A 115,343-nucleotide genomic window follows, 5' to 3' on the forward strand; every position below is an offset into this window, starting at 1 on the left:
GTAGAGCCAATTTTTCAGCTTCAAAAACGGCGTGTAGCGGGAGATCTGAATCACCGCAAAGTTCTTCACGACCTTCCAAAAGCTGACCGTCTTATAAATCTGCCACAGGGCGTTCGACCCTTCGACAGGATAACGAACCGTATTGCGCATGAGGTCACCTCGTTCCGAGAATCGTCGCTTCCAACTCCTGCATGGTGTGGACCAGATAGTCCGGCCGATGCGGCAACAGCCCCTCTGCTCCGCGCAGGCTCCACGCGACCGCAGCCGTCTTGACGCCGGCCGCCTGGCCGCCGAGGATGTCATACGGCGAATCTCCGACCATCAGCGTGGCGGCCGGGTCGGCGCCCAGCAGGTTCATCGCCAGCAGCAGCGGATCGGGATGCGGCTTGTGCTTCTCGGTGTCGTCCGCCGTGACAAACGCGTCAAAATACGGCCCGATGCCGACCAGATCCCACCCCATTTTGGCGGTCAGGCGCATCTTCGAGGTGACGATCGCCAGCTTCACCCCGGCTTGGTGCAGGCGCTGGAGCACCGCTTTGACCTCCGGGAACTCGGTGACGAGCTCATCATGCTGCGCGATGTTAAACTTGCGGTACGTCTCGACCAGTTCCTTGGAGCGGCCCGGCACGAAGCGCTCCATCTGGTCGACCAGCGCTTCGCCCATATGCGGCATCACGTCGGCGCGGGTATATTGCCCCGGCACGTGCAAGTCGAGGGCGTGTTCAAAAGAGCGCAGGATCAGTTCATTCGTATCGAGCAGCGTTCCGTCCAAATCAAACAGGACATAGCGGTAGTTCATCTCACGTACCTCCCTTGCTGTGTATTAGCTGTGTATTGGCTCTGTCATCGCTACGAGACGGCGCTCTTGCTTTCGGCCACGAGAGCTGGCTGCTTTTTCGCGCGCCAGATGCGGGCGAGCAGGAACGTCACGACCAGCGCTGCCAGCAGGCGGATCGCCAGCAGGTACCAGCCGTTGACGCCGAGCGGCAGGAAAATCAGCGTATCCTCGACCACGGCGTGGCAGAGCACGAGGAAGACCATCAGCAGGTACAGCTCGCGTTTTTGCATCGGCTTCTCCCGCGATGCTTCCAAGATCACGCCCGCGCCGTACGCGAGGCCAAACCAGATGCCGGCCAGAAAGGGGATTGCCGCATGTTCCGACAGGCCGAGCACCCGCATCAGCGGGGTCATCTTCAGCGCCAGGCGGTCGAGCGTCTTGCGCTCCTTGAGCACTTGGATGATCATCATCAGCGGGATGACGATCAGCGCCAGTTGCCCGACCGCTTTCCCCATCGTCCACCCGATCTCCCCAAGCAAGGTCAGCACCGGCATCTCCCAGAGGTAGGCGAGGTGCGTATACGACCCGGCCACCGTGCCCACCGCGTTGCCAAGCGCCAGATGCAGCGCCGCGCCGCCGAGAAATGCCATGGCGATCCGCACGCCGACGACGATCAATGCGTTCAGGCCGAGCCGCTTGGCCACCGCCGTCTCCACGAATAAGTTGTGGCAAAACGACAGCATCACGCACAGAATCAGTATCTCCGGCGACGTCAGCGCCAGCGAAAACATCGCGCCGATCGCCGCATATAAATTCAAAATAAAGCCGAGTGCCAACACGATCGCCGCTTCGCCCGGCAGACCGACCAGCCCCATCAAAGGCGCAAACAAATGCACGATCCATTCGATGACGGGCGTATGCTTGAGCAGCGACACGATCAGCGTGATCGGCACGATCACTTTCCCCAGCACCCATGTGGTCCGCAGACCGGACTGCCAGCCACGGTACAAAACGCCTTGCAACACCCTCACCTCCAGGAAAAACTCATTGCTCAATTATAGCATAAAGAGGCCCGTATCTTACACGGACCTCTCCAAACACATTCGTTTACATATACGGAGCCGGGTTGACCTGTACACCGCCGATGCGCACTTCATAATGCAAGTGTGAGCCTGTCGACCAGCCGGTGGAACCGACGCCGCCGATGTATTGGCCTTTGCCGACCGCCTGGCCCGGCGAGACGGACATCGAGCTCAGATGCCCATACAGCGTCTCCACGCCATTGCCATGCGAGATGCGGATGCAGTAGCCGTAACCGTCGCCCGCATCGCCGACCCAGATGACCGTGCCGGAGTTCGAAGCGTAGACCGGCGTGCCCGTGCCCGCCGCGATGTCGATCGCGAGGTGCGGACGGCCGCCGCGGTTCTCGCCATAGTAGGACGAGATATAACCGCCGCCGACCGGATACGCCCAACCGCCGCCGCCGACAGCGGTCGCCGGACCGCTGTACGCGCCGTAGGTCGGCTTTTCCTTGGTGCCCTTGGCGATAATTTCCTTCACCGGTTTGGAAACCACTTCTTCCTGCAATACGTCTTCCTTGATGACGATCCCGTTTTTCCTGGTGACTTTCACGACTTGCTTCACCTTGCCGGTCGCGCCTTCCTGGATGACTTCTTCTTCGCCTTCGTACATCGAGTTGTCCTCTTTGTACTCGACTTCGTAGTTCTTGGTCAGTTCGCGCTTGACTTCGGTCACCGTCTGTACGGAGATCAGCGGCTCTTTCGCCACGAGGTTGATCTCCTGACCTTCGCCGATCGCGTCGATGTTGGCGATGTTCGGGTTCGCATCACTCAGCTGCTCCACCGTCATCTTGTTTTTCAGCGCGATGTCCCAGAGGGAATCGCCGCGCGATACCACGTACTTGCGCTGCTCGTTGACGCCTTCGGCGATCAGCTTGAACGCCGCATCAAACGGGGTGACTCGCTGCACTTCTGTTTTGACCTTGATGAAATCGACTTGCTCCGCAAGCGAGACGTCCGCCTGCTCGCCCGGCTTGACGTATTGCGCCTTCAGCTGGTCGATCAGCTTCTTGGCGGTCTCTTCGTCCTGCACGGTGACGATGTCGCGGCCGTTGACGCGCACAGCGACCAGCTCCGCATACTCCTTCGTCGATTCGACGATCGCTTCGGCGATGTAGATCTCGTCGGTCGACTGGACATGCTGGTTGACCGGCTGGAACTTGACGCTCGCCTTCATTTCGCTGCCGAGCGATTCGATCGTCGTTTCGATCGCCGCTTTATCCTCGACCACACCGTAATACTGACCGTCTATGTACACGCGATAAACATGTTCTGTAGCGGCTACTTTTTCCGAAAATGTATATACACCGACCGAAGTCAGCAACAATACTGCCAGAGCTGCCATCGAATTGCGAAGATGGAACGTGCCTTTTACCTCCGCAATGCAATCTGCCTTTACCTGATCCCAATTGATGTTTTTGATATAGTTTCTTACTCCTGTAATGCTGCCAGCCACAACTGTACGACCGCGGTCGTTGATTCTCTCTGTCAGCTTACCCATGATATCCCTCCCTAACAACGCCCCATCACACTCACCCAAAATGCGAACTTTAGTTCGCAATTACCCATGGTTTTAGACGGACATTAACAGTTATAAAATCCGATAGTTTGTATTCGACAAATTACTACACGTTCCTTCCAAAATCACGAAAAAAGTAAAATTTGTGACCTGCTCATAAATAAAAAAAGAGTCTCCTCAGTCGAGGAAACTCTCCGGGTTCATCGTCTTCAACATCTTCTCTGACAAGTCTCGCGCCGCATTGTAGCCCATCCGTTTCAGCCGCTGATTCATCGCTGCCACTTCGAGAATCACCGCCAAGTTACGACCTGGTCTTACGGGCAGGGTCAACAGCGGAACGTCGACATCGAGGATTTTGATCGTCTCTTCATCGAGCCCGAGGCGGTCGTACGCGACATTGTCTTCCCACATCGTCAGCTTGATCACCAATTCGAGGTCTTTGTGCGTGCGAATCGCACCGGCGCCAAACAAAGTCATCACGTTCAGCACGCCGAGGCCCCGGATTTCGATCAGGTGGCGCAGCATCTCCGGCGAGGTGCCTTCGAGCTGCGTGTCGGCGATGTTGCGAATCTCCACCGCGTCGTCCGCGACGAGGCGATGGCCGCGCTTGACCAGTTCCAGAGCCGTTTCGCTCTTCCCGATGCCGCTCGCGCCGGTGATCAGGATGCCGATGCCGTAGACATCGACCAGCACGCCATGCAGGAGCGTCTCCTTGGCCAGCTTTTTGTCGAGGTAGGACTGCAGGCGGCCGGTCAGTTTGGTCGTCGACAGCTCGGTGCGCAGGATCGGCACGCGGTATTTGACGGCCGCGTCGAGAAGCGACGGGGACACTTCCATGCCGCGGGCGAGGATCAGGCACGGCGTCTGCTCATACGAGCAGAGCTGTTCGGCGCGCTCCCGCTGCTGCGCCTCGCCCATCCCTTCAAAAAAGGTCATCTCGGTGCGCCCCATCACCTGCACGCGCTCCGCCGGGTGATAGGTGAAAAATCCGGCCAGGGCCAGCCCCGGACGGTTGATGTCCGACACGGCGGTCAGACGGCTCATGTCGGCCGTTTCATTGATCAGCTCCAGCTCAAAGTCGCGACGCAGCTCCGCGGTGGAGATGGTCTTCGGCATCATTTTGCGTCACCGTAGACGGTGCGGCCCCACGCGATCGTTTTCGCCAAGCCGTCGCGCAAGCTGGTCTCCGGCTTCCAGCCGAGCTCGGCAGCGGCCAGCTGATTGCTCATCGTGCTGTGGTAGATGTCGCCGACCCGCGCCGGACCGTGCGTCGCTTCGAGCGGGTACCCGGTCAGCTCTTTCATCGTCACGTACAGCTCGCTTACCGACACCCGGGTCGCCGTCGAGATGTTGACGGTGAGCTTTTTCTCCGAGGTCAGCGCGATCAGATTGGCCTGTGCCACATCGCCGATATAGATATAGTCGCGGGTCGCGCCGCCGTCGCCTTCGATGTTGACCGGCTGGCCCTTGATCATCTGTTCCAGGAAGATCGAGACCACGCCGCCTTCGCCGAAGCGGCCTTGGCGCGGGCCGTAGATGTTGGCGTAGCGGAGGATCGTATAGTTGACGCCGTACAGTTCCCCGTACATGCGGATGTAGTCTTCGTTCACTTTTTTGCTCAAGCCATAGAACGACATCGGGTTGAGCGGATGCTGTTCATCGAGCGGCAGGTATTCGGGCGTGCCGTATTCGGCAGCCGAGGCGGCGAAGACGATCTTCAAGCCGAACTTGCGCGCCGCTTCGAGGACGTGGATCGTGCCCATGATGTTGATCTCTGCGTCGAGGCCCGGGTCTTTGATCGACAAGGGCACTTTGATCTGCGCCGCCTGGTGGGAGATGGCTTCGATGCCTTCCCGCTCGATCAGGTCATGCAGTGCGGGATCATTGATGTCCATTTCATAAAACTTGGCTTGGGGGTTGAGGTTGGCTTTCGACCCGGTGAACAGGTTGTCCACCACCACGACCTCATGTCCGGCCGCAATCAGTGTGTCGACGATGTGCGATCCGGCAAAACCGGCCCCGCCCGTCACGAGAATCTTCATCGTATGTAGTCCCTCCATCGTCCCTGTGGACATGCTTTTTCTTTTACAGGTATCATATCTTGTTTTGTCCAAAAACAAAAGGAGCGGAAAGATCCGCTCCTTTTTCTTGCAACCTGTCATCTCTGGTCTGCAAGAGTCATAGACATAGGACAAATGCTTAGTGCTCCTTGCCTTTCGCATTCGCATTGCCCATCGTGCGTTCGGTGGCTGAGTCGATCAGCTTTTGTGTGCGCTCGGCAAACTCGGTGAGCGTTTCCGGGGCGAGCGAGTCATAGTCTTTGACTTGCTCGAGCGCGCCGAGCATCAGGTTGATCAGGCGCACCATCGATTCTGTATCATCTTCAAGGACGAGCGGAGTGTCGTCGTTGCGCAGCACTTTCATGTTCAGATAAGGGCCGCCGAATTCCGGCTTGGTCACGGCAAACGAGCACTTGTGCCAGCCGAGCGGATAGTGCACGCGGCGGCGGAACGCTTTAAAGACCGGACCGAAGCGGGCGACCAGATAGCGCAGATACTGCACGGCCTGCTCGTCGTAGCCGGCTTCCTGCAGCTCTTCGATCTCCTCGTGCGTCTCGAGCAGGCGCAGCGAAGCGACAATCGCCTCCGCGATGTGCGGGCCGGTCAAAATCGAAAGCCCTTGCTCGATGTCGTGCGCCTCCATCTGAGAGCGGGACAGCTGTTCCTGGATCACCGATTCGATCTGCGAACGAAGCGCGGGCTCTACGCGAAGCCGCGTCGAAAGCTCGACCACGCCTTGATCAATATAGCGCACAAACTCTTGCGATAAACGCTCATGCTTCCAATTTCCCATCGACAAACTCCTTATCTTCCGATCGTACGTTTCTTCACAACATCCTACTAAAGCAGAAGGCAAAACGCAAGCTCCAGTTCATTTTACATCATTAATACTACTTTCTGAATAATGAGGTGTCAACGGAACATGGCTGAGAAACTTTTCCTCCTGCTGCTTTTGACAGGCGCGTCGCTTTTGATCGGCGCGGTGCTGTACAGTTTGGCCCGACACGGCCGCAACCTGCGGCGGTTCCGGGAGCGTCAGGTGTTCTACACCGACCTGCACCGCTTCGCCGTCCTGATCGTCACCGCCTTCGCGCTCTACCTGTTCGAGACCCGCATCCCGCTCTGGAGCACGCTGTCCGGCGTCCCCGACGCCATCCCGCTCTTCGCGTCCACCGCCCTGCCTGCGCTCCTGTTGTGCCTGCTCGCCGGCCGCTGGTACCTCGGCTTCCCGGCCGCCCTGCTCGTCGAGTGGTGCGTGCTTCAGTCGGGCGGACAGACGCAGTACTTCCTGCAAAATGCGACGCTGTCACTGGCCGGATTGCTCCTGTATCTGCTGTACACCATGTCGCTTCGGGCTGAGCAGAAGCGCAGCACCGAACATCGCGCCTTAACACGTTTCCTCGCAGGAAAAAAAGAGCATGGAGAGGAACCGAACAAGACGGCGGCGAGCTGATCCTGCGGTTGATCCTGCTGGCAGACATGCGCTGTTGCAGCAAGCATTGCGGCCTTCTGAAACCAAAGAGCAGGCTTCCTAAAAAGCCTGCTCTTTTTGTTGCTTACGACTCCACCGCCACTTTCGTTTGCTGCTTGGCGCGGGCTTTATCGCGTTCGAGGATCGGGCCGAGGAACTTGCCGGTCCACGACTCGGCGATCTTGGCGATCTGCTCCGGGGTGCCGGTGCCGACAACGGTGCCGCCTTTGTCGCCGCCTTCCGGACCGAGGTCGACCAGATAGTCGGCCGTCTTGATCACATCAAGGTTATGCTCGATGACGATAACCGATTCCCCGCTTTCCACCAAACGCTGCAAAACGGTCAGCAAACGGTCGATATCGGCCGTGTGCAAACCGGTCGTCGGTTCATCCAAAATGTACACGGTGCGCCCGGTGCTGCGGCGATGTAATTCAGAAGCCAGTTTCACCCGCTGCGCTTCCCCGCCGGACAATGTGGTCGCCGGCTGTCCCAGACGGACATACCCGAGCCCCACATCATGCAAGGTCTGCATCTTGCGCGCGATCTTCGGCACGTTTTTGAAAAATTCAACGGCGTCTTCCACCGTCAGATCCAACACGTCGGCAATGCTTTTGCCTTTGTATTTGACTTCCAGAGTTTCACGATTGTATCGCTTGCCTTTGCAGATCTCGCAAGGCACGTACACGTCGGGCAGGAAATGCATCTCGATCTTGATGATCCCGTCGCCTTTGCACGCTTCGCAGCGCCCGCCTTTGACGTTAAACGAGAACCGGCCTTTTTTGTACCCGCGCATCTTCGCTTCGTTCGTCGTCGCGAACACGTCGCGAATGTCGTCAAAAACGCCCGTATACGTCGCTGGGTTCGAACGCGGCGTGCGCCCGATCGGCGACTGGTCGATGTCGATGATCTTGTCGAGCTGATCCAGCCCTTCGATCGTCTTGTGCGCGCCCGGCTTGGTCTTCGCCCCGTTCAGGTGCATCGCCAGCGATTTTTTCAAGATTTCGTTGACCAGCGTCGACTTGCCGGAGCCGGACACGCCCGTTACGCAAGTGAACAAGCCGACCGGGAACTTCACGGAGATGTTCTTCAGGTTGTTCTCCTTCGCGCCGACCACCTTGATCCACTTGTCGCCCGGCTTGCGGCGCTCTTCCGGCACGGGGATGAACTTGCGCCCGCTCAGGTACGCCCCGGTCATCGAGTTCTCATCGGCCATCACCTCGGCCGGCGTCCCTTGCGAGACGATCGTCCCGCCGTGCACACCGGCTCCAGGTCCGATGTCGATGATGTAATCGCAGGCCAGCATCGTGTCTTCATCGTGCTCGACGACGATCAGCGTGTTCCCGAGGTTGCGCATGTGCACCAGCGTGTTGATCAGCCGCTCGTTGTCGCGCTGATGCAGTCCGATCGACGGCTCGTCGAGGATGTACAGCACGCCCATCAGGGACGACCCGATCTGCGTCGCCAGGCGAATCCGCTGCGCCTCGCCGCCGGACAGCGTGCCGGCCGAGCGGGACAGGTTGAGGTAATCGAGCCCGACGTCGCGCAGGAAGCCGAGGCGCGCCTCGATCTCTTTCAAGATCAGGCGGGCGATCGTCATCTCCTTCTCCGATAAGGACAGGCCGCTGAAGTAGTGGAGCGCGTCGATGACCGACAGCCCGGTGACAAACGAGATGTTCTCCCCGCCGATCGTCACGGCGAGGCTCTCCGGGCGCAGGCGCTTGCCTTTGCAGGCCGGGCACGGCTTGGCGCTCATGTAGGCTTCGATAAACTCGCGCACATAGTCGGAGACCGTCTCTTTGTAGCGGCGTTCGAGGTTCGGAATGACCCCTTCGTACTCCAACTCGGCGATCTTCGACTGCCCGAAATCATTTTCATATTTGAACTTGATCTTGTCGCCTTGGCTGCCGTACAGCAACATCTTCAGCTTCTCGTCCGGCACATCGCGCAGCGGCATCTTCGTGTCGACCTCATAATACTTCGCCGCGGCATCGAGCAGTTGCGGGTAGTAGTTGGAGGTGCGTCCCTGCCACGGCTCGATCGCGTCTTCGGCGAGCGACTTCGACCAGTCCGGAACCACGAGGTCCGGGTCGATCTCCATGTTCGTGCCGAGGCCGGCGCAGGTCTCGCAGGCGCCAAACGGCGAGTTGAACGAGAACATCCGCGGGGCCAGCTCGGGCACCGAGAAGCCGCATTCCGGGCAGGACAGATTAGAGGAGAACAGCATCTCTTCCCCGTCGACGATGCCGACGATCACCGTGCCTTCGGCGAGCTTGAGCGCCGTTTCCAGCGAGTCGGCGAGGCGGGTCTGGATGTCCTCCTTGACGACGATGCGGTCGACGACGACCTCGATCGTATGCTTCTTGTTCTTCTCCAGCTTGATCTCTTCCGACAGCTCGCGCAGCTCGCCGTCGACGCGGACGCGGACGAAGCCCTGCTTGGAAATATCTTCGAAGACCTTGGCGTGCTCGCCTTTGCGCCCTTTGATCATCGGGGCGTAAATCTGAATCCGCGTGCGTTCCGGCAGCTCCAGGATCCGGTCGACCATCTGCTCCACCGTCTGGGATGTGATCTCGATGTTGGGGTGGTTGGGGCAGTGCGGACGCCCGATGCGGGCGAACAGCAGGCGGAGGTAGTCGTAGATCTCAGTGACGGTGCCGACCGTGGAGCGCGGGTTGCGCGACGTGGTCTTCTGGTCGATCGAAATCGCCGGGGACAGACCGTCGATCGAGTCGACATCCGGCTTGTCCATCTGCCCTAAAAATTGGCGTGCATAGGCGGACAGCGACTCCACATAGCGGCGCTGCCCTTCCGCATAGATCGTATCAAAAGCCAGCGACGATTTCCCCGACCCGGACAGACCGGTCAAGACCACAAACTTGTCGCGTGGTATCGTCACATCAACATTCTTCAGATTGTGCGCGCGTGCGCCTTTGACGACAATGTGTTCCTGTGCCATTTCCTTCCCCTTTTCCGCTCTGAATACGAACAAACATTCTCTAACTCCTATATTGAACCAGTTTCGTCAAAAAAGCAACGGACTACACGAAAAATCAAAAACCCCGGCCGCATGAACAGGCCAGGGTCTTTGAATCAAGAACCTTAGGTATGAACTAACCACAGAAGCTGCCGCCACGGATGATCACTTTTTTCATAAAAAGCCACCTCGGTTAGCAGGGACGCCGATTTGATGTCTTAATTATAGCTAACACTCCAGCTTCTGCCAAGCAGTGTTCTTAACTATTCGAAAAACCGACAAATTACTATACATTTATCAATCATTTAAACCAAATCCTTACCTCTTCTTTACTTCGGAGCTCCTTACGATGCTTTCAGCTCCAAAATAATATCCCGCAGCTCGGCGGCACGTTCGAACTGCAGCGCCTTGGCCGCTTCTTTCATCTCTTGTTCCAGCTTGAGAATCAGCTGATCTTTGTCTTTCTTCGACATCTTCTCGACGCCTTTTTCGACTTTGAGCGCTGCTTTCGGGTCGGAGGATTTGACCGCTTCGATGACGTCGCGGACTTTCTTGTTGATCGTCTGCGGGGTGATGCCGTGCTGTTCGTTGTATTCGATCTGGATCTTGCGGCGGCGCTCCGTCTCTTTGATCGCGATGTCCATCGACTTGGTGATCTTGTCGGCGTACATCACGACCTCCCCGCCGGCATTGCGCGCGGCGCGGCCGATCGTCTGGATCAGCGAGCGCTCGGCGCGGAGGAAGCCTTCTTTGTCCGCATCGAGGATCGCCACCAAGGACACTTCCGGCAGGTCCAAGCCTTCGCGCAGCAGATTGATCCCGATCAGCACATCGAAGACCCCCATGCGCAGGTCGCGCAGGATGACCATCCGCTCCAGCGCTTTGATGTCGGAGTGCAGGTAGCGCACTTTGATCCCGAGGTCTTTAAAGTAATCGGTCAGGTCTTCCGCCATCTTCTTGGTCAGCGTCGTCACCAGCACGCGCTCATCTTTGGCGATGCGCTTGTTGATCTCGCCGACCAGGTCGTCGATCTGGCCTTTGATCGGCCGCACATGAATCACCGGGTCCAAGAGTCCGGTCGGACGGATGATCTGCTCGACGACGCGGGTGCTGTGCTCCTGCTCGTAGACGCCCGGCGTCGCCGTGACGTACACCGCCTGCCGGAAACTCTGCTCGAACTCGTCAAATTTCATCGGGCGGTTGTCTTTGGCCGACGGCAAGCGGAAGCCGTGGTCGACGAGGACGTTTTTACGCGCCTGGTCGCCGTTGAACATCCCGTTGATCTGCGGGATCGTCACGTGCGCCTCGTCGATGATCAGCAAGAAGTCGTCCGGGAAGTAGTCGAACAACGTGCTCGGCTTGCTGCCCCGCGGCCGGCCTTCCATGTGCAGGGAGTAGTTCTCGATCCCCGAGCAGAACCCGATCTCCGCCATCATCTCCAAGTCGTAGTTGGTGCGCTGCTCCAGACGCTGCGCTTCCAGCAGCTTGCCGTTGTCGCGCAGCTCTTTCAGGCGCTCGTCAAGCTCGGCGCGGATGCTTTGGATCGCATCCTTCATCTTGTCGCCCGAGGTCACAAAGTGCGAAGCCGGGTAGATCGCCACATGCGAGCGGGTGCCGACGATCTCGCCGGTCACGACGTCCACTTCGGTGATGCGGTCGATCTCGTCGCCGAAGAACTCCACCCGCACCGCCTGCTCCGAGCGCTGCACCGGGAAGATCTCCACCACGTCGCCGCGCACGCGGAACGTCCCGCGGATGAAGTTGATGTCGTTGCGCTCATACTGCATGTCGATCAGGCGGCGCAGCACTTCGTCGCGGCCTTTCTCCATCCCCACGCGCAGGGACATGACGAACTTGCTGTACTCGGTCGGCGAACCCAAGCCGTAGATCGAGGACACCGACGCCACGACGACCACGTCGCTGCGCTCGACCAGCGAGGAGGTCGCGGAGTGGCGCAGTTTTTCGATCTCGTCGTTGATCTTGGCGTCTTTCTCAATAAAGGTATCGGACGACGGAATGTACGCTTCCGGCTGGTAGTAGTCATAGTAGGAGACAAAATACTCCACCGCGTTGTTCGGGAAAAATTCCTTAAACTCGGCCGCCAGCTGTGCAGCCAGCGTCTTGTTGTGCGCGATGATCAGGGTGGGCTTGTTCACACTGGCGATCACGTTCGCCATCGTAAACGTCTTCCCGGAGCCGGTGACGCCCAGCAGCGTCTGATGCCGGTCGCCTTGCTCGATGCCTTCAACCAGCTTCACGATCGCCTGCGGTTGGTCGCCTTGCGGTTTATATTCAGAAACCAGTTCAAAATTGCGCTGTTCTCTTACAAACTCCATTTTGAGTACACCCCTTCCACTCACCATTATACAACAGGTTGCAAATAAAAAAGGCAAGATCTGGTGATCTTGCCCTTACCCCTTATGGTTGAATCACGTTTCCTTTATCGATCGGCGAGATCGACGCCGCCTTGTGCTCGCGAAGCACGATCAGGTTGACCCGGCGGTTCGATGCCCGGTTCTGCACCGTATCGTTCGGGCTCAGCGGCTTCGTGTCTGCGTAGCCGACCGCATGCAGGCGCTTCTCCGGAACGCCTTTCGCCTCGATGTCATGCAGCACGTTGATCGCCCGTGCGGCCGACAGCTCCCAGTTCGACGGGAAGCGGGCGTTGTTGATCGGCACGTTGTCCGTATGCCCTTCCACGGCGATCTCGTTTGGCACAATCTTCAAGAACGGCACCATGCCGCCGAGGATGCGCTGCGCTTCCACTTTCAACGTCGCGCTGCCCGACTCGAACAGGGCGGCGTCGTTCAAGGTGATCTGCACGCCCTTGGCGGTGTCGATCACGTTGATCTGGCCGGCAAGGTTGTTGTCGTGAATGAACTTCTCGACCTGCTTTTTCAGCTCGTCGAGGCGCTTTTCTTCCTGCTCGGCCGACGTGCCGCCTTGCTGCTCCTGTTTGTCCTTGTTGTTCGTCTGGCCTTCTTTGGTCGTTTTCGAAATGATGCCGGTGTTGCCCATCGAGTCGATCTGCACCTTGTTGTTCGGGTTGAGCGCCTTGTTCATCGAGACGGACAAGGAGTCAAATTTCGCCTGGTCGATCGACGACATCGCGTACATGATGACGAAGAAAATCATCAGCAACGTGATCAGATCCGCATAGGTGATCAGCCAGCGCTCATGGTTCTCATGACCACCGTGCTTTTTTTTACGCCTCGACATTGGCTTCCCCTGCCTCTGCTTTCGGTACGCGCAAGTTCGGCGCCAGGAACGCCTTCAGCTTCTGACCGAGAATGTTCGGGTTCTCACCCGCTTGGATCGACAAGATGCCTTCGATCATCAATTCGCGGATCAACACTTCCTGCTTGGTGCGGTTCTTCAGCTTGGTCGCCAGCGGCAGGTAGATGACGTTGGCCGAGGCGACGCCGTACAAGGTCGCGATAAACGCGGTCGCGATCTGCGGCCCGAGGTTGGAGACGTCAGACAAGCTCCCGAGCACGTGCACAAGGCCCATGACCGTACCGATAATCCCCATCGTCGGCGCGAAACCGCCCGCCTGGTCGAACGGCTGCACCGCTTTTTCGTGACGGGACTCGATGAAGGCAAGCTCCGTCTCCAAAATGCTGCGCACGAGGTCCGGGTCGACGCCGTCGACGACGAGGCGGACACCGTTTTTGAAAAATTCATCATCATACGTTTCGATGCGCTCTTCCAGCGCCAAGATCCCTTCACGGCGTGCGGTCGTCGCCAGCGAGACCAGCTCGTCGATCGTTTCCATCGGATCTTTCGGCTTGTAGGTAAAGGCAATTTTCAAGACTTGCGGGATTTTCTTCAGCTCTTCAAGCGGGGCGCCCAGCGCCACCGCGCCAAACGTGCCGCCAAAAACGATGATGGCAGCTGTCGGGGAGAGCAGCGCCGTTAAGTGACCGCCTTCGAGGAGAAAGCCGCCTCCAAGCGCCACCAACCCAAGCACTAAACCAATGACCGTTGTGATATCCATGTTTCATTTCCTCCCAGTACTCTTCTACATGATAAACGTCTTTAGTGGTATGAAGATGGTGCCTGTTTCCCCCCGCCAACCAAGCGCCCCCACAGCCAGCGCCACGGTGAGATCGAGCCCAGCCGCACATACTGGCGAGCGTGATCGTCCGGGACGAGGATGATGCCCAGTTGGTGATGATCCCCCATATAGATCGGCGTCGAAGCGAAGCGCGGCTCCCCTTCCGGAGTGAGCACTTCGAGCTTGGCGTACGCCGGATTCTGATTGATAGCAAAATGCAGTTCATACGGCGAGTTGACCGGCATGCCGTTGACTTTGACGATCGTCTCCCCCGAGACCAGTCCGATCTCCTCCGCCGGCGACTTCGGCAGCACGGAGAGGATCTTCAACCCTTGCAGCGGCCGCACGTACAGCGGCTGCCCGCTCTGCTCCTCGCGCACTTCCCACAGGATCAGCAGCTCATGCGCGACCGTGCAGAACAGCGCGGTCAGCCAGAGCAGCGGAGCAAAATACGAACTGCCGATCGCAAGCCCGAGCAGCAGTACGCTGTACCCGAGCAGGTAGTTCGACGTGCGCAGCGCGGTCGTGCGCGGCGTCTTGGTCAGCGCCGCTCCGGAGAATCCGAGGATCGCCGGCACCGGAACGACAGTCAGTCCCGCCCCGATCACGCCAAGCGACATCAGCGGCCACCAGTCTGGTACTGCCACCCCGGCTCCCGTTCCGGTCACGACAAACGCGCCCATCGGAATCACCCAGAACTTCTGCAGGATGAACCCGCCGATCAAGCGTCCGCGCTTGCCTTCCACAAACACCGGCAACGGTGCCTGTGCCCCGTGAAAGCGCACGAGCAGAGCTTCGACCAGATGCAGCACGGCGACCAGCGCCATCAGCTCCGCAATGTGCAGGCTGAGCAGATCGTGATAGATGTTCATCAGCCACGCCGGGCCGCCCGCAAAGCGGGGCAAGGCCTGCAAGATCAGGCTGACCACCGAAAGCAGTCCGCCCGCATACGCAAAACAGACATAGCGCACGTTGATCACAGCCAGCACGAGCGCAACCACCCAGACATAGATCAGATCGACCGGCGACAAAACCGCGCCGACTACGGTCAGCAACAGCGTGGCGAGCACACCTCCGCCGATGCCGAACAACAGCGAGCGCAGAAACTGCTCGAACACCGAGGTGCAGCGCACGCCGAACATCCGCCGCTCCATGCCGTTTTGCCGCAGGTATTGCATCAGCACGAGCAGTAACGCTACATAAAAAAGAGGATGTGCCACGACTTTGGCCAGGCCGGAGAAAACAGAGGTCAAAAAGGATAGCTCAGTCACACTCACACGCCCCTTTTTCTCATGTCAAAAAAATAATATCCAATAATAAAAGACCCGAAGAGCCTTATGCTCCTCGGGTAAAATACTTCGACATGTTTCGCCTTCTCTCCTGCTCCGAACAATTATGGAATCATTTTACGAAGCACGCGCTCCGCCATCTCCAGCTGCAGGTCATTTTTCTTCAGCTTCTCTTTCAACTGCTCCATCAGCTTGATCGCCGTCGCGTCTTTGATCGTGCCGGTCGCGTCGAGCTGGTTCGCCGTCTGGAACGCTTTGACCGCTTCTGTCGTCTTGGCGTCATAATACCCGTCGACACGGCCCGGCTTGAAGCCGAGGGCGTCGAGCATCGTCTGCGCCGATTTGACCTCGTTGGAGAACTGCTCTTGGCGCATTTCCTTCTCCGGGTCGATCGCCGTCAGGTTCGCGTATGCCGGCAGCTCGACTTTGTAATCCGGCTCGATGCCCTTTTTGTGCACCCAGTTGCCGTCCGGGGTCAGCCATTTGGCGATCGTGTATTTGATGTCCGAGCCGTCCTTGAACGACTTGGTGGTCTGCACGGTGCCTTTGCCGAACGACTTGGTGCCGACCAGCGGCACATCGCCCGACTCTTTCAGCGCGCCGGCCAGAATCTCGGCTGCCGAGGCGGTGCCTTCGTCGATCATCACGACGATCGGCAGGTCTTCCTTCTTCGCGTCCGACTTGTAAGTGTCTTTCGAACCGTCGCGGTATTCGACCTGCAGGATCATCTTCCCTTCCGGCAGCAGCAGATCGACCATCTGCACCGTCTTGTCGAGCAGCCCGCCCGGATTTTGGCGCACGTCGATGATCAGACCTTTCATGCCCTGCGCCTTCAGCTCGTCCAGCGCTTTGGAAAATTCGGTATAGGTCGTCTCCGATACTTTGGTGATCTGGATCTTGCCCATCTTCTCCGGCAGCATCTCCGCATAGACGGTCTCGATCGGAATCGTATCGCGCACGAGCGAGATGTTCAGCTCGCCCTGCTGGCCCGGCCGCTCGATGATCAGCTCCGCCTTGGAGCCTTTTTTGCCGCGGATGTGCAGCACCGCTTCGGAAGCGGTCATGCCGTCGAGCGTTTTGCCGTCGACCGAGCGGATGCGGTCGTTCGGCTTGATGCCCGCCTTTTCGGCCGGCGAGCCTTTGATCGGCGAAACGACGACGATCTTGCCTTCTTCTTCGCGGATCTCCGCGCCGATGCCTTCGAAGGAAGATTCGATGTTCTCGTGGAATTGCTGCGCCTGATCGGGCGCCATGTAGGTCGAATACGGATCTTCGAGCGACTTGATCATGCCCTCGATCGCTCCGTTGAGCAGTGTATCGCTTTTCGCTTCCTGGTAGTAGGACTCCTGAAGCGTTTTGTAGGTGTCCATCAGCTTTTGAAACTCCGGCGTCGCAGTCGAACTGCCCGGAAGGACGCTTGTCCCGCCGTTGCTCGTGATCAGCGCGGTCACCCCGCTGCTGAGCCCGATCGTAGCGATCAGCGCCAGTGCCAAATAGCGGCCTCGGATGTACATCGTCTTCTGCACCACCTTTATCTCGTCTGTCTGCGAAATCGGGATTTCCATGCAAAACTTCTTTTTATTATACTCGATCTGCTCCTTGATAGTACAACACCCTTCCGCAGCGGGAAGGGTGTTCAAGAAATTGTAAAGTTTAGAGATACGTATACGGATTGATATCGATGCCGTTCTGATAGACACCAAAATGCAGGTGCGGTCCGGTCGAGCGTCCCGTGGAGCCGACTTTGCCGATGATCTGGCCCGCTCCGACTTCCTGCCCGACCGAGACCAGCACGCCGCCGTTCATCAAGTGCCCGTACAACGTCCAGAGGTCGCCGCCGTGGTCGATGATGATGCAGTTGCCGAAGCCGGAGACCCAGCCGGCCGTGATCACGATCCCGCCTTGGGCAGCCGCCACGTCGGTGCCTTGCGCCGCCGCGATGTCGAGGCCGTTGTGGCCGGCGCGCTGCCCGGTGAACGGGTCGATGCGGTTGCCCCACTCCGAGGACACCCAGCCGCCGCTCGGCACCGGCCAGGCGAACGGGCCGGACAGCACCGGGGCGCCATTGCCGCCGCCATTGCCATTGCCGTTGCCGCCCTGGTTCTGCGTCGCTTGGCGCTTGCGCTCTTCGCTGATCTGCTGCTGCAGGGCGTAGATGGCGTTGATCGACGACTCCTGGATCGAGCGCTGCTCCGATTCGATGCGCTCCTGCTCCGCTTTGTTCGATTCGAGCTGGACGGCGATCTCTTCCTTCTGCGCCTTCAGACCGTCGAGCTGCGTCTTTTGCTCCAGCTGGGTGGACTGCATGCCGACGAGGGTGGTCTTTTCCTCTTCCATCTGCTTTTTCTTCTGCGCGATCAGTTCGCGGTCTTCCTTGTTCTTCTTGAGGATCACCGTGTCCTGTTCGAAGATCATCTGCAGTGCGCTGAAGCGCTCCAGGAAGTCGGAGAACGAGGTGGAGCCGAGCAGCACTTCGAGGTACCGCACTTCTCCTTGTTCATACATCAGGCGCAGGCGGTCTTTGAGCAGCTTGTCCCGCTCTTTGACGCGCTGTTCCGCCTCTTCAAGCTCACGTTGGGTCCGCTCGATCTGCTGGCCTTTTTTGTAGATCTCAGTCTGCAGCCGGGCAATCTCGCCTTCCTTTTCATCGATCTGCGCAGAGAGCTTTTCGATCTCCGTCGCGTTGACGTTGATCTGCTGCTGGTACGCTTCCTTTTTCTCTTTGGCCGCTTTTTCTTTCTCGCGGGCATCGTCGAGCCTGCCCTGTTCGTTTTGCTGCTGTTCCTGCAGATCGTTCAGATCGGCGATTGCGACTTGCGGCACCATCAAGGCGAGCGCCAGTGCAGAAGTGATTCCCAAAGTCAGGCGTTTGTGAGACTTGAAATGCATGTTCACGGTCTCCCTTCCCAAAGCGACAGATGTTTAGCCCGCATCGGCTGCGGGCAAACTTGGAAACATGAGGTCAAATACGCAAAAATCTGCTGATCGACATCACCGAGCCGATCATCCCGATCAACGCACCGATCCCAAGCAGAATCCCGGCGACCGAATACATCAGCGGATCGAAGTCGGCAAAGCGGAACAGCATGATGCCCGGCACGTTTTTCGTCAGGTAGTCATAGCCGATGCCAAGCGCGAGGATCGGCAGGACCGAGCCGAACACGCCGATCATCAGGCCTTCGATCAGGAACGGCCAGCGAATGAACCAGTTGGTCGCCCCGCAGAGCTTCATGATCTCGATCTCTTTGCGGCGGGCGAAGATCGTCACCTTGATCGTGTTGTTGATCAGGAACAGGGCCGTAAAGCAGAGCCCGATGACGAATACGGCGCCGGCGTTGCGGATCAAGGCGGTGACGTCAAACAGCTGGTCGATCGACTTGTCGCCGTACTCGGCCTTTTCGACGAGGTTGAGCGTGCGGATCTTCGCGGCGAGGGTGGACGTTTGCTGCGGGTCTGACGCTTTTACCCGAAAGACGTCAGGCAGCGGGTTGTCCTGTTCGAGACCGTCGAGCAGGTCGCCGTTGTCAGCAAACTTGTCCTTTAAACTCACCAAGCCGTCCTCTTTCGGCACAAAGACGATCTCGGAGACGCCGGGCAGATTTTTTAGCTGGCGTTCCAGTTCGACGATCTGTGCGCGCTCGGTGCCGTCGACGACCGAGACGCTGATCAGGACTTGCTTTTCTAACTGATAGGAAAACTGCTGCACATTGTAGGCGAGCAGCAGGAACACACCGAGCAAGAGCAGTGTAACGGTGACGGCCGACAAGGAGGCAAACGTCATCCAGCCGTTGCGGGTCAGGTTCTTGAGCCCTTCGCGGGCGTGACGGTTGAGCGTGCTAATTTTCATAGCCGTACACCCCCCGTTTCTGGTCGCGGACGATCTGGCCGCCTTCGATGGCGATGACGCGGCGCTTCATCGTGTTGACGATCTCCTTGTTGTGGGTCGCCATCACGATCGTCGTGCCGCGGCGGTTGATCTCCTCGAACAGGTCCATGATCTCCCAGGACGTTTCCGGGTCGAGGTTCCCGGTCGGCTCGTCGGCGATGATGACGGCCGGCGAGTTGATCAGCGCCCGCGCGATGGAGACGCGCTGCTGCTGGCCGCCGGACAGTTGGTTCGGCAGGGCCTCCGCCTTTTCGGTCAGCCCGACCAGTTCCAGCACTTCCGGGACGCGGTTTTTAATTTTGCGCTTCGGCGCTTCGATCACTTCCAGCGCAAAGGCGACGTTTTCATAGACGGTAAGGTTCGGCAGGAGCTTGAAGTCTTGGAAGACGACGCCGATCTGGCGGCGCATCAGCGGGATCTTGCGCTCTTTGAGCCGTTCGATGTTGAATCCGTTGACGAAGATCGAGCCTTTGGTCGGGCGCTCTTCGCGGTACATCAATTTAATAAACGTGGATTTCCCGGCGCCGCTCGGCCCGACCACGTAGACAAACTCGCCTTTTTCAATGCGTACGCTGACACCTTGTAACGCGACAGATCCGTTCGGATAGTTCTTCCAAACGTCGTGCATCTCGATCATCGTTTCACACCACTTTCTAGTCTGATTTGTCGGCTCGTGCCGCTAAGACGATGTCGAACAAAGAGACAAATGGCCATACGCCACTCTACACTATTCGACGTATGCGTGTCAGTTCCTGTAATAAAATGCTGGGTAGGCAGTAAAAAATGTGAAAACCTCCGGCCTGTGGCGGAGGTTTTTGTGTTTCGATCACTATTTAAACCGGAGCGAAAAGTCTGTCCGCGCAACGGGTGTTTTGGTTCTCTTACCGCTCTTCCACCGTCTTGCTCGCCAGCAGCCCGGCGTCTTCTTTAGATCCGAAGCGGGTCTGGAAGAAGAGCACGAGGCGCTTGAGGGCGAGGACGGCGATCAGGATGCCGATCAGGACGAGGACGATGGTGCCGCCGGGCGGGATGTCTTGGTAGAAGGACAGGGTGAGCCCGGACATGACGCCGACGAGACCGATCACGACGGCGAGGACGACCGCCAGGGTGAAGCCTTTGCTGAGCCGGAGCGCGATCGCCGCCGGCAGGACCATCAGCGAGGAGACGAGCAGGACGCCGACGATCGGCATCGAGACCGCCACGACAAGACCGGTCAACAGCGAAAAGGCAAGCGACAGCCAGCGGGTCGGGATGCCGCTCACTTCGGCGGTCTCTTCATCGAAGGTCAGCACGTACATCGGACGCCAGAGGAAGAAGAAAAAGAGCGCGCATAAGACCAGCACGCCTGCCATCACCATCAGGTCGGTCGCGTTGACGGCGATGATCGAGCCAAACAGATAGGAGGTGAAGCTGCGGCTCACCCCTTGGTTCATGCTCATCAGGACGAGCGCCGTCGCGAGGCCGCCCGACATCAGGATGGCGATCGACAGCTCGCTGTAGGAGCGGAACGATCGGCGCAGCGTATCGACCAGCATCGCCCCGAACAGCGCCGCCACCATGCCGGTCAGCATCGGGTAGTAGCCGAGCAATGCCCCGAGCGCGACACCGGCCAGCGAGACGTGGGACAGGGTCTCCGCCACCAGCGACTGGCGGCGGAGCACGATGTAGACGCCGATCACCGGGGCGATCAGCGCGATCATGCCGCCGGCGAGGAAGGCGTTTTTCAAAAAGCCGTATTGCAGCATCTCAAGCATCTTACCTCACCCCTTCCGCCAGCTGCTGGAGCTGGGCCGGCTGCTGGTCATCATAGCAGCAGTACAAAGGCAGCGTTTCCGGACGGCGCGCCAGATCCATGCGCTCGCGGAACTGCTCCGGCGTGCCGTCGAAGCGGATCCACTTGTCGAGCACGAGCAGGCGGGTCAGGCGCGGCAAGGTCTCTTCCAGGTCGTGCGTGACCATCAGGACGGTGCGGCCGTGCGCTTCGACCTGATGCTGCAGCAGGTCGTAGAAGGAGGTGCGGGCGGTGACGTCCATGCCGGTCGTCGGTTCGTCGAGCACGAGCAGATCGGGCTCGAGGACGAGGGTGCGGGCGAGGCAGACGCGCTGCTTTTGGCCGCCGGAGAGCTCGCCGATCTTGCGTTTGCGGTGCTCCCACATCCCGACTTGGCGCAAGACTTGTTCGACGCGGGCGACTTCTTCCTTCGGCAGCAGGCCGAACCAGCGTTTGCGTGTGAACAGGCCGGAGCGCACCAGTTCGTAGACGGTGCTCGGGAAGCCGACATTAAAGGAAGCGATCGCTTGCGGCACATAGCCGATGACGACCGGCTTGCCGTTTCCTTTCTGCTTTTCGATCGACACCGAGCCGCGTTGGGGTGCGAGCAGCCCCAGCAGCAGCTTCAAGGTCGTCGTCTTGGCCGAACCGTTCGGCCCGGTCAGCCCGATAAATTCAGACTGGCGCACCGTCAGATTCAGGCCCTCCAGCACCGGCGTGTGGCCGTAGCCGAACACCACATCGCTCATGTTTGCGAGTTCCATCTGCAATCCCCCTTTCCTATTCATGCAAAAGTTTTATTGGGAAAGAGCTTTGGTCAGCTCTTCCAAGTTCTTTTTCATCACGCCGATGTAGTCCAAGCCGCTTTTCTTCTCCTCTGCGGTGAGGCCTTCGAGCGGGTTCAAGACGGCAGTTGTGGCGCCGACTTCTTTGGCCACCGCTTCGGCGACTTTGGGCGAGACGAGCGTTTCGAAGAAGATCGTCTTCACATTGTGCGCTTTGGCGAAGGCGACGATATCTTTCATCTCCGCCGCCGTCGGCTCATTTTCCGGCGAGATGCCGGAGATCGGCACCTGTTCGAGGCCGTAGCGCTTCGCGAGGTAGGCAAACGCCGTGTGCGACGTGACGATCTCTTTGGACTTCACATGTTGCAAGCCGTCCCGGAACGCTGCATCGAGCGCTTTCAATTCGGCGATATAGGCGTCGGCGTTCTTTTGATAGTCCGCTTTGTGCGCCGGATCGGCCGTCTGCAGCGTGCTTGCGATCTGCTGCACTTCATGCTGGGCTAGCACCGGGTCGAGCCAGATGTGCGGGTCGAACGCGCCGTGCGAGTGCTCGGTCGAATGGTCGCCTTCGCTGTGGCCTTCATGATCTTCATGGCCTTCGACCAGCTCCGCGCCATGCGAAGCTTCCACGATGTTCAGCTCTTGGTTGTTCACCGTCTGCAGCACGTCATCGACCCAAGCTTCGAACCCTGCACCATTATATACGAAAACGTCCGCTTCGGAAATGCGCGCCACGTCCTTTGCCGTCGGTTCCCAGTCATGGGGCTCCGTTCCGGCCGGGACCAGCACGGAGACGTCGGCGAGATCGCCCGCCACGCGCTTCGTAAACTCATACATCGGGTAAAACGTCGTGACCACTTGCACTTTATCAGAAGCAGACCCGTTGCCTGCGCCTTGTTTCGACGAATCGCCGCAGCCGGTGAGCACGAGCGATGCGGACAACAGCGTACCTGCCGTTAGTTTCCACCATTTGTTCATTCTGCAAACTCCTCCTAAAACGTAATGATTCCGAAATACCACGTTCTCACTATACTCCTTTTGCATTCGTTTGTAAATCGTAATACTTACGATTGTTGCCGCAAAAAAGAACACTCAACCTCCTGTGGCGGAGATTGAGTGCCTTTTTTTATTGATTGAGCGCCGCTTCCAGTGCGGCGAGGTTTTCTTCCATCACTTTAATGTAGCCTTTGGTGGCGCTCGGGTCGGTTTTGCCTTCGTACGGGTTGAGGATGCTAGCCCGGTAGCCGATCTGGTAGAGGAATTCCTGCACGCGCGGCGCCGCTTCGCCTTCGAAGAAGATCACCGCAGCGTCATGCTTGGCAAAATCGTCTTTGACCGCCTGCATGTCGGACTCATGATCCATCGGGTAATCGTTGATCGCGATCGAAGTCGGAACGTAGTATTTCAGGCCGTAGCGCTTGGCGAGGTATTGGAACGCCGGGTACGGCGAGACGATCTCTTTGCGTTTGACTTTCGCGAGCGTGTCTGCGTATTTCTTGTCGAGTTCGTCGAGCTTGACTTTGTAGGCTTCGGCGTTCTTTTTGAATTCGTCCGCGTAGGCCGGCGCTTTTTTGGAGAGCGCGTCGGTCAGCGCGTCGACTTCATGTTTCGCGTTTTGCGGGTCGAGGTAATGCCACGGGTCGAAGCGCTTCTTCGCTTGGTCCTCTTCGGAAGCATCCGGGTTGTAATAGCGGAGCAGGTCGAGCTCCTCGATTCCCTCAGAGGCGTCGACGACGAGCAGATCCTTGTTCTTGATCTTGACGGTCGCATAAGTCTGATCCCACCAGCGGTCTTCCACGTTGTTGCCGTTCAGCACCATGATGTGCGCTTTCTCCAGATCGCGCATGTCTTTCAGCGTCGGCGCCCACTGCCAGAAGTTCTGCCCGATCGGCATGAACGTCGACACTTCCACCTTGTCGCCGCCGATTTCCTGCACGAAATTGCCTTGGGCCTGGAACGTGGTGTACACCACCACTTTTTCGCCTTCCTTCACCGTCTTGCCTACCGACTTCTCGCCTGCATCGGAGCATCCTGCCGCCGTCAGCGCCAAGGTCAGTGCCAGCCCCATCGCCGCCATCTTGTTTGCCATACGTTTCATTGCCGTGACCTCCCTGATTTCTCTCTGTGTGTCTATTATTTATTCGAAAATTCGATCTCTTACAGGCATTGTATTATAAAAGATCCCCCGAAGTCTATAAGGGTATTTTACAACACTCTGACAGAATTGTGACTTCTTGTTTTTGGTTAGCTATCGACCTATTCGTCAAGAGTGATTATCCATTTTATGGTACACTAAACTTATCAATATGTTTATGAACAGGGGATGAGGGTATTGAAGAAAGCGATACTTTTGACGAGTTTGCTCTGGGTTCTCATTTTGGCCATTTATGGTGTATTTGGTCCCGCTAATCTACTTCGTGAACTGAATCCGAACGATGTGCTGAATGACCAGATACTAGCACGCGAATTTGAAGGGCTTGAAATTGAAAAAGTGGATTACCTTGGTGACCGATCCTACCTGATCCATACATCAACAAAAAATTTCGTGGCTGTCCAAGAATATACTTCGATCATGAATTATCATTGGGAAATATTTGAATCGAAAGGGAAATTCGTGCAGTAGATTTTCTCTGGAGCATATGATCCTTACCGCCTCGCCCTCTCGAACAAAATTTGTCGTGACTACAAAGAGCATCTCGAGCAATGATCCATCATTACTCGAGATGCTCTTATTGTTGTAGCCATCTATTGTTACGGCGTTTGCTTCTTCATTGTCAGCCGTTGTTGGCTGCCGTCAACATGGACTGTTGGCCCCGTCCATGGGCTCTTTACTTCAACACTCCTGTCGTTCGCAGCTTCTGATTGATCAGCCCGCAGATCGTCTCCCCTGCATCGTGCAGGAAGAAGTGGCCGCCGGAGAAATCGTGACAGGTGAACGTCCCGGTCGTGTAGCGTTCCCACTCGCAGATGCCCGGCTTGGACACGAGGTCGTCTTGGTCGCTGTAGAAGAACACGAGATCGGCGGCGCTTGGCTGTACCGGGGCTTGAAACTGGTAGGTTTCGATGATCCGGTAGTCATTGCGCAGCACCGGCAGGAAGAACTGGCGCCACTCGCGCGAAGCAAACACTTCGCGCGACATGCCGCCCATGCTCCAGATCTCTTCCAGAAACACATCGTCCGGCATCTGGTGCATGTTTTTATTTTCATAAGGGTGATGCGGCGGCCGCCGTCCCGACAGAAAGATTACGCTTGGCGCCGGCAGCCCGGCCGCGTGCAGCGCAGCCGTCAGTTCGTAGGCGATGATCGTGCCCATGCTGTGCGCATAGATCGCATAGGGACGGTCGGTGAGCTGTGCCCGCACCAGGCTCAGCATGTCCGCCACCGCCGCCTGCATCGTCGGGTAAAACGGCTCCGACATCCGCCGGCCATGTCCGGCCAGCTCCAAAGGCCGCAGTTGGATCGACGGGTCGAGGAACTGTGACCATTTGCTATAGATCGCGCCGGCCGCTCCGCCGGCATACGGGATGCAAAAGAGATCAATGCTGGTCATGTCCGGCACCTTCCGTTTCTTTCTTGGAATATGCCGCGATCAGGTGCGCCAACTCTTCTTGGAACACCGCACGCACCCGTTCGACATCCGGCTCGAATTTGCAGAGGATCAGGAAATCGAGCTTGTCTTTCTGCCCTTTGACCAGACCGTAGAAATCGCCGTAGTCGAGCTTCGCCTGATCGTCGCCGTCCAGCTGCGACAAGCTGTACTCCCAGATCTTGCCGTACTCCGTCTCGGCGTTGCCCGCATAATTCAGCAAAAGCGAGGTGTGCATGATGCCATGCCCTTCTTTTGTTTTCTTAAACAGCTTGCCCCAGCGCAACGCGGAGGACAGGTTGTGCACCAGATTCATGAAATTGATGCTGTGCTTCTCGATAAACTCCATCCGTTGATGCACCAGCGCCGTCATCTTCGCCGGCTGTGCCCGGTCGACCGGAATCAGCATCGGCACTCCGTCCAGCACCAAGCCGACCAGATCGGAGAAATTTTTGCTGCCATATCTGCGCTTTTGGGAGAGCAGCACGAACGGAACAGCATCGAGCCGCAGCAATCTGGAGGCGACGAGGATGTACAGCTGCAAGGCGATCTCATACGGCCCGTTCTCGTCCTCGTCGGTGAAGTGAAATGCGCTGAGATCGACTTCACAGAGCACTTTTTCGATGCGTTGATGCTGCCGCTCGGCGATGCGCGACTTCACGACGCCCAGATGGTGGCCGTACCCGGCCAGATCGAACGCTTCCGATAAGTCGTCCGCCTGCAGCCCGACCGGTCCGCGGTGCAGCTGCTCCAAATATTCTTCATAGCCGGTGGCGCGCTCCATCGCCCGTTTCACGCCGCGCTTGAGATCTTTATAGCGTTGCAGCAGCTGGGAACGAATGATCTGACCGGACGAGATATCGAAGATCGAATGGTCAAATTGGAAGAACAGATCGTAGCGCTGCTCGTTGAACTTGATCAGTTTGACGTGGTACATCGGACTGCCGGACACTTTAAAGTCGGCGCCCCACTCTTCGTTGGTCAGCCAGTCCATAACCCGGTTTTGCGCTTCCGCAGTCAGTGCGGACAGGTCGAGCAGCGGCAGCGGAGTGTGCTGCGGCGCTGCATACTCTTTCCAGCGGAAGCCCCACAAGCGTTTCTCCAAACAGCTGCGCAAAAGTCCGTGGCTGCCGACCAGATCGCAAAAGGCGCGTTCCAGCAGGTCGATGTCCACCATTTCATAAAGTTCGATCAAGTACAGCTGCAGACGCGTCTCGCCGCGGAAGTGCATGCGTTGCGTGTTGCTCAAGCCGAACCGCTTGCTGACCGGCTGGCTCATGATCGCTTGTTCAAAGGCGCTGCGCTGCACGGCCGTCTGCTGCGGCAACTGCTCCAGCAGCGGCGCTTCCGCCTCAGACAGGAAGCCGCTTGCTGTCAGATCGGCCAGCTGCAGGCTGTCGGGCACGGGCTGACCGGCGTCGAGCGCCCACAGATAGTGCGGCAGCAGTTCGCCCGGCACGCCAAGGCTGCGCAGCTGTTCCCGCACCTGTTCCACGCCACGGCCCGGCACGCCCTCTGTCACGAACAGCACGTTCAACGCTTCCGACCCTTCCACGCGCCGCAGCTGACAGCGCAGACCGGTCAGCTCTTCGAGCCGCGCTTCGAGGTCTTCCGCCGTTTCCAAGCGGGCGTTCTGCTGGCTGTCCACATGCAGATAGCGGGCGAGCGAACGGATCGTCGGGTGGTTGTAGATTTCGTTCATCAGCACTTTGTAGCCGGCGCGTTCGAGATGCGAGGTCATCTGGATCATCTTGAACGAATCGCCGCCAATCTCGAAGAAATCGGCATCGGGATCGATCTCATCGCGGCCAAACAGATTGCTCCAGATCTTGCGCACGACCGTTTCCATCTCTTGAAACTCGGAGCGCTGCACAGCATCTTCGGCCGCCGCTTGACTCGGTTTGCAGGAGAAGAACGCATGGTTTCCGGCGCTGAGCACCAGCTGTTTGACGCCCGCAGCGAACATCGCCTGCAGCACCGGCGGCACGCTGTCCAGCGTCCCCGCCGCGTTCGCCGCCGGCAGATAGAGCCGCGACGTGTTCACGCGCCCGTCCAGTCTGGCGTGTGCGACCGCCCATTCGGTCAGTTGGGCATCCCACTCGCCCTGCTTCGGAAACGCGGAGAGGGTCAGCACCGGGATGCCTTGCAGCGCAGCATAGCGAACGGCCGCGCTGTGCACGCGCTCGGCCAGTTTCACGCGGGACGGGATGCGCGGCAGCAGCGTTTCGAATCCGCGCTCGCCGCCGGACAGCCGATCCCAGATCAGCAGTTTCTCCACGCGCGGTTCGCGTTGCAGCGTGTGGAACAAGGCGGCTTCGAGCGCGCCAAGGTCGGCTGCCGTCACCACCGGCAGCACCTGCTCGCCATGGGCAGTTGCTGCGGGAACTGATGTCAGCGGCATCTGTCCGAAGATGATGCCCACGTCCAGCAGTTCACGCAGATCCGGCTGCTGCGGATACGCGGTGGTGTTATCGAGGCCGAGCGCAGTGAAGTGGCGCTCCCATTCCTCGACGGAGATCAGCGGCGACAGTTCCCGCTCGCCTTGATCGAAATGCCACCAGCCGTCCGCCAAGCCCCAGATCAGATCGACATAGCGGCGCACGCGGGTCCGCTCCAGCACGCAGAGCAGTCCACCCGGCTTGAGCAGGCGCTGCATGTTGCGCAGGCTCTGCGCGATCGAAGCGGTGGCATGAACCGCATTGTTGGCGAAAACGAAATCGAACGTGGCGGCTTCCAGCCCCTGCTCTTCCGGCCGCTTGGTCAGGTCAAACAGGCCGAAGTGCAGGAAATCGAGCTGCTCTTCCAACGCATGCTGCTGGAAGGTCTGCAGGTAGCTGCTGCCGATGTCGGTGAAGTAGTATTCGACTTCGATGCCTTTCAAGAGCGGCGCCACTTTGCGCAAGACCGCTCCATAGCCGCCGCCCGCTTCCAGAATGCGGATCTTCTTCTGCTGGCGGACGATTTTCACCAGCAGCTGTGCGTAGATGTCTTTGAGGAACTCGTCCTCTTGTTCCTGCACCGAGTCCTTGTACGCTTGCAGCAGCAGATCCTCCCGGCCTGCCTCTGTCGGATACAGCACGCCAAGCGCGGGAATCTCGCCGCGAAACGCCGGTGCAAAATGGGCAAAGCAGTGTTCCAAGAGGTCGAGCTGGCCGGTGAACAGAGCGGTCAGTCGCTCGACGTCCGCACGGATCGCCTGCGGAGCGCGCAGTTCCAGCACGCGTGCGGTCACGCGGTACGAAGCCGCATCCTCCGCTCTTTCGACCAGACCTTCCTCTGTCAGAATCTGCAGGAAATAGTCCACATAGCGCTCCAACGCGTGGATCACGCCGAGGGCCGAGACCAGTTCTTTTCTTGTAAATTCAGCGCCCGGTTCGAGCGGCAGCGCATCGTTCAGGAAGTCACAGGTCAGACGGGCCGCGTATTCCTCGACGAGAGCATGCGCCTCCGACAAATCGGTGATCCCGTGGCGGGCCAGCGCCTGCGCTTGTTCGGAACGCAGTTCTTCCAGCAATCGCGCCACTTTGCTGCCTGGGAACGACAGCGCTTCCAGCCGATACGGCAGCACGCGCACACGCGCTCCAGACTGCCGATGCAGGCTGTCGGTCAGCGCCAGCGTCTGCGCCAACTGCCCTTCCTCCGTCATGATCAGCAGCTGTTCGCCCCCGTCCGGAGCTACTTTTTCCAGCCCTTCCACTTCCAGCGGACGCAGTCTCGGCACGAGGCGCTGTCCGTTGACGTAGGAGACGACCGGGCGGCGGATAGCGGACGCCAGCTCCCGTTTGAGCAGCGCCGCGCACTGTGCGAACGCAGCTCGCTCCTGCAGCGGCTGCCCGGCATCGAGCAGGCGCAGGCTGAGCTGCGGATGGGCCGCCGTGATGCCGCGCACCAGCGCGACCAGCGCCGGGTGCTCAGACAGCGGCGATACGGGGCTGAGCACCACGACATCGGGCGGGTTGTCTTTCCACTCCGCATCCAGTGCGTGCACGAGCGCCCGCAGCGCCAGAGCGGTCTGCTCGCCGTTCGTCTGCAGCAGCAATATCGTGTTCGGCAGCAGCGCCTGGCGACGCATGTCCTGCAAGAGACGCCGCACGTCGATCGCGCTCCCGTTGCGGGTGGTCGAACCGAGCGTCCCCCGGTAGTGGTACTGAGCTCCGTTTTGCGAGATCATGCCCCGCCAGCGCGGCAGTTCACGCAGCAACTGCTCGGCGCTTGCCAGTTGGTCGGTCAGGACCAGACAGGTGCGGCTTTGCTCCACAGGATGCTGCAGCGGCAGCAGGGTCGATTCCCAGAGCAATTGGCCCACCGCCGCTCGCTCGTCGGTCCCGGCCTCCGGTTCGTACATCGCGACCGCTTCGGCGGCCGCCGCCACCTGCAGCTCGGTCTCCTGCTGCAAGGCGGCAAACTGCCCGCCGCTTCCCACCGGGAAGTTCGCGCCGCCAAACGGGTACAGCGGCAGCCGGATGCGGTTGCGCGCTTGTCCTTTGTAGTACTTTTTCCAGTTGATCTTGACGCCCAAGCCCCACAATTTGCCCAGGCACTCGACGAGGAACGCATCGTCTGAAACGTCTTGCTTGGGATGGCGAACTGAGGTGAGGATGCCAAGCGTTTGTCCGCCCTCCGTTTGCCGGGCGAACGTCGACAAGGTGCGTCCGGGCCCTACTTCGAGCAGCACCGCCCGCTCGTCGGCGAGCAGTTTTTCCACACCTTGTTTGAAATTGACACAGCCGCGCAGGTGATCGGCATAGTACGTCGGCGTGGTGGCCGCTTCGCTTGTGATCCAGTCGCCGCTCACGTTCGAGAGGTACGGAATCTGCGGCTCTTGCAGTGACACGGTCGCCACCACGTCCAAGTACGGCTCCCGCGTCCCCGCCATCAGCGCGGAATGGAAGGCGTGCGTGGTCTGCAAGCGGCGGAACGAGATCTGGTGCTGCTCCAGCACCCCTTCCAGAGCGGCGATCCCTTCCGAGACGCCGGAGACGGTGCATTGGCTGCTGCAGCTGACCGATGCGATCTCGACGCCGTCCGGGAGCAGCGGTCTGACCACATCCGCATCCGCATTGACGCTGAGCATCCTTCCGGGCGGCATCGTCTTCATCAGGCCGGAGCGCGCGGCGACCAGACGCACCGCTTCTTGCAGCGTGAACACGCCGGAGAGGCAGGCGGCCGTATACTCGCCCAAGCTGTGTCCGATCATGCCGGATGGGCGGATGTCCCACGAGATCAGCAGCTTGGCCAGCGCGTATTCGACCGCGAGGAGCGCGAGCTGCGAGAGGTCCGTTTCGCGGATCAGCTCTTCATCACCCTCGATCGGATGCAAGAGCAGGCGGCGGACGATCCCTTTGCCTTCCGCGTCCAGCGCTTGCAGGCAGAGGTCCAGCTCCTGTTTGTAGACCGGCTCCGTCTCGTACAGGTCTTTCGCCATCCCCGCGTACTGCGAGCCGTAGCCCGGGAAGAGGAAATACACGTTCGGCTTGGTCGTGGAGGCGGTGGAGCTTGCCCCTTTGGACTGGCCGGGATCTGCCAAGTCTTCGGCCAGACTGGCCGTGAGATCGGCAATTCCTTGATACGGCAGGGTGAAACGCTTCGGCAATTGGCGCATCCGGCCCTTTTGGCTCCACGCCAAGTCGGCCGGATGCACCGTGCGATCTTCGCGCTGCAGCAACTCCAGATAGGCTGCTTTCATCTTCTGCAGCGCTTCGTCGGTGTGCGCGGCGAGCGAGAACAGGTTCCACGCCCGCCCGTCGCCGGACGCTTCCCGCTCCGGCGCTTCTTCCATGATCACATGCACGTTGGTCCCGCCGATGCCAAACGAACTGACGCCCGCCCGCAGCGGCAGATAGCTGTTGTCGTCCTCGTCTTCCAGCCGCTCCCAGGGCTTGGTCGCAGCGACCACATAAAACGGGCTGTTCTCCAGATCGAGCTCCGGATTCGGCTTCGAATAGTGAAGGCTGGCCGGCAATGTCCGGTGGTACAGCGCCAACGATGTTTTGATCACCGAAGACACGCCCGCCGCCACGTCCAAGTGACCGATGCTCGCTTTCAGCGAGCCGATGCCGCACGAGCCCGGTGCCACGCCTTGGAACGCTTTTTTCAAACCGGCGACTTCGATCGGGTCGCCCAAGTTGGTGCCGGTGCCGTGCGTTTCGATGTAGGTGATCGTCTCCGCCGGCAGTTCGGCCATCATCAGCGCGCGCTTGATCACGTCGGCCTGGCCTTCCACGCTCGGCGCCGTGTAGCCGACTTTGCGGTTGCCGTCGTTGTTGGCAGCACTCGCGCGGATCACCGCATAGATATGATCGCGGTCTTGCACAGCGTCATCCAGCAGCTTGAGCACGACCACGCCGACGCCGTTGCCTTCGACCGTGCCTTTGGCATCCTGATCGAACGGGCGGCAGTGGCCGTCCGGAGAGTTGATCATATTTTCCTGGTACAGATACCCGTTGCGGCTGGGCAGGGTCAGGCCGCTGCCGCCCGCCACCGCCACCGAGCAGGCCCCGGTCAGAATCTGGCGGCAGGCGAAGTCGATGGCGTACAGCGAGGTCGAGCAGGCGCTGTGCATCGTGACGCTCGGCCCCTGCAGGTTCAGGCTGTAGGAGATGCGCGTCGCCGCATAGTCTTTGTCATTGAGCTGAGTCGTGGAAAAGCGGTGCCCGCCGTTTTCCAACGCAGCTTGCAGCGTTTCCAGCTCCCAGCTGAAATTGCCGGTCGCGCCGAGAAACAGCCCGATGTTGTTGCGCGTCGTGTCGGCCGAGTACCCGGCGTCTTCCAAGGCGTGGTACACCTCTTCGTGCAAGGCGCGCAGCTGCGGGTCGAGCGTGGCCGCATCGCGCGGCGTGTAGTTGAAAAACTCCGCGTCGAACCGTTCCAGATCGGGAAAAACGCCTTTCGCTTTCACAAAATTCGGCTGGGCGATCAGCTCCGGGTCGACCCCGGCCGCCAAGAGCTCTTCGTCGGTGAAAAAGGAGATCGACTCTTTTTCGCCGATCAGATTTTCCCAGAACTGCTCGACGTTGTGCGCGCCGGGGAACCGTCCGGCCATGCCGATGACGGCGATTTCCAGGCCGGAATAACTTCGTTTGATGTTCACTCCTCCTCCTCCAATCTGCGCATCAGCGCTTTCGATTTGACCAAGACGCCGCGCGATTTGGAGATCTCCTGCTCTTGCTGCTTGGCAGCCTCCGCTTCCTTGGCGGCCGTGTCGTCGCTGTTCAGATAGTCGGCCAACAGCGCGACGCTGGTGTGCTCAAACATCGCCGTCAGCGGGATGTTGCGCTGCAACTCCGCTTTCAGGCGGTTGTTGATGGCGATCATGTTCAGCGAGTTGATGCCGATCTCGAAGAAATGGTCATCGAGGCCGATGCTGTCGCTTGGCACGCCCAAGACGGCCGCGCAGATGTCGGTGATTTTCTGCTCCATCTCGTTTTGCGCCCGCGACGGAGCGCGCGATTCGGATCGGAACAGCATCGGGTCGGGCAGCGCTCCCGCATCGATCTTCCCGTTCACCGTCAGCGGCATCGTCTCCAGCCGCACAAAGAAGGAAGGAATCATGTAGGGCGGCAGTTTGGCGGCGAGCAGTTTGCGCCACTCTGCGATCTCCACTTCCGCTTCGGAGGTGTAGTACGCACAGAGCTGCTTGTCTTGGCCCAGCTCTTTGATCTGGACGGTCACCTCTTTGATCTGCGGCAGCTTCTCCAGCGCCCGCTCGATCTCCCCAAGCTCAACGCGGTAGCCGCGGATTTTCACTTGGAAGTCGGTGCGGCCGATGTAATCGACCGTCCCGTCCGGCAGCCAGCGGCCCAAGTCGCCCGTGCGGTACATCCGTCCGCCCTCGGCAAACGGGTCGGGCAGGAACTGCTTGGCCGTCTGCTCAGGCTTGTTCAGATAGCCGAGGCCGACCCCGTCGCCGCCGACGCAGATCTCGCCGATCGCGCCCGGCGGGAGCAGTTGCAGGCCCTGATCGACGATGTAGACGGTCGAATGGGCCAGCGGCTTCCCGATCGGAATCCGCTCCCGTTCCAGATCTTGCGCGGTGACGAGATGCGTTGTGGAGAAGGTCGTGTTTTCGGTCGGGCCGTAGCCGTTGACCACGCGCAGATGCGGCGCGTGCTCCTGCGCTCGGCGGATGTGGCGCACCGACAGCGCGTCGCCGCCGACGACCAGCGTTTCCAACGTGGCAAACATCGCCGGGTTCTCTTCGCAGAAACGATTGAACAAAGGCGATGTCAGCCACATCGTTCGCACCGCGTGCTTGTGCAGCGCCGCTTGCAGCCGCTCCGCTTCCAGCAGGTCTTCCTCGCCGACCAGCACCAAAGTGCCGCCGTGCAGCAAAGCGCCCCACACTTCGAACGTGGATGCGTCAAATGCGGGCGACCCGGTCTGCAGGATCACCTGCTCCGGCCCAAAGTCGACAAAATCAGGGCCGAACACCAAACGCAAGATGTTGCGGTGGGTGATCTTGCAGCCCTTTGGCTGCCCGGAGGAGCCTGAGGTGTACATCAGATACGCTTGGCGATCCGCCTGCGCAGGCAGTTCGGCCAGCTGTGTTTGCTCCGCAGCGGACGGGGGCAGTTGGTCGACCGCCACGCTGATCTGGCCTTGGGGCAGATGTGCCGTCAGATCGGAGCGCGTGCAGACCACCCGCAGCCCGGCATCTTCGATCATGTATTGCAGCCGCTCGGCCGAGTTGGCCATGTCGAGCGGGACGAAGGAAGCGCCGATTTTCAAAATGCCGAGCATCCCGGCGACCATCTCCGGGCAGCGCGGCAGGAGCAGCCCGACCGCATCGGACGCGCTGAGCCCCTGTTCTTGCAAGTGCAGCGCAACGCGGTCCGACCAAGCGTCCAGTTCCCGGTAGGTGTAGGTCTGGTCGTTCCACTTCAGCGCAATCTTGGCGGAGAACTTGGCGGCCACATCGCGGAACACCTCATGAACGCTCCGCTCCGGGAGCGCAGGATGTGCGGAGCCGTTCCAGTCTTCCAGCACCCGTGCACGGTCTGCCGCCGCAGCGGCCGGCAGCAAGTCGACCCGCTGCTCCGGTTCCGCCAAAGCGGCTTCCAGCACGGTGAGCAGGCTGCGCTGCAGCCCTTCCATCACATCCTGGCTGTAGCGGTTCGCGTTGTACGTAAAATTCACCACAACCTCCGCGCCCGGATTGACCACGATATGAAAATCGTAGTTGGTCTGCTCGAAGACGTGCACCGCTTCGATGCGAATGCCGCCTTCACGGCCGGTGCTCAGATCGCGCAGCTGTTCGGCCAGCGGATAGTTCTCAAACGCGACGATATGATGCAGCAAGTTGTTCTTCAACTTAGCGCTGCTTTGAATCTCATACAAGGGATAATATTCGTATGGGAAGGAGGCAAAGCTGGCTTGATGCACCTTGGCACAAAGCGCTGCGAACGTGTCTTCCGCTGTCGAGCGGATACGCAGCGGCTGGGTGTTGATGAACAGCCCGACCATGTTTTCGATGCCGGGCAGCTCGGCCGGACGCCCCGACACGACGTTGCCAAAGACCACGTCGCGCGTGTAATTGTACTTCTGCAACACCACGCCCCAGGCGGTTTGAAAGACGGTGTTGACCGTCAGACCGCGCTCCTTGGCGAATGTGCTCAACTCCGCCGTGATGCTTGCCGGCAGTTGAAACACGTGCGTGGCGTGTGCATACGCCCCTTCCGCACCGCTCAATGTGGGCAGCACAGCCGCTTTTTCATAGCCTTCCAGATAGTCCTGCCAGTACGCGGCCGCCCGCGCTTCGTCTTGCTGCTGCAGCCAGCGGATGTAATCGGCATATGGCTGGGCGGGAGGGGCAGCCGTGTCCGGCGCCCCCAGCGTCCAGTTGTCGTAGTAGCCGAACAGCTCTTGGAACAAAGGTGCCAGCGACCAGCCGTCCAGCAAGATGTGATGGAAGGTGAACACGAAGCTCCACGCCCCATCGGCCAGTTGCAGCAACGCTCCGCGCACCAGCACTTCACCGCTGAGGTCAAAACCGCGCCCGCGCTGTTCCGTCTTAAAAGCTTCCACCGCCGCTTCGGCCATTTCCACCGATCCAGCGTCCCGCAAGTCGAGGACGGTAAACTCCGGCGGACGCGATTTCAGCACCACTTGCCGCGGCTCATCCGTCTTGCGATAGGAGAACACCGTCCGCAGGATGTCATGTCTGGCAGACAGCTTGTTCAGCGCCCACTGCATGCGCTCCGGCTCCACCTCGCCTCCGATGCGGAAGTCGAATTGTTCCGTGTAGGCGGCAGATGTCGGATCGACTGCGTGGTTGAGCAGCATGCCCTTTTGCATCGGTGACAGGCTGTATATATCTTGGATATTCTCTTTGAGAGTCATCATCCTGCTCCTTTCCTTGCTACAGATCCAAATCGTCTAAGATGCTCTCCAACTCTTCTTGCCGCAGCGGAGATACTGTAAAGTCGGACGCGGTCTTTTCACCGTTCGGACGGGCCAGGCAGAACTGCACCAGTTCGTCGGCCGCTTCGGTGATTTTTGTCAGCAGTTCGTTCATCTGTGCGCTGGCAAACTGCGACGTCGCATAGCGAATCGCGAATGTGATGCCCGCGCCCGTCTGGCTGCCCACGATGTCGAGCGCCCAAGGGAATGCGCAGTCGCCGTCCACCGTGAGATCGGCGGAGAGCGCTTCGACGGTGACGCCGTCTTGCTGCTGCGCCCCTTGCAGGCCCAGATAGTTGAAGTTGACCGCCGGTCGCATCGAGGCAAGCAGTGCCTGATCTTCCTCCGACAAGCCGGGCGTCAGCGCCTTCAGCACGCCGTAGCCGAAACCGCGGCGCGGCACGCTGCGCAACGTTTCTTTGAGCGATTTGACCGTCTCGCCCGCATCTGCTCCCGTCTGGAACAGCACCGGGTAGTTGCTGGTAAACCAGCCGACCGTGCGGGAGACATCCAGCCCGTGGGCAAATTCTTCCCGGCCGTGGCCTTCGAGATTGAGCAGCAGCGCGGACGTATCTGTCCAGTTGCACAGCGCACGGGTCAGCACGGACAGCACCAGATGCACCGTCTCGGTGTGGAACGCCCGGTTCGCCTCGCCGCCCAGCGCGTCGCCCGTCGCTCCGCCGATCGTGCAGGTCACTTCGGCCGTTTCTGCATAGCGGTAAGTCTGCAGGGAAAGGGGCGTCTGCTCCGCCTGAGCTGCGATGGCCGTCTCTCGCCAGTAAGGCAGTTCTGTGACAGCGCCACCTTGCTCCGCCCATTCATGCAAGAGGCTCGTCCAAGCGGGCAAGGAGGTCGTTTTGAAAGGCAGCGGCTGCTCGGCATCGGCGAGCAGGCTGACCAGATCTTCGAGCAGCGTGTTCCACGAGACGACGTCGACAGCGATGTGATGGATCGCCAGCATCAGCATGCCCGCGTCGGCGCTCATCACCGCTGCGATCAACGGCCCGCGCTCCAGTTGCAGGCGGCGCTGCGCGGTCAGGAACGCGTCCCGCTGTTCCGTTTCCGCGGCGCCCGCCGGCAGTTCGGACAGATGGAACAAGTCTCCTTCCTCCAGCCCGCGCAGACGCAGGCTGCCGTCCTCATTCACCGACATGCGCAGCGCATCGTGATGCTGGCAGAGGCGTGTCAGGGCGGCTGCCAGCTTGCCGGCTTCCAGCCCGGTCACGCCTTGGATCAGCATCGCTTGCGTGTAATGACCGGGTGGGTGCACTTGCTCGGCAAACGCTTTCTGAATCACCGTCGGCGCACAAGGACCGCTGACCACGCCTTGCTCCGCTTCTGTCGCGCGCGCCGCCTGCAGATGCGGGGCCAGCGCCGCCACGGTCGGATGCTGGAACAGCATCGCCATCTCCAGCCCAAGTCCTGCCGCCTGCACTTTCGCCGCGACTTGGATCGCTTTGATCGAGTCGCCGCCCAGCGCGAAGAAATTGTCTTCGATGCCCGGCGTAACGCCCAGCACCTGTTCCCAGATGCCGACCAGCATCGCTTCCCGCTCATCGCGGGGCAAGGTGCCAGATTCGCGCTGCATCATGCTCGGTGCAGGCAGTTTGCTTCTGTCGATCTTCCCGTTTTTGTTCAGCGGCATGTCCGCGACCGGCAGCACAAAGCTCGGCACCATATACTCGGGCAGCACGAGCGCGAGCGCCTGTCGCAGCGTTTCACCGTCAAACGCCTCCATGTCGAACGGCTCGACCCACAAGCACAGCGTGCCTGCGCCCGAATCGCTGACATGCACGCCCGCGCAGACTTCGCGCACGCCCGGCACTTTGCGCGCCGCCGCGTCGACCTCTAACAACTCGATGCGGAACCCGCGCAGTTTAACTTGCTGGTCGAGCCGTCCGAGGTAATGGAGATACCCCGCTTCGTCCCACGACACGAGATCGCCCGTGCGATACAATCGCTCGCCCGGCTGGAACGGATGGTCGACAAAACGCTCGGCGGTCAGCTCCGGCCGATTCAAATACCCGACGGCCAGCCCCTCGCCGCCGATATACAGCTCGCCCGGCACGCCGATCGGCTGCAGGCGCATCTGATCGTCCAGCACGTACAAGGTGGTGTTGCCGATCGCACGTCCGATCGGCAGACCTTCCCCTTCCCGCACCTCTTGAATCACGTGACAGACGGCAAAGACGGTCGTTTCGGTCGGGCCGTATCCATTGATCAGGCGGTTCGGACCCAAGCGGGCGAACGCTTTTTGCACGTGATGGAACGAGAGCGCTTCGCCGCCGATCAGCACCGCCCGCATGTTGTCAAAGCAGTCCGGGCTGGCGTCGATCAGCACGTTGAACAGCGAGGTGGTGATGAAGAACACCGTGACTCCCTGCCCGTGGATAAGTGCGCGCATCGCTTGCGGATTCCCGACTTCTTCTTTATGCAACAGCACCAGTCGCGCTCCGTTCAGCAACGCCCCATAAATGTCGAACGTGGCGCCGTCAAATGAGTAGTTGGAGATCTGCAGGAAGACGTCTTCTGACGTGATCGTCAGATAGCCCGCATCCCGCACCACGCGGATCACGCTTTTCTGGCGGATCAGCGTGCCTTTGGGCATACCGGTCGACCCGGATGTATACAAGATGTAGGCGAGGTCTTCGCCGCACGCTTCCAGCCCAAGGTTGTGGGCGGGCAGGTCGGCGTCTACCGCCTCCAAACGCAGCACCTTCACACCGGCAGTCTCGCCGTCCAGCACGCTTGCTTCCAGCCCGCGATGCGTGACCAGAAGCGGCGCGCAACCATCGGCGATCATCGCCTGGATGCGGGCCGCCGGCAAGCTCGCATCGAGCGGCAGGTAATAACAGCCTGCTTTGAGCACGCCGAGGAGCGACGCGATCATGTCGAACGAGCGCTCCAGCAAGAGCGCCACAGCTGTGCCCGGCTGCACTCCGTTTTCCACAATGCTTCGGGCGATGCGATTGCTGCGGGCGTTCAGCTCCTGATAGCTCAACTGCTGCCCGTCCATGATCAGCGCGGCCGCTTCCGGCTGCCGCTCGACGATCTCTTCAAACAGGGACACGATCCCTTTCGGTCCGGGATAGTTGGTCGCCGTGTCATTCCACTCGTGCAGAAGCAGACGGCGCTCTTCTTCTGCGATCAGCTCCAACTCCAATTCGGCCAGCGTATGCTGCGGGTTGGCGAGGATCGCGGTGAGCAATCGCTGATACTGCTGCACCATGCGCTGCATCCGGCTGCCCTTAAACAGCGCTGTGGCATATTCCCATTCGATCAGCAGGCCGTCCGGCGTTTCGCGCACGGTGACCGTCATGTCAAATTTCGCGCTGCCCGATTCGAAGCGGATCTCCGTCTCCTCGGTGCCGCCAAGACCCATGTCGATATTCTGCATGGCAAAATAGACATCAAACAGCGGATTGCGCCCCGGAATCCGTTCCGGCTGCACATCCTCGATCATCTTTTCATAGGGATAGTCTTGATGCTCGTACGCGCCGAGCACGGTCGCTTTCACGTTCTGCACCAGGTGGAGGAACGTATCGCTCTCCTGCGAACGGGTGCGCACCGGCAGCGTGTTGACGAACATGCCGACCAACGGCTGCAGCTCCATCCGCGACCGCCCCGCCACCGGGGTGCCGATCACCACATCCCGCTCGTTGCCAAGCCGGGCGAGCAGTTGATGGAAGGCGGCCATCAAGACCATGAACAGCGTCGCGCCTGACGTTTTCGCAAGCGACTTGAGCTGCTGAGTCATCTCGCCGGGCAGCGTATGGAAGATGCGCTCCCCTTCCGCCTCGCGCATCGCCGTTGGACGCGGCCGGTCGGCCGGCAGTTCCAGCATCGGCACGCCGTCCGCAAATTCCTGCCGCCACCAGTCGCGCTGCTTTTCGAAGCGCGCTTCCTCCTGCCGGCTGCACAGCCACTCCACCGCTTCCCGATAGCTCATCCGCAGCGGCTGCGGACGTCCGCCTGCCGCTAATGTCATATAGTCGTGGAACAGCACGCCCATCGAACTGCCGTCCGTCACGATATGGTGAATGTCGAGCGCCAGGTAGGACTCGCCATCGGCAAACTGCATCAGTCTCGCCCGGATCAGCGGCGCCTGGCTCAGATCGAAGGGGCGGACAAACTCCGCCAGTTCCGCCTGCACCTGCTGCTCACGGCTCTGGGTCGGATCGCCAGCGAGCACCCGATGTTCGACCGCAAACTCGACCTCAGCCTGCACCCGCTGCACCGGCGTCCCTGCTTCCAGATGGAACGAGGTGCGCAAGCTGTCATGCCGCGCGATCAACTGCCGGAAAATCGCGTTCACTTCGGCAAGATCGACCTGGCCCTGCATCCGCTTGGCGCTGGTGACGTTGTAGCCAAGCGACTCCGGCTGCAGATGCGAGGTCAGAAAAATGCGGTTCTGCGCCGGGGACAACGGGAACGGCGTGGCCGGCTCTGCCCGGTCTGACCCGGTGGCGGAGCTGCTCGCCTGCGCCGCCGCAATCGCTTGCTCGTCGACGCCAAATTCCGTTTTCAAGCGTTGCACGAACCCGGAGAAGACCGGCGTGCCCATCAGCACCGAGATCGGCAGTTCCACGCCGAACGTCACGCTGATCCCTTGGATGATGCGCAGGCCGGTGACCGAATCGCCGCCCAGCCCGTAAAAATCATCGTGTGGCTGGATCTGCGAGTAGCCGAGCACTTCCGACCAGACCCAAGCGACAAAATGCTCGACCGGATCGGCAGTGCCGGCCGACTCGCCCAAGCGGGTCGCCGCCGTCTGCGCCTGCGCCCACAGCATGTCCGCCTGGCGTGCCGGCTCTTGCTCCGCTTCGCCGCCGCGGGCCCGAACGGCCACCTGACGCGGGGTCTCATCCCAGAACCGCCGGTTGTCGAACACACGGGTCGGCAAGGAAACGCGCCGGACCTCACGCCCTGCGAACAGGGGAGCAAAATCCAGATAAGCGCCTTGCACAAAAGCGTCAGCCAACGCTTCCCACAACTTGCGGTTCGCGCGGGCTTCCGGCTGCGCGCACAGCTCGATCCCTTGCGCAGCGGCCGCATCGATCTGCGCACCGCCGCCGCTTGGCGCGGTGGTGACAAACAGCGAGAACGACGCTTCCTGCCGCACCAGACCCGACAGCGCATCGTCCGCTTGTCCGCGCTGCGCCAAGGCTGCGATCAACGCTTCCAGCGCGCTGCACAGCTCCGTTGCATCGCGGCCCAAGATCGCCGCGCGCACCGGCTCATGCTCGCGCCCGGTGCAGGCCGTAAAGCTGATGTCGTCTGCCCGCAAGTGGTCATTGCGACGCAAATGCTGCAGGTAACGCATCGCCGACTTCAGCAGCAGCTCCGGCGTGCGGCCGGACAGCGGCAGCAGGTTCCAGCCGTGCTCGGCCGCACTCCTCGCCTCGCGGGGCGCCTCTTCGACGACAACGTGGGCGTTCGTGCCCGACAGGCTGAACGAGCTGATCCCGGCCCGCCGCGGCGCTTCTCCGGCTGCCCAGTCGGTCAGCTCCGCCTGCAGGTACACCGGGCTGTTGCTGAAGTCGATCAAAGGATTCGGCTGGTCAAAATTGAGGCTGGGCGGCAGCTTTTCTTCGCGCAGCGCCAGCAAGACTTTGATCAGCGAAGCCATCCCGGCCGCGCCGACCGTATGGCCGATGTTCGTTTTGATCGAGCCGATCGCGCAGAACTGGCGCTTCGCCGTGTGTTTGGCAAACGCGCTGGTCAAGCCTTTGATCTCGATCGGATCGCCGAGCTTAGTGCCTGTGCCGTGCGTTTCCAGATAGGAGATCGTCTCCGGCGGGATGCCCGCCCGCTCCCACGCCTTGGCCAGCACTTCCTGCTGGGCCCGGGCGTTGGGAGCGGTCAGCCCGTTCGACGTCCCGTCGTTGTTCATCGCCATGCCGCGAATCACGCCGTAGATGTGATCGCGGTCGGCGAGCGCCTTGGACAGCGGCTTGAGATAGACGGCCGCCACCCCTTCACCCCAGACGGTGCCTTCCGCCCGGTAATCGAACGCCCGCACGACAAAATCGTCAGACTGAATGTCATCGACGCCGAAATTGCCGGGCGTGAGCAGCAAGTTCGCGCCGCCGACCAGCGCACTTTCACAATCTCCCTGCCAGATCGCTTTGACCGCGCTGTCCAATGCGACCAGCGAAGAGGAGCACGCCGTGTCGATGACCATCGCCGGTCCGCGCAAGTTGAGCAGATAGGACAGGCGGCTGGCCAGCACCCCTGTCCACGAGCCGGTCAGCACCGTAAAGTCGGCCTCCGACAAGAACGACAGATAGGAGTTGACCAGGCGGTGCGTGTGGTCATTGCCGATATAGATCCCGATATTGCGGCCTTTGATCTGCCCACGGTGATAGCCCGCGTCTTCAATCGTCTCGATCAGCACCTGCAGGAGCAGGCGATGATACGGGTCCATCTTGACGGCGACGCGGGGCGGGATGTTGAAATACTCCGGATCGAACTGATCGACACGCTCCAAAAATCCGGCGTGCATGTAGACGGACGGGTCTTCCCCGATCCGTCGGCAATCGTCCGCCCGCGCGGAGGGAAACGAACGGATCGAGTTGCGTCCGGAGGCAAGGTTGTCCCAGAATTGATCCGGGTCGTCCGCATCGGGAAACTTGCAACCCACCCCTACGATTGCGATCGTCTCGTTCGCTTCCCGCTCCGGCATCGACTGCAGCTCTTTGATGTATTCAATGGCGACGTCGGGAGCCAGGTCTTTCTGCTTCACTTTGGCCAGCAGATAGCGCGTCAGCTCTTTTTTGAGGTCGAGTTTCTCAGTTGCCATCGTCTTTCCTCCCGTTGAGCTGCGCTTTGAACTCGGCCAGATACTCGGTGCCCTCCAATTCCTGTTCGATCAGGCTCATCAGATCGGCTTCCTCTTCCGGCTCAGCCTCGGCAGCAGCAGCCGATTTTCCGCTGCGCTCGTCGATGAAATCGGCAAGCTCCTTAACAGACGGATAGGAGAACAGGTCGGAGATGTCGACCATGCCCGGGAAATGCTGATCGATCAGCTTCAAGAGCTGGGTGGTCATCAGCGAGTTGCCGCCCATGTCCTGGAAGCTGGTGTAGATGTCGATTTCGCTCATCCCTAGCAGGTTGCCAAACGCATTGCCGAGCATCACTTGCGTCTCGGTCGGATGCAGCGCGCCGCGAATGGCGACTTCCATGTGCTGCACCGATTGGCCCGCACCGCCGGCCGCCGCTTCCTGCCCGGCGCTCAAGACGCGCTGCAGCTCCGGCGCCAGTTGGAACGGCAGGCTGTCGGCCAACTGCTGGCCCAGCGCTGCGTTCAGCGAGGACGGCAGCACGCGGCGCTGCGGCGCGACGATCGAATGCTCCAGCCAGCGCATGCCGTCTGCCACAGAGATCGGGGCGAACGGACTTTCGTCGAGGAACGCAAGCGCTGCGACGACCGAGCCCACATCTGCGTCTTTGACCGGAAGCAGGGTGCTTTCCCGCTTTTGGTTCAGTCCGGCCGACATGCCGAGATCTTCCCACTCCGGCCAGTTCATCGCCGAGACGTTCCGCCCGGACTGTCTGCCCAGCTCGGACAGCGAGTCGAGGAACGCGTTGGCTGCGCTGTAGTCCCCTTGGCCTTCGCCGCCGGTGACCGCCAAGATCGAGGAGAACAGCACCATGAAGCTGTCACCGCCTGCAGGCAACAGGCGCAGCAAGTTCATCGAGCCTTCCAGCTTGGGATTGAGCACATCGTGGTACTGACGTTCCTCTTTCAGCATGAGGAAGCCGTCCCCCGCCACGCCGGCGGCGTGGAAGATCCCGTTGATCTTGCCATAGCGCGCTTGGAGCGCGGCGTGCATCGCTTGCACAGCGGCCGCATCGGTCACGTCGAGCGCGCGATAGTCCAGCGCACCGAGGCTCGACTGCAGCGCTTGCAGACGGCCGTAGCGTTCCTGCGACTTTGCGTCATCCGACGCGGCAAGCGCTGCCCACTCTGCAGTCGGTGCGATCTCGCTTCTGCCGAGCAAGAGCACGTTGACCGGCCCTTTGCCTGCCAGGAACTCGGCGATCGCCATGCCGAGGCCGCCCAAGCCGCCGGAGATCACATAGACGCCGTCCGTTTCCAGCGTCAGTTCTTCGGTCAGCGCCTCGCGGTGCGCACGCATCTCTTCCACGTACACGCCGGACGGACGCAGCGCCCGCCAGCCGTCGTTTTGGAAGCATTCGTGCACCACGCCGGACACCGGCACCGCACCGGCCACATCGAGAATGTCGACATTCAGATGGCGGTATTCCTGTCCGATGACCCGCGCCAACGCGGCGGTTGCCGCCGACAGCGGCGCCATGCCCGACTCCTGCCCCTCGACGACCCACGCGTCGCGGGTCAGGACTTTCAGCAGGTTCAGCTCTTTGTTTTTGCGCTTCAGCAAGCGGCGGCTAAAACGGAACAGGGCATCCACGCCCAACTGACGGCGGGCACGGAAGACGTGATCAGAAGTCAGCAGCTGATCACGCTCTTCGTCTGTCATCGTGTAATCGCTGGCGAACAAGATTCCTTTGACACCGCGCGCCTCCGCGCTCGCCAAGATCGCATCGAATCCATCCTCATCGGGCGCATACCCGCCTTCGCCCAGATAATAGGCCGCAACGTCCGCTCCGGCCGCCGCCATCGCCCGCTCCAGTTCCACGGCGCGCGCGCCCGGCGTGGCGATCAGCGCCCACGGTCCGGTCACGTCTGCCACGCTGCGAATGGAGTCCGCGCGCGGCACCCAGGTCAGTTGCAGACACGCGCCTGCCGCCGCCCCGCTGCCCAGCGACTTGTAGTCATGCAGGCGTTTGGTGGTGTAGTTGCGGATCTGTGCCAAGACATTGCCTTTGCTGTCGAGCAGGTCGACATCGTAGGTCAGCGTTTCGCCGCTCGACTTTTCCGTCTGCAGGCGAATGTGCGTATACAACTCGCTCGTCATCGGGCCGAACAGCTGCAATTTTTTATACATGAACGGCAGGAAAGTGCCTGTGCTCTGGCTGGTCAGGTTGACCGCATTGTCGAGCACCGAAGGATGCAGCGGCAAGGCGCCCAGTTCATGCTGCAGTTCAGCATGCAGTTGCAGACGGGCCAGCGTCTCATTCCCAGCCTGCCAGACGGCGCGCGTCGTGTCCCAGTGCGGCCCGAAGGTGAAGACTTCGTTGCTGTTGTTTTCCGTATAGGGATCGATCACTTGATCGGCCCGCTGTTTCAGCGCCTCCAGATCGGTGACAACAAGCGGCTCGCTTTCGGTCAGCGCGGCCACCTGTCCTTCGACGTGCGGAATCCACTCGCCGGTGCTCTGCTGGCTGTTCACGGCAAACGCATAGCCGCCTGCCGTCTGTGTCAGCGTCAAGCGCACCAGCGCGTCCGCCCCGTCTTCGACCACCAGCGGTGCGAGGAAAAACACATCGCGCAGCTCCAGGCGCTCTGTGCCGAGCGTGCGGGCGGCTGCGAAGCGCACCATCTCCAGATAGGTGGTGCCGGGCAGCACCGCTTTGCCGCCGATGCGGTGGTCTTTCAAGACCCATTTTTCCTCCACGCGCATCGTCGTTTCGTACCAGATCTCGCCGTTCGGTGCGGTGACCTGCTGATCGACCAGCGGGTGCAGCGCCGACGGCTGCTGCGTGCGGACTTTGCTGATCTTCGGGTTCGCCCAGTGGCGGGTGCGCTGCAGCGGATAGACGGGAGCCGGAATGCGGCGGCGCGCTTCTCCTTGATAGAACAGCTTCCAGTCGACATCGGCGCCTTGGACGTACAGCGCCGCGAACTCGGCCAGCAAGGACGCATCGAGCGATTCGCCGCCAAAGTAGGCTTGCAGCTTCTGTTGTGCCGTCTTGCTCAAGTTCGCCCGCTCATGTTTGGAGATCTCTCCGGCATCGCGCTGTTCTTTCTTCTCGCTGACGATGCGGTAGAACCCGCTGTAAACGCCGGCGATCCCTTCGGCGCTGCCGCCGTTTGCCAGCAGTTGGGACAGGGCGCTTTGCAGCTCCGCCTTCGACGCGGCGACGATCAGCGTGCGATGCTCGTAATGGCCGCGGCCGATGTTGCTCGTGTAGCACAGGTCGGCCAGGTTCCACGCTGCCTCTTCGACGAACTGCGCATAACGGCGCAGGTAGTCGGCCATCACCTGCTCGTTTTTGGCGGAGATGGTCAGGCAGTAGCGGGGCTGTTTCGCTTCCAGCACGTCGGCTGTCGGCGGCTCTTCCAGCACCATGTGGCAGTTGGTGCGGGAGAAGCCGAACGAGCTCAAAGCCGCACGGCGCGGATGGCCGTCCGTCTCCCACGCTTGGAGCGCATCGTTGACATAGAGCGGGCTTTCCGGGAAGTTGATGTACGGATTCGGCGTCGCGAAGTTGATCGTCGGCGCCAATTCCTTGTGCTCGATCGACTTGATGACTTTGATCAAAGACGCCACCCCGGACGCGCCGACCAAGTGCCCGGTGTTCGTTTTTAACGACCCGACGGCACAGAACTGTTTGCGGGACGTATAGCGGCGGAACGCGCTGCTCAAGCCTTTGATTTCAATCGGGTCGCCGAGCACCGTTCCCGTGCCGTGCGCTTCAATATAAGAGATCGTCTCCGGCGCGATGCCCGCCTTGGTCCAGGCATCGACGATCACCGCTTCCTGCGTCTCCGCTTTCGGGGCGGTGATGCTGCTCGATGCGCCGTCGTTGTTGATCGCGCTGCCTTTGATCACGGCGCGGATGTGGTCGCCGTCGGCCAGCGCCTGCTTCAGCGTCTTCAGCACGACGAGGCCGACGCCTTCGCCCCAGACGGTGCCGTCCGCGCGGGCGTCGAACGTGCGGATCTTGCTGTCGCCCGACTCCACGCCGCCCATGTTCGCGCCGCCTTCGAGGTATTTCGGCTTCATTTCGCCGTTGATCGACAGGTTCACGCCGCCTGCGATCGCGACGTCGCAATCGCCCGCTGTCAGCGCCTGCGCGGCCAGATGCACGCTGATCAGACCTGCCGAGCAAGCGGTGTCGATCAACATGCAGGGCGCTTTGAAATCGAACAGGTGCGAGATGCGGCTGGCCAGCAGGCTTTCCCACGTGCCGGTCAACAGCATCGGATGCTTCTCCGCGCTCTGGCGATAGTAGGAGTAGTTGGTGTTGTCTTTGCCGATGTAGACGCCCGTCTTGCTGCCGATCAGCGACTCGCCGCCATACCCGGCGTCTTCCATCGCTTCCCACGCCACTTCCAGCACCATGCGGTGCTGCGGGTCCATATAGGCCGCTTCGGTCGGCGGAATGCCGAAGAAGGCGGCATCGAACTTGTCGATCTCATCCAGATAGCCCGCTTTGGCGTGGATGTTGCCCACATCTTCCGGCGGAATCGCATTGCCCAAGATAAATTCGGAAAAAGAGGGATTGCTCATAACATGTGCGCTGTCTTTCACCCGCTCCGCCGGAAACTCGCGAATGCAGTTCTCCCCGCTGCGCAGCACTTGCCAGAATGCTTCCGCGTCTGCCGCTTTCGGGAAGCGCCCCGCCATGCCGACGATGGCGATGTCTTTCTCGATGACCACTTCGGCCGCCGCCAGATCCAAGAGCAGTTGTTTTGCCTCTTCTTTCGACAGCTGCTGATTGGCGACTTGCGACAAAATGTACTTTTTTACTTGTGCTGTCACTTGCCCCGACCCCTTTCCAACACTAATCTGTCGGCAGATTCCTCCACCGTCATTTCACCCCGCAACACAAGCTCAAGCAATTCGTCCAAATCATCTGCCGTCGCCGCTCCGGTGCTCGGAGCGGCCGCGACCGGCTCCGGTTCCACCGTCCGGGACCGCAGATAGGCTGCTTGATCGCGAATGGTCGTATAGGTAAACAGATCTGATATATGCATCACGCCCGGATATTGGGCCTCAAATTCCCGATACAATTGCGACGCCAACAGCGAGTTGCCGCCGAGCTGTTCGAATCCTTCATCGGCGTCGACCTCGCGCATGCCAAGCGTCTTCGCCCACAGTCCGGCCACCGCCAGCTCCGTCTCATTCGGCTCGGCCACGCCCAGCAGCACCACCGCAGGAGCTCCCGCTCCAGCCGGTTCCTGACGCTTGGGCCGCCCTTGGTTCGCCTGTTGCAACCGGCGTTTCCGCCCCGGCATCAGCACGGCCGGCAACGGGGTTTCCGGCCACAGCGCCCGCTCCAGCAGCGCCAGCGCTTCGTGGCGGTCGAGCGGCGCAAACGCCTCGCTCTGCTCCACCGCCCCCATGCGGGCGGCGATGCCCGTCTCGCGCCACGCCGGCCATTGCAGGCTGACCGCAGGCAGCCCCAGCCCTTGCCGATACTCGGCAAACGCGTCGAGGAAGAGATTGGCCGCCGTATAATCGCTTTGCCCCGGATACAGTTCCAGAGCGGCAATGCTGGAAAAGAGCACGAAGAAATCGGGCGCATCCTGCAGCGTGGCCAGATGCAGATTTACAGCTCCGTGCGCTTTCGGCGCATAGACGTGGCGGAACGTCTCCTCCCGCTTTTGCAGCAGGAAGCCGTCGCCCGCGCGGCCCGCCAGATGCAAGACCCCGCCGATGCGCCCGTGCGCGGTGCGCAATTCGGCCAGCAGTTCTTCCACCTGCTGGCGGTCCTCGATCTGCACCGGGCGCACCTCCAGCACGTCGAGCTGCTGCTCGAGCTGCTGCCAGCGTGCGACCCGCTGTTTCATCGGCAGGTCTTCCGAGGACGCAGCCAGCTCTTGCCACACACCCCGCGGCGGCACCGCCTGCTGTCCGAGCAAGACCAGACGGCGCGCGCCGTGCCGCACCAGCAGTTCGGCCGCTTCTGCGCCCAGATCGCCCGTCCCGCCGGAGATGACGATCAGCTCGTCCGGCGAAATGGCAGCCTGCTCAGCAAGAGCGGGCAGCATCTGCTCCGCCAGCACCGGCTCATACGCCTGCGCCTCGCGGTAGACGAGGAACGCAGGGCGGTCGGCTGCCGACAGTTCGCGAAGCAAATCGTCAGCCCCGGTCGTCCCGTCATGATCCAGACTGCGCATCCGGTCACCGGCCAGCTCCAGGCCGGCGACGCGCCACAGTCCGCTCAGCGCCGTCTGTCCCGGCTGGATCGGCCGTTCTTGCCCTTCGACCGCATACCCCCGCTCGGTCAGCACGACCAGACCCGCCTGTGCCCGCAGTTTCGCGCTCGTCCAAGCGGAGACAAAACGGAAGCCTTGCCACAGCGCATCCTGCGCTTCTGCCTGCCAGTTGCCCGACTCCTCCCGGAGATCGGCCGGCTGCCAGTTGAAGACCGCCAGCGCCACTTCCTGCCCTTGCAGCGACGCCAATCCCTCGCCCCAATCGCCAGCTTCGGCGGTCAGTTCGAGCACGGTGCGCCCTTCTGCCCGCCAGAGCTGGGCCAGCGCTTCCTGCACCGGGGTGCGGTTCCCGGCCAGCACCACCGCGCCGGACGGCAATTCCTGCTCCGTCGGCATCGCGGCCGGCCGGAAGCTCTGCCGGAAACCGACGTTCGCCCCGAGCTCGGCGCGCTGCAGCGCTTTCGATGCCGACTTGATGCAGTAGTTCCGGACTTCGAGGACGAGCGACCCTTCGGTGTCATACAACGCCGCGTCGAAGCTGTGCACCTTCGCTCCCGTCGTACCGCTCGTCCGCTTCAGGTGAGCGAACAGATGGGTCGGCAGGCGCTTGTGCAGCACCAGCTCGCCGTAGGACAGCGGCAGGTACAGCTCCGTCTCGTCGAGCAGATGGTTCACCGAGTTGACGCTGAGGTCCATCAAGGCGGGGTGCAGATGGTACAAGTACCCTTCGCGGCCGTATTCCTCAGGCAGCTGCAGTTCGATCAGATACTGCTCACCCGGCTCGTCCCGCCAGCCGCCGATACAAGAGCGCGCCCAGCGGTCGCCAACGATCAAACCCCGGTCCATATTGTCGTAAGCGTTGGTGTCGACCGGCAGGCTGACCTGCGCGCGCAGTGCGGACAGATCGACTTGCGCAGTCGGCTGCAGCTCAGCTTGGCCTTTGAACCGGCCTTCCGCATGCACCATCCACTCTCCGGCTGCAGACAGCGAAGCGAAACGCAGACGCGTCTCGTCTCCTTCGTCTTCCGCCAGCAGATGGAGCTCTTTTGTCTCGCCATCCTGCACCGTAAACGGCTGCAAAAACGTGATGTCGCCAAAACGCAAACCTGCCAGTTCGCCCGCTTGCCGCGCCGCATACTCCACCATCATCTCAACCAGCGCCGTGCCCGGCAAAAGACCGATGCCTTGCACCCGGTGCTCGTCCAGCTCCCAAGCATCCGCACAGCCAAGCGGCTGCGCAAACAACGTGTGGCCGAGCGTGCTGGCCGCCGGTGCGCCGAGCAGCGGATGCGCTTGCTCCGTCCGTTCCGGCGACGTTTCGGCCGGATCGACCCAGCAGCGCCGATGCTGAAACGGATAGGTCGGCAGGGAAATGCGCCGCGCGCCCAAGCCTTTGGTCAGGCGATCCCACGGCAGATCGGCTCCTTGCGTGTAGAGCGCCGCCAAGCGGTCGAGCACCGCTTGCTCCAGCCCGCCCTGCAGGCCGTTCAGCTCCTCCAGCGCCGTTTCGCCGAGCGCTTCCCGCTCCTGTTCGGTCAAGTCGCCATCCCGACGGCGTTTCTCCGCGCTTTCGACCACGCGATGCTCCCCGTACCAGATGCTGACATCGTCAGACACACGCGCCGCATCCGCGCCGAACGCCGCGATTTGTCCCAAGGCGGCGCACAGCTCTTCCCGCGTCGTAAAGCGAATCGCAGCGCGGATGTGATGATGCATCCTGCCCCGCGCGGCCGTAAAAACTGCATCGACCAGCGATACATCCGAATGTTGCAGCTGCTGCTGATACGCGGCTGCCAATTGCCGCAGCGCCTGCTCCTGCTTGGCGCTCAGCGGCAGCAAGAGCGGCCCCTGTTCAGCCGCAGCGCGGGCCGGTTCGGCCGGAGCGGACTGCACCACCAGATGGCAGTTCGTGCCGCTCAGCCCAAAGCTGTTGATGCCCGCATAGAGCACCTCGTGCGGATCGCGGCCCCAAGGGCGGGTGCGATCCTGCACATAGACGGGCGACTCCACAAATCCAATGTTGCGGTTCGGCATCGTAAAATGCAGGGAGGCCGGCAGCACGCGGTGCTGCATCGCCAGCACCAATTTTGCCATGCCGCCAAGCCCGGCCGCGTTGTCGAGATGGCCGATGTTCGACTTGAGCGAGCCGACCGCACAGAACTGCTTTTGCTCCGTGAATTGGCTCAGCGCCTGCCGAATGCCGCTGATCTCGATCGGATCGCCGAGGCGTGTCGCCGTGCCGTGCGCTTCGATGTAGCTCAACTGTTCCGCCGTAATTCCGGCATCATCGAGCGCACGGGAGATCAGATCTTTTTGCGCCTCCGAGTTCGGCGCGGTGATCCCGTTCGAAGCGCCGTCCTGATTGGCCGCGCCGCCCAGGATCACCGCGCGGATCGCATCGCCGTCCCGCTTCGCCGCTTCCAGCGGTTTCAGGACGAACGCGAACGAGCCTTCCGCTGTGACCGTGCCGTCGCTCAGGTCGTCGAACGTCCGCGTATGGCCGTCGCCGGAATGAATATCCCGGATCTCCCGCACGCCGAGGCCGCTTTTTCCGTCATTGAGCACAGGCAGCACCTGCGTCTTCACCGCGCCGACCACCGCCAGCGAACAGTCCCCGCTCTGCAGGGCGCGGCAGGCCAGATACATCGCCATCAGCCCCGACGAGCAGGCCGTATCGACCAGCAGCGACGGGCCGCGCAGATCGAGATGATACGCGAGGCGGGAGGCGATGATCGACTTGACGTTGCCGGCCACCGAAATCTCCGGAGCGTCCGGCGCCGCCACGTTCAGCATCTGGCGGTAGTCCTCGCCAAAATCATGCGAATAGCCGACGAACAGGCCCGTGTCCGACCCTTTGATCTCCGCACCGCCATATCCGGCGTCTTCAAGCGCCTTCCACGCCGTCTCCAGCAAGATCCGCTGGTTCGGGTCCATGAAATTCGCCTCTTGCTGCGAAATGCCGAAGAAAGCGGCGTCAAAACCTGCGATGTCCTGCAAGTAGGAAGAGCGCAGATACAGCTCTTCCTCGATCGGCAGCATGCCTTTGGCCCGCAAAAAAGCGTCCAAGTCGTTTCGCCGCGCCTCAGGCAGATCGCGCACGCCTTCCCGCTCGCTGAGCAGCAGGTTCCAAAACTCGGCCAGACTCTCCGCCGGGCCGACGCGCCCGGCGAGGCCGATGATCGCCACCGCCTGCCGCTGTGCAGGCTGCAGCTCCTCGCCAAGCCCTTCCGTCCCTTCTTCTTCCTCTTCCTCCCACTCCTCGAGAAACAGGTCATCCAGTTTCAGCGTCGGACGCTCCATCAACGCCCCTCCTCCGCCACTGCCAGATGCTCCGGAAACAGCTCCTCCGTGCCGCTCAGATTGACGATGCGCTGCAAGCGGAAAGCCTGATCTTGCGGCGATACGCCTTTGGTTGCAAAGATCGTCTTCAGCAAGGTGAACGCCTGCTCGATCTCCGCCCGTTCCGGGAGGCGCTTGCCCTGTGCGATGCCATCATGCAGCGTTTGGAGCTCCTTGTACGGCTGGACCACGCCGGCCTGATAGGCCGCTTCGTCCCAGTTCGTGTTGCGCGTGCTGACCGCCGCCCCCAGGCAGAGGCCGACCGCGTTTGGCGCCAGCAGGATGCTCTCGCGGATTTTCTCGATCTGTCCCGTCCAGGCGGTGCGGTCTTCCGCAAGGTCATAAGCGAACGCGCTCGCTTCGGAGATCGTTTGCAGGGCCAGTTTTTTCAACACTTTGCCCGGCCCGACCTCCAGCCAGTTGCGGACGCCGCGGTCGGACAGGTGTGCCAACACCTGTGTCCAGCGCACCGGCGCGGTCAGCTGTTCGACCAGAATCGCCTTGATGTCATCCTGCGCCTGATACAGGCGGCCAATCTGACCGTTCATCACCGGAATGCGCATCTGGCCCAGTTCGACCGAGGCCAGCGCGCGGGTCAGCGCTTCGGCAGCCGCTGCCATGTAGCGGCTGTGGAACGGCCCGCTCACGTTCAGCGCCACCACGCGGCCGCCGATCGCTTCCAGCTGTTGGCCCGCTGCTGCCAGCGCCGTCTTGCTGCCCGACAGAATGGTCTGGGTCGGGCTGTTGTAGTTGGCGATCTCCACATTCTGCCCCGCCGCCGCCAACGCGCCGATCACCGTTTCCACCACATCGCTCTTCAGATGCGTCACCGCCGACATGCTGGCCAGTCCGTCCGCGTTGCAAGACGCCATCGCTTCGCCGCGGGCGCGGGCGATCCGCACCCCGTCGGCAAAGGAGAACACGCCGGCTGCCGTCAGCGCCGACAACTCGCCGATGCTGTGCCCGGCCAGATAGTCGATCTTGACGTCATGCTCCTGCTGAAACACTTCAAACATTGCCACGCTCAGCGCCAGCAAAGCCGGCTGCGTGTTTTCCGTCTGGTTCAGGCTCAACGCCGGCCCTTCGAAGCAGAGCTTGGTCAGATCAAATCCCAAAATCTCCGACGCCTCAGCAAAACGCTGCTGCACCAAGGCGTGCTGTTCATGCCATCCCTTCCCCATTCCCACAAACTGCGAAGCTTGTCCAGGAAACATCGCGACGATCTTATTCATTAAAAGAGCCCCTCCCGCATTTTGTCTTGAAGTCATTACATGCCTGCCACAAGTTTGAGCAGCTTTTTAAAGCGCAGCAAATGGTTCCGCAGCGCGGAGCCGGACAAGCGGTTACCATATTCGAAGCGCAAACGGACACGGCCGTTGTGCGGTTCAGCCAGCAGATAAAAATCGAGTTTGCGCAGCACGCGGCGCGCATCCACACCGCGATCGGCCGCGAATCCTGCCCGCACCTGCCCGTCCGCCTTCGCGGTCAGGTTCAGCTTGCGCAGCGGCTGGTAGTCGCGCAATGTCGGCAATCCGGCCGACAGTTCGCTGAACACCTGCGCCAGCTCCATGTTGGCAGCAAAGCGGAAATCGATGCGCGCAACCTGCTCGGCATCGCCGAGCAGCCAGAGCGGAATCTGCTCGGCACCGAGGCTTTTCTGCAGATACAGCGCGTACAGCGCCAGCAGCGTTTCCGAAAAATCCAAGCGATACGTTGCCCCGAGCTCCGCGATCTTCGCCTGCATCTCCGGCTCCAGCTCCGTCTCCACGAGCCTGCGCTCGCCGCTTCCCGTCTCGAACCAATCGCCGGTCAGCGGCAGCAAGCCGCTGCCCTCAAGCGAGCTGTCACCGGTCGCCGCTTCGAGAAACGCCTTCAGCTTGGCGATCGTCGGCAAGGCGAACAGGTCGGGCACGGTCAGCAGGCCCGGAAACTCTTTGTCCAGCTCCGCGTAGAGCAGGACGAGACTGAACGAGTTGCCGCCGAGATCGAAGAACGAATCATGCAGGCCGATCGGCCGGTCGCCGAGCAGCTTTTTCCAGATGTTCACCAGCACTCCATCGAGCGGTCCGCCCTCCGTCTCCACATCGGTCGGCAAAGCGCTCGAAGCGCTCGGCAAGGCGGGCAGCGCCTGACGGTTGACCTTGCCGTTCAGCGTCTGCGGAATGGCGGGGAGCTCGACGAGGAACTCCGACACCATGTACGCAGGCAGACGCTCGGCCAGCCAGGCCCGCAGCTCGCTCTCCGTCACCGTAAGCTCCGGCGTGCGCTGATAGAAGCTGACCAAGACTTGGTTGCCAGGGCTTAGTTCGCGCACGGTCGCAGCGGCGTTCGTCACCGCCGGGTGCTTGCGCAGGATCTCTTCGAGCTCACCGAGCTCGATGCGAAACCCGCGGAGCTTGATCTGGTCATCGCCGCGGCCGAGGCATTCCAATTCCCCGTTCTTCCAGCGCGCCCGATCCCCGGTGAGGTACATCCGCCCGCCCGAGAACGGGTCAGCGGCAAATCGTTCGCCGGTGAGCGCCTGATTGGCAACATAACCGCGGGCGACGCCGGCCCCGCCGATCCAGAGGTCGCCTTCCATCCCCGGCGGCGCGAACTCGCCGAACGGATCGAGCACATAGACGTTCGTGCCGCGAATCGGCAAGCCGATCGTGACGTCCTCTGCGGAGGTCAGCTCCTTGCAGGTCGACCAGATGCACGTCTCGGTCGGGCCGTAGACGTTGAAGATCCGCAGGGACGGATGCTGCTGCAACAGAGGCAGAAGCTGCGCCGGAAACGCTTCGCCGCCGACGATCAGCGTGGAAACTCCCGACAGGATCTCGTGGGCGATCGAAGCGTCGGCGCACAGCAGGCGCAGGCGGGTCGGCGTCACTTGCAGTGCCTCCACCCGCCCTTCCTGCACCAAGCGCAGCACGCTGGCCGGATTGGCCATGTCGCTGTCGTCCGCCAGCACGATGCAGCCGCCTTGTGCCAGGCAGAGCAGGGTCTCCAGCAGGAAGATGTCAAACGACGGTGTGGTCAGGCAGGCGGTACGCGCCCCCGGCGTCCAATCGAGCGCCTCGGCCATCCCCTGCAGGAAGTTGGCGAGCGCACACTGTTCCAGCTCGACGCCTTTCGGACGCCCGGTCGAGCCGGACGTGTAGATCACATAGGCGAGCTGATCTGGCGCGATCTGCACCGGCCGTTGCCAACCGGCGACCGCCGTCTCCAGCACCGCCGGATCGAGCGCGGGCAGTCCATAGCCGCTGTGCTCGATCAGGGCGGCGTCGCCGATCAGCAGTTTTGCCCCGCTGTTTTCGACCATGTAGCTCAGCCGCTCTTGCGGAAACGATGTGTCGAGCGGCACCCAAGCACAGCCGATCTGCAGACCGGCCAGCATCGCGGCAACCAGATCGGGCGAGCGCGGCAGCAGCAGACCGAAGCGGTCTCCCGGCTCCAAGCCCAGCTCGATCATATGGCTGGCCAGCACTTCGGCCCGCGCCTGCAGAGCGGCAAACGTGAGCTCCTGCCCCTGATACCAGACGGCCGGACGATCCATGTGGGCGCGGAAGCTGTCGTCGAGCAGATCGCGTGCGAACGGCTGTCCTTGCACCGCCGGGCCGCGTCCTTGCGTCAGCAGCTCCCGCTCCTCTTCCGCCCGCAGCAGCGAGAAGCCGCCGAGCGGACGCTCTGGGTCCTGCAGCACGTCCACCAGAAACGCTTGGAACCGCTGGGCCCAGTCTTCTACCCGAGCCGCTGCGAACAGCGGTGTCGCATAGTTCAGACGGCACTGCAGCACGTCATCATGCTCAAACATGTCGAGATACAGGTCGAACTGGGCATGTTGCACCGGGAAGCGGCCGACCACGCCCCGCACGTCGCCGAAATCGAGCATGCGCTGCCCGTCTTTTTCGTAGTTGAACATCACATCGAACAGCGGGTTGCGGCTCATATCCCGTTCCACGTTCAGCCCGCTGAGCAGCAGGTCGAGCGGATAATCGGAGCGCGCATAGGTGGCGAGGCTGACTTCTTTCACCGCATCCAGATAGGAGAGGAACGAGCGCGAGCGCTCCGGCTGCATGCGCAGCACCAGCGTCTGCGTGCACATCCCGACGGTGCGGGCAAAGTCGCCGATCATCCGCCGGTTCCACGGCACGCCGATGCAGAAGTCGGACTGATGGGCAATCCGTCCCAGGAACGCCGTCCACGCCGCGATCAGCACCATAAAGGTCGTGCTCTCACCTCGCATCGCGACTTCCTTCACCTTCGCCAGCACGTCGCTGTCGAAGCCGAAATAGCAGGTCGCCCCGCGGAATTCATTGATCTCCGGCCTTGCCGCATCGCTCGGGAAGTTCAAGGTCTGCGGCAGCGGCTGCAAGTGCTGCCGCCACCACGCCTCCTGCTCGGCGGCGGCGGGACTGGCGAGAAACTGCTGCTCGCGCTTGACAAACTCGTGATAGGAAAGCGTCGGTGTCCCCAGCATCTTGCCATGCTGATAGACTTCCGAGATGTCATTCAACAAGAGATTCAGCGAGACGCCATCGGCGATAATATGATGGATGCTCAGCGTGAACTGATGCTGTCCCGCCGGATCGACCGTCACGCCCCACCGCCATAGCGGTGCTGTGGCGAGATCGAACGGGCGGCGGAAAAATTGATCGAACCGCTCCTGCTCCCCGTCCACGCGCAAGTCGGCCACGAAGAACTCCGCTTCGACCGCATCGGCGATCTGATGCACCACCTGCGCCCCTTCGACGCGGAAGGAGCTGCGCAGCATCTCATGCTGGGTGGAAACCGTTGCAAACGCCCGTTTCAGCCGCTCGACATCGACCGGGCCGTCCAGATTGAACGTGCCGCGGATCTGGTGCGCCTCATTGCCGCCAGCCAAGAACGACATGAAATACATGCGGCGCTCATCGGAAGCCAGTTCGAACGATGCGGGCCGCTCCGCGACCTCGCCGATTTTCGGCTGCTGCGTTTCCGCCTGCACCGCGCCGAGCGACAGGATCAGCGACTCCAAGTGGGCCAGTTTTCGGTAGATGTCCTCCAGCACGCCATCCGCTGCAGCAACCGGAGCAGGCACCTCCCGCACAGCCGGTGCGGTTGGCGCAGTCTGCACCGCTCGCACGGCCGGCGCGACCGACACAAATGGCACGGCCCCCTGCTCGGCGAGATGCGCAGCCACTTTTTCCACCGTGTTCAACTCGGTGAAAAACGTGTTCAGGGCGATCTCCACCCCGTACTGCTTCTGAATAAATTTGCTGATCTCGACCAGCATCAGCGAATCGATGCCCAAGGAGAACAGGCTTTGCGCCTCGGCGATCTCCTCGGCGGCCACTCCCGTCACCTCTTCGATCTTCCCTTTCAACTGGCTCGGCAAGTCGGCGTTGGCACGGTGCTCGCCCGTCTGCTCCATCGGCTCGTCGAGCACCAAGGCGGCAGGCTCAGCAGCGGCAGCCACCTCCTGATACACAGCCGGTGCCAGCTGCGTTTCCAGGAACCAGACCCGCTTGCGGTCATAGGGGGTGTGCGGCAGTTTGTCCACCCGCACCGGCTTGCCCTCATCCAAGGCGCCGAGTCGGACGTTCCACCCGCGCTCCCACAGCTTTCCTGCGCTTTCCAGCAGCGGCTTCCACGCCGGTTGGCCCATGCGCAGACTGGGCAAGAAGGCCAGTTCTTCCCGGTCAAAATTCTGTGCGGCCAACCCGCAGAGCGTCGCTGTGCCCCCGATCTCCAGGAACACCCGGCCCCCCGCTTGAACGGCCGTTTGCAGGGCGGCCGAAAATTGCACCGGCTCGACCAGATGCCCGGCCCAATAGTCGGCATCGATCTCCTTGCCTGCTGCGGCCAGTTCGCCGCTGACCGCCGAGATCAGGCGCGGCGACGGCGCATGGAACTGCACGTCGGAGATGGCGTCTGCCAATTGACGCGCCTGTTCGCGCATCAGCACCGAGTGGAACGGGTGCGACACCGCCAGCTCCTGCACGAAAAATCTCGCATTCCGCGCCCGCATAGCCAGCTCATCGATGCTCGCTTTCCCGCCGGAGACGGTCACATTGTCCGGCGAGTTGACGGCGGCGATCGAAACATCTGCCACCCCTTCGATCAGCTCCTGCACTTTCTCAACGCCGGCCAAGATCCCGATCATGCGCCCGACGGCGGGCGTGCGATCCATCACCTGAGCCCGTGCAGCGACCATGCGCACCGCATCGTCCAGGCTGATCACCCCGTCCACGCAGGCGGCCGCATATTCGCCGATGCTGTGCCCGATCAGCAGGTCGGGCGTGATCCCGAGCGATGCCCAGAACGACGCCAGCGCGATCTGAACGGAGAAGATCAAAGGCTGGCTGTACAGCGGCCGCTGCAGATCTTCCGCCCCGCCCCCGTAGAGCAGGTCGATCAGCGAGACGCCAATCTGCGGACGGAACGCCGCGTCCAGCGCATGCAGCCGCTCGCGGAACACGTCCGAATCCTCGTACAGCTCCTTCGCCATCTCCGCATACAGCGACCCTTGCCCGGTGAAGAGGAACACGAGACGTCCGCCTGCCGTTGCAGCGTCCGCGCCCAGCTTTTCCTCGCCGTTCAGCAAGCCGGTCAGCCGCTTCTGCAGCTCCTCATGGCTCCCGGCCACAAGCGACAGTCGGCGCGGCAGAGCGGCGCGGCCGGTGTTCAAGGTCCGGCTCAGCTCAGCCAGTCCGGCCGTCGGCTGTTCACACCAGGCGGCCAGCTCGCGAGCGTACTGGCGCAGCGACGCTTCTGTGCGCGCCGAGAGCGTGCACAAGTAGGCGGAACGCGGCGTCAGCACCGGCCGTTCTGCCCGCTCTGCGCGTGCTTCCAGCACGAGGTGCGCATTGGTGCCGCTGATGCTGAATGCGCTGATCCCGGCCCGGTAGACGCCGTCGCGCGGTTCCCACGCCATCGTGCGGTCGACGACCTGCACCGGGAGGCGCTCCCAAGCGATCAGCGGGTTGCCCTTCCGGTAGTGCAAGTTCGCCGGGAGCCGCCCGTGGCGCATCGCCAGCAGCACTTTGCAGATGCCGGCCATCCCGGCTGCCGTCTCCAAGTGGCCGAGATTCGACTTCACGCTGCCCAGATACAGCGGGCGCTCGCGCCCGGCGAACACTTCGGCCAGCGCGTTGACCTCCTGCGGGTCGCCGATCTTCGTGCCCGACCCGTGCCCTTCCACATAATCGATCTGCTCCGGCAGCAGCCCGGCATCGGCCAGCGCTTGGCGAATCACCTTTTGCTGCGCCAATCCGTTCGGCACGGTCAGCCCGCCGCTTTGGCCGTTATGGTTGACCGCGCCGCCGCGAATCACGCCCCAGATCGGGTCGCCGTCCCGCTCGGCATCCTCCAGCCGCTTCAGCACCAGCACCGCGCTGCCTTCGCTGCGGATGTAGCCGTCCGCTCCTTCATCGAAGCTGCGGCAGCGGCCCGACTCGGCCAGCGCCTGCAGATTCGAGAAGCTGGCGTGCGCCTCCGCGCGCAAGATCAGGTTGACCGCACCGGCCAGCGCCAGATCGCACGCGCCCGACCTCAACTGCATCATCCCTTGATGCATCGCCACCAGCGAGGACGAACAAGCGGTGTCGATCGCCATGCACGGGCCTTGGAACCCAAACGTGTAGGACAATCGTCCCGCCGCGCTGTTCAGCATGTTGCCCGTAAACATGTACGGGCCGGGCAGCTGGCCCAGATCGCGCCCGAGCTGCAGATAATCGCTCCCGGCGATCCCGATGAAAACGCCGGTCTGACTGCCCGCCAGCGACTTCGGGTCGCGCCCGGAGTCCTCTAACGCTTCCCAGCTCAGCTCCAGCAAGAGCCGCTGCTGCGGATCTAACATTTCCGCCTCCTTGGCCGAGATGCCGAAGAACAGCGGATCGAACTGGTCGATGTCGTCCAAGTACCCGCCCTGCGACGTGGTCAGTTTCTGTTTGGCCGCCCGGTCTTGCTGCCAGCGCCCGGAGGGAATCTCCCGCACCGGGTCGATGCTCTCGTGCAACAGCTGCCAATATGCGTCCGGCGTGTTCGAGCCGCCCGGAAAACGGCAGGCCATCCCGATCACCGCGACCGCACCGCTCGCTTCTTCGCGCTTGCCCTGCCCGCCTTGCGGTTGCACCTGCGCCTGCTGCTTCTGTTCCAACAGCTCAGCAAACACGCGAATGCTCGGATAATCCAGCGCCGCCGTGCTGGTCAGCGCCATGCCGGTCCGCTGCTCCAGACGCTCTTGCAAGATCAAGAGCTGCATCGAACTCAGTCCCAGATCGAAAAACCCGGTGTTCACATCGTCGACCGCCGTACCCAGCAAGCGCTCCACTTCACCTTTCACCACGGTCAAATATTCCCCGCCGGCCGGGACAGCTGTGCTGCTCAGGTTTACCGCCAGTGCCTTTTGTAACTCAGAACCTTCCGTCTTTTGTTGATCCGCTACATCCTTTGGCATCTGTGCCATTAAAGATGCGAACTTCCCGCTTTGAAAGTCTTGGATCAGCTGGAAGCGCTGCACCTTCCCGCTCGTCGTCTTCGGGATCGCCGTGACGGGCAGCACGTGGTCGACGCGCAGACCCACGCCGCTCAGCACCAGTTCCCGCACTTGCTCCACGATCGGCAGGAAGCCGTCCAACTGCTTTTTGTAGTAGACGAAGATCACCAAGTCTTCCGTGCCCGTCTCCGCATTCGGCACCCCGCAGGCGATGTACTTGTTGAGCTCCTCCTCGCCGATGCCTTGCAGGATCACCTTCTCGATGTCGTGCGGAAAATAGTTGGCCCCGCCGATGAGGATCAGTTCTTTCTGCCGGCCGACGATCACCAGACGCCCTTCATGCAAAAAGCCGAGGTCCTGCGTGTTGAGCCAGCCGTCCGCGCTGAGCACCTTGGCCGTCGCTTCCGGATTGTGGTGGTAGCCCGCCGTGACGCTGCCGCCTCTGATCTCAATCGTGCCGACGATGTCCTCCCCGAGCGGCTGGCGCTGTTCATCGGTGATGCGCACCTCGACGTGCTGCACCGGATGCCCGCAGTCGACGAGCTCCATCGCCTCGGCAGCGTCTCGTTCAACAAAGGAAACCGGCTGTCCGATCCCCACTTGCCGGCGATCGACCGCATAGGACTGCACACCCTGCTCCCGCTTGCAGGCCGAGACGACGAGCGTCGCTTCCGCCAGCCCGTAGCCGGGCCGGACCGTCGATTCGCTCAAACCGTACGCGCCGAGTCTGTCGGCAAAATCCTGACAGATCGCCGCCGAGATCGGCTCCGCGCCGTTGATGATCACTTTTACGCAGCTCAGGTCCCACGCTTCCGCCTGTGCCGTCTTCGCTTTAAAGCGCTTTAGGAAATGACGATAGCCAAAGTTCGGCGATCCCAAGACGCTCGCCCGATACTTGTGCACCGAGCTGAGCCAGTAGGTCGGATTCCAGATGAACGTGTTCGTCGGCATGATGTTTTGTTCCACCCCGAGCACAAGTGGGGCCAGATGGAAGAAGATCATCCCAAAGTCATGCGTCAGCGGCATCCAGCTCAAGAAACGATCATTTTCCGTAATTTCAAATATATTGACTAAGTCATTAATATTGGTCAACAGATTGCGATGTGTCAGGACGACCCCTTTCGGCTGCCCCGTCGACCCGGAAGAAAATTGCACAAACGCGATGTCCTCCGGCCCAGGCTCATAGAACTGCGGCTGCCGATCGGCGACTTCGACCCTTTCCGGCTGAAACAGCCGAGCGGTCATCACCGCGCTCTGCTCCGCCCCGTCATGCTCCTCCGCATACGCCGTCAGCTTGGCGGACAGCTTGTCACAGTCGGTGACGATCCACGCGGACTGCAAGACTTCCCAGACGGTGAACACTTTCCGCGTGTTCACCAGATTGTCCGCATAGGAGAGCGGGATCGGGACGATCCCCCCGAGCAGACAAGCCCAATACGCGGTGAGGAACGACCGCGGCGCCAGAAACTGCAGCACCAGCTCATCGCCCTTTTCCACGCCCCTCGCTTGAAAAGCGGCCAGATACTGGCCTGCCTCGGCGAGCAGCGCTTCGTACGCAAGAACTTCTTCATTCGTCGAGTTGTTGAGAAAGCGAACCCCAGCACCGGTTCCGGCATTCTCACGCAAAGCTTCGACCAAAGATTGATACATTTTCACCCCATCCACCCCTTGCAAATATCGAATAGTTTCCAAATAAAAACAGCTGTCGTGACAGGGGGTTGATCGTCCTCTGTAAAAACAGCTGTCAAGCGTGTGGTGTTTATTTTCTGTTGAGAATGAGGATCGCGCCGCCGTAGCCGAGAATTCCCCAAATGATCAACGTGATGTAATGTTCAGTTCCGGCCGTAAACGCATTCTCCGCCATCGAAGCGCGCATGACCTCCGCCATCGAGTACAGCGGCAAAATGTGGTGCAGAGTCTGCAGCCACTCCGGCAGACGCTCCATCGGGAAGTTGATCGGCGAGAACATCAGTGCGCCAAAGATCAAGACTTGCGACAGCGCCATCGAAGCGAGCGGCGACAACGCATACGAGAAGCCGTAGCCGACCCCGATCGAAGTCAGCGCGATCAGGACGATCACCGGCAGCACTGTCCACGAGATGTCATAGCCCGGATCGTACACATAGTGCGCCACCAGCGTGGAGATCGCGATGCCCGGAATGGTGATGATCAGCCAGGACAGCGTGTCGGCCGCCAGCACGAGCCCGCGGTTGACCGGCCAGGTGCGGATGAATTCGATGTAGCCTTCCGTTTTGGCGTTGGCGATCTGCTGCGGCAGAATGACCAGGCCGGTGATGATCAGAATCAGCGTCGGCGCACCGGTTGCCAAGAAGAGAATCGTGTTTTTCTCCGGATTGTCGAACAGATAGGTAAAACCGATGACAATCCCCAGCGACACCATGATCTGAATGATCGAGAAGAACATCAGATTCCCGGAGTTTCGCATAAACTGCATCTTAAAGACATACTGAAACTGTTTGATTGTCGTCATACTGCCGCACCTTCCTTACCCGTATGGAAACTGTAAGCGCCCGCGCCTTCTTCCGCTTCCCGTCCGCCGGTCAGCGTGACATATACGTCTTCCAGCGTGGTCGGGGCCAGCGAATAGTCGATGATGCCGCCATGTTCAGCTTGTTGGTGCGCCCATTCGATCGCCGTGGTCGCCAGCTCCTGGTCGATCGACAGGATCATCCGCCCGCCGTTGACGCGCGAGCTTTGCACCCACTCCGGCAGCGCGTAGTCTGCCGCGTCATGCGTCAAGCCGATCTCCAGACGCAGCTGGTTGGAAACGGTGCTCTTCACTTCGGCCGGCGTCCCTTGGGTGAGAAACTTTCCTTGGTGGAGAATCGCCACGCGGTCGACCGCCTTCTCCGCTTCCAGCACGTTATGCGTGACCAGGATGACCGAGGTGCCGTCGTTGGTCAGGTCGCGGATCACGTCCCACAGGTAGCGGCGGCGCACCGGGTCGACGTCGTTGGTCGGTTCATCGAGCACGACCAGTTTGCCCGGCTGGATCACCGCCATGCAAAAGGAGGTCAAGCGACGAATCCCGCCGGAGAGTTTGACCCCTTCGGTGTTCACCCATTGGCCCATGTCCAGCTTCTCGAACAGCATCTCCATGCGCTTTTTCACATCGTTTTTCTTGCCCATCCGCATCATGCCCATCGTCGAGACGGCCTGCGTCGGCGTCATGAAGCCGAGCGGCAGCTGCGACTGCGGCTGCACCGAGCAGATCGAGCGTGCGCGGAGCGGATCTTTCTGCACCGATTCGCCAAGCAGGTACACTTCACCGCTCGACGGTTTGATCGAACCGATGATCTGATTGACCAGCGTCGTCTTGCCGGCACCGTTATGTCCCAAGAGGCCGTAGATTTCCCCTGCTTTGATGCTGAAGCTGATATTATCGTTCGCATAAAACTCGGACTTGCGATTGCGGAACACCTTGGTCAGTCCTTGCACATCTAAGATCATAAGTACCTCCACTCATTCCTTTACCCGTGCAGCACAGCACGCTTCGCAAAGGGGATTCTAAATTCAAATATACATCGCTTATGCTTTGCATACAGATTAAACCTTGCCTCGAAAATAATTATAACACCGTGATAATAACATACAAATGACGCTTTTGCAAAAATATTTCCCGTTTTAATTAAGATTTCGTAATTTTTTATTTGAATAAAATGAGAACGGTTCTAATGAACACCCTATACCACTTGCCTCTGCACAACACAAAAAGACCCTTCTGCCGTTTGACAGAAGGGCCTCCTGCTCTTACTCATAGCGCAAAGACTCGATCGGCTGCATCCGCGCCGCTTTGTTTGCCGGATACAGACCGAAGAAAATGCCGACTGCTGCCGAGAAACCGAACGCCAGCAGGATCGTCCACCACGAGACGAGGAACGGCCAGCCGGTCGCCATCGAGAAGATGCCCGCGGCGAGCAGGCCGATCAAAGTGCCGATCAGACCGCCGAGGAAGCAGAGAATGACCGCTTCGACGAGGAACTGGCGCATGATCATGCCCGGCGTCGCACCGATCGCCTTGCGAATGCCGATCTCGCGGGTGCGCTCCGTGACGGAGACGAGCATGATGTTCATCACGCCGATCCCGCCGACGAGCAGCGAGATGCCGGCGATCGATCCGATGATCGTCTGCACCACGTTAAACGCCGATGCCACCGCTTGCTGCGTCTCTTCGCCGGTCTGGGCGATGTAGTTCGACGCCGCTGTGTTGTGGCGCTTGGCGAGCAGTTTGCGCACTTCTTTGAGCTGCTTGCCGACTTCCGCCTGGTCTGCCGTCGCCGCTTTCGCCTGGATGTACTGCACGTCGCGAACTTCGCCGACGCCAGGCAGCGCCCCGAGCGGCAACAAGGCGTTATACACGTTGCCGGCCAGACCTGCCAGCAGCGATTCCTCCACTTTGTAGACGCCGACGATGCGGTAGACGCTGCTGTTCAAGGTCACTTTTTTGTTCAGCGCGGCCGCCGCCGAGCCGTACATCTTCTCGGCGTACTTCTGCTCCACGACCAGCACTTTTTGCCGGGAACGCTCTTCGCCCGCCGTGAAGAAATGACCCGCTGTGATCTTGACGTTGTTGATCTTGATGTAGTCGGCGTTGGTGCCGTTCAAGGTGAAGTTGATCGTCTCTTTGCCATGTTTCGACTCCGCCGGAAGCGTGAGCATACCAATCGCTGCGTCGATGCCCTTGAGACGCTTGATCTGCTCCACGTCGTCGACCGTCACCCCGCCCGTTTCGCCTTGGCTCTGCGGGATGACGATAAAGGAGCCGTCCGCCACTTGGCCGAGTTCGCTGACCAGAGACGACTTGCCGGCCTGGCCGATCGAGACGACGGCGATGACCGCCGCCACGCCGACCACGATGCCGATGATCGTGAGAAAGGAGCGCATTTTGTTGACGCGCACGTTCTCCAAGGCGAGCAGGACGCTTTCCCAGACATTCATGCCAGCACCTCCCCGGAGGCGCGCTGCTCATTCTGCACATCTTCGCGGATCACGCCGTCGCCGAAGCGCAGGACGCGCTTGGCGTGCTCGGCGATGTCCGCTTCGTGCGTGACGAGGATCACCGTCGCCCCTTCGTCATTGATCTGCCGGAACAGATGCATGATGTCGAGCGACGACTTGGAGTCGAGGTTCCCCGTCGGCTCGTCGGCGAGCAGGATCGGCGGGTTCATCGCCAAGGCGCGGGCGATGGCGACACGCTGCTTCTGTCCGCCGGACAGCTCGTTCGGGCGGTGCGAGGTGCGGTCGGCCAGCCCGACTTTGGCGAGCAATTCCTTCGCCCGCTCCGTGCGCTCCGCTTGCGGCACGCCGCCGTACAGCATCGGCAGCTCGACATTTTTCAAGATCGTCTGGCGGGGCAGCAGATTGAAGCTCTGGAAGACGAAGCCGATCTTCTGGTTGCGCACGATCGCCAGCTCATCTTCCGTCAAGCTCTGCACTTCTTCCCCATCCAGCACATAGCGGCCCGCCGACGGCACGTCGAGGCAGCCGAGCAGGTTCATCAGCGTCGACTTGCCCGAGCCGGACGGGCCCATGATCGCCACAAATTCGCCTTGGCCGATGAACAGGTCGGTCGGATGCAGCGCGTGCACTTCCAGCCCGCCTTGATCGTAGGTTTTGGAAATGCCGGTCAAGGTGATCATTGCACCTTCACCTTTTTGCCGGCGCGCAGGTCCTCCGGTACGCTTTTGATGATCTCATCCCCGGCAGACAGGCCGCTCAGGATCTCGATGTGCGTCTCATCCTCTTTGCCCGTCTTGACTTCCGCTTCGACCGCTTTGCCGTTTTCCACGCGGTAGACGAGCGCTTTGTCGCCTTCGCGCTTGACCGCTTCCAGCGGCACCAGCGGGTGCCGCTCCGCTTCGGTCAGCGTGATCTCCACCGTTGCGTTATAGCCCGGGCGCAGCTTGGGCGCCGGATTGTCGAGGGCGACGACCATCTCCACGGACGGATCTTTGGCGGCCGGATTGGCGATCGCCGCCGTCGGCGCCAGATAGGTCAATTTGCCCGGGTACGTGCTGTCGGCAAACGCGTCGCCGCTGACGGTAACGGCGAGCCCCTGCTGCACTTTGCCCGCATCGAGCTCACCGATCTGCGCGCGCACCTGCAGCGCGCCCGGGTTGGCGATGACCAGCGCCGGAGCGCCTTCCATCAGCATCTGGCCCGCTTTGATGTCCAATTGTGTGACGACGCCCGCATTCGAAGCGGTGACGGTGGCGGAAGCGATCTTCTTCTGCACCGCCTCCACCGACATTCTGGCGTTTTCGATCTTCAGGTCGTACAGGGTCAGGTCGACCTTCTGTCCGGACAAGAGCGGGTTGCTCTGTGCCGCTGCATTTTGCTTGCGGGCCGCCTCGCGTTCCGCTTCGGCGATCTTGACGTTGTTTTGCTCCATCTTCAGCTGCTGCTGCAGCTCGTCGACGCGCAGCGTGTACAAGGTCTGCCCCTTTTTCACCGCGTCGCCGGGCTTGACCGACAACTTCTCGACGATGCCGCTCGCCGGGGCAAAATAGTGCTGCACCTCAGCCGACTCGATCTGCCCGCTGGCGAACACCGTTTCTGAGATCGCGCCTTCTTCCGCTGCGGCGACGGAGACGTCGATCGTTTTGTTCAGATTGTAGACGTTCGCCCCGACGAGTCCGATGACCGACACGGCGATGACAGAACTCCAGATCAGCTTTTTGTTCATGATTATGCCGCCTTCGAGCCGAGCAGGGTGAGGAAGCTGACGACCGCCCAGCCGATCACGATCCACGTCGCAACAGAACCGCGGCCTTTGCGCGTCATCACCGAAGTCCCGATGATCATCAGCACCAGGCTCCAGATCGCAAACGGGTTGACCATCTGCGCGAGGACGAACAGCATCGACGTTTTATCGGACACAAACGCGCCCGCCGTCAGCGACACATCAAACAGCGAGGTCGCACCGGTCGCATAGGCGATGATCCCGGTGAGCAGCGTCCCGATGATCGTCGGGATGTACGAGTAGAGCGCAACTTTCGACAGCTGCATGTAAGTGGCTTCTCCGCGCACGAACAAGTTGACGAGCAGCAGGAGCAGACCGCCGATAAACATCGTCAGCACGATGCTGAGCGCTGCCGTGACGTAGCCGATGCCAAGCGCAGATGCGAGTGCAAGATCGCGGACCGTTTCCGGAATCTCCTGTCCCCGCTCCGCCTGTCTGCTCAGCTCCTGATCGATCGTGCCGATCATCGCATCCCCTTGCAGCCACAAGGCCAGCACCGACAGCGCCGTCAGCAAAATCAACGTCAGCACCCAACCGCCTTTTCCGCGCAGCCGTTCAAACGCGGCGGCCGGTTGTGTAAGTACCCCAAGAATATTCCCCATTTTTTTACACCCTTTCATAGTAGAGATTAATTTGATAAGATCTGGAACTACTTGTAATACGAACAACTCGCCAAAAGGTTCACCGTTTGCTGAAAAAAAGAAAAAACCGCGGAGTGAGTTACACTTCGCGGCCTTGGACAGCCAGCCAGTCTTGATAAGATGCGATCTGCTTTTTCACGCTTTCCGTGCCCGTTCCGCCGAGCGAGCCCCGCGCTTCGACCACATTGCGCACGTCGATCGCCGCATAGAGATCCTCGGCAAACAGCTCCGAAAAGCCCTGGTATTCTGCAAATGTCAGATCGGGCAGATACTTGCCCTTCTCGATGCAGTGCAGGACGAGCTTGCCGATCACTTCATGCGCCTGCCGGAACGGCAGCCCTTTGCGCACCAGATAGTCGGCGAGGTCGGTGGCGACGGAGAAGTCCTGCTGCACCGCCTGCTCCGTATTTTCGCGGCGCACCGTCATCGTTTCGATCATCCCGGCGAAGAGGATCAAAGAGGTCTTCAAGGTGTCGACCGTGTCGAACATCCCCTCTTTGTCTTCCTGCAGATCCTTGTTGTAGGCGAGCGGCAGGCCCTTGAGCACGGTCAGCAGGGAGAACAGATGCCCGTACACGCGTCCCGTCTTGCCGCGGATCAGCTCGGCGACGTCCGGGTTCTTTTTCTGCGGCATGATCGAGGAGCCGGTGCAGTACGCATCGTCCAGCTCGACAAAACCAAACTCGGTCGACGACCACAGCACCAGCTCCTCGCAAAAACGGGACAGGTGCATCATCACGATCGACGCGGCCGACAGGAACTCGAGGATGAAGTCGCGGTCGCTGACCGCGTCCATCGAGTTCTCATACAGGCGCGAGAAGCCCAGTTCTTGCGCGACCAGCTCCCGGTCGATCGGGAACGTCGTCCCGGCCAGCGCCCCCGCTCCGAGCGGCATCATGTCGATCCGCTTCAACGCGTCCTGCAGGCGCTCCACATCGCGGCGGAACATGCCTGCATAAGCGAGAAAATGCTGGGCGAGCAGCACCGGCTGCGCGCGCTGCAGGTGGGTGTAGCCGGGGATGATCACATCGAGATGCTGTTCCGATTTCGCGACCAGCACCTCGACGAGGTGGAGCAGCAGCCCGGCAAGCTCAGCCGCTTCCGCCTTCAAAAACAGGTGCATGTCGAGCGCGACCTGGTCGTTGCGGGAGCGCCCAGTGTGCAGTTTGCCGCCGACAGGGCCGATCTCGGCGATCAGGTGTTTTTCGAGGTTCATGTGCACGTCTTCATCGCCGATGGAAAACGGGAGCTCGCCACCTTCCCATTTTTCCTTCAACTTCAAGAGGCCGGCCGAGATCGTGTCGGCATCTTCCTGCGGGATGATGCCGCACGCGCCGAGCATCTTGACGTGTGCGAGCGAGCCTTGGATGTCCTGTGCGGCGAGGCGCTGGTCGAAGGAGATCGATGCGGTGAACTCTTCGACCAGCTCATTGGTCGGTTTTGTGAAGCGTCCGCCCCAGAGTTTCATAGCTGTACGGCCCCCTTACTTGCTGGTGTTGACTTTGGAGTAGACTTTGGTCGGCAGGCCCCACAGCTTGATGAAGCCTTTCGCCGCGTTATGATCGAACGCATCGTCCGGCGAGTAAGTCGCGAGGTCGAGGTCGTACAGGGACTGCTCCGATTTGCGGCCGACCGGCTGGTAGGTGCCTTTGTGCAGCTTGACGCGGACGGTGCCGGTGACGGTCGCTTGCGTTTCTTCAATGAAAGCGTCGAGCGCTTTCTTCAGCGGCGAGAACCAGAGGCCGTTGTAGACGAGCTCGGTGTATTTCAGTTCCAGTTGCGGTTTGAAGTGCGCCACTTCGCGCGGCAAGGTGATCGTTTCCAGCTCGCGGTGTGCGGCGATCAGGATCAGCGCGCCCGGCGCTTCGTACACTTCGCGGGACTTGATGCCGATCAAGCGGTTTTCCACATGGTCGATGCGGCCAACGCCGTGCGCGCCGCCGATCTTGTTCAGCTGCTCAACCAGTTCGACCAGTCCGAGCGCCTCGCCGTTCAACGAGACCGGGACCCCTTTTTCAAACCCGATCTCCACATACTCCGGCGCGTTCGGCGCATCGACCGGGTTGACCGTCCACTCGAACGCCGCTTCCGGCGCTTCCGCCCACGGATCTTCCAGCACACCGCATTCGCAGGAGCGGCCCCAGAGGTTGGCATCGACGGAGAACGGGTTCTCCTTGGTGATCGGGATCGGAATGTTGTGCTGCTTCGCGTACTCGATCTCTTCATCGCGCGACCAGCCCCACTCGCGGACCGGCGCCACGATTTCGAGGTTCGGGTTGAGCGCGGTGACCGATACGTCGAAGCGAACTTGGTCGTTGCCTTTGCCGGTGCAGCCGTGAGCGACGGCGACGGCGCCTTCCTGCTCGGCGTACTGCACGAGCAGCTGCGAGATCAGCGGGCGGGACAGCGCGGCGGACAGCGGGTATTTGTGCTCGTACAGCGCGTTCGCTTTCAAGGACGGCAGGATAAACTCTTGGGCAAACAGCTCACGGGCGTCGATCATGTACGATTGGGCGGCGCCGACTTGCAGGGCTTTGTTTTTCACAAATTCGAGGTCTTTGCCTTCGCCGACGTCGGCGGAGACAGCGATGACTTCATAGCCTTGTTCGTTGAGCCAGGTGATCGCCACCGAGGTATCGAGACCGCCGGAGTAGGCGAGGATAAGTTTTTTCTTGGACATGTGGTTCAGTCTCCTTTGCTTGTATGCTGATGAATTGGCAGATGAGATCTAGTTGTAGCTCATCGTGGCGACGAGAATCGCCTTTTGGACGTGCAGGCGGTTCTCCGCCTCATCGAACACGACCGAGTTGGGGCCGTCGATCACTTCGGCGCTGACCTCTTCGCCGCGATGGGCGGGCAGGCAGTGCATGAACAGATAGTCCGGCTTGGCGTGGGCTGCGAGCGTTTGGTTGACCTGGTAGGCGGCAAAATCCTGCTCGCGCTGCTTCTGCTCCTCCTCCTGCCCCATCGAAGCCCAGACGTCGGTATAGATCATGTCGGTGTCTTTCACGGCGGCGACCGGGTCGCTCGTGAGCAGCAGTTCGGTGCCGTGGAAGGAGGCGAGCTGCTGCGCCTGTGCGACGACCGCCGGGTCGCATTCGTAGCCGGGCGGGGTGGCGATGCGCAGGTTGAGGCCGAACTTCGGCGCTGCGATCAGCCAGGAGTTGGCCATGTTGTTGCCGTCGCCGACATAGGTGACGGTCAGGCCCTGCAGCTTGCCTTTCTTCTCGAGCAGGGTCAGCACGTCGGCCAGCACCTGGCAGGGATGGTGCAGGTCGGTCAGCCCGTTGATCACCGGCACGGTGGCGTATTCAGCAAATTCGGTGACGATCTCATGGCCGAACGTGCGGATCATGATGCCGTCCAGATAGCGCGACAGGACGCGCGCGGTATCGGGAATCGGTTCACCGCGGCCGATCTGCGTGTCGCGGCCTGACAGGAACATCGCCTGCCCGCCGAGCTGGTTCATCGCCACTTCGAACGAAACGCGGGTCCGCGTGGACGCTTTTTCAAAAATCATGCCGAGCGTCTTCCCAGCCAGCGGGCGGAACGCAACGCCCGCTTTGTGTTTTTGTTTCAGCTCCAGCGCCAGTTTGAGCAGCGCTTGCAGCTCTTGTGCCGAGAAGTCGGCAAAATCGAGAAAATCGCGTCCCTGCAGCTCATGAGCAGGCAGGGTGTGCAGCGGAATGGTCGCCATGGGAAATCCCTCCTTGAGAATCGATCGCGTATGGGGTGACCCCTGTGCCCGCTTCCAGCGACAACAGCCAGGCGGCGGCCGTGTCGAGCGCGGTCAGGCAGGGGATCTTCATTTCAACAGTAAAGCGGCGGATCAGGCAGCCGAGGCGCGCCGGGTCGTTTCCTTGGGTCGGCAGGTTGAGCACGAGGGAGATCTTGCCCGATTTGAGCAGGGTCAGCACCTCATCTTCATCGCGGGAAACGGGGTGGGCGGCCAGGCCGGATGTTTCTAAAAAGGCGGCCGTGCCAGCGGTGGCGTACAGCGTCATGCCATGCCCGGCGAGCTGGCGCAGCAGCGGCAGGCTTTCCGCTTTCAGGCGGTCGGTGATCGAGAGGAGCACGCCGCCGTCTGCCGGCAGGGAAAGTCCGCTGCCGAGGAACGCTTTGGCGAGCGCCTCCGGGTAGGTCTGGCCGATGCCGAGCGCTTCACCGGTCGACTTCATTTCCGGGCCGAGCTGGATGTCGAGGCCGGTCAGCTTGCCAAAGGAGAAGACGGGCGCTTTGACGACGACGTGGTCTTTTGCCGGGTAGAGCCCGATGCCATAGCCGCAGTCGGCCAGCCGTTCACCGCACTGGGCGCGGACGGCGAGCTCGACCATCGGCACCCCGGTCACTTTCGACAGGATCGGCACCGTCCGCGAGGCGCGGGGGTTGGCTTCCAGCACGTAGACGCTGTCGTTCGCGAGCACAAACTGGATGTTGAGCAGGCCGATGATACCGAGCGCCTTGGCGATGTTTTGCGTGTAGGCGACGAGGGTCGCGGTGACCGCTTCGCTCAGCGATTGCGGCGGGTACACAGCCAACGAGTCGCCGGAGTGGACGCCGGCCCGCTCAATGTGCTCGAAGATGCCGGGGATGAGCACGTGCTCCCCGTCGCAGATCGCGTCGACTTCCACCTCTTGACCGGTCAGGTACTGGTCGATCAGGATCGGGTGTCCGAAGGCGCTGGTACGGTTCGATTCAGCGTCCGCGCCTGCTTCGCCATTACTCTGGCTGCTCTCGGACGGATGGGCTGTTGCGATCCCCATCGCCTGTTCCATGTAACGGACGAGCTCCTGCTCGTCATGGACGATCGCCATGCCCCGTCCGCCGATCACGTAGGACGGGCGCACCATGACCGGGTAGCCGATGGCAGACGCTGCCTGCAGAGCTTCGGCCACGGTGTAGGCCGAACTGCCTTGCGTCTGAGGAATGCCCAGCCCGTCGAGCAACTGGCGGAACTCTTCGCGGTCTTCCGCCCGGTGGATCGCAGCGAGCGTGGTGCCCGCCAAGGTCAGACCATGGCGTTGCAGCGGTTCGGCGAGATTGATCGCCGTCTGCCCGCCAAATTGGACGAACACGCGGTCGATCCCCTCTCTGGCTGCCACTTCCAGCACATCCTCCGCCGTCAGCGGCTCGAAGAACAGGCGGTCGGCCGTGTCAAAATCGGTGGAGACCGTCTCCGGGTTGTTGTTCAGAATCACCGTCTCGAAACCGAGCTTCTCCAGCGCCTTCACCGCGTGCACCGAGCAGTAGTCAAACTCGATCCCCTGCCCGATGCGGATCGGGCCGGAGCCCAGCACCAGCGCTTTTTGCTTGTTCGTAGGCGAAAGGTATTCATCTTCGCCATGGTAAGTTGAGTAAAAATACGGTGTGGCGGATACAAATTCGGCCGCACACGTATCGACCAGCTGATAGGCCGGAGAGATGCCCCACCGTTTGCGCAGCGCCGTCACCTCGTCGGCCGCGATGCCGTTCAACTGGGCGATGCGCGCGTCGGAGAAGCCTCTTTGCTTGCAGCGGGTGAGCAGTTCTGCAGACAGTTCCGCCTGCGCGATCTCCCGCTCCACATCGACCAGCCCTTGCAGCTTTTGCAAGAACCACGCATCCACGGCGGTCGCCGCTTGCAGCTCTTGCCACGCTGCGCCGCCGCGCAGCGCTTCCATCAGCGCAAACAGCCGGCGGTCATCTGCCACGTCCGGCGCGGCGAGCGCGCCCTTCCACGTCAAGCCGTCCGCGCCGATCTCCAGCGACCGGACCGCTTTTTGCAGCGCTTCTTCGAACGTGCGTCCGAGCGCCATCACTTCGCCGGTCGCTTTCATCTGCGTGCCGAGCGTGCGGTCGGCCAGCGGGAACTTGTCGAACGGCCAACGCGGCACTTTGACCACGATGTAGTCCAAAGCCGGTTCGAACGACGCGAACGTCTTGCCTGTGACGGGATTCACAATCTCGTGCAAATGCTGCCCAATCGCGATCTTCGCGGCGATCTTGGCGATCGGATAGCCGGTCGCTTTGGAGGCCAAGGCTGACGAGCGGGAGACGCGCGGGTTGACTTCGATCACACAGTAGCGCTCCGCATGCGGATCGAGCGCGAACTGCACGTTGCAGCCCCCTTCGATCTTCAGCCCGCGAATGATCTTAAGCGACGCCGTCCGCAGCATCTGGTACTCGCGGTCGGTCAAGGTCTGTGACGGAGCGACGACGATCGAGTCGCCGGTGTGCACGCCGACCGGGTCGAGATTCTCCATGTTGCAGATCGTGATGCAGGTGTCGTTGCTGTCGCGCATCACTTCATATTCGATCTCTTTCCAGCCCTTGATGCTGCGCTCGACGAGCACCTGCGAGATCGGCGACTGCTTCAGCCCGCGCAGGAGGATGTCTTCAAATTCCTCCAACGTCTCGGCGATCCCGCCCCCGGTGCCGCCCAGTGTAAAGGCCGGGCGCAAGATGACCGGCAGTCCGATCTCCTGCAGAAACGCGCGTCCTTCGGCGAGCGTGTGTACGATCGCGCTCTCCGGAATCGGCTGCTCCAGCTCCTCCATCAGGTCTTTGAACAGCTGACGGTCCTCCGCGCGCTGGATCGAAGCCAGCGGCGTGCCGAGCAGCTGCACGTCATATTCGGCGAGCACGCCCGCTTCGGCGAGGTCGACGGCGAGGTTGAGCGCCGTCTGTCCGCCGAGCGTCGCGAGCAGACCTTGCGGACGCTCTTGGGCGATGATCGCCGTCAGCGTCGGCACGGTCAGCGGCTCGATGTAGATGCGGTCGGCCACCTCGTGGTCGGTCATGATCGTCGCCGGGTTGGAGTTGACGAGAATCACCTCGCAGCCTTCTTCGCGGAGCGCTTTGCAGGCTTGCGTTCCGGCGTAGTCGAACTCGGCGGCCTGCCCGATGACGATCGGGCCGGAACCGATGACGAGGATTTTGGCGAGATTAGGTGCTGCTGCTGACAAGTTGCGATCCCTTCCTTTCTTTCATCCCGGTCAGGAAGCGGTCGAACAGATACTCCGCATCCTGCGGCCCCGGGCAGGCCTCCGGGTGAAACTGCACCGAGAACGCAGGCAAGCTGCGGTGCGCCACCCCTTCGATTGTGCCGTCGTTCACATGGCGGTGCGTGACGGTGAGCGCTGGCGGCAGGCCTTGTTCCTGCACGCTGTAGCCGTGGTTTTGCGAGGTGATCCAGACTTTGCCCGTCTGCAGATCTTGCACCGGGTGGTTCGAGCCGCGATGGCCGAAGCCCATCTTCCCGGTCTGTGCGCCAAACGCCAGCGCCAACAGCTGATGCCCGAGGCAGATGCCAAACAGCGGATACGTCTCAGCCAGTTTTTTCACCAAGGGCAGATATTCAGCGCAGTCGGCCGGGTCGCCCGGGCCGTTGGAGAGCATGATGCCGTCCGGCTGCAAAGCGGCGATCTGCTCAAAAGCGGTTCCGGCCGGCACGATCGTCACTTGGCAGCCGAGCCGGGCCAGCGACCCGGCGATGTTCGCTTTGGCGCCAAAGTCGAGCAGTACGACATGCAGGCTGCCGCTGTCATGGAAGCGGCGAATCCCTTTCGCGCTGACCGTCTTGACGAGATCGCGGGGCAGCGCCGGGAACTTCATCCGCTCCGCTTCGGCCAGCATCGTCTCCGGCAGCACGTATCCTTTCAGACTGCCTTCTTCGCGGATCGTCTTGACCAACGCCCGCGTGTTCACGCCGGTCAGCCCAGCGATGCCGTGTTGCGCCAGATATTCGTGCAGCGTTTTTTTGCTTCGAAAATGGCTCGGGGAGTCGCAAGCCTCTCCGGTGATGAAGCCGGTCAGCCAGGGGCGCTCCGCTTCAAAATCCTGCTCGTTGATCCCGTAATTGCCGATCAGCGGGTAGGTCATCGCGACGATCTGCCCCGCGTAGGACGGGTCGGTCAGGATCTCCTGATAACCGGTCATCCCCGTGTGAAACACCACTTCTCCGTAACTCCAGTCTGACGAGCCGATCAGCTCGCCGCGAAATTGCCGTCCGTTCTCAAGAACGAGAACACCTTTCATGCTGTCTTTCCCTCCCCATGGGTGCGTCGTTGTCTTGTGTTATTATACATACACATGTATTTTTATTCAAGAACTGATTTTTGAACTTCGGATATGCACCCATTCGGGCGCAGGCTCATATCGTATCAATACATCACAACCCCACATGTGGGAGACGCGCACTCTGTCGTACAGAGAGAAAAGCGAGGTGGCAGCGGCACACGACGGCAGAGTCGCGATAACATAGATCGTCCCGGCTGCAGACGGGACACCGCTTTCCCTTTTCGTATAAAAAGGGACGGATGCGAGGGAAATGAAGCTCCCTGCACCCGTCCCTTTTTTGTCGTGCTGTACCGCTTACCAGAAAAAGCCGCCAACGAGCGGACCGATCGAACCCCAGACGCGCCAGAAGACAAACCCGATGAAAAACAGCACCAAAAATGTGATGATCCAGCCCATACCGCCAAAGCCGGCCGCAATGCCCGGCCAGTACCCCTGCGCCGCGCCGAACGGATAGGACTGTACTGTCCCTCCGGCGGCGCCAAAGGGAAAAGCGACTCTGCCTCTGGCATTGCGTGCGGCGTTTTGAGCGACGCGTCGTCCGACATCGTTACCGGCATTGATCTTGTATTTGCCTTTGCCTGCCATCCCGGTTCCTCCTTTGCCACCACGCTTCCCTTCAGTCTATGCCGGGAGGGATCATCGCGTATGGACGCCAGCCCGGTAGCTGTATTTTAACGTTATCTACGAAACATTGAGTAAAAATAATTGCGAACCTCGGGAGGAATCAATTTTACAGTTGGAGAATTTAGAATTACACAAACGTATACAACCTGCAGCGCTTGGCGGAGGTGAACAGGATGGACAAGGACGGTAGAAACCGCCTGCTGGAGCGGCTGGACGACGACCCGGACCTGCGTGTGGTGCAGAAGCAGCTTTCCGCACTTGAGGAAAAGATCAAAAGGGTCGTCTCCGAAGACGCATGGGATCTGGTGCTGGAATGGGAAGCCTTATGGGCGCACTATGTCACGCTTTGTCTGGAGAAACTGCAGCGGGCAACGGACAGCGACAACTCCTGAGCCTGGAGCAAGAGAACGGCCGTTTTACTGCGGCGGCGTTCTCTTTTTTATTAGTAGACAGACTTCTTCGAAGTTATTGCTGTGGTATAGTAAGAGGTAATTGCTTTAAGGAGGCACTTACTATTTTGCTGTCACGGTTTCATGCTCAACTCTTGATCCTTACGATTTCGCTCGGCGTGTTCGCCAGCGTCATGAGCACCTCGATGCTCGTGATCGCGTTCCCGGACATCGTGCGGGACTTCGGCATAACGGAGACGACACTGCAGTGGCGAAATCTGTTGTTTTATAGCTTGTTTGCAGTCGGCTTGCCTTTTTTCGGGATCTTGGCCGACCGCTTCGGGGCGCGGAAGCAGTTTTTGCTGGGGATGGCGCTGTTTTGTCTGGCGGCGATGATGAGCGGGCTGGTGCAGAACTGGACGGGCTGGCTGTTCTTCCAGTCCCTGCAGGCGGTCGCCGATTCGATGATCGTCGCCGCGCAGAGCCCGCTGATCCGCGCGGCCTTCCCGCAAGAGAAGATCGGATGGGCGTTCGGCTGGTTCGGAGCGGTGCTGTCGGCCGCCATGTTGACCGGACCGGCGCTGGGGGGACTGGTGATCGAGCACCTGCATTGGACGGCGATCTTCTGGGTGCTCGGCGCCTTCGGGCTGCTCGCGCTGATGCTGGCGGCGGCATTTTTGCCACAAATGATGCCGGGGGCGGAAGCGGCAGCCTGCAGGGAGCGCAAGATCCCCTGGCTGGGCCTTACGAGCATGCTGGCGCTGGTGCTGTGCGGATCGGTGTTGCTGCTGCACGGATTTGATGTGGCGCTCGGGCTGCTGACAGCCGTTGCCCTCGCGACACTGATCTGGAACGAGCGCCGCGCGGGCGGTGCCGCACTGTTTCCGCGGGAGATGGCGCGAAATACAGTCTTTCTTACGGCGGCTGTACGGGTGTTTCTGTTATTCCTCGGCGTCAACGCGATCGGCCTGTACGCCCCGACGTACTTGCGCAGCGTGCAGGGTTTGGGTGCCGACACGGTGGGCTTGATCCTGCTGACCCAGGCCCTGGTGGCGCTGCTGGCGGCAGGCAGCGCGGGCAAGCTGGCCGACCGCTGGCCGTATCGCTCGCTCGGTGTGGGGATCGGGGTGAGCGTGATCAGTTCGCTCTTGTTCTGGTTCGCCGATGCGGTGTCATTCGTGCCGTACTTCTTCCTGATCTTCTTCCTGATCGGCCTCGGCAGCCGCCTGACCATGCCCGCCCAGAACAAAATCGCCCTGCTCGCCGTCCCGCCCGCCGAGACCGGCAGCTACATGGGCGTGTTCCAAATGCTGCAGTTCGTCACCGGCGCTTTTGCGGCGACGCTGTTTGCCGGGATGAGTTTTCAGATGCTGATCGGGGTGGTGGTGTTCTGTCAGGTCGGGGCGATGCTTACGATTTTTTGGAAACCATCCCGACCGCTTAAACGTCCTACTCCCTAAAACGGGGAGCGGCACCTGAAAATGAAGATTATCTTCCTGCAGACCGCCGTCGCCCTGCTCCCCGGCGGTCTCTATGATCATTCGCTGCGTTTCAACCAGACTCGAACCGGCTTTTCCTCTGCTTCAATTTTATCGAGCACATAAGTTCGTCCTTTGATTCGAATCTCATCTCCCACCTTATACCCTTTTCGATCGGACGACTCCCCAATATACAATTGATCAAACGCTCCGCTCATTTTATCAGCTTCAACATTCCACTCCGTCCCATCCCAAGACTTTGAAGGCACTACAACACCCATTTGCTCAGGAAGTTCATATGAAACAGTACCGCAACCGGTCAGAAACAAGCCAAGGCACAAACAAGTCACTACCACTGCTGATCTCAAATTGACCCCTCCTTGTAATTGTTAATCTAAGTATGCACAATATAACGTTTTCCAGCAAACAGTAAATGCCCCCCATCCTTAGAATGAGGGGCATTTTCTACTTACTTTTTGCTTGAGGCACTTTCATTCCCAGGCAACACTTCTTTATGCAGGACAAAGCCATTGTCTACCGCTGGCACGACACCTGTAAATTCAGTATCTTTGCCGTTCATTTTGTACTTGCCTTTGAAAAAGTAGACTGGCTGCATAAACGGCTGTTCCTCGATCGGGCCCGCTTCTTCCCAATAAGTCAATTCGACTTGCTCAAGGATTGCGTCTGTCGCCCCCTCTTCAATCGTAATCATGCCCTTTTTCCCCTTCAATTCTTGAATTGCTTGGTCCATCGGCTTGAGCTTATACTTTTGGAAACCTTCATGAACTTTGTGATATTTTCTTACCGCTTCAATTTCGCCTTGATGCCCAACTTCAACTGTAATGCGGGATACACCTAAGACAGGCTTTCCATTCACGTGCTTGTACAAGTGCACCGTTTTACTCAATACGGAGCCCTTATCAGTTTCCGGATTAAGATTTCCCGCGATCTCTCGATTTTCAGTTACCCCCATAACTTGAAAATCATCCTGCAGCCAATTCAGCTGTTTTAAAAATGCGGTCGCATACTGAATCGCCTGTTCATCCGAAGGGATCTGTTTGGCTTGCCCGTCTATCAATTTTTGATCCATGTGCTCACGGTTCAGAAAAATAATTTTCCCACTGTTCTTTTCTACTTCCAAGAACTTGTTTCCATCTTCAACCCCCAAAGATTCTGCCTGTTCACGAACTTGCCCTTTCATCCCCAGCTTTGCAGCCATGCCGAGCACTTCATTTCTGGAAAAATTGATCTTTTTAAACTTAAAGACCTGAGCTTCCCCCGGAACGTTGTCTACCTTTGCCGTCACTTGAAAATCAATTTTGTCTGCCACCGTTTGGCCAGGACCTGGGATAAACAATTCCGGCAGTTTGGCTTGTTGCTCCCCTGAGGCGGTGAATGCTTTGTTATCTGCCGCCCCCACCTGCGAATAAATCACCCCGGCCCCCAACACTACAGACAGAGCAATGGCTGTAACCAGATTCTTTTTCATTGTCGTCCCTCCAGTTGATTACAAGTTTATGAATTACAACGCAATTGTCTTGTCCCACGTGCTAAACGAAGAAGCGCTTGTGCTCGAGTACACAGGAGCTGCAGCAGTTGAACTTGCATAGTTATCGCTGCCTTTAGTTGAATATCCCTTTACGCGTGCGATCACCGACCCAGTTGGATCGGAATCTCCATACGGCAGCTGTGGTTGATAGTAGGCAGCTGCATCGAAGAAAGAATCTTTAATGGTCCATCCGGCACCCATACGTGCAGCGTACCGTCCTCCCTCGGCCGAATCCAAGTACATGATGCTCGAGAATCCCATCATGAGATGCAAACCTTGAAACATGTTCCAAATCTTTGTTTCATACGCTGTATTGCCAAAATTACGCAAGAAATTGCACTGGTACATCGTGGCCCATCTCATCGAATCATCGCCCCAGCGGATCTCGTCCCATTGTGCATTTGAAGATTCCTGAGTTTCCGATGTATGGAATGTGGTGGAGGAATTCGCCGTGTAGAAATGGGAACCCGCGCCTTTGCCATTAGAAAACGCCCCCGCAGCAAGCCCGTGACCTCCAAAAGCAAAAAATTGCTTCGAGTCTGCGAATGAACTGGTCAAATCTAAGTCCCAAGCCAGATTATCCCGATACACCGTACCAGCAGAAGCCAAATTGTTCCCTACCATACCATCGTGGAGCTTTTGTACATACTCCCCGCCTGCACGGTCACCATAGGCACAACTCCCTGTACGGGTATACGCACTCTGACCAGAATACCCGTGTGTCCAGGCAGCAGACACCGTTTCAGTGAAAACGCTGCTTAAGATCGTCACCATTCCAAGCACGACAATGGACTTTTTCATTTTTAATACCTCCATTACATTGTTATAGAACCAGCGTGCATATATGGTAATATATAACACAAATTGTATCAACAGGAATATTATTCAATTTACAAAATGCACTTATCCTTTAGAAGATTACAAATAAAATCTCGATGACAGCATCCCATATGTCTAAGCTCCCCCATCTCTCATACAAAAAAGAAGGCTCCGGGCACCAGCCCAAAGCCTTCTTTTTCTTCACCAAACGAAAAATCGTCAGTCCTCCCCCAAAGCGGGCGATCGGAAACAGGATGCACGCAATCAGTACTCGCCCGATGCTACCCAAGCTGCTCTTCCTTTTGCAGAAGTCCCAGTTCGGTCAACTTCTGCATAACCAAATAAGCCTCCTCCCTCCCATCAGAAGCATGCATGCCCAACATGACCTCCGCGACCAACTCCGACACCGGTCCACCGATAAACCGCTCCTTCGTCGCCGCATACAGCCAGCACACTTCTGCATCTTCCCCGCTGATCGTGCGACCTCCGAGCGCCTCCGCCACTGCGCGCGGGTAGCACAGCACGGCAAACCGCGCCGCCCCGTTGTCCTGCACCAGTTCTGTGCGCACGCGAAACGCCGGGTCTTGGTTGACCGTCAAGATCCCCATCAGCGCCGTCAGAAACTCATGCGTCAACAGGCACCTCATCCGCGCATCCCGGACGAACCACGGGTCGCGCTGCAAAAATTCATAAAACGCTTCCTCCACGCAGATGCCTTCCCCCGCATACGGCAGCTCGCGATAGTGGGCGTACACGTCCGATTCTACAAACGCGTACACCACCTCCAGCGCCTTGCGCCCCCCGGCTTCCAGCGCTTGAAACACGCGGCTGTACGCGCCGCGTAAACCCCGGTTGAAACCGCGCTCGCCGGCCAGCAGATTGCGGCAGATCTGCTTCGCCGTCGCCGACAGCTCGTCGGGATCCACCGTGGCAAACGCCTGCAACAGCTCGTCCGGCCAGCCCAACTCCTCATACCGCCCGGCCAAAAACGCCTCCCGCGCCGTCCGGTGGTGCAGCAGGCGGTACAAAGCCTGATCCATTCGCAGCACACATGTCATCCCTGCGCCCACCTTCCCACGATCTCCTGCAGGCGCAGGAAGTTCGGTTCGGCTTTGGCGATCAGTGTGCCGTCTTCTGTATATTGAGGGTCTTCGTACGTGACCGCTTTCAACTCGGGGCACAGCGGGAGCAGGTACTCCAGCAATTGCAGCTGCTCCTCGAGCAGCACCCCGTGATGCAGGTCGCGAAACTTGCCCTTGATGATCTGACACCCGGAGAGATGGAACTCAAAGCAGTGTCTTAGCGGCAGCCGTTCCAATCCCTCAAACATCCGCTCGCCCGTGTTTCCTTTCAGCCACTGGTAGCTCAGCACATGGCCGATGTCGATCGTCACGGGCGATCCGGTCTCCACGGCGATCTCGCGAAAATATTCGAACGCATCGAGCTCGCCGATATAAAAATTCGACCCTTCCGTAAAGCCGGCAAATTCCACACAGAGCGGCGCCTTTAGCCGCTCCTGATACTCCGCGATGTTGCGGATGCAGGCCTGCAGCCCTTCTTTCGTCAGATATGGCGGCAGCGGAAAGGGCAGCACTTTACCATGCAGCGACCACAGCCCCAGATCTTCGACGATCCACGCCAGGTCATAGCGTTCGATCATCGCGTTGGTAAACTCGATGATCTCCTCTTTCGCGTAGGGCTCCAGCGCCCCCATGTTCAGCATCGTGTGATGAAACGCCCGATGCCCGATCTCCGGCACTTCCGCAAACAAGCGGTCGTACGCTGCGAAATAATCGTCCGCCCGCAGCCGGTTGCGATGCTTCGGCTGGAAGGCAAAAAACAGATAGGCAAACTGCCCGCGGTGCTTCTCGAAAAAATTTTTCATCTTCGGCGTGATCGTGTCGCCTTCCACACCGTCTTTCACAAATCCGATCTCGCCTCCCCAAGGCAAGTCCATGCCAAGCCCAAGGCCAAGCCGTTTGGCGACCTTGGGCATGCGAATCGTGTACGCCCCCATAAGCGTCCTCCTTACGATGTAGGTAGCCCTAACCCCATTTGTACGAACTGCTGCAGCACCTTGCTCCCCTCGTTGCGCCCTGCCGTAAGCATCAGGTCGTCCCCTTGCTGTACCAGCCCCGCAGGCAACACGAAAAAGCGCTGCCAGCGCAGGTCGGCGACATAGCGCCGTGCAGGCTGACCCGGCCGCTGCGACGCCGTGATCACTTTGACCCAAGGCAGCAGCGTTACCCGTTCCAAGTCCTCCTGCACCGTCCGCATGCCTTTGCGTTCATGCGGCGCGAGGTTGCTGTTTTTCTGCGGTTTGACTGTTTTGTAGATCTCTAAAAACCGCTGCAATCGCTCGTCAAACGTATCCCCGTCTTCATACAAAAAGTCGTTCCCCATCCGGCCCATCCCATAGCTTAACAGCCGGTTGCCCCTGAGTTCTGCCGTGTCTTTCCAGCGGATGTCATACTTCTCCGCCGCTTCCGCAAGAATCGTCTGCGGCTCTGCGACGAGCATCTGCATCACGTCGATGCCGATCTTGTCCGCATTTTGTGCTAAAAACGCCTGCGACGCCGCCACTTCTTCCGGCGTTTCATCGAGGATGCCGCCCATGATCGCGAGCTGCAGCGGAATCCCCGCCCGGTGCAGGTTGTCGATGATCGGCTGGTAGTGGCTGGCCTGCACGCCTTTGTCCAATTTATCGAGCAGGCGTTGCGAGTTCGTCTCATACCCGGCCGACATCAGCACGCAGCCCAACTCCTTCAGCTCCTGCACGAACGCTTCGTCGAGCAGGCACTCCTCAAGGCGGTTGCGCGTCGTGAACTGCAGCGTGTACCCTTGTTCCCGCAAGAGCCGCATCGCATGTTTCACAAGGCGCAAGTTGGTGTTTTCGTCGACAAAATTGATCCGGGTCACGCCGTACGTCTCGATCAGTTCGCGGCATTCGCGGGCCAACTGCCGGGCCGTCTTTTGCTGATAGCTCCCTTCGCGGCGCGAGCGGTTGCCATAAGAGCAGAACACGCACCGCCCGTAGTAGCAGCCGACACAGGTGGTCAGCCCGAAGTGGAACTCCTCATGCAGGTAGCCTTTGACGTTCAGCCCGGCGAAATCGGGCGTCGGCACCTGCTGAATGCCCACCGTCGAGCGCGGCCCGCGCCGGCCGATCTGTCCCTGTTGCAACCAGACAAAATCGGGCACCTCCGCTTGTGGCAGCTGGCCTGCAAGCGCTTGCATCAGCTTGTCCATCGTCTCTTCGCCGGCGCCAAGGCCGATGCCGTCCAGATGCCGGACGAACGCGGGAATCGCACAGATCTGCTCCCCGCGCAGCATCATCTGCTGCCCGCCGACGATCACAAACGTCTGCGGGCGCAGCTCCTTGACCCAGCGGGCCAGCAACAGAGTCGGCAACAGCTGGCTGTAGTACGCCACCGAGACGGCAAACACGTCCGGCTGCTCCTGCAACAGCGTCTCGCGGAGCCGCTCGTACAGCTCCGTTGCAGCAGGATCTTTTCCAGCATACGCTGCAGGTTCTTCAGCCAGCTCAAACTCCAGCGCCCGCTTGGCGATCTTTTCAAGCGAGGTGAGTTCTTCTCTGAGCACCGAGCCCTCCAGCAGCAGCTCCACCCCTTGGCGGACGAACGGCAAGGATGCCGCAGTGTCGCGAACCGATCCGGACTTTTTTTCGATCACGTCCTGCCACAGCCGGTCGTGATGTTCCAGCAGATAGCGCGCCAGCTCGGCGCGGTACTCCTCTTTCAACAGCCCCTGCGACGTGCGCTCAGACTCTTGCAAAAATTCACGAAGGCGCTGTTTCGAAAACAGACGGTGGCAGACATCGAGGTTGAAATCGTATTGGCCGACCTCGACGCCCTGTCGGCGCAGGTAGGCGGTGATCATCGGCAGACTCAGGTACGGGAACAGACGCGCTTCTGTCGTCGGCGGAAACACAAGCATCACTTTGCTCATCCTCGCATCCCCTCTAAACACGTCTCTTCATAAAGATAGAGAAGCACGGCGATACCTGCCCCCCAACAAGTACCCCTCGCTTCTCTATGCAAAAACAAGCTACCCCTGCTTGTGACTCTTATTCCTCATCCGATTCATCCAGGTGCGATTGAAACATGAACGTATGGAACGCATGTCCAACCTGCAGGTCTTCCGCTTCAACGATCTCCAGTTGCTCCAGGTCGTGGTTCATTTTGTCACCTCCCTGAGATAAAACTATACATCAAGATACAATAAATACAAAGAGCCCAATTCATCATTTTTTTGACAGTCATACTAAACTGTTTCATCCACCTCTATTTACATTGTTATGAAGGCAGATACTCCGTCCCACAGCTTGACCCGGCTGCGCAAACTGAGCTCAGCCGTCTCCATCGCCTCCCGCTCGCGCACGGCATCTCCGGCACACAGATAGGCCAAAAGTCGCTCGGCCAGCGGTCCATGCTCATCCCCGTCCAGCTCGATATGGCGCTTCAAATAGTACAAAAGCCTCTCCGCCGACTTGCCGCTTTCCTCCAGTTCCCGGACGAGATGGCTGAACATGTCGGGAATGATGTCCTCGCGCCCGTAGAAAAACGCCGCCGCCACCTGATGCGGCTGCCCGTGCAGCGCGATGTCGAGCGTGGTGTTCACGAACTGCTGCACCGACTCCGGGATGTCCGGGGCGTCGAGCGCCGCTTGCGGCGTCATCCCCTGCTGCAAACGGTCGAGAAAACGACGGATCGGCGCGGTGTCCGCTCCGGCTTCCTCCATCGCTTCCAGATAGAGGTCGAAGTGTGAGATGTACCCACCCCGTCCGTCTTCATCCGTCTCTTCGCCGAGCACGATCTCATTGATGAAGCGTGCGTATTGCGCCACTTGGCCCGGCATCCACGGCACCTCGGTCACCGTGAGTTCGCGCTGCAAGCGCTTGAGCAGGCTCATAAAATCCCAGACGGCAAACACGTGGTGTTCCATAAACAGGCGCACGTGCTCCGCCGAGGTCAATTTTTTGTACACGGGGTGAAGCAGCAGTTCGTCACGAACCGCTTCAAAAGCCTGAGTATTCTGCATAGAAACTGTCATCTCCTAAGCTGTTTTGGATAGCTTCGGAAATTATATCACTCCTCATACAAATGGAGAAGGAATCTATCTTTTACAACCTGTTCGGCACGGCCGATCTGGAACAGGCTTCCGTCTCGAACGAGCTGCCTTTACCGTCGTAAGGATAACGAGCGCTTCGGGGTGCCGCCGGGTGCGGACTCCCCCTCCAGCCAGATCAGCAGCGTGGGGAACAGCGCAAACAGCGACATCATCGCCAGCACGACAATGCCGGAATCGTTGGTCAGCATTCCGACCAGACTCCCGGCAAGCATGCCGCCGACCGCCGTCCTGAACTCGGGATAGCGCGTCTGCCATGCTCTTTTTTCATGTTCGCCGGGAGCGAACAGCACGTAGGCGAACAGGGCGAGCAAGAGCAAAAACAGGCTCGGCCAGACCGACGAGAAGAGCAGGCGGACGAACATGTCCGACTTGCGGGCGAAGATCCGCGACATCTCCTCCAGCCCGCCGGAGAGCACTTGCCCCGCCGCCGCGCCGATATGCGAAGGCGGTGCGCTGGGCTGGTTGAGCAGGAACAAGATCACGCTTGCGCCAAACAGCGAGCCGAACAGCACGCCGAGCGTCGGGAGCAGCTTGAATTTTTTTTGCAGCGCCAAGCAGAGCCCCGTGGTGGCAGCCATGGTCAGCGCCCCGCCGGTGTTGGTGCCAAGCGCGGGCGAGGCGAAGAACACGGTCAACAGCGCCCCGCCCGCCACCGCGCCCCGCCCGAGCCAGCGCCGTTCCAGGCGCGGGGCGTGCAAAAGCGCCGCGTAGAGCAGCACGGCCGCGCCGATCACGACGCCCATGTATTCGTTGCCGACCCCGTAGTAGCGCGCACCGACGATCGGGTCATAGGACAGCAGCCCGCACTTGGCGAGCAGGCCGCCTTGCCAGGTGTCGGCGACGACGGCGAGGATCGTCCACGCGGAGAGCCAGACCAGCCGCCCGGTCAGCTTTTGGCAAAACGGCAGGATGCGAAACGGGATCGCGGCGACGAGCAGGTACAACGCCCAGAGCCCGCCCGCCACCTCCCACAGCCCGGACGGGCGCAGGATCGGCAGCAGGTACAGGCAGAGCGGCATCGCCAGCGCCGTCCAGAGCAGGACGCGGATGCCGCCGAGCGTGATCACCGTGCGCACGCGGAACAGACGCAGCACGGTGAGCAGCAGTCCGAGACCAAGCAGTGCTCCGACCGCGCCGAGCACGGTGGCCCGGTTGTTATACGTCCAGACGGTCGCCTCCTTCAGCGCGGCGAGGCGCTGCTGTGAAACGGCTGCGGTCGGCTGCAACGGGTAGCCGATCATCCCGTGGGGCTTCGGCACGCCAAGGAAGTGCAGCACGGTCGGCGCGACGTCGAGGTTGGAGACGATGCCTTCGCGCCGCGTCGTCGCCGAAGTCAGCACGGTGTCTTGCGTCACGCTGCCCCCGGCGGCGATCACCGGCGCGATCCACTCCGCCCGCGACTGGTCGTGGAGCGGCACTTGCGGCGAGGCGATCAGCAGCAGGCGGTTGGGACCGAGCTCGCCGGCCAATTTGCCGAGAAAGCGGTCCGCTTCGAGCAGCGCTTGACGGCGCAGGTTGGCGAACCGCTCCTCGGTGAGGTTTTGGCGATACTCGCCGACGCGGTAGAGGTCGGCGAGGTCAAAGACGACGAGCGCGGCGCGCCCTTGCAGGCTTTTGTAATCCGCCCACAGGCGGTCATAGTCGGTGCGCACGCCGTAAGGGCGGGCCGGGTCGCTTGTGAGCACGGTGTTCCCGACATCGCCAAACGGGGTGCGCCCCGACCTGTCGGACGTGAACAGCGCGGCGGGGCGCCACAGACGTGCCCCTTTGTCGCCCGAGCCGAGCACCGCCGTCTGCAGGCCGTGCCGCTGCAGCGTATCGCCAAGCGACACCGCCGACGCTTTGAAGTTCCAGCGCTCCTGTGTGCGCTCGATGCGCGGCAGGGACATCAGAAGCACTTCCGGCCCGCACGATCCGCCGTGCAGTCCGACGTGGACGGCGGCGACCGGGACGTCGTGGAGCGTCTCGTCGGCGTTGAAAGCGCGGATCTCTTCGCTTTTCAATTGGGCGGGCACGCCTGCTGCCATCGTCACATAGGCGTTGGCGTCGGTGCGCTTGCCGCCGGTGTTGACGTTCATCAAGGCGACGGCGCCGCGCCGGGACAGCTTTTGCAGCTCAGGCATGACGGCGAGGTCGTCGAAGCTGAGCCGATTGATCAGCACGAGCAGCGCTTGCCGGTCGGGCGCTGTATCGAGCGTCTGTGCGGACGCCTGCGCTGCCGGCAGCGGCGGCAGCAACGTCAGGAGCAGGCAAAACAGCAGCAACCGGATCATGGGGAACATGGCAGTTCCCTCCTTCCGCTAAGGTTCTACCTGCCAGTCTGCCCAGCAAAAAGCGAATTCAGGCAAGACTCCCGGTGCATTCGCTCCGCCGATGCATGATCTTCTTGCCGAATTGAGACGCTACTGGTAGAACGCTTTCTGGAGGAAGGACGTGCAGGCATGAACAACCAGAGCAACAGTCAACCCCAAAACAACGGGCCGAATCCCGGCCTGTCGGAGCGCGAGATCGAAGAGATCCTCGCCAGCAGCGGCGTCATCAACGGCACCGTCACCGACGGGGTCAAATTGGGCCAGGCGATCGCCGACATCCTCGTGAAAAACAACCAGTTGCTGATCCAGGCGATCCAGTCGGGTCACTTCAATCAAGCGCCGCTCGATGACACCCAAGGCCACAACCAGACCGCCCAGCCGACCCAGATGTGGGAAGCGGGTACCCGCCCGCAGTCGGGCCTGCCGCAGCCGGACACACAAACGAATCAGCCCTGAAAAAAGGATGTCTCCGCGGAGACATCCTTTTTATTAACAGGCATCGACAAAATGCTCAAGAATCCAACATCAAAACTGTGAGTATCTTTTTACAAATTTCAATTCATCCACACGATCCACAGACATATCCACAGCCAGAAACCTGATTTTTCAACATTTCTCCCGAAAACACCCTACTTATCCCCAAAACCCCCACCTACTTTACATAATTTTTTGAGGATATTTGTCGATTGAGAAAACGCCCTATTTCAACACTTTTCCACGATATCCACAATAGGCTGTGTACAACTCAGTGGATATGTGCACATCTCTGTTGATAACCTGTAAATTTCCAGGATAAGCTTTCGATCGAAATTTTATAAACAATACAAAAACAATAAAAAATAACAATTGAGTTTTTTCTAAAATGTCGCTATCATACAATTATAGCATTCCTGCCCTCGAGTGGCAGTTCAGACAGGTGATGAGATGAAAAAACGAATTTGGCTGACTATCGGTGGTCTAGTCATCTTGATCAGTGGCAGCGTGCTTCTGTTCGCCGGCCTGTTTTACAATCCGCTGCTGTTTGCGGTGGAGGAGCAGACGATGCGCAAGACGGAGTGGGAAGCGCTGCGCCCGTCCCTATTCGCCGGGCTGAACTACAGCCGGGAAGAAGAGCAGAACCTGCTTCAGCAGCGCAGTTTGGAAGAGCTCGTCCTGTTCAAAGGGCGGGAGCTCGGCATCACCGCAGACGAAGCGGCGGTCGCCAAGCAGCTCGAACAGCTCGGGACCACACCGGCCGACCGCGCCGCCGTTTTGAAGGATCTGCACATGACAGAGGAAGATGCCAAGAACAACTATCGCCGCGCCTTGGTCGGTTTTGAGTTGAAGAAGCGCATGACGCAAGACATGAAGGTCACCGAGGAAGAAATGCTCGCGTACTACAACGAGAACAAAATGAACTTCTACGTACCTGAGTTCCGCACGATTCGCTATCTGCGCGCCAAAGCGGACGATGCGGCGACCGTCTCGCGAATGAAAGGGATCACCGCCGCCAGCTTTCAGACGGTGATCGAGCAGTTCCAGATCGATCCGAACGGCCGGATGCATGCGTGGGAAGAGCTGGCCTCGCAGGCCGCCTTCGCGCAAAACACGTCGGAGCAGCTCGCCGCCTTTGCCTTTGCACAGCCGAAAGGAAAAGTCGCAGGTCCCGTGCAGGACGGCGAATGGATCTACTGGCTGAACATCGAAGACACGACCGAGCCGCACCAGCAGACCTATCAGGAGTCGCGCCAGAAGATCTACAGCCTGCTCTATCAGGAGAAGCAAGCCAACCAGTTTCGCTCCTGGATCGAAGCGCAAAAAGAGCCTGCAGGCTACGGCGTGTATCCTGACAACTTGACCGCCAGCCGGTGGGAAGCTTTCTGGAGCGACCTGCCGCACAACTTCCGGCTGCTGTTCTAAGCCGGATCTCATGCTGTCTATACGAAGCGCTGTGCGCTTTTTATAGAAAATAAAATATGCTCATACAAAGGGAGATGTTATCTATGAAAATGGCAAAAACTTTGGTAGCAGCACTGGTCTGCACCACCATTTTGTCCACCCCAGCTCTCGCTGCGAAGGACAACTCGCAAAGCGCAATCGCACCGGAAGGGCTGTCCACTTCCGAACCGGCACCGGCGAACTATAACCCGTCGCTGAAAAAAGCGAACGATGCTTCGATCGGCACTGAAGCGATCGGCATCGAAGCGAACCCGATCATCGTGCTCGACCCGGGCCATGGCGGTTCCGACCCGGGCGCTGTCGGCAACGGCATCGAAGAAGCGGACGTCGTGCTCGACATCGCGACCCGCTCCAAGAACTACATCGTAGCCAACTATCCGGCGACCGTGTACATGACCCGCACCGCTGACACCACGTTGACGCTGGGCGACCGCACCACGTTTGCCAACAACAAAGGCGCGAACTTCTTCGTGTCCTTCCACATCAACTCCTACACCTCTTCGACGGCAAACGGTCTGGAAACGTACTACTATCCGGGCAGCACCAACGGTCAAAACCTGGCGACCAACCTGTACAACAAGCTGAAAGCTCACTACTCCACCCTGCGTGGCGTCAAGTCGGCCGACTTCTATGTCCTGCACTACACCAACATGCCGGCATCGCTCGGTGAGACGGGCTTCATCTCCAACGCAACGGACGCAACCAACCTGAAGTCTGCCACCTTCAAGCAGAACCTGGCTGTCGCGTACTCCCAAGGTATGCACGTCTACTGGTGGGGCTTCTAATCCCATAGCAAGCAAAACAGCACCCGTTACGGGTGCTGTTTTTTTAATGCGTCCAAGACGCTGTAGGTGTTGCGGCTGTAGATCACTGGCAGGCTCCGTTCTCTGGCGCACGGCGCTCCCGTTCGATCTGGATCGTGGTGTGGGTGAGGCCGAACTGCCGGGACAGCACCGCTTCCAAAGCGCGCAGCACGTCATCGCTGCTGGCATCCTTGTCGATGACGACATGTCCGCTCATCGAGAGAAAGCCGGAGCTGACCGTCCAGATGTGCAGATCGTAGACCTCTTCGACGCGGGCGACGCCGAGCATGGCCTGTTTGATCTTGAGGGCGTCGAGGTGCGGCGGCACCGCTTCGAGCAGGACGGAGACGGTCTCTTTGAGCAGGCGGAACGAGCTGAGCAGCACCAGCACCCCGATGATCACCGAGATGATCGGGTCGGCGTAGTACCAGTCGGTCAGCATCATGATCACCGCCGCTGCGATCGCCCCGACCGAGCCCAGCGCATCGCCGAGCACATGCAAAAGCGCCCCGCGCACGTTGAGGTTGTGCTTGTGGTCGCCGCCGCGCATCAGGAACCATGCGCTGAGCAGGTTGGCAGCCAGCCCGATGATCGCGACGCCGAGCATCAGCCCGCTCTGTACCTCCGGCGGGTGTTGGAAGCGCTGAACGGCTTCCCAAAAGATGTACAGCGAGACGAGGATCAGCGTGAGCGCGTTGAACAGCGCCGCCAGCACCTCGGCCCGTTTCAAACCAAACGTGCGCTTTTGCGTCGCCGGTTTCGCGGTCAGCCACAAAGCGATCAGACTGACCGCCAGCGCCGCCACGTCGCTAAACATATGCGCCGCATCCGACAGCAGCGCCAAACTGTTGGTGAGGAACCCCCCGACCAGCTCCGCCACAAACACCCCACCAGTTATCACCATCGCGATCGTCAGCGACTTCCGGCTCCCGTCCCCGTGATGATGGTGGTGTCCGTGCCCGTGGTGATGCTGGTGATCATGATCGTGGTCGTGGTCATGATGATGCGTATGCTCATGGTGGTTGTGCGTTTCCATTCGACATCCCTCCCGTTGTGAATTTCCGCAATATATGAATACTTGCTCATATATTAGTTATAACATATTTTTACTGCCCGTCAATTCGATCGAGCAAAAAAATAAAGTCCGTTGTCAAAACGGACTTTGTGCTAGCATGCGATTCATTTGGCTGATGGCTTCCTTTTTCGTGGCAGAAAATAGACATATCCGGTAAGCACCAGCAGCAAGGTCAAGATCGACACCACTTCCAACACGGTGACATAGTTCAAGTCTTCCCATTCCCCGACGTGCAATCCGTAGAAAAAGTCTAAGATCGGGTCTTGTTTCAGCGCTTTGATCTGTCCTTCCTGATCGATGGTGAGCCGGAGAATTGGGTCGCGTTTCACATAGACTTTGAACATGTCTCCCGATTTGGAGATCGACTGTATCTCTTCCCATCTGTACTCACCGCTCTTCACCAATTGCTCTCCCACATAAGCGATCGTGTAATCGGCCGGCTGAGCTGCCACCGGAATCTGCGTCACTTTCAGGTCGGTCGCCGCTTCCTGATACCACGGCACATTCAACAGCAAAAACCCGGTCACTGCCCACATGATCAGAAACAGGCTGACGACCAGCCCTGCGATCCGATGAAACTTCCGATTGATCCGCCGAAACATAAAACTACCCCTCTCAAACTTCATGTGTACGTTCATCCGTTGATGATCTTACAGCAAAGTCCCAAGGGGCACTATGACTCAAACTGGCTATTTATTAAACTTTTGCGGTTCAAGATTTGTCTAAGATCGCACGAATTTTCTGTTCAACTACGTGACTGATTTCATCAAAAGTTCGATCTAAGCAGCTACATGTAAAATGGGCAATCTGCCAAACTGATGTTCAACGGCCAGCGGCTGTACCAATTTCCAGTGATGTTCAATCTTACAACCATCATCGATTGTGGAAATAAAATTACCTGAGTCCGGGTGGAATATCGAACTCAGGTCTGTGCCTAACTCAAAGGCCGGTTTTTACCCGCCATATACTTGACAGGGATATGTTCAAATGAAAAGGGCTATTTATAAGCTCAACTCACAATCTACCTAACATACGAAGAATTTCCTCTTCAAACGGCCGATATCCATACGGACACCGTTCCGCCATCGTTTGCAAGTCTGCTTTTCCTGACCAATCTCTCATCTCAATCCGATCATCCGGCAAAAACGTTCCCTTCCAATACTCGTCCACAAATTCTTCTGCTGCCCCAGAACACCATACATCATAGTCGCTGTCCGAAGCTTGCAAAAGTTGTGTTAGTGTTTCTTTAGGATCAGGATCCCGCTCCGGTGAATAACCCGCCTGCCAAAAGCGGCAAGTAGGACAATCTCGCCTTCCAATCCCCAGCCACTCAATCACATGATCCCGATCTGCAAGAATCCAAGCCTCGACCTCTTTGATCGCAAGCCCGAAGATAAACTCATTCTTTCCCTCTATCAACTCTCGAATTTCATTCTGCGCCTCTGTCGTCCGTGCACCATCCAGCAAAACGATAACATAGTCAAAATTTTTGCGAAATGCTGCCGGATCGGCATCTAACGCCTCGACCAGTTTACGAACTGCTACCTTCACTTCACCAAACCCCATGCCAAAGCCAACATTCTTTCGAATATCAGCACTAAAGTGCAACGGCCACTGCACATCCGCTTTGTTTTTCGCTATTGTCGTGATGAGCGGCGGAAGCAAAATATCATCTATCTCACCTTCTCCGAGAAAAGCCACCTTCATTCCGCCTCATCCCCCTGACGGTGCAAGAAATCGGAAAACCAGAGATTCCCCAGTGAATTATCGAATAGCAATTTCGCTGTCTCCAAATGTTCTTCCGAAATTCGCGATAATTTGGAACCACTGCCTGCTGAACCTTTTTCCATGACAAAGATGGAGTCCGTGTTTTCTTTTAGGATATCTAAGACATAAGGACTGTGAGTTGTCATAAATACTTGACTACGCAATTTCGGCTTGAGCTGGGTGACTTCCCGAATCAATTGAACAGCTGCGCGAAGAATCGGCGGATGCACCCCGTTCTCAGGCTCTTCGAACGATACAACAGAATGGGCTCGTTTCCCATATCGCAAATAAGCCATCGCAATCAGGCGCAGGGTTCCATCACTGATTTGCTGGCTATTGAATTGCAAAGTTCCACGCTCATCCCACTCATGCAACATGATCTCTTTGTATCCGCCTCTGCTCCCCTTGATCGAGATATCCTCAAGGGAGGGCAAAAACTTTTGTAATTTCCGTACCATTTTTTTAAATTGTACCTCATGATGCTTTTTCATCTCATCCAAGACTGACGCCAAATGCTGACCGTTCGGGCCTAAAGAGTCAGGTTCACCTCTGGATCGTTTCCGAAGCAGAGCAGGATCCCAAATCAAATAAGTCTGGATCCCCGTAATGAAATTCTTAAACCTTACGAGATCTGGAAAATCGTCCCCATCTTCATCTTCAATACTTGCTAATACACCAGTGTTGGGCGAATAAAAACTGCTCGTAAGATCCTCTCTTGAATGAAAGGTCACTTCTCGCCCTTTTCGAGTGAAGATTCGCTCCATTTTGCCGCCATTGGTGCTGACTCTCAGACGCTCTACTATTCTTTTTAATGGAGAAATCTTGACATAGTAGTTGTACTCATATTCTACTTCGTCCTCAACAAGACGAACGATGATATCCCAAGTAACTGATTTCTTGGACGTCTTATTGAAGATGTTCTTGAAATCAATTGCTCGCGTTTCCAGATAATAATCGAAAGCAGGAGAAGTGAACGCTTTCAAAAAGTCTATACTCTGCAACAATGATGATTTACCTGCCCCATTTGGCCCAATGATCACATTCATGTTCGAAAAATCGGCTTGGACGTCAATGAGTTGCTTAAAGTTTTGCACATGATACTGCGTAATCATGTTATCAACTCCTAGAATCTCTCATACCGCTATTATAAGATTTTCCAAGTATTCGCGTCCACAAACCAAGAAAAAAGGCGGAACTTCACGTCCGCCTTCAAACACTTTCGATCGTCTTCGCATCCGCCCACTTCGTCAGGCTCAAGCTGGCGATGGCGTTGAGATCAAGATCATGGAACTTTCCGGCATCATACAGCGGGAACGCCGCCGCCGCGATCATTGCCGCATTGTCCGTGCAGAGGTCGAGCGAAGGGAAATGCACATGGAACCCCTCCTGCCCGGCACGCTCCGTCAGGCGCGCGCGCAGGCCTTTGTTGGCGGCGACGCCGCCTGCCACGACCACGTTACGCACCCCCGTCTGATTTACCGCACGCACCGTCTTCTCCACCAGCACGTCCACCACCGCCGCTTGGAACGAGGCGGCGATGTCGGCCTGCACGATCTCTTCACCGCGCTGCTCAGCATTGTGCAAGGTGTTGATCACCGCAGACTTCAGTCCCGAGAAGGAAAAGTCCATCGACTCGTCATCGATCCACGCCCGCGGGAACGGGTAGGCTTCCGGGTTGCCTTCCTGCGCCAGCCGGTCGATCCGCGGGCCGCCCGGGTAGTCGAGGCCCATGGAACGGGCGATCTTGTCATACGCCTCGCCTGCCGCATCGTCGCGCGTGCGGCCGAGGAACGTAAACTCGCCGTGCGCCGGCATGTGCACGAGCTCCGTGTGCCCACCCGACACGACCAGGGCGATCAGCGGCGGCTCCATCCCGCCCGACAAAAAGTTGGCGTAAATGTGCCCCGCGATATGCTGCACCCCGATCATCGGGATGCCTTTCGCCCAGCACAGCCCTTTGGCGAACGCCACGCCGGTCAGCAGCGCCCCGACCAGACCCGGCCCGTACGTCACCGCGACGGCAGACAGGTCGTTAAGCGTCACGCCTGCCCGCTCCAGCGCTTCTTCCACCACGCCATTGATGCTCTCCACATGCTTGCGCGACGCCACTTCCGGCACCACGCCGCCGAAGCGCTTGTGGATCTCGATCTGTGAGGCGATCACGTTCGACAAGATCTCCTCGCCGTCCCGGATCACCGCCGCCGACGTCTCGTCACAGCTCGTCTCGATCCCCAAGATCACCACCGGCTTGCCGGCCGCGCGGTCGCTTTCGTATTTGCTTCGGATTCTCTGCACAAAGCTCATCCGCGATCTACTCCATTCCCGCAGCCGCGCCTGCATGCGGCAGTTCCGCCCACATGATCAGCGCGTCTTCGTTGTTGTCCGTGTAATAGCCTTTGCGGATGCCGTAGCTCTGGAAGCCGAGGCGGTCGTACAGCTTCTGTGCAGGCACGTTCGAAACGCGCACTTCAAGCGTCATCCGCTCCGCTCCGTGCGCCATGCTCAATGCCATCATCTCGCGCATCAACTGCTCGCCCAAGCGCCGTCCGCGCACCGTCGGGTCGATCGCGATGTTCGTGATGTGCGCTTCGTCCAAGATCACCCACATCCCGGCATAGCCGACCACTTCCCCCTCCAGCGTCACCACCAGATATTTGGCAAAATGGTTGTTGGTAAGCTCCGCCGCATACGCCTCGCGCGACCACGGCAGCGTAAAGGACCGGTGCTCAATCTCCATCACCCGGTCGAGGTCTTCCACGACCATCTTCCGGTATGCAAGCGGGTCTGTCACTCCGTCTTCCCTCCCGCTTCCTGCGCTTCCAGCCATTTTTTCTCCGCTTCGACCAGCTGCAAATACTCCGGCGCAAACGTCGCCGCATCATGCGCCTCGCCCGCTTCGAGCAGCGGAATGCCCACTTCCAGCAAATGTGCCGCCCGCACAAAATCATGGCTTGGGCTCGGCGCAAACTGCGCTTTTTCCCCGAGCCGTTCCCGCAGCTCCTCGCGATGCTGCTGCGCCCCGTCGCCGAGCAGGAGCACCTTCACCGGGCGCTTGTCCAAGCGGCGCACCACCATCCGCGAGTTGATCGCTTTGATCAGATCGTCGAGCACCAGCAGCTGGTCGTCGGTGATCTTGACCAGCTCGCCGTTTTGCAGCTCATAAAACGCCGTGTACGCCTGCTTGCGGCGCGCATCGAACATCGGCACGATCAGCGCATCGCTCATCGCCCCGTGCCGGGCCAGCCCGTCCAGCGACGACACGCCGAGCAGCGGGATCTGCAGCGCCATCGCAAACGCTTTCGCTGCCGTGACTGCGATGCGCACGCCCGTATACGAACCGGGCCCGCGCCCGACGACGATGCCTTGCAACGTCTCCGGCGCGAGGTCGAGGTTGCTCATCAGTCCTTCGAGCAGAGGCATCATCTTCACCGAATGATTCTTCGAAAGCTGCGTCGTCGCTTCGCCGAGCAGCTTGCCGCGTTCGCCAACCGCTACGCTTAACGTCTGTGTTGCCGTATCTATCGCGAGGTAGGGCACGTCTTCTCCAACTCCTTTAGCCTTGCTTCCGCGCGAGGGCCGGTCGCCGCGAAGCTGATCTCGCGGTCGGTCGGGGTCAGGTTGTGCACAGTCACCTGCAGGCGGTCTTCCGGCAGCACTTCCTGCAGCCACTCCGCCCATTCCACCACCGATACGCCCTCGCCAAAAAAGTACTCGTCAAAACCCAGGTCTTCTTCCGCCGCCGACTCGCCGAGGCGGTAAATGTCCATATGATACAGAGGGATGCGCCCCTCGTCATATTCCTTGATGATCGTGAACGTCGGCGACGAGACGGGCTCTTCCACGCCAAGACCCCGGGCCAGGCCCTGGGTAAACGTGGTCTTGCCCGCGCCCAGATCGCCCGTCAGGCACAGCAGATCGCCCGGTTGCACAATCGCTCCGAGCGCCTTCGCCACCGCCTGCGTCTCATCCACCGATCGCGTGTGATAGGTCAGCATCATGTCAACTCCCAAAATGGTTAAATCCCTTCGCCCGCAGCTCGCGGCGTGCTCCGTCCTGCACCAGCACCACGCCGCTGCCGGCCTCGACCTGTCCGATGAAGGTCAACGTCAGGCCCGCTGTGGCAAAAAGGGCTTCGAGCTGCGCCCGCTTGGCCGCCTCGATCGTGCCGATCAGCTGATAATCCTCGCCGCCGAACAGCGCCCATTGCAGCGGATCAAGCCCGCGCAAGTCCGCATAGGCGCGCACGCTGTCATGCACCGGAATCTGCTCAGCATTCACGACCAACTGCACGCCACTCATCTTGGCGATCTCGTTCAGCTCGCTCGCCACGCCGTCCGACACATCGTTCGCAGACGTGCAGGCGCCCGAATGCAGCAAGATCCGCCCGCCTTGCACTTGCGGGGCCGGACGCTGATGGAAGCGCAGCAGGTCCTGTCGCTGCTGCTCGGAAAGAGCCAGCCCTTGCCCCTGCTCCAGCCATTCCAGCCCGGCTGCCGAACCGCCGACCGTGCCGGTCAGATAGATCAAGTCGCCAGGTCGGGCACCGGAGCGGAGCAGCGCCTTGCCTGCTTCCACTTCGCCCAGCACTGTCACCGAGATCACAAACGGACCGGCCGTATTCACCACATCGCCGCCGACGACATGTGTTCCATATTCTGTGCAAATCTCCTGCACACCTATGTACAGCTCTTCCAGCCGCTCCACGTCGAGGTCGGCGGGGATGGCCAGCGACAGCACCGCATGTTTGGCCCGGCCGCCCATCGCCGCGATGTCGGAGATCGAGACGGCGAGCGACTTGTAGCCGAGCGAGCGGTCGTCGATCGTGTCGCGGCGGAAATGCACGCCTTCGACCAGCATGTCGGTCGTTGTCACCACCTGCATGTCAGGTGCATATTGTACAACAGCAGCATCATCGCCGATGCCGACCACAACGCTCTCATCCGGCTCGCCCAAACGGGCAACCAGCCGGTCGATCAGCCCAAATTCTCCGAGTTCGTGGATTCGCATCGTCACACCGCCCTTATTTTGCATGTTCCTTATTATACCTGACGGGCGCAAAAGGCACAAAATACCCATTTTATTTTCGCGCGTTATCGCGTATCTTTAAAGTAGAAGAAAAACTACTTACGATGAGGTGAAGTTGCTTGGGCAGTATAGGGATGTTTCTTGCGGAAGCTTTTTTCATGGGGGTAATCTTTGCGGGCGTTTGGCTTTTGGTGCGCTACGTCTTTAAGCAAACGGACGGTGCAGAAAAAGTCCGCGCGCAAGAACCCATCAAACTGGTTCCGTGTCTGGAGAAACACCACGACAGTCGCGCATCTTAATCGTACAGAGAGCAGGAGCCCTTTACGGGCTCCTGCTCTTTTTATAAAATTTTACATATACCTGTTGAAAAGGTGAGGTGAACGCACATGACGGAAAGCGGCTGGATGGGCCGTCCCCGCTCCTATTGGGTCGGGCGGCTGCGGCAAGACGTGTTTGATCTGATCATCATCGGCGGCGGGATCACCGGGGCGGGCATCGCCCGCGAAGCCGCGCTGGCCGGACTGCGCGTGGCGGTGCTGGAAGCGGCCGATTTTGCGGCCGGCACCTCTTCGCGCTCGACCAAGCTGATCCACGGCGGACTGCGCTATCTGGCCCAAGGCCATGTGCGCCTCGTGCGCGAAGCCGGCACCGAGCGTGCGGTGCTGCGCCGCCTCGCCCCGCATCTGGTCGAACCGGTGCCGTTTCTGCTCCCGATCTACCAAGGCATGCAGCACGGCAAACTGGCGATGTCGACGGCGATCTGGCTCTACGACCGTCTGGCCGGAGTGGCGAAAGCGGAGCGGCGCCAAGTGCTGTCCGCAGCCGAGCTGCTCCAGACCCACCCGCAACTGGCTCCGCAAGGGCTGCAAGGCGGCGTGCTCTACCACGAATACGTCACCGACGACGCCCGCCTGACGCTGGCGACGCTGCAGAGCGCAGCGGAGTGGGGCGCGGTTGCGCTGAACGATTGCCCGGTGCAACAACTGCTCACAGCTGACGGCAAGCTTTGCGGCGTCGTCGGCTACGACCGGGTGACCGGCCAGCCGATCGTCGTCAGCGGACGCGCCGTGGTCAACGCGGCCGGGCCGTGGATTGAACACGTCTTGGCGCTGGAAGCGGCACCGGGGGAACTGTCGCAACATTCGGGCGGGCAGCAAGTTGCCGCCTCGCGCCAGAACGACAGACTCCTCCCCGACGACAACACGCCCGCCTCTGATGGCCGCACGCTCGCCCGCGCCCCTAACAGCGCGTCTTCCCGCGTCACGCACAGCCGGGGAATTCACCTGTCGTTCGATGCAGAACGCTTGCCGCTCCCGCACGCCTTGGCGGTGCAAACGCCAGACGGCCGCCTCGTCTTCCTGATCCCGAAAGGCGACATCACCTATGTCGGCACGACCGACCAGCGCTACGACGGCGACCTGCAGCACCCGGTCGTGCCGAGCGGCGAGATCGACTACCTGCTGAGCATCGCAAACGGCCTGCGCCCCGACCTGCACTTGACCGGGGAGGACGTGATCGGCATCTGGTCGGGCGTGCGCCCCTTGGTCAAAGAGGAGAAGCAGGACACCAAAGACGTCTCCCGTGAAGACGAAATCTGGGTCTCCCCGGCCGGCCTGATCACCATCGCCGGGGGCAAGCTCACCGCCTACCGCAAGATGGCCGAGCGGGTGCTGGCGACCGTCCGGGAGCAGCTCGGAGTAGGCGGCGACTGGCAGCGCCGCGACGAGCTGTCGGCCAGCCTCCCCCTCTACGGCGCCAAGTCGATCCCCGGCACCGACATCGCCAAGTGGTGGCAGAGCGAGCTCAAGCGCCTCACCGACCGCCACGCCGTGGCCGAAACGGACGCCCGCGCCCTGCTCCACCGCTACGGCGACCGTGTGGAGGCCGTGCTTTCCTGCGGCGCGGCGAAGCGCCTCGTGCCGTCCGTGCCCTTGCTCGAAGCGGAGATTCCCTACATGGTGCAGCACGAGCAGGCCAACCACCTCGACGACATCATCGGCCGCCGCACCGAGCTCGGCCGTTTCCGCGGTCGGCAGCTGCGCGAGCTGATCACCCTCGTTTCGCAGCGCATGGCCCCCCTGCTCGGCTGGACGGAACCCGTGCGGGAGCAGGAAGTGGAGCGCAGTTTGCGCGAGTGCCATGTAACATAAAAAACGCCAAAAAAGCAGGTGCGCCATCCCGGCACACCTGCTTTTTCTCTATTCAGCCCTTAACTTGCGGCCCACAACACAATGCCGACGACGGCGGCGAGGACGATCAGGGTCAGCGCCCAGGACTTGACGGTGCTCCCCACTGAACTTTTGCTGCTTGCGCTGCTGTCGATGTCTGATCGAATTTCATTGTTACGGCTCGAGTGAACGTTGAAGTCTTCCATCGCTGTTCCTCCTCTACAATGAAATGTGCTATACATTTCGAGGAGCGAACGATGTTTATGTCGCGGTCAAGTCCCTTACTTCTGCTCGATGCTCAAGTGCTCATGGATGATCTGCCAGCGTCCGCCCTGCTTGACGAGCACGTTCGTGCCCCGCCCGCCGCCTTCGCACAGCACGCCTTCGATGTAGCCCTGCCAGTAAAACTCGTAGGTGCAGGTCGACACCGTGTCGCTCTGGGCGATCCAGCGCACGCCGCGGATGCTGTAGACTTCTTCCTTCACCGTCGCCCATCCTTGGTCAAAATAGGCACGGATCGCGGCGATGCCCTCACAGCTGCTGTCGGTAAACCAGTAGATCGCGTCTTCGGCGATCAACTCCGCCACCTGCGCGAAATCGTGCGAGTTGGTGGCGTCTTCATACCTTTTCAGAAACAGGTTCAGTTCGGCGATGAGCGTCTTGTTCATGGGAGGTTACTCCTTTGCCGTTTTCTGGGCCGCCCGCTGTTCCATCAGCCCGGCGACCGCGTGGGCCTGACCGTTCTCCTGCATGCGCAGCCCGGCAATGACGTTCTGCTGCAACTGCGCGGATTTGTTCTGATTGAGTTTTTGCTTGCCTTCCAGCCTGGTGATCACGATCTTGAAGCCGACGATGCCGCCGAGAATGCGCTCAGCATACTCTTGGCTCTCCGCCACCTTCCACGGCTTCTCCATGCCCGCTTCAAAAAAGTCGGTCGTGCGGTCGAGCAGCTCCAACAGCGCGTCCCGCTCCTCGAACATTTCGATCTGTCCGTACACGTGCACGGCGGTGTAATTCCACGTCGGCACATTGCCCGGCTCCTGATACCAGGTCGGCGAAATGTAGTGGTGCGGCCCGGCCAGGACGACCAGCACGTCCTTGGCGGTGCTTTTCCAGTGCGGGTTGGCGCGGGCCATGTGTCCGTACAACACCCCATATTCCCCTTCCTGCTCGACCAGGTAAAACGGCAGATGCGTGCCGGTCGGCCCCTGCTCAGTCTGCGAGAAGAGAATGCCAAAGGAGTGCGCTTTGACAAACGCTTGGATCTCCGCGAGATCTTCCATCTTAAAATGCGGCGGCGTGTACATAAGGCGCTCCCTCCGTTTCCCCTTTAATTGTAAATCTTTCCCGCTCCTGTGTGAAGAGTTCTTATGCTATTGTAGAGGTTGAAAAAAGACGAAACTTTTGCTGGAGTTGGAATGATGGACACGGGATTGACACGAACGTATCAGGTCGAACTTTTCTTCGACGAACGGCCTGAGCTCGATCAGGAAGCGCTGCGCAAAAGCTTAAAAGCGCGCGTCGGCATCGTAGAACCGCTGGAGACCGGCGAGCAGAGCACAGATCTGCTGGCTTTTTTCCTGCACAATCATGCGGTGGAATTCAAAGGCGGCCAAGTGCCGGTGCAAACGGCGATGCATCTGGTCGAAGGCCCGCCCAATTTTGATAAATTAGCTCCGGCGCTCGGCCAGTCGTTCCACTGGACAGGCGCGCGGGAAGCGTTAGCAGGCTGTCGCTACACGATGCTGATCCACGACCTGTGGGCAATCGCGATGCCGTACAAAGCGCGGATGGAGCTGTTTCATCAGATCGTGCAGGCGGTCATGGAGATCGCCAAGCCGAGAGCGCTGTACTGGCCGCTCAGCCAGCTGTTGACCGAGCCGGGCGACTACCTGGCGTCACAGGAACTGGAGCCGAAAGACCTGTTGAACGGCGCAGTCTCGCTGCGCTTTTTCCATGTCGACGGAAGGCCCGGCGAAATGATCGTCGACACGCTGGGCTTGGCGGTGCACGGGCTGCCCGATGTGCAATGCCACTTCGCCGGGCTCGACCCGAATGAAGTGGGCAGCCACTTGTACAACATTGCACACTATCTGTTCGACCACGGAGATCTCATCGAAGATGGGCACACGATCGAAGGCACGATGCCCGGAGAGAAATGGCGCTGCCGCCGCGAGCTGTCACTGGTCGGGCCGGAGCGCGTCGTGCTGAACCTCGATACCGGTACCATCAGGTAATGGGTGATGTGAAAAGGGAACCAAACTTTCGCTTGCGGAGTTTGGTTCTTTTTAATATGCTTGTGCACACACGACAGAAGAGGGGGAATCTGGGAATGGAGATTTTGCTGATTCGTCACGGGGAGTCGGAAGCCGACCTGCTGGGCGTACATGAGGGGCGGGCCGATTTTTCCTTGACCGGGCTGGGGCGCCGGCAGGTAGCCGCGATGGCGGAGCGCGTGGCGGCGGAACTGATGCCGGAGCGCATCTTCAGCAGCACGCTGCAGCGGGCGCAGCAGACGGCAGCGGTGCTGGCAGAGACGACGGGCGTGGAGCTGCAGTTCTTGCCCGACCTGATGGAGATCAACAACGGCAAGCAGGCCGGACTGCCGCTTGAAGAAGGCAACCGCCTGCATCCGATCCCGGCGCTGCCGCATGTGCCGTTTGCAGACGGCGAGTCGTGGTTCCAGTTCCGCATGCGGGCGGAAAGCGTGCTGTCGGAGATTGTGACGGCGTGTGCCGGGAAGCATGAACGCATCGCCATCGTGTCGCACGGCGGGATGATCTCGGCGCTGATCCAGTCGTTTTTGCGGATGCCGGCGATCAACTCCTGCTATTTTCACTCCGGCGATACGGCGATTCATGTGCTGGTGCATCAGGAACCGCAACGGGTGGTAAAAGTGATGAACGATACGAAGCATTTGAGCACGCTGGCCTAGCTGAGCGGCTCGCGCGTCAATACGTCCACCGGCAGGCGTCCGGATTTTTGTCGAACAAAAAGCCGCGGAACGTCGCTTGTCGCAGGTGGTGAAGCAGAGGCGTGTGCCCTGCTTCTTTTTATTTGAGGTTCAACGTCGTTTTCAGCAGATGCTCCGCCTGTTTCCAGAAGCCGGGGACGGCGCGAGTACCGCGGTCGAGGGTGAGCTGTCCGTAAGTTGGCGAGCTCGGGCTGCTGCAGTCGCGCGACCAGTTTTGCAGCCAGACTTTCCAGCTCGGCTCTGCACTCGACTCGTCGCGCACCACTTTGAAGGGCATCGACGGTTCCGGACAGGACGATTTTTCTTTGTAGTCAATTTCCAAAAGGTATTCGACCGTGTTCGCGTCGATCTTCGTTTCGGACAGGATGTTCATCGCGACGACCGTCTGGTTTTGCATCCCTTGTTCATAATCGGTGCGTTGAAAGGCGAAATCGCCTTCATAATCGTCGTCGCGCACGATGCCGATGACGCTGTCGACGTCATTGTTTTGAGCAGCCGCCATAAAAATCTGGATCGCCTCTTTTGGCGTGGCTGCCACCACTTTCGGGGCGGACAGCGAACTTTTCAAATAGAGCGGCGTCGCCATGAGCAGGATCAGGAGGAAAGGGGATAGGATCAGGGCAATTTTTTTCAAGTTCATATTACGGACTCCTCTCCATGCGACAATAGCGGGCTGTACATCATGTAAGCGTGATTTTCGGTGACAAATTCATCGCCGGTCTCCCGCCCCTGCCGGTCATATACTTTGCGCCAGATCTGGTTGTGCCGGGTAAAACCGCCCCAGTAGTGCTGCTGGAAACGATGCTCTTTTTCATAGACGCGATAGGTCACTTCGGCCGGCCGCTTCGCGCGCCATTCGCCGACGAGATCGGTGTCGGTCAGGTAGATGTGCAGGCAGAAGGTCTGATCGGTGTCGTTGCGAATCTGCAGGTCGACATAGTTGTAGGCGCAAGTAGCGCCACTGCCAAAGGGCTGTGTGCGGTTGCTGTCCGGAAACACGTCGTATTGATGCCGAAAGCGTTCGGTGACGGTGAGCGGCGTGTGCAGCGTGATCCAGTAGAGCAGATTGGACAGCTGGCACAGCCCGCCGCCATATCCCGGCTGAAAGCCGCCGCCGTGCAGCACCATGCCTTGCTTGTAGCCGTTGCGCTTGCTCGGCGAGCCGATCAGCTTCCAATAGCTCATCGTCTCCCCCGGCTGCAGCACCAGCCCGTCCAGCTTCGGCACGGCGAGGCGCAAGTTGTGCACCTTGTTCTCCTGCAGCCACATCTCCACGTTGCGCAGCTGCCGGTACAGCGGCGTCCGATGCTCCGCCTGCACAGCCGCAAACGCCGCCGCATCCGCCTTCCCGCTCGCATACGCCGTCCCCGACAGATACCACTGCCCCATCCGTCGCGCCGTATAATACAACCGCCCCGCCTGCATCCGCAGCCAAGAGCGGTGGATCGGTTCTTGCATGAGTGGTCGCTCCTTTTTTGCTAATCATTCCCAATGATTAGACTACAGAAAGCAGCAATTGGTTACAATACCTCACAACCTGAATTTTCCACTGGAACAAAGTGGATCTTTTGCTCATTCGTCCTGCCAGTACACTCAACTTAACCAGATTGATCACGCATCTTTTCTTGATGACCTGACGCAGATGGTCGAGAGAATCCCCGCGCGAATCCTCACTGCTTCTGTAAACAAGGAGGAGCTCTGCAAAAAAGCGTTAAATATGCTGAACCAAGGTCTGTCCAAGATTCGATCAGGACTGGCCTTTTTGTCCATTCAGGCATCCCAACATCCCGCCTAAAAAATCGAAAACCCCATATGGAACGAGCCATAAGGGGTTGAAAGGAAGATTACTTGGTTTGTGCCAACGGATCTGGATCGAAAATGTTCGGTTTCACAACCAAGGGATCCGGATCAAAAATTTTGGCGGATGCAGCAGATCCTGCAACTGCCTGTGTTGCGAAAATTGCGACAAACAGCAAGGCAAGTACTCCATACTTCTTCATAGAACAATACCCCTCTCTTCTAATATCAGCCGGCTGTAGCCCCGAACTTCCTTCGTGATGCCAAATGCGCGCTTGTAATCGTCCGCTTCGAGGTACAACTCAGCAAGATCATACATCGTGTCATCCCATTCGGTGATCGCATCCATGTGCTTGAAGCAGTCAGCCGCCATCTGATACCGGCGGATCGCTTCGTCACGCTGATTGCGTGCTTTGGCGATCTGTCCGTGAATGCGATTGATCCACCCTTGATACATATGCAGTTCGGGCAGCCAGCCGCGGGCATCACGGCACAGCTCCGCTGCTCTTTGCAAATCCCCCTGCTGCAATCGAAGTTTTGCGAGTTCGACGATCGCCATCCCCATCTCTTCCTTCTGCCCCAGTTCCTTGAGTTTAGCGATCCCCTGCTCCAGCATCGCTTCCGCTTCTTCAACCATTCCCTTGTCTGCTTGAAGAACTGCGCACGTCACTTGGAGCTTGACCGTCATCAGCACATTGTCCAATCCATTAAAAATGGCTGTGGCGCGCTCCGAATAGTCCGAGGCTTTCTCCAGATCATTCAGACGTTTGTACGACATCCCAAGTCCCATGTAGACATGACCGATCTCGTACAAACTCCCCACCGACTCATACAAGCCCGACGCCCCATTATAATAATCGAGCGCTTCGGTCAAGTTGCCCAGCTTCGAGTGCACCAGCCCCAGATTAAACAAAATGCTCGCCTTCAAAAATACGTCCTGCTCTTCCATCTTGTCCGCTTCTTCCAGGCCCTTGTGCCACTGGTACGCGGCGAGCTGGTAGCGTTTGCGGCGGAATTCGACGAGGCCGATGTTTTTCAGGGTGAGGGCCTGTTGCTGGTGGTCCTGGCGGAGGATCGACAGCTCGTACACTTGGTTGAACAGCTTCTCCGCTTCGGGCAGCTGGCCGGTGTGGAGGTAGCAGTCGGCCAGCTCAAACATGATGTCCATCGTCGAGATCTGGGTGCGCGGCGTCTCCAGCAGCTCTTTTAGCAGCGGGATCGCCGAACTGTGCTCTTTGGCCGCCACCATCGCGCGCGCCATCTTGTAGGTGCTCACATACTCCAGATTCAGGTCGACATCTGACAGCAGCTTCTCAAGCGGCACCTCGAGCCTTTCTGCAACTGCGAAAAGAATCTTGTACGACGGCCGCGCCCGATCGGACTCGATCTGGGAGATCATGCTCGGTGTGCAAAGTCCTTTTGCCAGGTCAATCTGGGTGATTCCTTTCTTCATGCGCAACTCTCGAATGCGCTGCCCAAGGGAAAACATTTGCAATCCACCTGCCATTTCTATTTTATCTTATCTGCTTAGATTATACAATAGGAGAATTAATTTGTCCATAAAGACTTTACTATCATTTTATGTTTAAAGCTAATTTGTCGAATCATACAACTTTTTTGATAGCCATTTACAGGAATCCTCTTCCGTTTTGCAGGGTCTTACGCACACTTTCGACCCGTTTTTGGGCATAAAAAACCGCCCCTGGCACAAGGCGCAGAGGCGGATGCAACCGACCGTCAGTTTTTCCAAACCAGCGGTCATCGCAATAGGAAAGTAGTGGTGTGATTCCGTCAACTCCATCGTACGATGAATCAAATATGAAGTCAACCGTTATCAGAAAATTTTTGATCATTACACGATGGTTACGAGAAGATTTCACGCAAGTTGCAACAGTGTCAAATCAACGCTTACATCCCAAGCGCTTCCACTTCCGCTTTGACCCCTTTTGCGGTCAAGGCGATGCGCCCTTTTTTCAGGTCGACCGACAGGACTTTCACGTCGAGCACATCGCCGATCGCCACCACGTCCATCGGATGTTTGACAAAGCGGTCGGCCAGCGCCGAGATGTGCACCAGCCCGTCCTGCTTGACGCCGATGTCAACAAACGCGCCAAAATCGACCACGTTGCGCACCGTGCCTTTGAGGATCATGCCCGGCACCAGGTCTTCCATTTTCAGCACGTCGGTGCGGAACACCGGTTTGGGCATCTCGTCGCGCGGGTCGCGGCCCGGCTTCTGCAAGGCTTCTGCGATGTCGCGCAAGGTCGGCACGCCGACCCCGAGCTGCTCCGCCGCCTGTTCCAGATTCAGCTGCTGCAGGCTCGCCTTCAGCTCTTCCCTGCGGCGCGGGTCGGCGACGTGCTCCACTTTGAAGCCCAGCGTCTGCAAAAGCTGCTTGGCCGCCTCATACGACTCCGGGTGGATCGGCGTGTTGTCGAGCGGATTTTTGCCGCCCGCGATGCGCAGGAAGCCAACCGCCTGCTGGTACGTTTTCGGGCCCAGACGCGGCACTTTGCCGAGCTGCTTGCGGTCGGTGAACTTGCCGACCTCCTCGCGGTACAGGACCACGTTTTTCGCGACGGTCGCCGACAGACCGGAGATGTAGGAGAGCAGGGACGGCGACGCCGTGTTCAAGTCGACGCCGACCGAGTTGACCGCCGATTCGACGACGGCGGTCAGCTGCTCCTCGAGCCGCTTTTGCGAGACGTCATGCTGGTACTGCCCGACGCCGATCGACTTCGGATCGATCTTGACCAGTTCGGCCAGCGGGTCCTGCAGGCGGCGGCCGATCGAGATCGCCGAGCGCTCCGCCACATCCAGCTCGGGGAACTCCTCCCCGGCCAGCTTCGATGCCGAGTAAACGGACGCGCCCGCCTCGCTGACGATCAGATAGACGAGGCCCGGATGCTTCGCTTTGACCGCTTGGATCAGGTCGGCGACAAACATTTCCGTCTCGCGCGACGCCGTGCCGTTGCCGATCGTGATCACCTCCACGCCGTGCTTGTCGATCAGCCCTGTGAAGATCCGCTTCGCCTCTTCGACTTTGTTCATCGGCGGGGTCGGGTAGGTGACGGCGATGTCGAGGACTTTGCCCGTCTCGTCGATCACCGCGACCTTGCAGCCGGTGCGGTAGGCCGGGTCGACGGCGAGCACCGTCTTGCCTTTGATCGGCGGCTGCAGGAGCAGATTTTTCAAATTTTGCGCGAAGACTTTGATCGCCTGCTCTTCGGCCGCCTCGGTCAGCATCGCGCGGATCTCCCGCTCGATCGACGGGGCGATCAGGCGCTTGTAGCTGTCTTCGAGCGCGAGGCGCAGGTGCTCGCTGGCGTTCGTCGGCTTCTTCGGCAGGTGCGATTGCTCCAGCACGCGCTGGATGTCGCCGCCCGGCGCCAGGATCGAGATGCGCAGCGCCTCTTCCTTCTCGCCGCGGTTCATCGCCAGCACGCGGTGCGGCGGGATCTTGTCCAGCGGTTCTTCATGCTCGGCATATTGCGCGTACACGTCGCGCTCTTCGTCGCCTTTGCCAGTCGCCGCGCTTTTGATCGCCCCTTTGCGGCGGGTCAGCTCGCGGATCTTCTGCCGGGTCGGCGCGGCGTCCGCCACGTCCTCGGCGAAAATGTCCAACGCGCCCTGCAGCGCTTCCTCGGCGCTGGCGACGCCGCGATCCGCCTCGACATAGCGGGCCGCTTCCTGTAGCACGTCGCCGCGCCCGTCCTCGACCAGCCACTCGGCAAAGGGTTCCAGCCCTTTTTCCCGCGCCACGCTGGCCCGCGTCTTGCGCTTCGGACGATAAGGACGGTAGATGTCCTCCAGCTCGGTCAGGCTGTTCGCGCGCTCGATCGCCTGCGCCAGTTCCGGCGTCAGCTTCTCCTGCTCATCGATCAGGCGGTGCACTTCAGCGCGGCGGTCGGCGAGGTTGCGCAGCGCTTGCAGCCGCTCCTGGATGCTGCGCAGCTGGTTTTCATCCAGCTCTCCGGTCATCTCTTTGCGGTAGCGGGCGATGAACGGGATCGTATTGCCTTCATCGAGCAGCCCGGTCACGGCAGTCACCTGCTGCGGACGGAGCTTGAGTTCGCTTGCGATCACTTTGGAAAAATCGGTCATATGTACGAAGTACCTCCTGTGCCTTGCAGCATTGTTACTTACTGTTTCGTTCCCTTGCCAGTCAATTCCTATCTTGCTCCGAATTGGACATACTCTTGCCAAAACCATGCAAAAAGACGGAGCGCTCAGGACGCTTCCGTCTTTTTCTGCTGATAATACCAAACGGCAAAAGTGAGCAGGCTGGCCCCGCCCAAAAAGCCGCCGACCACATCGCTCGGATAATGGACGCCAAGATAGATCCGCGACGTGCCGATCAGCAGCACCATCGCGATGCAGACGAGCAGCAGCGCGGTGCGCCACAACTTGTTCTCCACTTTCAGCCAGATCAAAAAGCCGAGGATACCGTACAAAGCAAACGCCGACATCGAGTGTCCGCTCGGGTAGGAAAAACCGTCCGCGTGCACCAGCGGATTGAGTTCGGGACGCACGCGCTGGAACACATTTTTGAGCAGGAAGTTGAACACGCCCGACGAGATCACCACCGCCAGAAACAGCGCCAATTCCATCCGTGAACTGCCGAGGTGATAGAGCAAGAACAACGCCGTCAGCGAGATCGCCGCCACGGTGGCCGCATCGCCGATCGTCGTAAACAAGACCATGACTTGGGTGGCCAGATCGGAGTGCCACCCGTTGACCAGATCGATCACCCAGCTGTCAAACCCGACGACCCGGTCCCAGTGAATCAGCTGCGCAATCGCCAGCAGACCTGCCAAGGCGAGCACGCTGAGAAAAAAAGCTTTCGTCAACTGCAGATTCAGCCGCACGAAACGCACCTCGCTCTCTGTAGATCGAAACCTCTCTTAAATTATACGGACAAACACAACAAAGAAAACCCCGGAATGAATTTCCGAGGTTTTTGTCATCACTTTGTCATTTCCTGCAAATACAGCTCAGGCTGCAGCCCGTCCAGCTCGATCACAAACGCCGTCAATGCGAAACAGCTTCATCGCTTCCCCGCCTCTTTCACGTTTTGGCGGCGTCGTCCCGCGTACATGAACTCGTACACTTCCTGCTTCGTCGGCAGGGCGGGGATCGCGCCGAGGCGGGATACGGTCAGCGCGCCGACCGCGTTGGCATAGCGGGCCATCTCTTCGATCTCTTCCGGGATCGACAGCGAGTAGTCGAGCGAGCGCCCCTGCACGCGGTCGACCAGCTGGCGCAGGAAGCCGGCCACAAAGCCGTCGCCCGCCCCGGTCGCATCGACCGTCGGCACGCGAAACGGCAGCACGCGGGCCTGCAAGTCTTGCGTTTTGTAAAAAACGCCCTTCTCAGCGAGCGTCACGAAGACGATCTTCGGCCCCAGCGCCAGCAGCGCAGCAGCCCCTTGCTCCACGTTCGACGTGCCGGTGAGGAACTCCATCTCCTCTTCGCTGACTTTCAGTACATCGGACAATGAAGCTGTCTCGCGCACCTTCGCCCGCCCTTCCTCTTCGCGCCCGCGCCACAGCCCCAGCCGAAAATTGACGTCAAAGGAGACGATCACGCCGTGCTCGCGGGCGATCTTTTGCGCTTTTACCGTCGCGGCGAACGCTTCCGGGAGCAGCTGCGTCACCGAGCCGATGTGGATGACGCGCGCCTGTTTGATCAGGTCTGCGTCGATGTCCGCTTCCTGCAGCAGCATGTCGGCTGACGGGTTGCGGTAAAAGTGAAAATGGCGGTCGCCCATCCCGTCGATCGCGACGAAGGCCAGACCTGTCTTCGCCTCATCGGTGCGCACGCAGCCATCCGTCTGCACACCGTAGCTTTGCAAAGTCTGGATCAGGTAATCTCCGAACGGGTCGGTGCTGAATTTGCCGAGAAACGCGGCGCGGCCCCCGAGCTTGGCGACGCCGACCGCCACGTTGGCAGGCGCGCCGCCGGCCGCCTTGTGAAAGCCGGGCACCCGGTCCAAGGTGATGCCCGTCTCCTGCGGCATAAAGTCGATGATCATCTCACCGATCGAAAGCACATCATACATGCAGAACCCTCCGATCCTCTCATTAGCCTCCAGTATACCACGCAAAGCCCAGCCCTGCCGCCAGCATACCGGCCAGCGCCGAGCCGAGCACATAGCAGAGCGCCATCCCTTTGCGCCCCTGCTCAAGCAGCGTCACCGCTTCCACGCCAAACGTGGAAAACGTCGTAAACGCTCCCAAGAGCCCGGTGCCGAGCAACCAGCGCCAAGGCCCGTCCTCCGTGGCGGCGAACAGCAGACCCAAACAAAACGACCCGAGCAGATTGATCAGAAACGTCGGCAGCGGAAACGCGTTGCGCCACATTTTCAAGATCAACCGCCCGAGTCCATAGCGCAGCGGCGCACCGATCGCACCGCCGAGCAGCGTCAACAGCCACATCGTCATGAAACTCCCCCCGCCTTTCGCGCCTTCCTGGCAGCCAGCGTCCCGCACCAGGCGAGGCAGACGCCGCCGACCAGACTGCCTGCCGCATACAGCGCCGCCTGCAGCCAGAGCCCTTTATGCAAAAAGCTGAGCGTCTCGACGCTGAACGTGGAGAAAGTGGTGAAGCCGCCGAGCACGCCGGCCGAGATGCCGAGGCGCAACGGCTCCGGCAGCCGCCCGCCAGCCGTGTACGGAAGAAAAAAGCCGAGCAGCAAGCAGCCCAGCCCGTTGATGCCAAGCGTCGTCCAGGCCCCGAACGGCAGCAGGAGGCCGGTGAGCAGGCGCAGCAGCGCGCCCAGCGCGCCGCCGAAGATCAAAGCGCCGTAGATCACACAGGTCGCCCCTTTCTACTCGGTCGCTTTGACCGCTTTCCAGATCGTCCAGCGGTCCTGTTCCAAGACTTCCTGCATGCCGCGAAACAGCATCTGCTCCTGAATGTGGGCGACCAGTTCCTGCAGCTCCGGATCGCTCAGCTCATGCAGGATCGAGCGTCCGGTGCGGGTGAGCAGGTCGGCGGCCAAGTCTTCCAGATCGGGATAGACCTTGCGCGTCTCCCACAGCTTGTGCTCCTCGACGATCTGGAACCCGGCGGTGCGGAGCGACTCGACCATCGTCGCGCTGCTGTGGCGGCGTCTCGTCTCCCGCTCGATCAACCGCGGGTAAAGCTCGAAAAAATAGCCGCGCAGGTTCGTCTCGCTGCCCGGCATGAGACAGTCTTCCGGCGTGCGGTTCTGCACGAGCAGCGTGCCGCCCGGGCGCAGGATGCGCAAAGATTCCGCAAAGCTCGGCACGAGATCCTCCACCTTGAGATGATGAGTCAGCGCCCGCTTCAGCACGATGTCGCAGGCCGCGTCGGCCAGCCCCGTCGCGAGCGCGTTCCCGTTGTAGTAGGCAATCTGCGGATAGCCGACCGTCTGCGTGCGCGCCCCGGCCAGCATTTCCAGCGAAAAATCAACCCCGGTCACCTGCCCCGCCCCCAGATGAGCAAATGCCCGCGTATAGATGCCGCCGCCGCAACCGATATCGACCGCATGCCGGCCCCGCACTTCGACCAGCTTTTCAATCATTGCCGTCCAGGAAACGTCTGCGTGACGGCGCGTATAGGTAAAGCGGTTTTTCTCCGCATGAAAATCGATCGCCATGATAGGTCCCCTCCACCTGAAATCCGCAACTCATTCTTATTCTTATCTTCCTAGTTTACCACTTTTAGGAACAAAAAAGATACGGACATCTGTGGAAGATGTCCGTATCGAAGAGAAGAATTATCGTTGTACGACCTCAAGTCCAGCACCTTGTTCCGTAGCGTTAAAATCTGCACCGTACCAATTGCCGACCCATGCGCTGTCGAGCGGCATGCTCAAGTTCACCCAGCCGCTTGCCCCCTCTTTCACTTTGAAGGTCAGCTTGATCAACTGGGTTCTTTCTCCCGGGTTCAGATCTTCCGTCTGGCCGGTGTTGGCGAGCACGAAACGCAGTTTGCCTGGTACTGAGGAGTCTTGCTTGACAATTTTTACACCGGCGCGGACAGGAACCGCTTCGACAAACTCCAACTTGTTGGTGTCAAAAGTAACCGTCGCGTCTTCCGCTTGCATGTTGCCGTAGTTATGCACGATCAAACTCGCGTCGAACGTTTCGCCCTGCGCCACATTCCATGCACCGCCCGCCGCTGCGTCGACGCGGGTGATGTCAAGGCCGACAGCCGGCGAAGCTCCGATTTTCGAGAACATCTCCATCTCGCCGACGCCTACATAAGAAGCGTTGTTCGATGCGGAGATGTTGATGCGGTACTTGTCGTACGCCACATTGTTCTCGAAGGTAAACTCTTGTTTATTTCCGGTCACCCAGTTGGTGACTCCTTGTTTCGAATCGAGGACCACCCAGCTTTGGTTCCAGCCGTCCCAGCCTTCGAACGTCCAGTCTTTCGGCATATACGACTCAAATCCGGTATGCAATTGCCAGAGCAGCGAATATTTGTTGACCGGCATCTGGCGGATGCGCAGGTCATACTCCAGCCAGCCGGACGGAACTTTCGTTCCGGCGTTCCAGTAGAAGCCGGACGTTGTGTCGCCGTCAAATGCGAATTTCGGCTGATAATAGTTGTAGTTCCAATGCGAACTGCTCGCCCGCGCAGAGCCGCCTTGGGTCAAGTCCATCGAGTAGCCGTAACCGCCGTCCGCAATGACCGGCTTTTGGATCAGACCGGCGATCAAAGCGAGGTCGGTGTCGTCGACCAGCTCATCGCCGTTTACATCCGCAAAACTCATCAGATGCGTGTAGGAGCCGTATGTCGAAGCGGCCATCGCCAGGTCGGCCACAGTGATGTACCCGTCCAGGTTCACGTCGCCCACTTTGTAGGTAAGCGCGATATTTTCGCCGCCGAAAATGACGGGGAGCACATTTCCTGCGCTGTCGGTCGCGAAACCGGCCGACGTTTCGATGCGGGCTGTCTTGTTGACCGCCCGGGACTTCATGGCGATTTTAAACATCCGCGTTTCTGCCGTCGTGCTGAAAGTTGCACCGCTGCTGGACAGCTTGACTTTGATCTGACCTGGCGTACTGGTATCGGTAGACAGAATCGTGAAGCCAGGCTCCGGGGTGATCTCGCCGAGGAAGAAGGCCTCTTGGTCATAAGAGACGGTCACTTCCTCTGTCTTCAACCCGGTCGCATTGCGGGAGACCACGTAGGCGTCCACGTCCTCAATGCCATAGAGGCTGGAATCGGAGACGTCGACATCAAACTGCACAGTCGGCGTGGTCGGCAAGGATGCCATCATTTCAATTTCGCCGATGCCAGATAATGTATACGTTGAGTTTGACTTGGTGTATTTTATACGGTACGACTTATAACTTCGCGTGTTCGAGAACGTGAATTCCTTCTTCTCAGAGCCGCTCCAATCTGTCACGTTCGTACGTGAGTCCAGCACCACCCATACGTTTGTCACCGTATCTAGAGCCTCGAAGGTCCAATCTCTTGGCATGTAGTGTTGCCAGCCGGTTAAAGCAGACCAGCGCATCGTATATTTGGTAATCGTTTGAGGTTGCG

81 protein-coding genes (1 of these 81 running past the window's edge) are annotated in these 115,343 nt (G+C 59.8%); 10 read left to right on the forward strand and 71 right to left on the reverse strand.

From position 1 onward, the window contains the following. From EV586_RS10860 to EV586_RS10890, 7 genes are all read right to left on the reverse strand, one after another. Positions 1-150: the 5' portion of an acyltransferase gene (locus EV586_RS10860; RefSeq protein WP_132945111.1), read on the reverse strand. 420 nt of this gene lie to the left of the window's left edge; 150 of the gene's 570 nt are visible here — the first part of the coding sequence; its start codon is at positions 148-150; its stop codon lies off the left edge, out of view. Between the two features lie 4 nt (positions 151-154). After that, on the reverse strand, positions 155-799 hold the full coding sequence (gene ppaX, locus EV586_RS10865) for a pyrophosphatase PpaX (protein ID WP_132945112.1): 645 nt from the start codon (positions 797-799) through the stop codon (positions 155-157). A 50-nt stretch (positions 800-849) separates the two neighbouring features. Then, the gene (locus tag EV586_RS10870; protein WP_132945113.1) at positions 850-1,800 is read right to left on the reverse strand and encodes a nucleoside recognition domain-containing protein; all 951 of its coding nucleotides are present in this window, start codon (positions 1,798-1,800) and stop codon (positions 850-852) included. An 85-nt stretch (positions 1,801-1,885) separates the two neighbouring features. Next, on the reverse strand, positions 1,886-3,358 hold the full coding sequence (locus EV586_RS10875; protein WP_132945114.1) for a M23 family metallopeptidase: 1,473 nt from the start codon (positions 3,356-3,358) through the stop codon (positions 1,886-1,888). 195 nt (positions 3,359-3,553) lie between these two features. Beyond that, positions 3,554-4,492, reverse strand: a complete 939-nt coding sequence (hprK, locus tag EV586_RS10880; protein WP_132945115.1) for an HPr(Ser) kinase/phosphatase — start codon at positions 4,490-4,492, stop codon at positions 3,554-3,556. Next, the gene (locus EV586_RS10885; RefSeq protein ID WP_132945116.1) at positions 4,492-5,418 is read right to left on the reverse strand and encodes an NAD-dependent epimerase/dehydratase family protein; all 927 of its coding nucleotides are present in this window, start codon (positions 5,416-5,418) and stop codon (positions 4,492-4,494) included. The genes hprK and EV586_RS10885 overlap by 1 nt, the downstream gene beginning before the upstream one ends. A gap of 157 nt (positions 5,419-5,575) precedes the next feature. Next, positions 5,576-6,229 (reverse strand): hypothetical protein, encoded by a 654-nt coding sequence (locus tag EV586_RS10890; protein ID WP_132945117.1) that lies wholly within the window; start codon positions 6,227-6,229, stop codon positions 5,576-5,578. Positions 6,230-6,358: 129 nt separating this feature from the next. On the opposite strand from EV586_RS10890, the gene EV586_RS10895 reads away from it, so the two are divergent. Then, positions 6,359-6,889: a hypothetical protein gene (locus EV586_RS10895; protein WP_132945118.1), complete on the forward strand. Its 531-nt coding sequence runs from the start codon at positions 6,359-6,361 to the stop codon at positions 6,887-6,889. 103 nt (positions 6,890-6,992) lie between these two features. Here the strand turns inward: EV586_RS10895 and uvrA are convergent, their stop codons facing one another. The 13 genes from uvrA to EV586_RS10960 form a co-directional block, all read right to left on the reverse strand. After that, positions 6,993-9,863, reverse strand: coding sequence for an excinuclease ABC subunit UvrA (gene uvrA, locus EV586_RS10900; protein ID WP_132945119.1), 2,871 nt, complete (start codon positions 9,861-9,863; stop codon positions 6,993-6,995). Between the two features lie 362 nt (positions 9,864-10,225). Further along, positions 10,226-12,217: an excinuclease ABC subunit UvrB gene (uvrB, locus tag EV586_RS10905; protein ID WP_132945120.1), complete on the reverse strand. Its 1,992-nt coding sequence runs from the start codon at positions 12,215-12,217 to the stop codon at positions 10,226-10,228. A gap of 82 nt (positions 12,218-12,299) precedes the next feature. Continuing rightward, the gene (locus EV586_RS10910; protein ID WP_132945121.1) at positions 12,300-13,100 is read right to left on the reverse strand and encodes a flagellar motor protein MotB; all 801 of its coding nucleotides are present in this window, start codon (positions 13,098-13,100) and stop codon (positions 12,300-12,302) included. Further along, positions 13,087-13,878: a flagellar motor protein gene (locus EV586_RS10915; RefSeq protein ID WP_132945122.1), complete on the reverse strand. Its 792-nt coding sequence runs from the start codon at positions 13,876-13,878 to the stop codon at positions 13,087-13,089. Before EV586_RS10915 ends, EV586_RS10910 begins: the two co-directional genes overlap by 14 nt. Positions 13,879-13,919: 41 nt before the next feature. After that, on the reverse strand, positions 13,920-15,209 hold the full coding sequence (locus EV586_RS10920; protein ID WP_132945123.1) for a PDZ domain-containing protein: 1,290 nt from the start codon (positions 15,207-15,209) through the stop codon (positions 13,920-13,922). A gap of 122 nt (positions 15,210-15,331) precedes the next feature. Continuing rightward, complete coding sequence (locus EV586_RS10925) at positions 15,332-16,792, reverse strand: S41 family peptidase (protein ID WP_243653011.1); 1,461 nt, start codon at positions 16,790-16,792, stop codon at positions 15,332-15,334. Positions 16,793-16,880: 88 nt separating this feature from the next. Beyond that, the gene (locus EV586_RS10930; protein WP_132945124.1) at positions 16,881-18,116 is read right to left on the reverse strand and encodes a murein hydrolase activator EnvC family protein; all 1,236 of its coding nucleotides are present in this window, start codon (positions 18,114-18,116) and stop codon (positions 16,881-16,883) included. A 73-nt stretch (positions 18,117-18,189) separates the two neighbouring features. After that, positions 18,190-19,074: a permease-like cell division protein FtsX gene (gene ftsX, locus EV586_RS10935; protein ID WP_132945125.1), complete on the reverse strand. Its 885-nt coding sequence runs from the start codon at positions 19,072-19,074 to the stop codon at positions 18,190-18,192. Then, complete coding sequence (gene ftsE / locus EV586_RS10940; protein ID WP_132945126.1) at positions 19,064-19,750, reverse strand: cell division ATP-binding protein FtsE; 687 nt, start codon at positions 19,748-19,750, stop codon at positions 19,064-19,066. Before ftsE ends, ftsX begins: the two co-directional genes overlap by 11 nt. 244 nt (positions 19,751-19,994) lie before the next feature. Then, positions 19,995-20,867, reverse strand: a complete 873-nt coding sequence (locus EV586_RS10945; RefSeq protein ID WP_243653012.1) for a metal ABC transporter permease — start codon at positions 20,865-20,867, stop codon at positions 19,995-19,997. Position 20,868: 1 nt separating this feature from the next. Continuing rightward, complete coding sequence (locus EV586_RS10950) at positions 20,869-21,648, reverse strand: metal ABC transporter ATP-binding protein (RefSeq protein WP_165898529.1); 780 nt, start codon at positions 21,646-21,648, stop codon at positions 20,869-20,871. A gap of 33 nt (positions 21,649-21,681) precedes the next feature. Beyond that, positions 21,682-22,647, reverse strand: a complete 966-nt coding sequence (locus EV586_RS10955) for a metal ABC transporter substrate-binding protein (RefSeq protein ID WP_132945128.1) — start codon at positions 22,645-22,647, stop codon at positions 21,682-21,684. Between the two features lie 148 nt (positions 22,648-22,795). Further along, positions 22,796-23,767, reverse strand: a complete 972-nt coding sequence (locus EV586_RS10960; protein WP_132945129.1) for a metal ABC transporter solute-binding protein, Zn/Mn family — start codon at positions 23,765-23,767, stop codon at positions 22,796-22,798. 234 nt (positions 23,768-24,001) lie between these two features. Here EV586_RS10960 and EV586_RS10965 point away from each other — a divergent pair, with 234 nt between their 5' ends. Next, on the forward strand, positions 24,002-24,292 hold the full coding sequence (locus EV586_RS10965; protein ID WP_132945130.1) for a hypothetical protein: 291 nt from the start codon (positions 24,002-24,004) through the stop codon (positions 24,290-24,292). 205 nt (positions 24,293-24,497) lie between these two features. Here the strand turns inward: EV586_RS10965 and EV586_RS10970 are convergent, their stop codons facing one another. From EV586_RS10970 to EV586_RS11065, 20 genes are all read right to left on the reverse strand, one after another. Further along, on the reverse strand, positions 24,498-25,220 hold the full coding sequence (locus EV586_RS10970; RefSeq protein WP_132945131.1) for a thioesterase II family protein: 723 nt from the start codon (positions 25,218-25,220) through the stop codon (positions 24,498-24,500). Then, entirely contained in the window at positions 25,207-32,346 is a 7,140-nt protein-coding gene (locus tag EV586_RS10975; protein ID WP_132945132.1) for a type I polyketide synthase, read from the reverse strand. Before EV586_RS10975 ends, EV586_RS10970 begins: the two co-directional genes overlap by 14 nt. Then, complete coding sequence (locus EV586_RS10980; protein WP_165898530.1) at positions 32,343-35,594, reverse strand: non-ribosomal peptide synthetase; 3,252 nt, start codon at positions 35,592-35,594, stop codon at positions 32,343-32,345. The genes EV586_RS10975 and EV586_RS10980 overlap by 4 nt, the downstream gene beginning before the upstream one ends. Positions 35,595-35,613: 19 nt before the next feature. Continuing rightward, complete coding sequence (locus EV586_RS10985) at positions 35,614-42,456, reverse strand: non-ribosomal peptide synthetase (RefSeq protein ID WP_132945134.1); 6,843 nt, start codon at positions 42,454-42,456, stop codon at positions 35,614-35,616. After that, the gene (locus EV586_RS10990) at positions 42,446-47,287 is read right to left on the reverse strand and encodes a type I polyketide synthase (RefSeq protein ID WP_132945135.1); all 4,842 of its coding nucleotides are present in this window, start codon (positions 47,285-47,287) and stop codon (positions 42,446-42,448) included. The genes EV586_RS10985 and EV586_RS10990 overlap by 11 nt, the downstream gene beginning before the upstream one ends. Continuing rightward, positions 47,284-51,987 carry a type I polyketide synthase gene (locus EV586_RS10995; RefSeq protein WP_132945136.1) on the reverse strand — a complete coding sequence of 1,568 codons (4,704 nt, stop codon included), beginning with the start codon at positions 51,985-51,987 and terminating at the stop codon, positions 47,284-47,286. Before EV586_RS10995 ends, EV586_RS10990 begins: the two co-directional genes overlap by 4 nt. After that, positions 51,987-53,258: an ACP S-malonyltransferase gene (gene fabD / locus EV586_RS11000; RefSeq protein WP_165898531.1), complete on the reverse strand. Its 1,272-nt coding sequence runs from the start codon at positions 53,256-53,258 to the stop codon at positions 51,987-51,989. The genes EV586_RS10995 and fabD overlap by 1 nt, the downstream gene beginning before the upstream one ends. A gap of 35 nt (positions 53,259-53,293) precedes the next feature. Then, positions 53,294-62,137, reverse strand: a complete 8,844-nt coding sequence (locus tag EV586_RS11005) for a non-ribosomal peptide synthetase/type I polyketide synthase (protein WP_243653022.1) — start codon at positions 62,135-62,137, stop codon at positions 53,294-53,296. Positions 62,138-62,246: 109 nt separating this feature from the next. Continuing rightward, on the reverse strand, positions 62,247-62,978 hold the full coding sequence (locus EV586_RS11010; RefSeq protein ID WP_132945139.1) for an ABC transporter permease: 732 nt from the start codon (positions 62,976-62,978) through the stop codon (positions 62,247-62,249). After that, complete coding sequence (locus EV586_RS11015; protein WP_132945140.1) at positions 62,975-63,958, reverse strand: ABC transporter ATP-binding protein; 984 nt, start codon at positions 63,956-63,958, stop codon at positions 62,975-62,977. Before EV586_RS11015 ends, EV586_RS11010 begins: the two co-directional genes overlap by 4 nt. A 300-nt stretch (positions 63,959-64,258) precedes the next feature. Continuing rightward, on the reverse strand, positions 64,259-65,446 hold the full coding sequence (locus tag EV586_RS11020; RefSeq protein WP_132945141.1) for an ABC transporter permease: 1,188 nt from the start codon (positions 65,444-65,446) through the stop codon (positions 64,259-64,261). Continuing rightward, positions 65,443-66,147, reverse strand: a complete 705-nt coding sequence (locus EV586_RS11025; protein ID WP_132945142.1) for an ABC transporter ATP-binding protein — start codon at positions 66,145-66,147, stop codon at positions 65,443-65,445. The genes EV586_RS11020 and EV586_RS11025 overlap by 4 nt, the downstream gene beginning before the upstream one ends. Then, a complete protein-coding gene (locus tag EV586_RS11030; RefSeq protein ID WP_132945143.1) occupies positions 66,144-67,193 on the reverse strand; it encodes an efflux RND transporter periplasmic adaptor subunit in 1,050 nt (349 codons plus the stop codon). Before EV586_RS11030 ends, EV586_RS11025 begins: the two co-directional genes overlap by 4 nt. Before the next feature lie 2 nt (positions 67,194-67,195). Then, entirely contained in the window at positions 67,196-67,852 is a 657-nt protein-coding gene (gene yknW / locus EV586_RS11035) for a YknW family membrane protein (RefSeq protein WP_165898532.1), read from the reverse strand. A 118-nt stretch (positions 67,853-67,970) separates the two neighbouring features. Further along, complete coding sequence (gene argH / locus EV586_RS11040; RefSeq protein WP_132945145.1) at positions 67,971-69,359, reverse strand: argininosuccinate lyase; 1,389 nt, start codon at positions 69,357-69,359, stop codon at positions 67,971-67,973. 15 nt (positions 69,360-69,374) lie between these two features. Continuing rightward, positions 69,375-70,571 carry an argininosuccinate synthase gene (locus tag EV586_RS11045; RefSeq protein WP_132945146.1) on the reverse strand — a complete coding sequence of 399 codons (1,197 nt, stop codon included), beginning with the start codon at positions 70,569-70,571 and terminating at the stop codon, positions 69,375-69,377. A 48-nt stretch (positions 70,572-70,619) separates the two neighbouring features. Continuing rightward, positions 70,620-71,588: an ornithine carbamoyltransferase gene (gene argF, locus EV586_RS11050; RefSeq protein ID WP_132945147.1), complete on the reverse strand. Its 969-nt coding sequence runs from the start codon at positions 71,586-71,588 to the stop codon at positions 70,620-70,622. After that, positions 71,551-74,835 (reverse strand): carbamoyl-phosphate synthase large subunit, encoded by a 3,285-nt coding sequence (gene carB, locus EV586_RS11055; protein ID WP_132945148.1) that lies wholly within the window; start codon positions 74,833-74,835, stop codon positions 71,551-71,553. Before carB ends, argF begins: the two co-directional genes overlap by 38 nt. Then, positions 74,816-75,907 carry a carbamoyl phosphate synthase small subunit gene (locus EV586_RS11060; RefSeq protein WP_132945149.1) on the reverse strand — a complete coding sequence of 364 codons (1,092 nt, stop codon included), beginning with the start codon at positions 75,905-75,907 and terminating at the stop codon, positions 74,816-74,818. Before EV586_RS11060 ends, carB begins: the two co-directional genes overlap by 20 nt. A gap of 336 nt (positions 75,908-76,243) precedes the next feature. Next, a complete protein-coding gene (locus tag EV586_RS11065) occupies positions 76,244-76,534 on the reverse strand; it encodes a hypothetical protein (protein ID WP_132945150.1) in 291 nt (96 codons plus the stop codon). 212 nt (positions 76,535-76,746) lie between these two features. On the opposite strand from EV586_RS11065, the gene EV586_RS11070 reads away from it, so the two are divergent. Continuing rightward, complete coding sequence (locus EV586_RS11070) at positions 76,747-76,965, forward strand: hypothetical protein (protein WP_132945151.1); 219 nt, start codon at positions 76,747-76,749, stop codon at positions 76,963-76,965. Positions 76,966-77,090: 125 nt separating this feature from the next. Beyond that, positions 77,091-78,422, forward strand: a complete 1,332-nt coding sequence (locus tag EV586_RS11075) for an MFS transporter (RefSeq protein WP_165898533.1) — start codon at positions 77,091-77,093, stop codon at positions 78,420-78,422. A gap of 77 nt (positions 78,423-78,499) precedes the next feature. Here the strand turns inward: EV586_RS11075 and EV586_RS11080 are convergent, their stop codons facing one another. The 8 genes from EV586_RS11080 to EV586_RS11115 form a co-directional block, all read right to left on the reverse strand. Further along, complete coding sequence (locus tag EV586_RS11080; RefSeq protein ID WP_132945153.1) at positions 78,500-78,808, reverse strand: hypothetical protein; 309 nt, start codon at positions 78,806-78,808, stop codon at positions 78,500-78,502. A gap of 101 nt (positions 78,809-78,909) precedes the next feature. Further along, positions 78,910-79,929 carry a hypothetical protein gene (locus EV586_RS11085; protein ID WP_132945154.1) on the reverse strand — a complete coding sequence of 340 codons (1,020 nt, stop codon included), beginning with the start codon at positions 79,927-79,929 and terminating at the stop codon, positions 78,910-78,912. A gap of 33 nt (positions 79,930-79,962) precedes the next feature. After that, the gene (locus tag EV586_RS11090) at positions 79,963-80,790 is read right to left on the reverse strand and encodes a DUF6345 domain-containing protein (protein WP_132945155.1); all 828 of its coding nucleotides are present in this window, start codon (positions 80,788-80,790) and stop codon (positions 79,963-79,965) included. A 299-nt stretch (positions 80,791-81,089) separates the two neighbouring features. Beyond that, positions 81,090-81,866, reverse strand: coding sequence for a hypothetical protein (locus EV586_RS11095; RefSeq protein ID WP_132945156.1), 777 nt, complete (start codon positions 81,864-81,866; stop codon positions 81,090-81,092). Beyond that, the gene (locus tag EV586_RS11100; protein ID WP_132945157.1) at positions 81,863-82,825 is read right to left on the reverse strand and encodes a multinuclear nonheme iron-dependent oxidase; all 963 of its coding nucleotides are present in this window, start codon (positions 82,823-82,825) and stop codon (positions 81,863-81,865) included. Before EV586_RS11100 ends, EV586_RS11095 begins: the two co-directional genes overlap by 4 nt. Before the next feature lie 11 nt (positions 82,826-82,836). Then, on the reverse strand, positions 82,837-84,777 hold the full coding sequence (locus EV586_RS11105) for a B12-binding domain-containing radical SAM protein (RefSeq protein WP_132945158.1): 1,941 nt from the start codon (positions 84,775-84,777) through the stop codon (positions 82,837-82,839). A gap of 339 nt (positions 84,778-85,116) precedes the next feature. Beyond that, positions 85,117-85,869 carry a DUF3050 domain-containing protein gene (locus tag EV586_RS11110; RefSeq protein WP_132945159.1) on the reverse strand — a complete coding sequence of 251 codons (753 nt, stop codon included), beginning with the start codon at positions 85,867-85,869 and terminating at the stop codon, positions 85,117-85,119. A gap of 140 nt (positions 85,870-86,009) precedes the next feature. Continuing rightward, the gene (locus EV586_RS11115; RefSeq protein WP_132945160.1) at positions 86,010-88,241 is read right to left on the reverse strand and encodes a hypothetical protein; all 2,232 of its coding nucleotides are present in this window, start codon (positions 88,239-88,241) and stop codon (positions 86,010-86,012) included. Positions 88,242-88,400: 159 nt separating this feature from the next. On the opposite strand from EV586_RS11115, the gene EV586_RS11120 reads away from it, so the two are divergent. From EV586_RS11120 to EV586_RS11130, 3 genes are all read left to right on the forward strand, one after another. Continuing rightward, positions 88,401-88,727, forward strand: a complete 327-nt coding sequence (locus EV586_RS11120; protein ID WP_132945161.1) for a hypothetical protein — start codon at positions 88,401-88,403, stop codon at positions 88,725-88,727. 510 nt (positions 88,728-89,237) lie between these two features. Then, entirely contained in the window at positions 89,238-90,170 is a 933-nt protein-coding gene (locus EV586_RS11125) for a peptidyl-prolyl cis-trans isomerase (protein WP_165898534.1), read from the forward strand. An 83-nt stretch (positions 90,171-90,253) separates the two neighbouring features. Beyond that, positions 90,254-90,994: an N-acetylmuramoyl-L-alanine amidase family protein gene (locus EV586_RS11130; RefSeq protein WP_132945163.1), complete on the forward strand. Its 741-nt coding sequence runs from the start codon at positions 90,254-90,256 to the stop codon at positions 90,992-90,994. A gap of 82 nt (positions 90,995-91,076) precedes the next feature. Here EV586_RS11130 and EV586_RS11135 read toward each other — a convergent pair whose 3' ends face one another. From EV586_RS11135 to thiL, 9 genes are all read right to left on the reverse strand, one after another. Then, positions 91,077-92,048, reverse strand: coding sequence for a cation diffusion facilitator family transporter (locus EV586_RS11135; RefSeq protein ID WP_132945164.1), 972 nt, complete (start codon positions 92,046-92,048; stop codon positions 91,077-91,079). A gap of 143 nt (positions 92,049-92,191) precedes the next feature. Further along, positions 92,192-92,689, reverse strand: a complete 498-nt coding sequence (locus EV586_RS11140) for a PepSY-associated TM helix domain-containing protein (protein ID WP_132945165.1) — start codon at positions 92,687-92,689, stop codon at positions 92,192-92,194. Between the two features lie 412 nt (positions 92,690-93,101). Beyond that, the gene (locus EV586_RS11145; protein ID WP_132945166.1) at positions 93,102-93,794 is read right to left on the reverse strand and encodes a hypothetical protein; all 693 of its coding nucleotides are present in this window, start codon (positions 93,792-93,794) and stop codon (positions 93,102-93,104) included. Beyond that, the gene (locus tag EV586_RS11150) at positions 93,791-94,966 is read right to left on the reverse strand and encodes an AAA family ATPase (protein ID WP_132945167.1); all 1,176 of its coding nucleotides are present in this window, start codon (positions 94,964-94,966) and stop codon (positions 93,791-93,793) included. Before EV586_RS11150 ends, EV586_RS11145 begins: the two co-directional genes overlap by 4 nt. A gap of 97 nt (positions 94,967-95,063) precedes the next feature. Then, on the reverse strand, positions 95,064-96,158 hold the full coding sequence (tsaD, locus tag EV586_RS11155; protein WP_132945168.1) for a tRNA (adenosine(37)-N6)-threonylcarbamoyltransferase complex transferase subunit TsaD: 1,095 nt from the start codon (positions 96,156-96,158) through the stop codon (positions 95,064-95,066). Between the two features lie 7 nt (positions 96,159-96,165). Further along, entirely contained in the window at positions 96,166-96,618 is a 453-nt protein-coding gene (gene rimI / locus EV586_RS11160; RefSeq protein WP_243653023.1) for a ribosomal protein S18-alanine N-acetyltransferase, read from the reverse strand. Positions 96,619-96,641: 23 nt separating this feature from the next. After that, on the reverse strand, positions 96,642-97,391 hold the full coding sequence (tsaB, locus tag EV586_RS11165; protein WP_132945170.1) for a tRNA (adenosine(37)-N6)-threonylcarbamoyltransferase complex dimerization subunit type 1 TsaB: 750 nt from the start codon (positions 97,389-97,391) through the stop codon (positions 96,642-96,644). Beyond that, positions 97,373-97,849, reverse strand: a complete 477-nt coding sequence (gene tsaE, locus EV586_RS11170; protein ID WP_243653013.1) for a tRNA (adenosine(37)-N6)-threonylcarbamoyltransferase complex ATPase subunit type 1 TsaE — start codon at positions 97,847-97,849, stop codon at positions 97,373-97,375. The genes tsaB and tsaE overlap by 19 nt, the downstream gene beginning before the upstream one ends. Positions 97,850-97,853: 4 nt before the next feature. Further along, entirely contained in the window at positions 97,854-98,861 is a 1,008-nt protein-coding gene (gene thiL / locus EV586_RS11175; protein WP_132945172.1) for a thiamine-phosphate kinase, read from the reverse strand. A 404-nt stretch (positions 98,862-99,265) separates the two neighbouring features. Between thiL and EV586_RS11180 the strand changes: the two genes are divergently transcribed. Beyond that, entirely contained in the window at positions 99,266-101,029 is a 1,764-nt protein-coding gene (locus EV586_RS11180; protein WP_132945173.1) for a glycerol-3-phosphate dehydrogenase/oxidase, read from the forward strand. A 59-nt stretch (positions 101,030-101,088) separates the two neighbouring features. Here EV586_RS11180 and EV586_RS21110 read toward each other — a convergent pair whose 3' ends face one another. From EV586_RS21110 to EV586_RS11190, 3 genes are all read right to left on the reverse strand, one after another. Beyond that, positions 101,089-101,253, reverse strand: a complete 165-nt coding sequence (locus tag EV586_RS21110; RefSeq protein WP_165898535.1) for a hypothetical protein — start codon at positions 101,251-101,253, stop codon at positions 101,089-101,091. A gap of 75 nt (positions 101,254-101,328) precedes the next feature. After that, entirely contained in the window at positions 101,329-101,715 is a 387-nt protein-coding gene (locus EV586_RS11185) for a YybH family protein (protein ID WP_165898536.1), read from the reverse strand. Positions 101,716-101,721: 6 nt separating this feature from the next. After that, on the reverse strand, positions 101,722-102,354 hold the full coding sequence (locus EV586_RS11190; protein ID WP_132945174.1) for an FMN-binding negative transcriptional regulator: 633 nt from the start codon (positions 102,352-102,354) through the stop codon (positions 101,722-101,724). Between the two features lie 114 nt (positions 102,355-102,468). Here EV586_RS11190 and EV586_RS11195 point away from each other — a divergent pair, with 114 nt between their 5' ends. Together EV586_RS11195 and EV586_RS11200 are read left to right on the forward strand one after the other, a co-directional pair. Beyond that, positions 102,469-103,284: a DUF4261 domain-containing protein gene (locus EV586_RS11195; protein ID WP_165898537.1), complete on the forward strand. Its 816-nt coding sequence runs from the start codon at positions 102,469-102,471 to the stop codon at positions 103,282-103,284. 95 nt (positions 103,285-103,379) lie between these two features. Beyond that, the gene (locus EV586_RS11200; protein ID WP_132945176.1) at positions 103,380-103,982 is read left to right on the forward strand and encodes a histidine phosphatase family protein; all 603 of its coding nucleotides are present in this window, start codon (positions 103,380-103,382) and stop codon (positions 103,980-103,982) included. A 118-nt stretch (positions 103,983-104,100) separates the two neighbouring features. Here EV586_RS11200 and EV586_RS11205 read toward each other — a convergent pair whose 3' ends face one another. From EV586_RS11205 to EV586_RS11250, 11 genes are all read right to left on the reverse strand, one after another. Further along, complete coding sequence (locus EV586_RS11205) at positions 104,101-104,661, reverse strand: hypothetical protein (RefSeq protein ID WP_132945177.1); 561 nt, start codon at positions 104,659-104,661, stop codon at positions 104,101-104,103. Beyond that, positions 104,658-105,479, reverse strand: a complete 822-nt coding sequence (locus EV586_RS11210; protein ID WP_132945178.1) for a VanW family protein — start codon at positions 105,477-105,479, stop codon at positions 104,658-104,660. Before EV586_RS11210 ends, EV586_RS11205 begins: the two co-directional genes overlap by 4 nt. A gap of 386 nt (positions 105,480-105,865) precedes the next feature. Then, positions 105,866-106,021 (reverse strand): hypothetical protein, encoded by a 156-nt coding sequence (locus EV586_RS21115; RefSeq protein WP_165898538.1) that lies wholly within the window; start codon positions 106,019-106,021, stop codon positions 105,866-105,868. Beyond that, the gene (locus tag EV586_RS11215; protein ID WP_165898539.1) at positions 106,018-107,307 is read right to left on the reverse strand and encodes a tetratricopeptide repeat protein; all 1,290 of its coding nucleotides are present in this window, start codon (positions 107,305-107,307) and stop codon (positions 106,018-106,020) included. Before EV586_RS11215 ends, EV586_RS21115 begins: the two co-directional genes overlap by 4 nt. A gap of 419 nt (positions 107,308-107,726) precedes the next feature. Continuing rightward, positions 107,727-109,922: a Tex family protein gene (locus EV586_RS11220; RefSeq protein WP_132945180.1), complete on the reverse strand. Its 2,196-nt coding sequence runs from the start codon at positions 109,920-109,922 to the stop codon at positions 107,727-107,729. A 125-nt stretch (positions 109,923-110,047) separates the two neighbouring features. Beyond that, positions 110,048-110,686 (reverse strand): phosphatase PAP2 family protein, encoded by a 639-nt coding sequence (locus EV586_RS11225; RefSeq protein ID WP_132945181.1) that lies wholly within the window; start codon positions 110,684-110,686, stop codon positions 110,048-110,050. Between the two features lie 179 nt (positions 110,687-110,865). Next, entirely contained in the window at positions 110,866-111,879 is a 1,014-nt protein-coding gene (locus tag EV586_RS11230; RefSeq protein WP_165898540.1) for a carbohydrate kinase family protein, read from the reverse strand. A 22-nt stretch (positions 111,880-111,901) separates the two neighbouring features. After that, entirely contained in the window at positions 111,902-112,261 is a 360-nt protein-coding gene (gene crcB / locus EV586_RS11235) for a fluoride efflux transporter CrcB (protein ID WP_132945183.1), read from the reverse strand. Further along, entirely contained in the window at positions 112,258-112,632 is a 375-nt protein-coding gene (locus tag EV586_RS11240; RefSeq protein ID WP_132945184.1) for a fluoride efflux transporter FluC, read from the reverse strand. Before EV586_RS11240 ends, crcB begins: the two co-directional genes overlap by 4 nt. Before the next feature lie 15 nt (positions 112,633-112,647). Next, on the reverse strand, positions 112,648-113,442 hold the full coding sequence (locus EV586_RS11245; protein WP_132945185.1) for a class I SAM-dependent methyltransferase: 795 nt from the start codon (positions 113,440-113,442) through the stop codon (positions 112,648-112,650). A 120-nt stretch (positions 113,443-113,562) separates the two neighbouring features. After that, complete coding sequence (locus EV586_RS11250; RefSeq protein ID WP_165898541.1) at positions 113,563-115,074, reverse strand: cohesin domain-containing protein; 1,512 nt, start codon at positions 115,072-115,074, stop codon at positions 113,563-113,565. Between the last annotated feature and the right edge of the window lie 269 nt (positions 115,075-115,343).

Source organism: Tumebacillus sp. BK434 (assembly GCF_004340785.1).
Classification (GTDB): domain Bacteria; phylum Bacillota; class Bacilli; order Tumebacillales; family Tumebacillaceae; genus Tumebacillus_A.

Excerpts from the sequence above, each read along its gene's own strand:
- ppaX (WP_132945112.1), bottom strand. The coding sequence starts at position 799 with ATGAACTACCGCTATGTCCTGTTTGATTTGGACGGAACGCTGCTCGAT.
- EV586_RS10875 (WP_132945114.1), bottom strand. The coding sequence starts at position 3,358 with ATGGGTAAGCTGACAGAGAGAATCAACGACCGCGGTCGTACAGTTGTG.
- hprK (WP_132945115.1), bottom strand. The coding sequence starts at position 4,492 with ATGCCGAAGACCATCTCCACCGCGGAGCTGCGTCGCGACTTTGAGCTG.
- EV586_RS10885 (WP_132945116.1), bottom strand. The coding sequence starts at position 5,418 with ATGAAGATTCTCGTGACGGGCGGGGCCGGTTTTGCCGGATCGCACATC.
- EV586_RS10890 (WP_132945117.1), bottom strand. The coding sequence starts at position 6,229 with ATGGGAAATTGGAAGCATGAGCGTTTATCGCAAGAGTTTGTGCGCTAT.
- EV586_RS10895 (WP_132945118.1), top strand. The coding sequence starts at position 6,359 with ATGGCTGAGAAACTTTTCCTCCTGCTGCTTTTGACAGGCGCGTCGCTT.
- uvrA (WP_132945119.1), bottom strand. The coding sequence starts at position 9,863 with ATGGCACAGGAACACATTGTCGTCAAAGGCGCACGCGCGCACAATCTG.
- uvrB (WP_132945120.1), bottom strand. The coding sequence starts at position 12,217 with ATGGAGTTTGTAAGAGAACAGCGCAATTTTGAACTGGTTTCTGAATAT.
- EV586_RS10910 (WP_132945121.1), bottom strand. The coding sequence starts at position 13,100 with ATGTCGAGGCGTAAAAAAAAGCACGGTGGTCATGAGAACCATGAGCGC.
- EV586_RS10915 (WP_132945122.1), bottom strand. The coding sequence starts at position 13,878 with ATGGATATCACAACGGTCATTGGTTTAGTGCTTGGGTTGGTGGCGCTT.
- EV586_RS10925 (WP_243653011.1), bottom strand. The coding sequence starts at position 16,792 with ATGGAAATCCCGATTTCGCAGACAGACGAGATAAAGGTGGTGCAGAAG.
- EV586_RS10930 (WP_132945124.1), bottom strand. The coding sequence starts at position 18,116 with ATGCATTTCAAGTCTCACAAACGCCTGACTTTGGGAATCACTTCTGCA.
- ftsX (WP_132945125.1), bottom strand. The coding sequence starts at position 19,074 with ATGAAAATTAGCACGCTCAACCGTCACGCCCGCGAAGGGCTCAAGAAC.
- ftsE (WP_132945126.1), bottom strand. The coding sequence starts at position 19,750 with ATGATCGAGATGCACGACGTTTGGAAGAACTATCCGAACGGATCTGTC.
- EV586_RS10945 (WP_243653012.1), bottom strand. The coding sequence starts at position 20,867 with ATGCTTGAGATGCTGCAATACGGCTTTTTGAAAAACGCCTTCCTCGCC.
- EV586_RS10950 (WP_165898529.1), bottom strand. The coding sequence starts at position 21,648 with ATGGAACTCGCAAACATGAGCGATGTGGTGTTCGGCTACGGCCACACG.
- EV586_RS10955 (WP_132945128.1), bottom strand. The coding sequence starts at position 22,647 with ATGAACAAATGGTGGAAACTAACGGCAGGTACGCTGTTGTCCGCATCG.
- EV586_RS10960 (WP_132945129.1), bottom strand. The coding sequence starts at position 23,767 with ATGAAACGTATGGCAAACAAGATGGCGGCGATGGGGCTGGCACTGACC.
- EV586_RS10970 (WP_132945131.1), bottom strand. The coding sequence starts at position 25,220 with ATGACCAGCATTGATCTCTTTTGCATCCCGTATGCCGGCGGAGCGGCC.
- EV586_RS10980 (WP_165898530.1), bottom strand. The coding sequence starts at position 35,594 with ATGACTCTCAAAGAGAATATCCAAGATATATACAGCCTGTCACCGATG.
- EV586_RS10985 (WP_132945134.1), bottom strand. The coding sequence starts at position 42,456 with ATGGCAACTGAGAAACTCGACCTCAAAAAAGAGCTGACGCGCTATCTG.
- EV586_RS10995 (WP_132945136.1), bottom strand. The coding sequence starts at position 51,987 with ATGGAGCGTCCGACGCTGAAACTGGATGACCTGTTTCTCGAGGAGTGG.
- fabD (WP_165898531.1), bottom strand. The coding sequence starts at position 53,258 with ATGAATAAGATCGTCGCGATGTTTCCTGGACAAGCTTCGCAGTTTGTG.
- EV586_RS11005 (WP_243653022.1), bottom strand. The coding sequence starts at position 62,137 with ATGTATCAATCTTTGGTCGAAGCTTTGCGTGAGAATGCCGGAACCGGT.
- EV586_RS11010 (WP_132945139.1), bottom strand. The coding sequence starts at position 62,978 with ATGACGACAATCAAACAGTTTCAGTATGTCTTTAAGATGCAGTTTATG.
- EV586_RS11015 (WP_132945140.1), bottom strand. The coding sequence starts at position 63,958 with ATGATCTTAGATGTGCAAGGACTGACCAAGGTGTTCCGCAATCGCAAG.
- EV586_RS11020 (WP_132945141.1), bottom strand. The coding sequence starts at position 65,446 with ATGAATGTCTGGGAAAGCGTCCTGCTCGCCTTGGAGAACGTGCGCGTC.
- EV586_RS11025 (WP_132945142.1), bottom strand. The coding sequence starts at position 66,147 with ATGATCACCTTGACCGGCATTTCCAAAACCTACGATCAAGGCGGGCTG.
- EV586_RS11030 (WP_132945143.1), bottom strand. The coding sequence starts at position 67,193 with ATGAACAAAAAGCTGATCTGGAGTTCTGTCATCGCCGTGTCGGTCATC.
- yknW (WP_165898532.1), bottom strand. The coding sequence starts at position 67,852 with ATGGGGAATATTCTTGGGGTACTTACACAACCGGCCGCCGCGTTTGAA.
- argH (WP_132945145.1), bottom strand. The coding sequence starts at position 69,359 with ATGAAACTCTGGGGCGGACGCTTCACAAAACCGACCAATGAGCTGGTC.
- EV586_RS11045 (WP_132945146.1), bottom strand. The coding sequence starts at position 70,571 with ATGTCCAAGAAAAAACTTATCCTCGCCTACTCCGGCGGTCTCGATACC.
- argF (WP_132945147.1), bottom strand. The coding sequence starts at position 71,588 with ATGGCGACCATTCCGCTGCACACCCTGCCTGCTCATGAGCTGCAGGGA.
- EV586_RS11060 (WP_132945149.1), bottom strand. The coding sequence starts at position 75,907 with ATGAAAGGTGTTCTCGTTCTTGAGAACGGACGGCAATTTCGCGGCGAG.
- EV586_RS11065 (WP_132945150.1), bottom strand. The coding sequence starts at position 76,534 with ATGGCAGGCAAAGGCAAATACAAGATCAATGCCGGTAACGATGTCGGA.
- EV586_RS11070 (WP_132945151.1), top strand. The coding sequence starts at position 76,747 with ATGGACAAGGACGGTAGAAACCGCCTGCTGGAGCGGCTGGACGACGAC.
- EV586_RS11085 (WP_132945154.1), bottom strand. The coding sequence starts at position 79,929 with ATGAAAAAGAATCTGGTTACAGCCATTGCTCTGTCTGTAGTGTTGGGG.
- EV586_RS11090 (WP_132945155.1), bottom strand. The coding sequence starts at position 80,790 with ATGAAAAAGTCCATTGTCGTGCTTGGAATGGTGACGATCTTAAGCAGC.
- EV586_RS11095 (WP_132945156.1), bottom strand. The coding sequence starts at position 81,866 with ATGACATGTGTGCTGCGAATGGATCAGGCTTTGTACCGCCTGCTGCAC.
- EV586_RS11100 (WP_132945157.1), bottom strand. The coding sequence starts at position 82,825 with ATGGGGGCGTACACGATTCGCATGCCCAAGGTCGCCAAACGGCTTGGC.
- EV586_RS11105 (WP_132945158.1), bottom strand. The coding sequence starts at position 84,777 with ATGAGCAAAGTGATGCTTGTGTTTCCGCCGACGACAGAAGCGCGTCTG.
- EV586_RS11110 (WP_132945159.1), bottom strand. The coding sequence starts at position 85,869 with ATGCAGAATACTCAGGCTTTTGAAGCGGTTCGTGACGAACTGCTGCTT.
- EV586_RS11115 (WP_132945160.1), bottom strand. The coding sequence starts at position 88,241 with ATGTTCCCCATGATCCGGTTGCTGCTGTTTTGCCTGCTCCTGACGTTG.
- EV586_RS11120 (WP_132945161.1), top strand. The coding sequence starts at position 88,401 with ATGAACAACCAGAGCAACAGTCAACCCCAAAACAACGGGCCGAATCCC.
- EV586_RS11130 (WP_132945163.1), top strand. The coding sequence starts at position 90,254 with ATGAAAATGGCAAAAACTTTGGTAGCAGCACTGGTCTGCACCACCATT.
- EV586_RS11135 (WP_132945164.1), bottom strand. The coding sequence starts at position 92,048 with ATGGAAACGCACAACCACCATGAGCATACGCATCATCATGACCACGAC.
- EV586_RS11140 (WP_132945165.1), bottom strand. The coding sequence starts at position 92,689 with ATGTTTCGGCGGATCAATCGGAAGTTTCATCGGATCGCAGGGCTGGTC.
- EV586_RS11145 (WP_132945166.1), bottom strand. The coding sequence starts at position 93,794 with ATGAAGGTGGCTTTTCTCGGAGAAGGTGAGATAGATGATATTTTGCTT.
- EV586_RS11150 (WP_132945167.1), bottom strand. The coding sequence starts at position 94,966 with ATGATTACGCAGTATCATGTGCAAAACTTTAAGCAACTCATTGACGTC.
- tsaD (WP_132945168.1), bottom strand. The coding sequence starts at position 96,158 with ATGAGCTTTGTGCAGAGAATCCGAAGCAAATACGAAAGCGACCGCGCG.
- rimI (WP_243653023.1), bottom strand. The coding sequence starts at position 96,618 with ATGGTCGTGGAAGACCTCGACCGGGTGATGGAGATTGAGCACCGGTCC.
- tsaE (WP_243653013.1), bottom strand. The coding sequence starts at position 97,849 with ATGCTGACCTATCACACGCGATCGGTGGATGAGACGCAGGCGGTGGCG.
- thiL (WP_132945172.1), bottom strand. The coding sequence starts at position 98,861 with ATGCGAATCCACGAACTCGGAGAATTTGGGCTGATCGACCGGCTGGTT.
- EV586_RS11180 (WP_132945173.1), top strand. The coding sequence starts at position 99,266 with ATGACGGAAAGCGGCTGGATGGGCCGTCCCCGCTCCTATTGGGTCGGG.
- EV586_RS21110 (WP_165898535.1), bottom strand. The coding sequence starts at position 101,253 with ATGGAAGACTTCAACGTTCACTCGAGCCGTAACAATGAAATTCGATCA.
- EV586_RS11185 (WP_165898536.1), bottom strand. The coding sequence starts at position 101,715 with ATGAACAAGACGCTCATCGCCGAACTGAACCTGTTTCTGAAAAGGTAT.
- EV586_RS11190 (WP_132945174.1), bottom strand. The coding sequence starts at position 102,354 with ATGTACACGCCGCCGCATTTTAAGATGGAAGATCTCGCGGAGATCCAA.
- EV586_RS11195 (WP_165898537.1), top strand. The coding sequence starts at position 102,469 with ATGGACACGGGATTGACACGAACGTATCAGGTCGAACTTTTCTTCGAC.
- EV586_RS11200 (WP_132945176.1), top strand. The coding sequence starts at position 103,380 with ATGGAGATTTTGCTGATTCGTCACGGGGAGTCGGAAGCCGACCTGCTG.
- EV586_RS11205 (WP_132945177.1), bottom strand. The coding sequence starts at position 104,661 with ATGAACTTGAAAAAAATTGCCCTGATCCTATCCCCTTTCCTCCTGATC.
- EV586_RS11210 (WP_132945178.1), bottom strand. The coding sequence starts at position 105,479 with ATGCAAGAACCGATCCACCGCTCTTGGCTGCGGATGCAGGCGGGGCGG.
- EV586_RS21115 (WP_165898538.1), bottom strand. The coding sequence starts at position 106,021 with ATGAAGAAGTATGGAGTACTTGCCTTGCTGTTTGTCGCAATTTTCGCA.
- EV586_RS11215 (WP_165898539.1), bottom strand. The coding sequence starts at position 107,307 with ATGTTTTCCCTTGGGCAGCGCATTCGAGAGTTGCGCATGAAGAAAGGA.
- EV586_RS11220 (WP_132945180.1), bottom strand. The coding sequence starts at position 109,922 with ATGACCGATTTTTCCAAAGTGATCGCAAGCGAACTCAAGCTCCGTCCG.
- EV586_RS11230 (WP_165898540.1), bottom strand. The coding sequence starts at position 111,879 with ATGTATGATGTGCTTTCGATCGGTGAGATGATCATCGACTTTATGCCG.
- crcB (WP_132945183.1), bottom strand. The coding sequence starts at position 112,261 with ATGACGATGTGGCTGTTGACGCTGCTCGGCGGTGCGATCGGTGCGCCG.
- EV586_RS11245 (WP_132945185.1), bottom strand. The coding sequence starts at position 113,442 with ATGGCGATCGATTTTCATGCGGAGAAAAACCGCTTTACCTATACGCGC.
- EV586_RS11250 (WP_165898541.1), bottom strand. The coding sequence starts at position 115,074 with ATGATGGCATCCTTGCCGACCACGCCGACTGTGCAGTTTGATGTCGAC.